The 114,178-nt window shown below is 72.1% G+C and carries 104 protein-coding genes and 4 tRNA genes (2 of these 108 only partly in view); 29 read left to right on the forward strand and 79 right to left on the reverse strand.

Features of this window, described 5'->3' with window-relative positions; translation table 11 throughout:
• From LTT61_RS08495 to LTT61_RS08575, 17 genes are all read right to left on the reverse strand, one after another.
• Positions 1-611: the 5' portion of a hypothetical protein gene (locus LTT61_RS08495; protein ID WP_233019376.1), read on the reverse strand. It extends 76 nt beyond the left edge of the window; the window shows 611 of its 687 coding nt (coding positions 1-611); it begins with the start codon at positions 609-611; its stop codon lies off the left edge, out of view.
• Positions 608-1,549 carry a hypothetical protein gene (locus tag LTT61_RS08500; protein ID WP_233019377.1) on the reverse strand — a complete coding sequence of 314 codons (942 nt, stop codon included), beginning with the start codon at positions 1,547-1,549 and terminating at the stop codon, positions 608-610. Before LTT61_RS08500 ends, LTT61_RS08495 begins: the two co-directional genes overlap by 4 nt.
• 67 nt (positions 1,550-1,616) lie before the next feature.
• Complete coding sequence (locus tag LTT61_RS08505; RefSeq protein ID WP_233019378.1) at positions 1,617-1,952, reverse strand: helix-turn-helix domain-containing protein; 336 nt, start codon at positions 1,950-1,952, stop codon at positions 1,617-1,619.
• Between the two features lie 17 nt (positions 1,953-1,969).
• On the reverse strand, positions 1,970-3,655 hold the full coding sequence (gene eccE, locus LTT61_RS08510) for a type VII secretion protein EccE (RefSeq protein ID WP_233019379.1): 1,686 nt from the start codon (positions 3,653-3,655) through the stop codon (positions 1,970-1,972).
• Between the two features lie 26 nt (positions 3,656-3,681).
• On the reverse strand, positions 3,682-5,079 hold the full coding sequence (gene mycP, locus LTT61_RS08515; protein ID WP_233019380.1) for a type VII secretion-associated serine protease mycosin: 1,398 nt from the start codon (positions 5,077-5,079) through the stop codon (positions 3,682-3,684).
• A 16-nt stretch (positions 5,080-5,095) separates the two neighbouring features.
• Positions 5,096-6,610: a type VII secretion integral membrane protein EccD gene (gene eccD, locus LTT61_RS08520; RefSeq protein WP_233019381.1), complete on the reverse strand. Its 1,515-nt coding sequence runs from the start codon at positions 6,608-6,610 to the stop codon at positions 5,096-5,098.
• On the reverse strand, positions 6,607-8,250 hold the full coding sequence (locus LTT61_RS08525; protein ID WP_233019382.1) for an AAA family ATPase: 1,644 nt from the start codon (positions 8,248-8,250) through the stop codon (positions 6,607-6,609). The genes eccD and LTT61_RS08525 overlap by 4 nt, the downstream gene beginning before the upstream one ends.
• Before the next feature lie 14 nt (positions 8,251-8,264).
• The gene (locus LTT61_RS08530) at positions 8,265-9,095 is read right to left on the reverse strand and encodes an ESX secretion-associated protein EspG (RefSeq protein WP_233019383.1); all 831 of its coding nucleotides are present in this window, start codon (positions 9,093-9,095) and stop codon (positions 8,265-8,267) included.
• A gap of 20 nt (positions 9,096-9,115) precedes the next feature.
• On the reverse strand, positions 9,116-9,424 hold the full coding sequence (locus LTT61_RS08535) for a WXG100 family type VII secretion target (protein WP_233019384.1): 309 nt from the start codon (positions 9,422-9,424) through the stop codon (positions 9,116-9,118).
• 51 nt (positions 9,425-9,475) lie between these two features.
• Entirely contained in the window at positions 9,476-9,838 is a 363-nt protein-coding gene (locus tag LTT61_RS08540; protein ID WP_233019385.1) for a WXG100 family type VII secretion target, read from the reverse strand.
• Positions 9,839-9,878: 40 nt separating this feature from the next.
• Positions 9,879-11,240 (reverse strand): PPE domain-containing protein, encoded by a 1,362-nt coding sequence (locus LTT61_RS08545; RefSeq protein ID WP_233019386.1) that lies wholly within the window; start codon positions 11,238-11,240, stop codon positions 9,879-9,881.
• Positions 11,241-11,273: 33 nt separating this feature from the next.
• Positions 11,274-11,600, reverse strand: coding sequence for a hypothetical protein (locus LTT61_RS08550; protein WP_233019387.1), 327 nt, complete (start codon positions 11,598-11,600; stop codon positions 11,274-11,276).
• Between the two features lie 99 nt (positions 11,601-11,699).
• Entirely contained in the window at positions 11,700-15,716 is a 4,017-nt protein-coding gene (gene eccCa, locus LTT61_RS08555) for a type VII secretion protein EccCa (protein WP_233019388.1), read from the reverse strand.
• Entirely contained in the window at positions 15,713-17,266 is a 1,554-nt protein-coding gene (eccB, locus tag LTT61_RS08560) for a type VII secretion protein EccB (protein WP_233019389.1), read from the reverse strand. The genes eccCa and eccB overlap by 4 nt, the downstream gene beginning before the upstream one ends.
• A 38-nt stretch (positions 17,267-17,304) precedes the next feature.
• Entirely contained in the window at positions 17,305-19,065 is a 1,761-nt protein-coding gene (gene eccA, locus LTT61_RS08565; protein ID WP_233019390.1) for a type VII secretion AAA-ATPase EccA, read from the reverse strand.
• Positions 19,066-19,391: 326 nt separating this feature from the next.
• Positions 19,392-19,844, reverse strand: coding sequence for a hypothetical protein (locus tag LTT61_RS08570; RefSeq protein ID WP_233019391.1), 453 nt, complete (start codon positions 19,842-19,844; stop codon positions 19,392-19,394).
• Positions 19,825-20,838 carry a C40 family peptidase gene (locus LTT61_RS08575; RefSeq protein WP_233019392.1) on the reverse strand — a complete coding sequence of 338 codons (1,014 nt, stop codon included), beginning with the start codon at positions 20,836-20,838 and terminating at the stop codon, positions 19,825-19,827. Before LTT61_RS08575 ends, LTT61_RS08570 begins: the two co-directional genes overlap by 20 nt.
• Positions 20,839-21,008: 170 nt before the next feature.
• Between LTT61_RS08575 and LTT61_RS08580 the strand changes: the two genes are divergently transcribed.
• Positions 21,009-21,920 (forward strand): hypothetical protein, encoded by a 912-nt coding sequence (locus LTT61_RS08580; protein ID WP_233019393.1) that lies wholly within the window; start codon positions 21,009-21,011, stop codon positions 21,918-21,920.
• A 241-nt stretch (positions 21,921-22,161) separates the two neighbouring features.
• Here LTT61_RS08580 and LTT61_RS08585 read toward each other — a convergent pair whose 3' ends face one another.
• From LTT61_RS08585 to LTT61_RS08630, 10 genes are read right to left on the reverse strand one after another with little or no spacing between them, the layout of a single operon-like run.
• Positions 22,162-24,222: a hypothetical protein gene (locus tag LTT61_RS08585; RefSeq protein ID WP_233019394.1), complete on the reverse strand. Its 2,061-nt coding sequence runs from the start codon at positions 24,220-24,222 to the stop codon at positions 22,162-22,164.
• Positions 24,222-26,114: a type VII secretion target gene (locus LTT61_RS08590; protein ID WP_233019395.1), complete on the reverse strand. Its 1,893-nt coding sequence runs from the start codon at positions 26,112-26,114 to the stop codon at positions 24,222-24,224. The genes LTT61_RS08585 and LTT61_RS08590 overlap by 1 nt, the downstream gene beginning before the upstream one ends.
• A 50-nt stretch (positions 26,115-26,164) precedes the next feature.
• The gene (locus LTT61_RS08595; RefSeq protein WP_233019396.1) at positions 26,165-28,564 is read right to left on the reverse strand and encodes a hypothetical protein; all 2,400 of its coding nucleotides are present in this window, start codon (positions 28,562-28,564) and stop codon (positions 26,165-26,167) included.
• Positions 28,565-28,571: 7 nt separating this feature from the next.
• Positions 28,572-28,883, reverse strand: a complete 312-nt coding sequence (locus tag LTT61_RS08600; RefSeq protein ID WP_233019397.1) for a hypothetical protein — start codon at positions 28,881-28,883, stop codon at positions 28,572-28,574.
• Positions 28,880-29,239, reverse strand: a complete 360-nt coding sequence (locus LTT61_RS08605; protein WP_233019398.1) for a hypothetical protein — start codon at positions 29,237-29,239, stop codon at positions 28,880-28,882. Before LTT61_RS08605 ends, LTT61_RS08600 begins: the two co-directional genes overlap by 4 nt.
• Positions 29,236-29,919: a hypothetical protein gene (locus LTT61_RS08610; protein WP_233019399.1), complete on the reverse strand. Its 684-nt coding sequence runs from the start codon at positions 29,917-29,919 to the stop codon at positions 29,236-29,238. Before LTT61_RS08610 ends, LTT61_RS08605 begins: the two co-directional genes overlap by 4 nt.
• Positions 29,916-30,242, reverse strand: coding sequence for a hypothetical protein (locus LTT61_RS08615; RefSeq protein WP_233019400.1), 327 nt, complete (start codon positions 30,240-30,242; stop codon positions 29,916-29,918). Before LTT61_RS08615 ends, LTT61_RS08610 begins: the two co-directional genes overlap by 4 nt.
• Entirely contained in the window at positions 30,239-31,717 is a 1,479-nt protein-coding gene (locus LTT61_RS08620) for a hypothetical protein (protein WP_233019401.1), read from the reverse strand. The genes LTT61_RS08615 and LTT61_RS08620 overlap by 4 nt, the downstream gene beginning before the upstream one ends.
• 15 nt (positions 31,718-31,732) lie before the next feature.
• Positions 31,733-34,201, reverse strand: a complete 2,469-nt coding sequence (locus LTT61_RS08625; protein WP_233019402.1) for a hypothetical protein — start codon at positions 34,199-34,201, stop codon at positions 31,733-31,735.
• 9 nt (positions 34,202-34,210) lie between these two features.
• Complete coding sequence (locus tag LTT61_RS08630; protein WP_233019403.1) at positions 34,211-36,310, reverse strand: hypothetical protein; 2,100 nt, start codon at positions 36,308-36,310, stop codon at positions 34,211-34,213.
• 215 nt (positions 36,311-36,525) lie between these two features.
• Between LTT61_RS08630 and LTT61_RS08635 the strand changes: the two genes are divergently transcribed.
• Positions 36,526-37,950, forward strand: coding sequence for a DUF4226 domain-containing protein (locus LTT61_RS08635; protein WP_233019404.1), 1,425 nt, complete (start codon positions 36,526-36,528; stop codon positions 37,948-37,950).
• Positions 37,950-39,140 (forward strand): transglycosylase SLT domain-containing protein, encoded by a 1,191-nt coding sequence (locus LTT61_RS08640; protein WP_233019405.1) that lies wholly within the window; start codon positions 37,950-37,952, stop codon positions 39,138-39,140. Before LTT61_RS08635 ends, LTT61_RS08640 begins: the two co-directional genes overlap by 1 nt.
• Before the next feature lie 2 nt (positions 39,141-39,142).
• On the opposite strand, the gene LTT61_RS08645 is transcribed toward LTT61_RS08640, so the two are convergent.
• From LTT61_RS08645 to LTT61_RS08690, 10 genes are all read right to left on the reverse strand, one after another.
• Positions 39,143-40,597: a DUF4226 domain-containing protein gene (locus LTT61_RS08645; protein ID WP_233019406.1), complete on the reverse strand. Its 1,455-nt coding sequence runs from the start codon at positions 40,595-40,597 to the stop codon at positions 39,143-39,145.
• Complete coding sequence (locus LTT61_RS08650) at positions 40,594-41,436, reverse strand: hypothetical protein (protein WP_233019407.1); 843 nt, start codon at positions 41,434-41,436, stop codon at positions 40,594-40,596. Before LTT61_RS08650 ends, LTT61_RS08645 begins: the two co-directional genes overlap by 4 nt.
• Positions 41,437-41,442: 6 nt before the next feature.
• Positions 41,443-43,887 (reverse strand): hypothetical protein, encoded by a 2,445-nt coding sequence (locus tag LTT61_RS08655; protein WP_233019408.1) that lies wholly within the window; start codon positions 43,885-43,887, stop codon positions 41,443-41,445.
• Complete coding sequence (locus LTT61_RS08660; protein ID WP_233019409.1) at positions 43,884-46,385, reverse strand: ATP-binding protein; 2,502 nt, start codon at positions 46,383-46,385, stop codon at positions 43,884-43,886. Before LTT61_RS08660 ends, LTT61_RS08655 begins: the two co-directional genes overlap by 4 nt.
• 3 nt (positions 46,386-46,388) lie before the next feature.
• Positions 46,389-46,796, reverse strand: a complete 408-nt coding sequence (locus LTT61_RS08665) for a hypothetical protein (protein ID WP_233019410.1) — start codon at positions 46,794-46,796, stop codon at positions 46,389-46,391.
• A complete protein-coding gene (locus LTT61_RS08670) occupies positions 46,793-47,053 on the reverse strand; it encodes a hypothetical protein (protein ID WP_233019411.1) in 261 nt (86 codons plus the stop codon). The genes LTT61_RS08665 and LTT61_RS08670 overlap by 4 nt, the downstream gene beginning before the upstream one ends.
• 19 nt (positions 47,054-47,072) lie before the next feature.
• Positions 47,073-48,086, reverse strand: coding sequence for a conjugal transfer protein (locus LTT61_RS08675; RefSeq protein ID WP_233019412.1), 1,014 nt, complete (start codon positions 48,084-48,086; stop codon positions 47,073-47,075).
• A gap of 65 nt (positions 48,087-48,151) precedes the next feature.
• The gene (locus tag LTT61_RS08680) at positions 48,152-49,282 is read right to left on the reverse strand and encodes a GAF domain-containing protein (RefSeq protein WP_233019413.1); all 1,131 of its coding nucleotides are present in this window, start codon (positions 49,280-49,282) and stop codon (positions 48,152-48,154) included.
• 100 nt (positions 49,283-49,382) lie between these two features.
• Entirely contained in the window at positions 49,383-50,273 is an 891-nt protein-coding gene (locus tag LTT61_RS08685; RefSeq protein WP_233019414.1) for an ROK family protein, read from the reverse strand.
• Positions 50,270-50,641, reverse strand: a complete 372-nt coding sequence (locus LTT61_RS08690; RefSeq protein ID WP_233019415.1) for a hypothetical protein — start codon at positions 50,639-50,641, stop codon at positions 50,270-50,272. Before LTT61_RS08690 ends, LTT61_RS08685 begins: the two co-directional genes overlap by 4 nt.
• Positions 50,642-50,991: 350 nt before the next feature.
• On the opposite strand from LTT61_RS08690, the gene LTT61_RS08695 reads away from it, so the two are divergent.
• The 3 genes from LTT61_RS08695 (at position 50,992) to LTT61_RS08705 (ending at position 55,264) form a co-directional block, all read left to right on the forward strand.
• Entirely contained in the window at positions 50,992-51,525 is a 534-nt protein-coding gene (locus LTT61_RS08695; protein WP_233019416.1) for a MerR family transcriptional regulator, read from the forward strand.
• Positions 51,526-51,629: 104 nt separating this feature from the next.
• Entirely contained in the window at positions 51,630-54,620 is a 2,991-nt protein-coding gene (locus LTT61_RS08700) for an AfsR/SARP family transcriptional regulator (RefSeq protein ID WP_233019417.1), read from the forward strand.
• A 209-nt stretch (positions 54,621-54,829) separates the two neighbouring features.
• Positions 54,830-55,264 (forward strand): SgcJ/EcaC family oxidoreductase, encoded by a 435-nt coding sequence (locus LTT61_RS08705; RefSeq protein WP_233019418.1) that lies wholly within the window; start codon positions 54,830-54,832, stop codon positions 55,262-55,264.
• Between the two features lie 32 nt (positions 55,265-55,296).
• Here the strand turns inward: LTT61_RS08705 and LTT61_RS08710 are convergent, their stop codons facing one another.
• Positions 55,297-55,908, reverse strand: coding sequence for a malonic semialdehyde reductase (locus tag LTT61_RS08710; RefSeq protein ID WP_233019419.1), 612 nt, complete (start codon positions 55,906-55,908; stop codon positions 55,297-55,299).
• Between the two features lie 37 nt (positions 55,909-55,945).
• Positions 55,946-56,365: a nuclear transport factor 2 family protein gene (locus LTT61_RS08715; RefSeq protein WP_233019420.1), complete on the reverse strand. Its 420-nt coding sequence runs from the start codon at positions 56,363-56,365 to the stop codon at positions 55,946-55,948.
• A 168-nt stretch (positions 56,366-56,533) separates the two neighbouring features.
• Here LTT61_RS08715 and LTT61_RS08720 point away from each other — a divergent pair, with 168 nt between their 5' ends.
• A complete protein-coding gene (locus tag LTT61_RS08720) occupies positions 56,534-57,316 on the forward strand; it encodes an SDR family NAD(P)-dependent oxidoreductase (RefSeq protein WP_233019421.1) in 783 nt (260 codons plus the stop codon).
• Positions 57,317-57,337: 21 nt separating this feature from the next.
• Entirely contained in the window at positions 57,338-57,820 is a 483-nt protein-coding gene (locus LTT61_RS08725; protein WP_233019422.1) for an acetyl-CoA carboxylase biotin carboxyl carrier protein, read from the forward strand.
• Between the two features lie 20 nt (positions 57,821-57,840).
• On the opposite strand, the gene LTT61_RS08730 is transcribed toward LTT61_RS08725, so the two are convergent.
• Both LTT61_RS08730 and LTT61_RS08735 read right to left on the reverse strand, forming a co-directional pair.
• Positions 57,841-58,260, reverse strand: coding sequence for a lipocalin-like domain-containing protein (locus LTT61_RS08730; protein ID WP_233019423.1), 420 nt, complete (start codon positions 58,258-58,260; stop codon positions 57,841-57,843).
• The gene (locus LTT61_RS08735; protein ID WP_233019424.1) at positions 58,257-58,751 is read right to left on the reverse strand and encodes a luciferase family protein; all 495 of its coding nucleotides are present in this window, start codon (positions 58,749-58,751) and stop codon (positions 58,257-58,259) included. The genes LTT61_RS08730 and LTT61_RS08735 overlap by 4 nt, the downstream gene beginning before the upstream one ends.
• Positions 58,752-58,882: 131 nt before the next feature.
• Between LTT61_RS08735 and LTT61_RS08740 the strand changes: the two genes are divergently transcribed.
• Positions 58,883-59,266: a winged helix-turn-helix transcriptional regulator gene (locus LTT61_RS08740; RefSeq protein WP_233019425.1), complete on the forward strand. Its 384-nt coding sequence runs from the start codon at positions 58,883-58,885 to the stop codon at positions 59,264-59,266.
• Positions 59,267-59,282: 16 nt separating this feature from the next.
• Here LTT61_RS08740 and LTT61_RS08745 read toward each other — a convergent pair whose 3' ends face one another.
• The 7 genes from LTT61_RS08745 to LTT61_RS08775 are packed head-to-tail and all read right to left on the reverse strand — an operon-like array spanning position 59,283 to position 65,943.
• Positions 59,283-60,047 carry an alpha/beta hydrolase gene (locus LTT61_RS08745; protein WP_233019426.1) on the reverse strand — a complete coding sequence of 255 codons (765 nt, stop codon included), beginning with the start codon at positions 60,045-60,047 and terminating at the stop codon, positions 59,283-59,285.
• A 1-nt stretch (position 60,048) separates the two neighbouring features.
• The gene (locus tag LTT61_RS08750) at positions 60,049-61,320 is read right to left on the reverse strand and encodes an FAD-dependent oxidoreductase (protein ID WP_233019427.1); all 1,272 of its coding nucleotides are present in this window, start codon (positions 61,318-61,320) and stop codon (positions 60,049-60,051) included.
• Entirely contained in the window at positions 61,308-62,243 is a 936-nt protein-coding gene (locus tag LTT61_RS08755) for an MBL fold metallo-hydrolase (protein ID WP_233019428.1), read from the reverse strand. The genes LTT61_RS08750 and LTT61_RS08755 overlap by 13 nt, the downstream gene beginning before the upstream one ends.
• On the reverse strand, positions 62,240-63,196 hold the full coding sequence (locus LTT61_RS08760; RefSeq protein WP_233019429.1) for an aromatase/cyclase: 957 nt from the start codon (positions 63,194-63,196) through the stop codon (positions 62,240-62,242). Before LTT61_RS08760 ends, LTT61_RS08755 begins: the two co-directional genes overlap by 4 nt.
• Positions 63,193-63,447 (reverse strand): acyl carrier protein, encoded by a 255-nt coding sequence (locus tag LTT61_RS08765; RefSeq protein ID WP_233019430.1) that lies wholly within the window; start codon positions 63,445-63,447, stop codon positions 63,193-63,195. Before LTT61_RS08765 ends, LTT61_RS08760 begins: the two co-directional genes overlap by 4 nt.
• 19 nt (positions 63,448-63,466) lie before the next feature.
• Positions 63,467-64,678 (reverse strand): ketosynthase chain-length factor, encoded by a 1,212-nt coding sequence (locus LTT61_RS08770; protein ID WP_233019431.1) that lies wholly within the window; start codon positions 64,676-64,678, stop codon positions 63,467-63,469.
• Positions 64,675-65,943 carry a beta-ketoacyl-[acyl-carrier-protein] synthase family protein gene (locus tag LTT61_RS08775; RefSeq protein ID WP_233019432.1) on the reverse strand — a complete coding sequence of 423 codons (1,269 nt, stop codon included), beginning with the start codon at positions 65,941-65,943 and terminating at the stop codon, positions 64,675-64,677. Before LTT61_RS08775 ends, LTT61_RS08770 begins: the two co-directional genes overlap by 4 nt.
• Before the next feature lie 198 nt (positions 65,944-66,141).
• Between LTT61_RS08775 and accA the strand changes: the two genes are divergently transcribed.
• Positions 66,142-67,818: an acetyl-CoA carboxylase carboxyl transferase subunit alpha gene (gene accA / locus LTT61_RS08780; RefSeq protein WP_233019433.1), complete on the forward strand. Its 1,677-nt coding sequence runs from the start codon at positions 66,142-66,144 to the stop codon at positions 67,816-67,818.
• Between the two features lie 11 nt (positions 67,819-67,829).
• A complete protein-coding gene (locus tag LTT61_RS08785; protein WP_233019434.1) occupies positions 67,830-69,185 on the forward strand; it encodes an acetyl-CoA carboxylase biotin carboxylase subunit in 1,356 nt (451 codons plus the stop codon).
• Positions 69,186-69,210: 25 nt separating this feature from the next.
• On the opposite strand, the gene LTT61_RS08790 is transcribed toward LTT61_RS08785, so the two are convergent.
• From LTT61_RS08790 to LTT61_RS08810, 5 genes are all read right to left on the reverse strand, one after another.
• Positions 69,211-70,074, reverse strand: coding sequence for an AfsR/SARP family transcriptional regulator (locus LTT61_RS08790; RefSeq protein WP_332909236.1), 864 nt, complete (start codon positions 70,072-70,074; stop codon positions 69,211-69,213).
• A gap of 1,318 nt (positions 70,075-71,392) precedes the next feature.
• Positions 71,393-71,941 (reverse strand): TetR/AcrR family transcriptional regulator, encoded by a 549-nt coding sequence (locus tag LTT61_RS08795; RefSeq protein WP_420094799.1) that lies wholly within the window; start codon positions 71,939-71,941, stop codon positions 71,393-71,395.
• 29 nt (positions 71,942-71,970) lie between these two features.
• Positions 71,971-72,516: a PPOX class F420-dependent oxidoreductase gene (locus LTT61_RS08800; RefSeq protein WP_233019436.1), complete on the reverse strand. Its 546-nt coding sequence runs from the start codon at positions 72,514-72,516 to the stop codon at positions 71,971-71,973.
• Between the two features lie 598 nt (positions 72,517-73,114).
• Positions 73,115-73,510 (reverse strand): VOC family protein, encoded by a 396-nt coding sequence (locus tag LTT61_RS08805; protein WP_233019437.1) that lies wholly within the window; start codon positions 73,508-73,510, stop codon positions 73,115-73,117.
• 625 nt (positions 73,511-74,135) lie between these two features.
• Positions 74,136-74,528: a MarR family winged helix-turn-helix transcriptional regulator gene (locus LTT61_RS08810; protein ID WP_420094754.1), complete on the reverse strand. Its 393-nt coding sequence runs from the start codon at positions 74,526-74,528 to the stop codon at positions 74,136-74,138.
• Positions 74,529-74,638: 110 nt separating this feature from the next.
• Between LTT61_RS08810 and LTT61_RS08815 the strand changes: the two genes are divergently transcribed.
• A complete protein-coding gene (locus LTT61_RS08815; protein ID WP_233019439.1) occupies positions 74,639-75,550 on the forward strand; it encodes an alpha/beta hydrolase family esterase in 912 nt (303 codons plus the stop codon).
• A 143-nt stretch (positions 75,551-75,693) separates the two neighbouring features.
• Here the strand turns inward: LTT61_RS08815 and LTT61_RS08820 are convergent, their stop codons facing one another.
• Both LTT61_RS08820 and LTT61_RS08825 read right to left on the reverse strand, forming a co-directional pair.
• A complete protein-coding gene (locus LTT61_RS08820; RefSeq protein WP_233019440.1) occupies positions 75,694-76,287 on the reverse strand; it encodes a hypothetical protein in 594 nt (197 codons plus the stop codon).
• 396 nt (positions 76,288-76,683) lie between these two features.
• Entirely contained in the window at positions 76,684-77,496 is an 813-nt protein-coding gene (locus LTT61_RS08825; RefSeq protein ID WP_233019441.1) for an alpha/beta fold hydrolase, read from the reverse strand.
• 86 nt (positions 77,497-77,582) lie between these two features.
• Between LTT61_RS08825 and LTT61_RS08830 the strand changes: the two genes are divergently transcribed.
• Entirely contained in the window at positions 77,583-78,158 is a 576-nt protein-coding gene (locus tag LTT61_RS08830) for a TetR/AcrR family transcriptional regulator (protein WP_233019442.1), read from the forward strand.
• Positions 78,159-78,208: 50 nt separating this feature from the next.
• Here LTT61_RS08830 and LTT61_RS08835 read toward each other — a convergent pair whose 3' ends face one another.
• Complete coding sequence (locus tag LTT61_RS08835) at positions 78,209-78,949, reverse strand: TetR/AcrR family transcriptional regulator (protein WP_233019443.1); 741 nt, start codon at positions 78,947-78,949, stop codon at positions 78,209-78,211.
• 62 nt (positions 78,950-79,011) lie between these two features.
• Between LTT61_RS08835 and LTT61_RS08840 the strand changes: the two genes are divergently transcribed.
• On the forward strand, positions 79,012-80,265 hold the full coding sequence (locus tag LTT61_RS08840) for an acyl-CoA dehydrogenase family protein (RefSeq protein ID WP_233019444.1): 1,254 nt from the start codon (positions 79,012-79,014) through the stop codon (positions 80,263-80,265).
• Between the two features lie 356 nt (positions 80,266-80,621).
• Here LTT61_RS08840 and LTT61_RS08845 read toward each other — a convergent pair whose 3' ends face one another.
• Genes LTT61_RS08845 through LTT61_RS08895 form a run of 11 tightly spaced genes read right to left on the reverse strand, consistent with a single transcriptional unit; the run spans position 80,622 to position 87,936 of the window.
• Positions 80,622-81,746: a tyrosine-type recombinase/integrase gene (locus LTT61_RS08845; RefSeq protein WP_233019445.1), complete on the reverse strand. Its 1,125-nt coding sequence runs from the start codon at positions 81,744-81,746 to the stop codon at positions 80,622-80,624.
• Positions 81,746-81,964 (reverse strand): excisionase family DNA-binding protein, encoded by a 219-nt coding sequence (locus tag LTT61_RS08850; RefSeq protein WP_233019446.1) that lies wholly within the window; start codon positions 81,962-81,964, stop codon positions 81,746-81,748. The genes LTT61_RS08845 and LTT61_RS08850 overlap by 1 nt, the downstream gene beginning before the upstream one ends.
• 10 nt (positions 81,965-81,974) lie before the next feature.
• The gene (locus LTT61_RS08855; protein ID WP_233019447.1) at positions 81,975-83,681 is read right to left on the reverse strand and encodes a helitron helicase-like domain-containing protein; all 1,707 of its coding nucleotides are present in this window, start codon (positions 83,679-83,681) and stop codon (positions 81,975-81,977) included.
• Positions 83,678-84,322, reverse strand: coding sequence for a hypothetical protein (locus LTT61_RS08860; RefSeq protein WP_233019448.1), 645 nt, complete (start codon positions 84,320-84,322; stop codon positions 83,678-83,680). Before LTT61_RS08860 ends, LTT61_RS08855 begins: the two co-directional genes overlap by 4 nt.
• A complete protein-coding gene (locus LTT61_RS08865) occupies positions 84,319-84,492 on the reverse strand; it encodes a hypothetical protein (protein ID WP_233019449.1) in 174 nt (57 codons plus the stop codon). The genes LTT61_RS08860 and LTT61_RS08865 overlap by 4 nt, the downstream gene beginning before the upstream one ends.
• Positions 84,489-84,710: a hypothetical protein gene (locus LTT61_RS08870; RefSeq protein WP_233019450.1), complete on the reverse strand. Its 222-nt coding sequence runs from the start codon at positions 84,708-84,710 to the stop codon at positions 84,489-84,491. Before LTT61_RS08870 ends, LTT61_RS08865 begins: the two co-directional genes overlap by 4 nt.
• The gene (locus LTT61_RS08875; RefSeq protein ID WP_233019451.1) at positions 84,710-85,018 is read right to left on the reverse strand and encodes a hypothetical protein; all 309 of its coding nucleotides are present in this window, start codon (positions 85,016-85,018) and stop codon (positions 84,710-84,712) included. Before LTT61_RS08875 ends, LTT61_RS08870 begins: the two co-directional genes overlap by 1 nt.
• Positions 85,019-85,029: 11 nt before the next feature.
• Positions 85,030-86,391 carry an FtsK/SpoIIIE domain-containing protein gene (locus LTT61_RS08880; protein ID WP_233019452.1) on the reverse strand — a complete coding sequence of 454 codons (1,362 nt, stop codon included), beginning with the start codon at positions 86,389-86,391 and terminating at the stop codon, positions 85,030-85,032.
• A gap of 2 nt (positions 86,392-86,393) precedes the next feature.
• Positions 86,394-87,197 (reverse strand): DUF2637 domain-containing protein, encoded by an 804-nt coding sequence (locus LTT61_RS08885; protein ID WP_233019453.1) that lies wholly within the window; start codon positions 87,195-87,197, stop codon positions 86,394-86,396.
• A gap of 2 nt (positions 87,198-87,199) precedes the next feature.
• Positions 87,200-87,484, reverse strand: coding sequence for a hypothetical protein (locus tag LTT61_RS08890; protein WP_233019454.1), 285 nt, complete (start codon positions 87,482-87,484; stop codon positions 87,200-87,202).
• The gene (locus LTT61_RS08895; RefSeq protein WP_233019455.1) at positions 87,484-87,936 is read right to left on the reverse strand and encodes a hypothetical protein; all 453 of its coding nucleotides are present in this window, start codon (positions 87,934-87,936) and stop codon (positions 87,484-87,486) included. The genes LTT61_RS08890 and LTT61_RS08895 overlap by 1 nt, the downstream gene beginning before the upstream one ends.
• Positions 87,937-88,130: 194 nt before the next feature.
• Between LTT61_RS08895 and LTT61_RS08900 the strand changes: the two genes are divergently transcribed.
• From LTT61_RS08900 to LTT61_RS08910, 3 genes are read left to right on the forward strand one after another with little or no spacing between them, the layout of a single operon-like run.
• Positions 88,131-88,988 (forward strand): AAA family ATPase, encoded by an 858-nt coding sequence (locus LTT61_RS08900; protein ID WP_233019456.1) that lies wholly within the window; start codon positions 88,131-88,133, stop codon positions 88,986-88,988.
• Positions 88,985-89,518 (forward strand): kinase, encoded by a 534-nt coding sequence (locus tag LTT61_RS08905; protein ID WP_233019457.1) that lies wholly within the window; start codon positions 88,985-88,987, stop codon positions 89,516-89,518. Before LTT61_RS08900 ends, LTT61_RS08905 begins: the two co-directional genes overlap by 4 nt.
• Positions 89,518-90,243 (forward strand): hypothetical protein, encoded by a 726-nt coding sequence (locus tag LTT61_RS08910; RefSeq protein ID WP_233019458.1) that lies wholly within the window; start codon positions 89,518-89,520, stop codon positions 90,241-90,243. The genes LTT61_RS08905 and LTT61_RS08910 overlap by 1 nt, the downstream gene beginning before the upstream one ends.
• Before the next feature lie 394 nt (positions 90,244-90,637).
• On the opposite strand, the gene LTT61_RS08915 is transcribed toward LTT61_RS08910, so the two are convergent.
• The 3 genes from LTT61_RS08915 to LTT61_RS08925 form a co-directional block, all read right to left on the reverse strand.
• Positions 90,638-90,895 (reverse strand): Txe/YoeB family addiction module toxin, encoded by a 258-nt coding sequence (locus LTT61_RS08915; protein WP_233019459.1) that lies wholly within the window; start codon positions 90,893-90,895, stop codon positions 90,638-90,640.
• A complete protein-coding gene (locus LTT61_RS08920) occupies positions 90,892-91,503 on the reverse strand; it encodes a type II toxin-antitoxin system Phd/YefM family antitoxin (protein WP_233019460.1) in 612 nt (203 codons plus the stop codon). The genes LTT61_RS08915 and LTT61_RS08920 overlap by 4 nt, the downstream gene beginning before the upstream one ends.
• 552 nt (positions 91,504-92,055) lie before the next feature.
• Positions 92,056-92,127, reverse strand: a tRNA-Val gene (locus tag LTT61_RS08925).
• 225 nt (positions 92,128-92,352) lie between these two features.
• On the opposite strand from LTT61_RS08925, the gene LTT61_RS08930 reads away from it, so the two are divergent.
• From LTT61_RS08930 to LTT61_RS08945, 4 genes are all read left to right on the forward strand, one after another.
• Positions 92,353-92,424 (forward strand) — tRNA-Gly (locus LTT61_RS08930).
• A 44-nt stretch (positions 92,425-92,468) separates the two neighbouring features.
• Positions 92,469-92,539, forward strand: a tRNA-Cys gene (locus tag LTT61_RS08935).
• A gap of 1 nt (position 92,540) precedes the next feature.
• A tRNA-Val gene (locus LTT61_RS08940) sits at positions 92,541-92,615 on the forward strand.
• Between the two features lie 332 nt (positions 92,616-92,947).
• On the forward strand, positions 92,948-94,108 hold the full coding sequence (locus LTT61_RS08945; RefSeq protein ID WP_233019461.1) for a sigma factor-like helix-turn-helix DNA-binding protein: 1,161 nt from the start codon (positions 92,948-92,950) through the stop codon (positions 94,106-94,108).
• Between the two features lie 135 nt (positions 94,109-94,243).
• On the opposite strand, the gene LTT61_RS08950 is transcribed toward LTT61_RS08945, so the two are convergent.
• Positions 94,244-95,206, reverse strand: coding sequence for a hypothetical protein (locus LTT61_RS08950; RefSeq protein ID WP_233019462.1), 963 nt, complete (start codon positions 95,204-95,206; stop codon positions 94,244-94,246).
• A gap of 368 nt (positions 95,207-95,574) precedes the next feature.
• Between LTT61_RS08950 and LTT61_RS08955 the strand changes: the two genes are divergently transcribed.
• Entirely contained in the window at positions 95,575-97,407 is a 1,833-nt protein-coding gene (locus LTT61_RS08955) for a hypothetical protein (protein ID WP_233019463.1), read from the forward strand.
• Here LTT61_RS08955 and LTT61_RS08960 read toward each other — a convergent pair whose 3' ends face one another.
• Together LTT61_RS08960 and LTT61_RS08965 are read right to left on the reverse strand one after the other, a co-directional pair.
• A complete protein-coding gene (locus LTT61_RS08960) occupies positions 97,408-98,409 on the reverse strand; it encodes a LysR family transcriptional regulator (protein WP_233019464.1) in 1,002 nt (333 codons plus the stop codon).
• A gap of 60 nt (positions 98,410-98,469) precedes the next feature.
• Positions 98,470-100,059: a flavin-containing monooxygenase gene (locus LTT61_RS08965; protein ID WP_420094755.1), complete on the reverse strand. Its 1,590-nt coding sequence runs from the start codon at positions 100,057-100,059 to the stop codon at positions 98,470-98,472.
• An 18-nt stretch (positions 100,060-100,077) separates the two neighbouring features.
• Between LTT61_RS08965 and LTT61_RS08970 the strand changes: the two genes are divergently transcribed.
• A complete protein-coding gene (locus tag LTT61_RS08970; RefSeq protein WP_233019466.1) occupies positions 100,078-100,617 on the forward strand; it encodes a GNAT family N-acetyltransferase in 540 nt (179 codons plus the stop codon).
• 4 nt (positions 100,618-100,621) lie between these two features.
• Here LTT61_RS08970 and LTT61_RS08975 read toward each other — a convergent pair whose 3' ends face one another.
• Complete coding sequence (locus tag LTT61_RS08975; protein ID WP_233019467.1) at positions 100,622-101,395, reverse strand: alpha/beta fold hydrolase; 774 nt, start codon at positions 101,393-101,395, stop codon at positions 100,622-100,624.
• A gap of 25 nt (positions 101,396-101,420) precedes the next feature.
• On the reverse strand, positions 101,421-102,440 hold the full coding sequence (gene zapE, locus LTT61_RS08980; protein ID WP_233019468.1) for a cell division protein ZapE: 1,020 nt from the start codon (positions 102,438-102,440) through the stop codon (positions 101,421-101,423).
• Positions 102,441-102,475: 35 nt separating this feature from the next.
• Here zapE and LTT61_RS08985 point away from each other — a divergent pair, with 35 nt between their 5' ends.
• The 4 genes from LTT61_RS08985 to msrB all read left to right on the forward strand — a co-directional run bounded on the left by LTT61_RS08985 (position 102,476) and on the right by msrB (position 107,059).
• Complete coding sequence (locus LTT61_RS08985) at positions 102,476-103,237, forward strand: pyrimidine reductase family protein (protein WP_233019469.1); 762 nt, start codon at positions 102,476-102,478, stop codon at positions 103,235-103,237.
• 266 nt (positions 103,238-103,503) lie between these two features.
• Entirely contained in the window at positions 103,504-105,069 is a 1,566-nt protein-coding gene (locus LTT61_RS08990; RefSeq protein ID WP_233019470.1) for an alpha/beta hydrolase, read from the forward strand.
• Between the two features lie 70 nt (positions 105,070-105,139).
• Positions 105,140-106,498 (forward strand): glycosyltransferase family 87 protein, encoded by a 1,359-nt coding sequence (locus LTT61_RS08995; protein ID WP_233019471.1) that lies wholly within the window; start codon positions 105,140-105,142, stop codon positions 106,496-106,498.
• Between the two features lie 117 nt (positions 106,499-106,615).
• Positions 106,616-107,059 carry a peptide-methionine (R)-S-oxide reductase MsrB gene (msrB, locus tag LTT61_RS09000; RefSeq protein WP_233019472.1) on the forward strand — a complete coding sequence of 148 codons (444 nt, stop codon included), beginning with the start codon at positions 106,616-106,618 and terminating at the stop codon, positions 107,057-107,059.
• Between the two features lie 88 nt (positions 107,060-107,147).
• Here msrB and hemQ read toward each other — a convergent pair whose 3' ends face one another.
• From hemQ to hemE, 3 genes are all read right to left on the reverse strand, one after another.
• A complete protein-coding gene (hemQ, locus tag LTT61_RS09005) occupies positions 107,148-107,843 on the reverse strand; it encodes a hydrogen peroxide-dependent heme synthase (RefSeq protein ID WP_233019473.1) in 696 nt (231 codons plus the stop codon).
• 144 nt (positions 107,844-107,987) lie between these two features.
• On the reverse strand, positions 107,988-109,334 hold the full coding sequence (locus tag LTT61_RS09010) for a protoporphyrinogen oxidase (RefSeq protein ID WP_233019474.1): 1,347 nt from the start codon (positions 109,332-109,334) through the stop codon (positions 107,988-107,990).
• 14 nt (positions 109,335-109,348) lie between these two features.
• The gene (gene hemE / locus LTT61_RS09015; RefSeq protein ID WP_233019475.1) at positions 109,349-110,413 is read right to left on the reverse strand and encodes a uroporphyrinogen decarboxylase; all 1,065 of its coding nucleotides are present in this window, start codon (positions 110,411-110,413) and stop codon (positions 109,349-109,351) included.
• Positions 110,414-110,555: 142 nt separating this feature from the next.
• On the opposite strand from hemE, the gene LTT61_RS09020 reads away from it, so the two are divergent.
• Positions 110,556-111,107 carry a DUF3000 domain-containing protein gene (locus LTT61_RS09020; protein ID WP_233019476.1) on the forward strand — a complete coding sequence of 184 codons (552 nt, stop codon included), beginning with the start codon at positions 110,556-110,558 and terminating at the stop codon, positions 111,105-111,107.
• Positions 111,108-111,129: 22 nt separating this feature from the next.
• Complete coding sequence (locus LTT61_RS09025; RefSeq protein ID WP_233019477.1) at positions 111,130-112,371, forward strand: HRDC domain-containing protein; 1,242 nt, start codon at positions 111,130-111,132, stop codon at positions 112,369-112,371.
• A gap of 138 nt (positions 112,372-112,509) precedes the next feature.
• Here the strand turns inward: LTT61_RS09025 and dxs are convergent, their stop codons facing one another.
• Positions 112,510-114,178, reverse strand: the 3' portion of a protein-coding gene (gene dxs / locus LTT61_RS09030; protein WP_233019478.1) for a 1-deoxy-D-xylulose-5-phosphate synthase. 230 nt of this gene lie beyond the right edge of the window; the window shows 1,669 of its 1,899 coding nt (coding positions 231-1,899); the start codon falls outside the window, past its right edge; it ends in the stop codon at positions 112,510-112,512.

Raw genomic sequence — 114,178 nt, forward strand, 5'->3', positions numbered from 1 at the left:
ACCAGGCCGGTGCGCGAGTCGGCGTAGAGCACGGTCGTCGATGGGCCGACGGCGGCGTAGACGCGACCGTCGAGCAGGGCGGTCCCGCCCGCCGACCGCCACCGGCGCACGGTGGCGGCCAGCTGCTCCGGCGCGGCGAGTTCGGTGTAGAGCGTCAGCTCGCGCCCGCCCGCCAGCCCGCCGAAGAGCAGCGGGCTCCCCGCGGGCAGCACGCACCGCTCGGCGCGGCGGCCGGCATCGGCCCGCTCGCAGGAGGTGGCGGCGGCGAGCAGCTCGGGCAGCGCCTGCGCCGCCGAGACCGGTGGCGGCGGCGCCACCGCCGAGCGCAGCGGCGAGCAGGACCAGACCAGCACCGCGCAGAGCACCGCGATCAGCACGCCGACGGCGGGCAGCACGAAGCGCTGCCACTCCCCGCCGAGCACGCCGGCGACCTTCTCGGCGTTCCGCACCACCTCGTGGGCGCCCTTGACCACCTCCTGCGCGCCGCGCACCGTGGTCTCGGCGACGTCGAGCGCGGCGCGCAGCGGCCCGCCGCAGTGGCCGCACCTGGACTCGCCGCCCCGGCTGCGATGCGCGCAGTACTCGCAGACCAGCTCGAGCGGGCCGGTCACCGGCCGGTCACCACGACCGAGGAGATGGCGGTGGTGTTCACCGCGGCGTCCCCGCTGGACTGCAGCACGGTGAGCACGATCCGGGAGGCGCGCAGCGCGGGCCGGATCGGCGTGACCACCAGGGTGCGCTGATTCAGCGTCTGCTGGGTGTAGACGGTGGAGTTGCCGTCGTCGAACTGGTAGGAGACCCGGCTGACCGTGCGGAATTTGTTCCACTGGTCGGTCCCGTCGGCGGCCACGCTGTCCCAGCCGGGGACGATGCCGATCGAGTCCACCTCGTAGGTCCGGCCCAGGTCGATCATCAGCACCTGGCCGTCGACCTTGTACGCGCGGACGCAGGACCACGCCTTCTCCGGCAGCCCGCTGAACGCGTCCATCGCCGCGGTGCTGCCCGGCGGGCACTTCGACTGCGCCGACTTCACCTCGATCGGCTCGGTGCCCGGCACCGCCGACGTGCTCGGCGCGGAGGTCAGCGGGGGCGCGGTGACGACCAGCGTGCCGATCGCGGCCTGCTCGTCGGTCCGGCCGCCGGTGCTCACCAGCGTCAGGATCAGCGCGAGCACCAGCGCCGCGGCCGCCGCGACGGCGACCTTCGGCCTGCGCAGCAGGGCGAGCCCGGCGGTGAGCGGCCCGGCCGCCCGGGGCCGTCGCGGTTCGGGGTCAGGCTCCGGTTCGGGGTCCGCGGCCTGCTCCGAGCGCGCGACATTGGCGAGGCCGGGCGGCGGCTCCGGCTCGTACTGTTCGCCGTTGAGCAGCGCCAGGATTCGCTCGCTTGCCTTCGGGCCGCCCGAACTCCGCAACGGTACCGAGACCGGCCCCGACTGCTCCGGGTCCGGTGCGCCGCGGCCCGGCCCCGCGAGCGCCGGATCGGCGAGCAGGGTGTCGAGGAGCAGCGCGCGATGATGGAGAAAGACATCTCCCGAGTCCTCGTCGGGCATGTCGCCGAGCGTATCCGGGCAGCTCCGGCGCGGGCGCGGGCGACATTCCCGCCGGTGGGAACCGGCGTCACTCGGAGAGGAAGTACTCCTGCGGCACGTCGAACACTCGGGCCAGCGCGATCACCAGGTCGAGCCGGGGGATGGCGTCGCCGTGGATCAGCCGGTACAGCCCCGACTGCGAGACCGGCACGTCCGGATAGGCCAGCTCCAGGTGCCTGGCCAGCGAGTACAGCGTCAGCGATCGGGTCGAGCCGTCCTCGGTGGAGACCACCGACTCCGCGATCAGATCCGACAGCCTGCGGGAGAAGATGGCCGCCGCCGCCTGGCGCGGCGTCAGCGCGGCCCCGTCACCCGGCGGTTCGGCCGTGTCGCCCATGGAGTCCGCTGCCACGGAAATAGTCATATCGCCTACGCACCTCGTCAGCTCACGCGACGTCCGCCGGTCGGCGGACTCGCAAGGGGGACAATGGAACCGGCGGGCGCGCTCGATGTGCGCGGGCCGTCGGCGGGATCGACGTAGCGGGTTTCTCCGCGTGGTTCGATCAGCTCTACCCGCACTGTACGCATCGGGATGCTGACATCCACCGCGGTCGCGCTCACCTGGGTGATGGCCAGGTCGGCCGAGCGCTGGCGCGGGCCGCCCGGCTCGTTGATCGTCACGGTGGTCGGCGCCTCGGAGCCGCGGGGCGGGAGCTGGTCGAAGACCGCGATGGTCGCGGGCGGCTCCTGGCGCGCATCCGATTCGGCCGCATAGGCGTCGACCAGCCGCAGCGACCGGTCGTCGCCCACCGCGGCGACCAGCTGCTGCCAGCTCTGCGGCCGCGCGGTGTGCACCTCGATATCGGCGCCGACGACCATCGCACGCAGCACGATCTGCTGCGCGACCGGCAGCAGGGCGTGCACGTCGATGGCCCGGCGGCGCGGGTTGTAGCGCGCGGGGTCGAAGAGCGGAAGCGCGAGGCTGTGCCGCGGCTGCCCGCTGATCGCCCCGAGGATCTGGCCGTTCGGCCCGATCGGGAGCGCGAGCCGGGAAACCACCTCGGCCGGGGCGATATCGGCGCCGGACTCCTCGCCGCGCAGGTCGCGCACCCCGACCGCGCCGGGCAGCGAAGCGAGCAGCGCGGCGGACTGCGCGCCGCCGAGCGGGCGCAGGTAGTCGGGCACCGAGGCGGAGACCGGCGGGCCGACGTAGCGCACCAGCGCGCGCGGCCCATCGGCCGCCGCGGAGAGCCCGATCACCAGGGTGGTGTGGCCGCGGCTCCACGACCAGCAGTCGTCGAGCCCGGTCTCGCCGAGCCGCGGCCAGTCGATGGCGAAGCTGGTCACGCCGCGGCCGGGCACCGACGACTCCAGGTGCCGCCAGGTCTCCCGCAGCTCGTCCAGCTCGACCCCGGCGTGCAGCGAACGGACGGCCTCGCGCAGCGCGCCCGCGGGCAGCGCGTGCGCCGCGATCCCGCGCTCGCGCAACCGGCTCGCGATCCGGTGCGCCGCGGTCGCCAGCGCCTGCGGCCCGGTCACCTCGACCGCGCCGCGCCGCGCCAGCGCGACCAGGTTGCGCCGCTGGTCGAGCCGGACCACCAGCCAGGTGCGCCGGTCGCCGACCACCGGGTGGCTGCCGATGAGCTGGTCGTAGAGCATGCTGTAGCCGCCGTCGGCGCGCACCCGGCGCCCGGTGGTGACGACATCGATATCGACGCCGACGCCGAACTGGTCGAGCATCGGGTACAGCTCGGCGATGCCGATGGTGTCCTCGGTGTACAGCGTGGCCTCGGTGACCACGGTCGGCAGGTCGAGGTTCGGGGCGAGCTGGATCATGGCGACCAGCACGCCGTCCTGCCCGCCGACCCCGCAGACCCCGGCGGGCACCGCGACATCGGTGATCGGCAGCGGCGCGGCGCGGGCCGCCGCCCTTGCCGCGTACCCGGCGCGGTAGGCGATCCGGTCGAGCAGCCTGCGCACGCCGGTGCGGCCCGCCACCCGCACGGTCACCATGACCAGCAGCGCACCGCAGACCAGCGCCACCACCCACCCCGGCGTGTGCGCCGAGAGCAGGACCAACGGCGGTCCGCCCGCGATCACGATCGCGGCGAAGGGGCCACGCTCCACACCTCCGATCCGTAGCTCCGGGAGGGTCACCGGCGCCTCCGGCGCACCGCGCTCGCGCCCGCGGCGCCGCCGATTCCGAGCAGCACCGCACCGAGCACGACCACCGTGGCGGCGACCGCGGGCACCGGGTCCGCCCCGCGCGGCGGCACCGGCATGGTGAACGGGGTGCCGCGGAACAGCCCGGCGGGCGGCCGCGGCGGGCTCCGGTAGCCGAGCGCGGCCACCGGATCGATGAGCCCGGCGCCGACCGCGTTGTCGATGCCGCGGGCGGGCGCGTGCGCGCTCGCCTGCAGCCGCGCCGCGATCTCGGCGGGGGTCTCGTTCGGGAAACGGGAGCGCAGCAGCGCCGCGACCCCGCTCACGTAGGCAGCGGCGAACGAGGCGCCGCCGACCGGAATCAGCTTGTCCGGCGAGCCGACCCCGTTGACCAGGCCACCGCCGCCGGGGCCGAGCGACTCCACCCCGGTGCCGGGCGCGGCCACCGAGACCCACGGGCCCGCCAGCGAATCCGGCATGGGCACGCCGGTCGCGGTGGTGAAGCCGACGGTGAGCACGGTGGGGGCGAACCAGCCGGGGGTGGCGATGGTGCGCACCTTCTCCCAGTTGCGCGGGTCGCCGGGGCGGGCGGGGTCGATGGCGGGGTTCTGCTCCTGGCAGCCGGTGCTCCCGGTGTTCCCCGCGCCCGCCACGATCAGCGCGCCGCGCACGTGCACGGCGTGCCCGATCGCCGCCGAGAGCATGGCCTGATCGAGCTGCTGCTCGACCGGCATGCAGATCGGCAGCGACACCGTGATCACCCCGGCGCCCTGGTTCGCCGCCCTGGTGATGGCGCGGGCCAGCGTCCTGATCTCGGCCGCGGCGCGCTGGGCCTGGTCGAACCCGGCACCGTCCGGCACGAAGGCGCCGGAGTGCTGCCGGATGGAGATGATCCGCGCGTCCGGCGCGACGCCGGTCAGCCCGTCCGCCGGATGGTCGGCGGCGCCGATGATCCCGGCGACCAGGGTGCCGTGCGCGTCGCAGTCGGAGAGGCCGTCGCCGCCGGGGGTCACGTAGTCGCCGCCGCCGATCAGGTTGGGCAGCCGGGGTTGCGGCTGCACGCCGGTGTCGATGACCGCCACGGTCACCCCGGCGCCGCGGCTCAGCGCCCGCGCGCGGTCCAGGTCGAGCGCCACCTCCGGCGGCGGGGTGCGGGTCAGGTCGCTGTCCGGCAGCACGCCCGCGGCCAGGCAACCCTTGTCCTGCTTGACCGGGAACTCCGGGCCGGGCGGGTCGTCGGCGGGCGGGGAGCCGATCACCACCTCCGGCGGCGCCAGCGCGCCTGCGGGCGCGGCGGTGATCGCCAGCACGCTCGCCGCGAGGGCGGCCAGCGCTCCCCTGCCGACCCGGCTCGGCAACGGAGAACGGCCGCGCCAGGCGCCGGTCATCCGGCCACCCGCCGCATCAGAGACTCCGCATGGCGGTGTAGATGCCCATGATCCAGCAGGCGATCACCGGAACGACCAGGATCAGCGCGTACTCCAGCAAGTCGATCATCCGCCTGGTGACCGGCGAGAGCCGCCTGCCGGGCAGCCGGAGCGCGGCCACGCAGCCCGCGCAGGCCAGCGCGGTGACCACGACGGCGACCACCAGATCGGCGCCGGGCGTGCGGTAGGTGGCGGCGAGCTGGATGCCGATCGCGGCCACCACCACCGTGGCGGCGGTGAGCAGCGCGATCGCCTGCACCCGGTCCGGGAACCAGCGCGAGCGCAGCGCCAGGATGCCCGCGACGGCCGCGGCGAGTACCAGCTCCCTGATCCCGCCGGGGGCGGCCGCCGCGGTGCCGACCACCGCGGCGGCGAGTACCGCGGAGACGGCGGCGACCAGGCCGCGCAGGCTGGTCACCGCGAGCCGGGCCCGCTCCTCGATCCCCGGCTCCGACGCCACGCGTGGCCGGTCGCGTTCCTCGACGGCCCGGCCGGTCTCGGCGTCGAACAGATCGGTGAGCGTGGTCGGCGCCACCTCGGTGCCCGGGTCGGGCAGGTCCGGCGGGCGGATCCGGGCGATCACGACGGCGAGCCGGGGCGCGGAGGTCAGCAGCACGATGCCGACCAGGGCGGCGCCCGCGCTCACCTGGGCGACGCCGAGCTCCAGGTAGGTCAGCGGCAGTGCCGCGCAGGCGAGCACGGCGCCGGTGACGGTGACCGCCGTGAGCGTGGCGGTGCCGATGCCGGTGAGCCGCAGCATGGTCGCGGCGGCGACCGCGGCGACCACCGCACCCGCCGCGAGGTTCGCGGCGGCGAACGGCCCCGGCTCGCCGTAGGCGGGCGGCACCAGCATGGCGCCGCCCGCGAAGAGCAGCGGTATCGAGGCGAGCACCAGCCCGAGCGGGAGCCTCGGCTCGGCCGCACGGCGGAACGCGAGCACGGCGCCGCCCCAGCAACTCAGCCCGAGCAGCAGCGCGGGCAGCGCGCACCACCCGAGCGACCCGGAGGCGAACCAGGAGCGGGCGAGCAGCGTCGCCACCGCGGTCGCGCCCGCGCCGAGCGCGGCCAGCCCGACGATCGTCGCGGTGCCGGGATCGAACTCGGCGAACTCGCGCTCGTTGATCTGCGCGAGCGCGTCGGTGATGTCCTCCACCACCGGGGTGAAGACCTCCGCCGACTCGATCGCCGCGAGCATGAGCACGGTGCCGTCGGCGATGTCGTGGTCGGCCAGGCTGCGCCAGCGCGGCATCGGCGGCTCGCCGGGCCTGGCCAGGCTCCACTGCCCCTGCGGCGGAACGAAATCCACGGCCTCGTCGTCGATGGCGGCGGCGAGCACGGCGAGCAGGTCGTCGATGAAGGTCTCGATGGTGAACCTGGTCGGCACCACCACGTCCACCTGGTAGGTCGCCACCAGCACCGCGATCCGGGCGCGGGCCACCTCGGCCGACGCCTGCGGAGTGACGGGGGCGGGCGGCGCGACAGCCGTGCTCATCGCCACCCGCCCTGGTCACCGGGGCGGTGGCCGGGGAAGCCGTCGGCGAGCTCGGCGGCGAGCTCCTCGAAGGCGGCGGCGGTCTCGCCGTCGAGCAACCGCAGGTCGATCTCGCCGCCCTCGGCCAGGTGCGCGTCGTAGGGCAGCACCCGGGTCGGGCGCTGCGCGGTCGCGAAGAGCTGCTCGATGGCCTCCACCTCGACGGTCGGCTTGGCGGGCTGGTGGTGCACGATCGCGACGATCGAGCTCGCGACCAGGCGGCCGAGCCCGTGCGCACCGAGCCAGTTCAGGGTGGCGACGGCACCGGTGACGCCGCCGACGGTGGCCGGGGTGACCACCACGACGGCGTCGCTGGCGCGCAGCACGGTGGCCGAGGCGGCGTCCAGCACGCCGGTTCCGCAGTCGACGAGCAGCAGGTTGAAGTGCCTGCGCAGCACCTCGACGGTGGTGGTGTACTCGTGGCCGGAGAGCGGCTCGGTGGCCTCCGTCGTCCACGGCGAGGCGAGCACGGCGAGGTCGGCGGTGTTGATCGAGGTGAACGACTGCACCGCGGAGAAGGCGTCCAGGTCGGGGGCCTGGGCCAGGTCGCGCAGGGTGAGGCCGTAGGGGTGGCGGCTGGTGCGGGTGGCGAGGTCACCGAAGTCGGGGTTGGCGTCGATGGCGACCACCCGGTCCGGGCGCAGCGCCGCGAAGGTGGAGCCGAGCGCGGCCGCGGTGGTGGTGCGGCCGACGCCGCCCTTCACGCTCACCACGGCGATCTGATAGGTGGAGGTGAGCTGGCGGCGGATGCGCGCGCGGCGCTCCTCGACCCGCTGCTCGGCCGGGGAGAGGCCGAGCCGGAAGCCGACCTTGTTCAGCGCGCCGCGCACGCCGGTGGTGGAGCGGAGCCTGGCGCGGTTCGCGGCGGCGATATCGGCGAGCAGATCCATCGAGGTGAGCGTGGTCGGCAGCACCTCGATCCGCGCGGCGGGCTCGGCGGCGCGCTCGATGCGCTCGGGGACCAGCGGGGTCGGCTCCGCCACGGCGTACTCGGCGCGTTGCGGTTCAGCCGGGTACTCGCCGCGCCTGCGGGCCGCCATCTGGGCCCTCGACGGCGCCGTGTACCGGCGGATCTCCGCTCGCGGCTCATCGGAATTCGGGTACGCGGGGGCGGATTCGGGCACGTGCGCGGGGTCGAGCGCCCTGGTTTCCGGTGGTGTCCACGGCCGGTCGGGCTCCGGTGTGCCGAGTTCGGCGCGCACGCGAAGGTGGCCGGATTCCGGCGCGGATCGTGGGGCCGGTGCTTCGCCGGCGCTGACGCCGATCGCCGGAGCGATCCCGGTCGCGTCGTCGGCGGGGGCACGGCGCTCGAGTCCGGTGGCCGTTCCGGCGGGGGTCTCCGGCGCCTCCGTCACCTGCGCCTCCGTCACCTGCGGCGCGGCGGAGCGGGGCGCGACGGAGTGGGGCGCGGCCGCGCCGGACTGCGCGATCAGCCGGGCGGCGTCCGGCACCTGGAAGGGCTCGGCGGGCACCGGCGCGGCCGGATCGCCGCTGCCGGCCCGCGGCGGGGCGGCCAGCGCCGCGTCCGGCTGCGCGAAGTACGCGTCGTAGCCGCCGAGCGGCCGGACCGACTCGGTCGAATGGCCATTGGTGCTCGGCATCCGATTCCTCTCTCTCACTGAATTCGGCTGGTGTCGAACCAGCTTCGCCCCGGCAGCAGCTCGAGCAGCGCGGCCACCCCCGCGTGCACCGCGGCGTCGTCGCCGGGCGCGAAGGTGGATCTGACCCGGCCGTCCAGCGCCAGGTGCGGAATCACGACCAGCCGTCCGGAGACGGTGTCGAGGACGCTCAGGCACACCTCGGTCGCGGTCGAGCCGCCGTCGCGGTGCTGCACCGCGACGATCTCGGCCCGGCGCACCACCTCGCCGAGCACCCGGGTCAGCACCGCGGCGCTGTGCGAGTGCGCGCCGAGGGCGAGCAGCGCCGCCCGCCGCTCGGCCGGATCGTCCGGCACCGCCTCGAATTCCGCCAGGTCCGCGCTGACCGGCTCGAACCGCACCGGAGGCAGGAACCCGAGCGCCGCGGTCAGCGCCGCGGTCACGTTCCGCAGCTCCCGCCCGCCCTGGAACACCGGCTGGATCACGATGCTGTCCCCGCAGCGCAGCGCGAGCACGTGCTCCTTCGCGCTGCGCACCAGCGAGAACCGCAGCATGGTCCGCTCGCCACCGGTCAGCCCGGTGTCCACGATCCGGGCCACCAGCTCGACGTCCGGCCGATGCAGGCAGTGCAGCCAGCGCTCGACCGCCGGGTGCACGGCGCCGCCGACCACGATGCCGAGCTCGCTCAGCTCCGCGGCGACGGCGACGCGCACCCGGTGCCGATCGTCGAGGTCGTAGATGTTCGGGAGCACGGCCAGCACCGGAGGGTAGGACTCGATGCCGGCCAGCTCCTGCAGCAGCAGCGCCGCGTCGACGTTCAGATCGACCGCGACGGGGTCGCTCTCCACGAACGATGCCGATCCGCTCGCTACACGCCCAGGAAGCGGTTGCCCTGCGCGATATCGGTCTCGTGGTGGATACCGCCGGTATTGACGTTCTGCACCAGCTTGTTCTTGACGTTCTTCACGCTGCCGTCGTAGGCGGTCAGCTTGCTGTCGAAGTTCGCCATGACCGTTTCGTAGCCGGTGCCACCGGAACCCTGGAATTCCTGCAGCAGCTGCGTGTAGATCTTCCGCAGGTTGGCGGTGTTCGTCTCCATGGCCGCCACCAGGGAGCCGACGCTGCCGGTCGCCGCGTCCGCGGCGCTGAAGTTGACGTGGATAGGCTTACCGCTCATCGGTTCGCCGCCTTTCTCGTGATCGGTTGTCGATGGCCGGGAACGCGCCGGTCAGAAATTCGTGTTCAGCTTGGACGCACCGAAACCGGTGCCGGTGTCGAGATGTCCGTCGGTGCCCATGTCCCGGTAGAACTGCCCTGCGGAGTCGAGGTCCGCGGCGTCGAAGTTCGCGCCGACGGCGGTCATCGCGTCGATGATCTCCTGCAGCGTCCCGGCCAGCGACTTGCCCGAGCCGTACGCCTGGCTCATGGCCTGGTAGATCGCGTCACCGGTCTGGCCCTGCACCGCCGCGTAGAGCTCGTCCTGCGCACCGGAGAGCCCCTTCAGGTGGCTCTCCAGTTCACCGAGCCCGGCCGCCGTGTTACCCGCCGACGCTTGGATCGATTCGGGGCTGACATTCATCAAAGTTGCCATTGTGGTTCCTCTCCTCTAGTGAAACTCGCCCTCGGCACGATCACGCCCGGCGATCGGCGAGTAGCACCGGCGAGTAGTCGTAGGCCGGTTCGAGCACGCCGACCGAGTACTGGCCTTCGGCGGCGAACCGGTCCTCCTGCTGCGGCTCGTCGTCGTAGGAGATGACGCCGATGACCGGCAGCTCCGCCAGCAGCGGCACATCCGGCTCGCCGCCGGGGACGAAGACGGCCACATTGCCGTCCCGCTCCTCGTCCCTTCGCCTGCGCATGGTGGCCCGCGGCGCGGTCACCCCGCGCGGCGCCTGCCTGCTCACCGGGGCCGCCGACGGCGCGTTCGGCGCGGCGCCGAAGGCCGTGCCGGTGCCCGGCGTCCAGGTGCGCGGCATCCGGAATCCGGTGGCGGAGCCGGCGAGTGCGCCGAGCCCGCCGCTGATCAGCCCGAGCCCGCCCGCGGCGGCGAGCGCACCGCCGTTCAGCGCGGCGAGGGTGCTGGAGTACGGCGAGGTGCCGAGGAAGCCGTGCTGGTCGAGGGCGGTGTCGCCGCCGCCGGTGGTCGCGTCCGCCAGCGAGTCGGGCAGCCCGGCGGCCGCGCGCTCGACGTCGCCGAGCGCCTGCGCCGGATCGCCCGGCGCCTGCGGTGGCTCGGCGGGCGGGTTCGTGATGTCGCTGCCCGGGTTGCCGCCGGGGTCACCCGGGTTGGTGACGTCCTGCGGCCCGGTGTCGCCGCCGCCGGTGTCACCACCCGTGTCACCGCCGCCCCCGGTGTCGGCGAGCCGCTCGAGCCGGGCGCCGGTGTCGTTCGGCCCGCCGAGATCGTCGGCGGCCAGTTCACCGAAGGTCTGCAGCGCCTCGCTCCCACCGCTGAGCGTGGTGATCGGCGGCGGCGGCACCGGCGGTTGCAGCGCGGCGGTCGCGCCGATCGCGGCCCCCGCGTAGACGTTCATCGTGGCGGCCGCGGCGAACCACATCGCCATGTAGACCGCCTCGTTCGCGGCCATGGCGATGCCGTTCTGCCCCATCGAGTTGCTGGCGGCGAGGGTCGCGGAGACCGCGCGGTTGGCCAGGATCGCCCCGAGCGGCGGCATGGTCGTGTAGGCCGCCGCGCAGGCCGAGGCCACCCCCGCCGCGCTCGACGCGGCCTGGGCCGCGACCTGGGCCTGCTGCTGCAGCCAGTTCCCGTGGTTGTGGAAGGCGCTCTGCGCCCGCCGCGCGGCCGGGCCGCGCCAGGTCGTCTCCAGCGCGCCCATCGCCGCGGCGGACTCGGCCGCCATGGTGGCCAGCGCGAGCGCGGCGAGCGCGTAGGCCTCGGCCACCGCGGCCATCGGGGCGGGGCCGGGGCCGAGCGTCAGCCGGGCGGAGTTGATCTCGGGCGGAACCCCGCTGAAATCGAACAGTAGTGCCATGTCGCCTCCGATTCCTTCCAGGCTCGAATCGGTTTACTTCCCGAAGCGCGCGCCCGCGGCGGCGGTCGATATGCCGCCCGCGATATCGCTGGTCTCGTATCCGGTGCTCACCGGGAGCAGTTCCTGGTGGCCGCGGCGGAGATAGGTGGCGCCGCCCTCGTTGCAGCCGGCGAACGGGGTCTCGAAACCCTGGAACAGCAGCCCGCAGAACCGCATGACCGGTTCCGGGCCGAGGGTGACGGTGAGTGCGGTGGTGGTGGCGGCGTGCGTCGCCGAGAGCGCGGCGCTGAGCGCCGCTTCCGCGGCGGCGAGATTGCCGCTGACCACGACGAGATGTTCCGGAGTTACGTCGACAGTCATGGAAACTCCTAGTGAAGCGGGGGTGTCGACCCGTACCGAGCGGTACAAACAAAACGTTAAGGCATTCCCAACTCTGGGAAACCGCCGGGAAAACGGCGCTCAGCCCGTCGATTCGTCCCGCGGGATCCACGCCGACTGCACGAGATCCTTCCGAGAATGCAACGGCTCCACCAGAATTCCGCGGCCGACGGGTTGTTTGGTCGCCTTCACATCGCCGACCAGAATGCCGTCCAGTTTCGAGCCGTCCATGATGAATCCGGAGGAGTTCAGATTCTTCATCTGGCCGAGCACGCTGTCGTACATCGCGGTGTCGGCCTGCGCGATATTGCGCGCGACGACGACGTGCAATCCGGTGTCGCGGCCGTCGACGATGAGATCCTTGAGCGGCTCCAGCGGATTTCGCGCGCCGCGCTGCGCGACCATGTGGTAATCGTCGACGACGACGAAGATCTCCGGCCCGCTCCACCACGAGCGCTCCCTGAGCTGCTGCGAGGTGACACCGTCCGGCGCGCGGCGGGAGCGCATCTTCTCGGCGAAGGCGGGCAGGTTGTCGATCCCGTCCCGCTCGCTGGTGAGGTAGCCGACCAGCTGCTCCTCCGGCAGCGCGTCCATGTGCTGCCTGCGGTAGTCGACCAGCAGCACCCTGGCCTGCGACGGGTCGAAGCGGTCCCGGATCGCGGCGAGCAGCGCGCTCAGCACCGTCGACTTGCCGGAGCCCGACGAGCCGAGCACGATCAGGTGCGTCGAGACGCCGAAATCGATGGTGGCGGCGGAGAGGTCGGATTCCCGGATGCCGAAGGGCACCCGCAGCCGCTCGGCCGGAGTGGCGGGCGCGGGCAGCCCGGCGCCGATCTCCGCCAGCGTGATCCGCGCGGGCAGCAGCTTGACCTCGGGCGCGTGCCGCTCCCGGTACTGCGCGCCGAGCCGGTCGACGGCCGCGGCCAGCCCGGCGCCCGCGGACTCGACGTCGCCGGTGCCGTCCACCCGCGGCAGCGCGACCAGCATGTGCAGCCCCTCGGCGGTGATGCCGCGGCCGGGCCGCTCGGCGGGCACCGCCGCGACCGCGGCCCGGTAGTTGCCGAACACCGTGTCGGTGAGGTCGCCGAGCCGCAGCTCGATCCTGGTCTGCAGGAGATCCTTGACGGCGGGGCGGATCGCGACCCAGCGCGAGCTGCTCACCATGAGGTGCACCCCGAAGTTGAGCCCCTGCAGCGCGATCGACTCCATCAGCGGCAGGTACTCGTCGAAGTACGGGCCGTTCACCGCGAAGCCGATGTCCCAGCCGTCGACCACGACGAAGACGTCGCCGTGCCGATCACCGCGTTCCGCGAGCTCGGCCGCGCCGGCCGGGGTGCCGCGGCGCCTGCGGAACTCGCGCATGGAGTCGATGCCGAGCTCGCCGAAGAGCGTCTGCCTGTTCGCGATCAGATTGGTGATCAGGGCGAAGGTGCGCCGGATCCGGTCGCCGTCGCGGGACGAGGCGATCGAGCCGACGTGCGGCAGCCTGCGCAGCCCGGCGAGCCCGCCGGAGAAGTCGAGGCAGTAGAACTGCGCCTGCTCCGGGGTGTGCGTCAGCGCCGCGGAGAGCACCAGGGTCTGCAGCGTGGTCGACTTGCCCGACTGCGGCCCGCCGACCACCGCGACGTGCCCGCCCGCCCCGGCCAGATCCACCGACCAGATGTCCTGGCGCTGCTGGCGCGGGCGGTCCACCAGCGCGACCGGAACCTGTAGCGCGCCCGGCGGCACCGCCGGGACCATGCGGTCGAGGGTCTGCGGGACCAGCAGCGGCGGCAGCCACATCGCGTGCGCCCGCCTGCCGTGCCCGGCCAGCTGCTGCAGCACCGTCTCCATCACGGTCACCGGGTCGACGCCGGACTCCGGTTCCAGCACAGCGGGTTCCGGCTCGACGGGGGCGGGCCGGTGCTCGGTGATCATCCCGGCGACGAAGAGCTGCGGCGGCCGATAGCCGCCGCCCGCCCGCCGCACCCGCTGCGCGCCCGCGACGCTCTGCACCGGCGCCGCGTACGGCGCCCCGACATAGGCGGCCTGGAAGCGCTGCAGCTCGCCCGAGCCGACCCGCAGATATCCGGCGCCCGGCTTCTTCGGCAGGTGGTAGGCGTCGGCGGTGCCGATGGCGTCGCGGGAATCGCTGGTCTGGTTGGTGCGCAGCGCGATCCGGTACGACAGGTGCGCCTCCAGCTCGCCCATCCGGTTGGCGGGCACCTTCTGCGAGGCGAGCAGCAGGTGGATCCGGAGCGAGCGGCCGAGCCTGCCGATCGCGACGAAGAGCTTGGCGAAGCCCGGGTACTGCTCCAGCAGCTCGGCGAACTCGTCCAGGATGATCAGCAGCGTCGGCAGCGGGGCCAGCTCGGCGCCCTGCTCCCGCGCCCGCTCGTAATCGGCCACGCTGGCGAAGTTGCCCGCGTCGCGCAGGATGCGCTGGCGGCGGGCCATCTCGCCGTTGATCACGTCCTCCATGCGGGTGACGAGATCGGCCTCCTCCTCCATGTTGGTGACGACCGCGGTGACGTGCGAGAGCCGGTCGAAGCCGAGGAAGGTGGCGCCGCCCTTGAAGTCGACGAGCAGCAGGTTGAGCAGGTCCGGCGGGTGCGTCGCGACGGCCGAGAGGACGAGGGTGCGCAGGAATTCCGACTTGCCCGAGCCGGTGGCGCCGATGCACATGCCGTGCGGCCCCATCCCCTCCTCGGCGGACTCCTTGATGTCGAGGTGCACGATCCCGCCCGCCGGGTCGTGGCCGAAGGGGATGTTCAACCGGGTGCGGTCGGCGTCCCGGCGCTGCGGCCACTGCCTGGCCACCCGGATGTCGCCGGGGTCGACGATCCCGACCAGCTCCTCCCAGCTGGTCCCGGTCCCCGCCTGCTCGGCGGCGACCGCCTCGACCACGGTGGTCAGCCGGTACGGCGAGAGGGTGCGGGCGAGCGCGCGCACCGCCGGCGCCGACATGGCGTCGGCGGTGCCGACGGGGCGCGGTCCGCGGGCGCTCAGCTCGCTCAGCGCGCCGTCCGCGGCGACGGTGAAGCGCAGCGCGCGCGGCAGGTACTGCTCCGCCGCGCCGATCCGGATCCAGGTGCAGCCGTCGATGCCGGAGATGTCCCGGTCGGTCGCGGCGCCCGCGGTCTCCACCAGCAGCAGGTAGTGCTGGCGGTCGAGCGTCGGCTGGGAGTTGGCGGAGAACGGGCCGCGATTCAGCCCGGCCAGCACCTTGGCGCGCAGCTCGCTCACGGTCCGGTAGATCATCCGGCCCGGCCCGATGGCGTCGGTGTCGGCCGGGTGCTGGGTGTGCGGCAGCCACTTCAGCCAGGCCCAGTGCTCGGCATCGGGGTCGGTGAGCACCGCGGCCACCGCGACCTGGTCCGGGCCGTGCAGCACGACGGCCTCGGCGATCATGGCCCTGACCAGCCCGGCGACCGCCTCTGGGTCGCCCTCCAGGCCGAGCTGCGGCGCGGAGAGCAGGTTGATCGCGACCGGCATCCCGCCGACCGTCGAGTACGCCTTCGCGAACCGGGTCAGCTCGACCACGCCGACCGGGTCCAGATCCGAGGTCGGCGCCGCCTCGGGCACGATCACCCGCACCTGGTTGGCGATCCGGCCGCGACCGACCCGCACCCGCAGGAACTGCGGGTGCGCCACCTGCACCTCCCACATCCGCTTGCCGCCGATCAGCCGGGTCAGCGCGCCGGGGCCGGGATGGGTGTAGCGCAGGAACTCGAAGAGCTCGGCCTCGGAGCCGTGCACCGTCTTCCGGTTGTCGGTGAGGCTGCGCAGGTAGTCCTTGCGCTCCTCGTTCAGGCTCGCCGCGCCGCCGGACGAGTTGCCCGCCATCGAGCCGCCCATCATGCCGAACATCGAGACCATCATCATGACCGGGAAGAGCATGGCCATCGGCGAGCTGCCGATGCCGCCGCCGCGGACCATGATCACGACCATGCCGCACATGGCCGCGACCATCACCACCGGCATGATCATCTTGAGCCGGGACGGCGGCACCGGTTTCGGCAGTTCGGTGGGGGGTTGCAGGCGCAGCTCGGTCACCGCGGGCGCCTTCGGCCCGCGCACCATCCTGGCGGGCCGCACGAAGCGGCGGGTCACCGTCACGAGGGACCTCCGAAGCCGGCCACCAGCTGATCCGGTGGGATGCCGTCGTGCATGACGCGGGCGTCGCGCTGGGAGAGCGTCGGGCCGACGGCGAAGAGCGAGACGATGTGCCAGGGCGCGGGCACCGGGGTGCGCAGCGCGAGCGCGGTCAGCGTCGGATCGGTGCCGCTGCCGGTGAGCGCGGCCTCGACCCCGTAGCGGACCCCGCTGTCGGAGATCCAGTACAGCGATTCGCGCAGCGGCGACCCGGTGTCGGCGCCGGTCACCTGCACGAACCGGCCGGTGTCGCGGGGCAGGTGGGCGGCGTCGGCGGTGCTGCCGCCGGAGGCGGGCGCGGTCACCAGCGACACCGTGCGGCGCTGCTCATCGGCGGAGAGCGGGAGCCCGGTGCCGACCAGGAGTTCGGTGACCGCGGCCGGATCCCGGTCGGTGCGCGACCAGTGGTAGCAGCTCACCCCGATCCGCTCGGGGTCGACCAGCCGGATCGGCCTGGCCGGGTAGCTCGCGGTACCCGGCCAGGTGCCGGGCCGCAGGTTGGCCGCGAGCACGTCCGGCCCGACCGTGCGGGCCGAGGCCGCGCCCTGCGCGTCGGCATTGCGGACGACGGCGGCGAGCAACGCCGTCACCCGCACCATGCCGTCCCTGGAGACCAGGTAGTAGGCGGCGGGCTGGTCCGGCGCGGAGGTGGTGAGCACCGAGCCGACCGGGATGGTCAGCCCGGAGTTCAGCGTGACGACCTCGCCCGCACCCGGCACCACGGGCACGGTCAGCGGTGGCGCCTCGGGAATGGCCCCGATCAGCCCCTTCGAGACGGCGAGCACCGGCGCGCCCGCATCGATGCCGAGCGCGAGCGCGACCGCGGTGTTCGCCGGGTCGATGGCGGCGCGGACGACTCCGCGCTCGCCGTCGGTGTAGACCAGCCAGGTGGTGCTGTCGTCGCGGAACAGCCTGGCCTCGTCCGCGGCGAGGCCGCGTGTCGTGGCGCCGTCCACGGTGAGCGGCCCGCCGATCGCGGTGGTGTGCGGCGCGGAGAGCCTGGCCGTCGGCAGCCCGGTGCTCGGATCGACCTGGGCGGTGGCGCCGCTGCGCGAGGTGTCGCAGACCGTCCAGGACGAATCCCGCTCGGCGGTGTCGGCGATGCTGCCCGGCGCGCCGGGAATGCCAACCCACGGGCCGCGCGGATACTTCGCCAGCTCCTCCCTGGTGACCGGGACCGGCTTCTCCGCCGACCCGAGGATGAGCCGCGCCGAGGTCAGGTTGAGCGCCGGGTGCAGCCGGTCGCCGATCCGCACGAAGAGCGCGCCGGAATCCTTCTCGGAGACGATCTTCGCGTCCGCGACCTTCTTCGCCGGCTTGAGGAACGACAGCACGGCGGCGCCCGCGATCACCACGCAGGCGAGCGCGACCCCGATCGAGAGCGCCGTCGAGCGGCCGCGCTGCGGATCGTCGATCATCGAGGCGTCCCGGCGCACCAGCGCGTGCTCGATGCGGCGCAGCAGGAACCGCCACCCGGAGATCTGGTGCTTGGTCACCACCCGGAAACGCGCCACCACTCACTCCCTCCGCTGCGCGGGCACCGGGCGCCGGTTCACGCCCGCGCCACCGGGGCGAGGCCATCCAGCGCGCCGGCGACATCGAGCACGTCGATGGTCATCAGCTCCTCGTCGGTCATGGCGAGGACATCGATATTGGTGCGGGTGAAGCGGTAGTCGCGCTCGGATTCGGCGGCCTCCACCACATTGCGCACGAAGCGCCCGTTGCCTGCCAGATCGATCAGCCTGCGGCCGTCCCGCAGGTTCGCGGCCAGGTGCGCGCAGCGCTCGCGGAGCGCCTCGCGCGCCTCGCCGGAGAGGATCGAATCCTTCTTGCGCGCGATGTGATCGGCGATCCGGACCAGCTCGTCGGCCTCGTAGCTGGCGAACCGGATCCGCTTGGTGAAGCGGGAGGCGAGCCCCTCGTTGGAGGCGAGGAAGCGGTCGATCTGGTCCTCGTACCCCGCGATGATGACGACCAGCTTGTCGCGGTCGTTCTCCATCCGGGCCAGCAGCGTGTCCACCGCCTCCTTGCCGAAGGCGTCGCCGCCGGAGAGCCCCTCCTGGATCAGCGTGTACGCCTCGTCGATGAAGAGCACCCCGCCGAGCGCGGAGTCGATGAGCGCGTTGGTCTTCGGCGCGGTGTGGCCGAGGTGGGTGCCGACCATGTCGTTGCGGGACACCTCGATCACGTCGGCGTTCTCCACCACGCCGAGCCCGGCGAAGATCTTCGCGATCACCCGCGCGATCGTGGTCTTGCCGGTGCCCGGCGGGCCGGAGAAGATCAGGTGCTGCGACCTGGCGTCCACGGCGAGGCCGCGCTTGGCGCGCACCTGGTCCATCAGCACTCCGGACTTGAGCCGATCCACCTGCTCCTTCACCGAGTCCATGCCGATCTGCGCCTGCAGCAGCTCCGACGCCTCCGCGAGCAGCGTGTCGCGCTCGGCCTTTGCCGCCGATGCCGCCGCCTCGGCCGGGTCGAGGCCGGTGGCCGGATCCCAGACGTCGGTGCGCGAGGCGATGATCTCGGCGGTGGCGACCTCGAGCCGGAATCCCTTGTCCCGCAGCGCCTGCTGCCACTCCGGGCGGTCCGGCCAGAGCGCCGAGCTGCGCAGCCCGCCGAGGATGCGGTCGGCCTCCTCGTGGTCGCCGTTGTGCCGCAGCAGCATGCCGTGCAGGTAGTGCGCGTCGGCCCAGATGTAGGAGAGGTTGCCGGAGCGGCTGTCGTCGACGATGCGCTGGGCCCGGGAGAGCGCCTCGCCGGTGCGGCCGGTGTGCGCGAGCGCGGTCGCCGCCATGAGCTCGGCGGCGATGTCGAGCAGCCCGTCCTCCAGCACCGGGCGGGCGGTGCGCGCGGCGAGCACGTCCGGCCAGCGCTTGGTGCGGAAGTACAGCGACATCCGCACGAAGTCGGCGATGTCGTCGCTCGGGACGCTCTCCAGGATGGTGGCCGCCTCGGCCCACTCGCCGTCCGCGGCGTAGGAGCAGGCCTGCGCGACCGAGATCTGGTCGCGGTCGGCCATCGCCACCCGCAGCCCGTACATCCCGATCTCCACCTGGCACCACAGCGCGCGGTCGACCAGCCCGGCGCGCTGCTGATCGCGGTACAGGTTGTGCACCGAGCGGAACGCGCCGTAGATCACCTCCGGGGTGACCTCGCCCGCCATCGCCCGGCCCAGCCAGGCATCGCACATATCCGGATCGAGATCGGTGGCCGCCCGGAACGCGGCCCTCGCATGCTCTTCATTGCGCGCCGCACCGGTGACCAGTCCCAGATTCTGAACCCCGGTGTAGAACGCGTCCTCGGCCGCTGACAACTCGGATTTCCCTTCCGCCGATCTCGCCTGCGAGAACGATAGGTTCCGGCCCCCGCGGACCGGTTGCGCGCGCTTCCCACCGCTGGGAAGCGGTTATATGACGTCTCATAGGTGTACATCGTTGCGTGTGCCGTTGTTCAAGTGTAAGGTTTGAGACGGATCGGTCAGACCCTCATCCTGCCGATCCGCACACCGGCGGTTACCGGTGACGCCGGCACGGCATCGGTAACCACCGGAACCCCTCTCAGGACGCGGGCGGATCCCGCTTCCGGCCACGGAGACCGGTGGTGTCGGACGCCACCGGTCTCCGTCGGTGTTTCCGGGGTTCAGCCGTTCTCGTCGCGGGGGCGGGGGTGGCGGACCGAGGGGACGGTGACGCTCGGTGCGGGGCGGTGGGTTCGCCAGGGGGTGCGGGGGCGTTGCCCGGTCACGGGGGTTTCGACATTCGCCGGGGTGCGCGGGGGTCTGCGCCAGGGGGTGTGGTTCGCCCGTTTCCCCTCCGCTCCCCCATCTTCGGGCGACGGCGCACTCGTGAGCGGGGGCGCGCCGGTCCCGGCTTCCGCGACCACCCCGCTTCCGGTGCGCTCCAGTGCCGCGACGACCCCGGCGAGCACCGACACCTGCCGGAGCAGCTCCTCGAGCAGCCGCACGCGGTGCCGCACCGCATCGGCGTCGATGTGGTGCACCAGCGCGCGCACGCCGTCCTCGTCCAGCGCCGGGTACGGCACGCCGATGAGGTCGAGCAGGAAGGCGGCCTCGTCAGGCATCTCGATCGGCACGCCCGGCTCCCCCGGCGGGCAGCACCCGGACGATGATCGCCTGGTCCGGCATGGACGTCCGCTTCACCTTCTCGCCCGGCGTCGGCGCCTCGACGACGGTGTCGCGGTCCACCGCCAGCTGCACGTGCTCCGGTCCGCGCGAGCTGAACGAGTCCTTCGGGAAGACCAGGTCGCCCGGCTGCACCTGATCCATCGGCACCTGCCTGCCGCTGTAGATCTGGTCGTAGGTGGTGCGCGGCAGGATCACCTCGCCGCCGGAGGCCTGCGCGATGGCGTACTGGGTCAGCCCGGAGCAGTCGAAACCGCCGCCGGTGGGCCCGCTCGCGCCGCCGCCACCCCACACGTAGTCCAGCCCGATCTGGCCGAACGCGGCCTGCACCGCGGCGCTGCCCGCGGTGCCGTCGTCCCGGAACATCGCGGGAACATCCCTGGTGCGGCCGTTGCGGTTCGCGGACCGGGAGCGGGAACGATAGCCGGAGCGCGAACGGTTGCGCCTGCGCCTGGACGCGGGGACGGCGCGGGTGAACTTCTGCAGCGGCACCTCCGGCGGCATGATCTGCGACGCCTGCTTGCGGGCCGCGGCCACGTCGGCGTCGACCTGGCGGACGGCATTGGTGACCGTGGTGTGCGCGGCGTCCAGCAGCGCGGGGCCGGAGAACCTGGCCCCGCCGAGCGCGGCGAGCGCCTGCACCCGGCTGCGGAAATCCGCGAGCTGATCGGTCAGCCGGGAGCGGCCGTGCACCGTGCCGTTGCCGGATTCCCCGACGGTGCTGCCGACCACGCCGTCGCGCCTGCTGTGCGCATCGGCGATCGAGCTGCGCATCCCCTCCGCCTGCGTGTACCCGCCCGCGCCCGCGCCCGCCACCCGGGGCTCCGTGGTCGCCACGGCGAAGGCGGGCCCGGCCGCCCGGTTCGCGTCGGGGCTGCCCGCGCCGTACAGCTCGAGCATCGAGCGCAGCACCCCGTCCACATCGCCGCTCAGCGCCCGTGCCATTCGACCGGCTCGCCCTCGCGCGGTGCGGACCATCTCTCGATTCGCATTCGCTCATTGTGGAGACGCCGGATTCGCGAATATTCCCAATCCTGGGGGTGACCGGTTCTGCCCGCGTTTCCCACCGGGGAGAAGCCGGGACAATGAACGGAATCCGAGGAAGGTGGTGCGCCATGCCCGTCGACACTGCGGGATCCGACACCGAGGATGCCGCGAAGATCGCCGCGACGCCGCTGATGACGCTCGCCGCGGGAAAGAACTACTGGCCGGTCGAGCTGGTCCGGCCGCCGGGTGGCTCGCCGGGGCTGCTCGCCTTCGTCGCGCTGGCCGAGATCGCCATCCAGACCGCGGTCGACCTGCTCGGCCGCGGCATGCCGAAGCCGCCGCCCAAGGTCGATGACCTGCTGCAGCCGGTAGTGCTGGAGAACATCGGCAAGGGCAAGGGCGTCGACGAGTACGAGAAGGCGATCACCGCCGTCCAGGCGCGCCAGACCACGCTGCTCACCCTGGACACCCAGGTGCTGAAGACCTCGGTGGTGGTCGCCGCCGAGCAGAACGAGACGCTGCGGGCGATCAAGACCATCGTGGCCGAGCTGAACGCCGCGCTCACCGCCGCGGGCAAGGCGAAACTGCAGCCCGCGCAGGAGAAGGCGCTGCTGAAGAAGGTGGCCGACGCCGTCGACGCGATCTACGACAAGGTCGAGGCGGTCGCCAAGCTCAACGAGGACATGGCGGGCGGGGACAAGAACGAGGGCGGGAGCAAGAAGGTCTCGACCGGCGCGGCCACGCCCGGCGGCGGTGGGGGCGGTGGTGACGGCGGGCTCGGCGGGATCCTGCCGATGCTCGCCATGCTGCCGATGATGGCGATGCCGCTGCTCTCGCAGATCCCGGAGGCGCTGAAGCAGCAGGAAGAGGATCGGAAGGAGGCGGAGGAGGACAAGGAGGAGAAGGCCGGGAAGGACCCGGCGGCACCCGCCGATCCGAACGCGCCGGGCCCCGATCCGAACGCGCAGGCGGGTGATCAGGGCGGGCCGCCCCCGCCGACGAACGCCGAGCCCATTCCGGACCCGACCGCGGTGGTCTAGGGGCTCCGCGGCGTTCCGAGTTCCCGCGTCGGCCCTGACCTTCCCGCGACAGCGGTCCTTCCCGCGACAGCGCACCGACGGTCCAGATCCCCGCTCCGACGGCCCGGGTCCCCCGCCACGGCGGTTCGAATTCCGCCGCGAAAGTTCAGCTCCCCGCCACAGCGGTTCGAATTCCGCTCCGACAGTTCAGCTCCCCGGCGGTTGCGGTTTGTTTCCTGCCCCCCCGGCGGTGCGCTCGGCGTCAGATGGTGACGCTGACGGGCGGGGGTGCGGTGACCGCGGGCGGCATGGGAACCGGCGGGGTCGAGGGGGTGGCGGGAATGGGCGGCGCCTCCTCGGCACCCGGCACGGCCTGCTCGCCGATTCCGGCACCACCGGGGCGGGCGAAACCGAGGAACTCGCCGTCGGCGGGGTTGTTCGGGTCCAGCGGGATGATCTGCCCGTCGACGACGATGTTGGGCACCCCGTCGACCACCACCACGAGCCCGGTGTGGTCCCGCCACTGCGCGACATCCCCGGTCCTGACGTCGTTGCCGTCCACAACGGTCCACGGATTGGCGGCCGACGACTCGCCCGGCGTGCCGACGTAGGCGGCCCTGGCATCGCTGCCGTTGGGGTTGTTCAGCTCGCGCTGGATCGCCTCCGCCACCACCTGCGAGACCTGCTGCGTGCTCGGCGGTTTCGTCGGCAGCTGCACGTCGACCATGGACTTGTTGCCGAGCACCACCGGCGGCGGTGCGGCCGGGTCGGCCGTCACCGTTCCCGGCGGCGGGGCGGTGACCGGGTTCTGCACCTGCTGCACCGGCACGTTCGGGTCCTGCCCCGGCTCGGGTTCCCGCTCGTCCTCGCGCTCGTCCTGGTCCTCGCGGTCGCGGTCGCGGTCCCGGTCGCGGCCCTGCGACATGGACTGCATCATCTGTTGCATCATCATCATCATGGGCAGTGACTGCATCATCTGATTCATCCCGGAGCCCGCACTGCCGGTCGAGCCACCTCCGGTGGAGCCACCACCGCCCGCCACGGTGCCGCCGGGACCGCCTGCCGTCGTGCCCGCGCCCCCCTCGATCTCCTTGATCGCCGAGTTCAGCATGTCGACGATCTTGTTCGAGCCGCTGCCGCCCGCCGCGAGCGGATCGGCGCCGAGCGCGGTGTCGGTGCCGAGCAGGTCGCCGTAGAGGCCGCTGAAATCCTGGGTGCCGGGCGGCCCCGCGGAGGTGTCGGTGTACTGCCCGCCGCCGTTGTTGTTCCGCCCGCCGCCGTTGTTCTCGCCGTCGTACTTCGGCTCCTTGTCCTTGACGTCGCCGCCGCCCGCGTCCGCGGCGTCGCTGACCTTCTTGATCTCGCTCTCGACGAAGTGGACCATGTCGTGCAGCACGCCGAGCAGGAAGTCCTCGGTGGCCGGGGGGAGTTTCGGATCCCCGACCACGTTGCCCTTCTCGTCGTACTTGATCTCCATCGGCGTGTCCATCACGACCTCGGGCACCTGATACGCCCGGCGCGGCGCGAACAGCTTCTCGTTCGTCGAGTCGACCCGCGCCTCGATGGCCTTGAGCGCGGCCGCGGACTTGGCGGAGAGGTCGCTGGTGGTGACGTGCACCTGCTGGACCTTCTGGTACAGGTCGGCATTGACCTTGTCGAGCCGATCGGTTTTGCCCTGGTAGCGGTCGGTCATGGTGGAGTCGATCCAGGTGCCCTGCAGCCCGGCGTCGGTGAGCAGCTGGTCGAGGGAGGGGTTCGCGGTCTCCTTGCCGTTGCCCCACAGCTCCCTGGCGCAGGAGGTGATGAGGAAGTTCTCGCAGATGTCGATGTGCTTGTCCAGGTTGGCCGATGCGCCGTACGGGTGGTGCAGGTGCCAGTCCAGGCCGCGATCGGGGTCGGGTCCGGCGACCGTGCCGATCGGCTTGTTGTCCTTGTCCAGGAAGACCAGGCTGCCGTCGTTGTTCAGTTGCAGCCGGACCGCACCCGGCACCTTGTCGGTCGCCCAGACCGGGAGCGACTGGTAGTAGGCGTCGGCCTTGAGGATGATCTGCCCGTCCGGGCCGATCGAGGCGGCCAGGATATTGCCGCTGCCCCGGTCGGTGGACGGGTTGGTGTTGGTGGTCGCGGACTCCCAGACCACGCCGTTCGGCCCGGTCAGTACCAGATTGCCGTTGTCCAGCATCAACTGGTACTTGCCGTCTTGGGACTTGATCGGGGAGCCGGAGAGGATCGCGCCGCCGACGTCGACGCCGTTTCCGGTGGTGTCGCCCTTGGTATCGACCTTGGCGTCGATCTTCGGCTCGGGCGCCTTGGGCGGCGCCATCAGACCGACCGCTCCGGCGGCGGGCTACTCGGGGCGGCGACCGCACCAGCGGGCGGCCCGGCGCCGACGGCGGGCGCGGTGACCGCGCCCGGCACCGCGGCGCCCGCGGGCACGGCGACCCGCTCGGGCACCGAGACCGCAGGCGGGACCGCGGTGAACTGCGGATGCTCGGTGATCTGCCCGTGCGCGTAGACCGCGTCCCGCAGCGTCTGCCTGGTGGGCTCGCCCGCCAGCAACAGCACCAGCTCGGTGCAGCGGCGTTCGAAGACCAGGTCGCGCAGCGGGGTGGTGGCGGCGTCCACCCGGAGTTCGCCGAGCTCGACCCGGCCGACGTCGATGCGCTGGGCGAGCATCGAGGCGGCGAGCAGGTCGTCGGCGTCGCGCAGCTCGTCCCACAGGCGACGCGGGACGGTGCCGCCCGCGGTCAGCTCGACCAGGATCCGCTCGCGCAGTTGCCGCGCGGCGCGGGCGTCCGGCGGAGTCCGGTTCGCGCGCCCGGTGGCGGCGTTCGCGGTCACCGCGAGCTCGAGCACGTGCGCGCGGAGCTGCGAATCCGGGACGGCCGCCGCCTGTTCCAGCCCGGCGATGGAGCCGGCCAGGCCGAGCCGGTCGGTGGTGTCCGGGGTGGGGACCCGCAGGTCGAGGTCGTAGGCGGGGCCGACATGGTCGGCGATGGCGGTGCTGCCGAGCCGCAGCCGCAGCCCGGGGTCGATCGGCCCGGACGAGGCGAGCGCGGAGAGCCCGGCGTTCGCCTTGGCGCCCCAGGCGAGCGCGAACTCGGCGAGTACCCGGGCCGGGTCGGCGATCCCCTCCCACGGCGAGCCGCCGTGCTCGGGGGTCTCCAGCAGGGCGTCCCAGAGCCACGGGGTGGAGATCTCGCGCGGCAGGTGCAGCCCGGCGGGCAGCCAGCCGCGGCCCTCGTTGCTGGTGATGAAGACGCCCGCCCCGGCGGGGCCGCGCAGCACGGCGACGGCCCAGGTCGTGCCGACCGCCGTCTCGGTGGCGGCGAGCACGCCCGCGAGCAGCGTCCTGGCCAGCACCAGGTCGTCGTCGACCGCGGCGCCGACGATGTGGCCCGGCTCCGCCGCGTCCTGCCTGGCGTTCGCGACGGCCGCCGCGAACGGGGTCGGCATCGGTGCGGCCGGAACGGCGTCCGCCCGGTTCGCGCCGTTCTGCGTCTGGCGTTCGTCGGCTCCGGCCGCGAGCGGCCCGAGCGGAACGGGCGGCGCGACACCGGATCCGGGCGGCACGGTGGTTCCCGAGCTCGCCGCGGGGTTCGTGCCGTGGTCGGTGCTCACCGGTGCGATCCCGCCCGCGCGGTCGGTGCCGCCGTGGTCCGCGCCCGCCGTGGTGAGCGGGGCGGGTGGCGTGATCGGGGCGGCCGTGGCACCGGCGGGCGCCGCGCCGTCGGCGCCCGCGCCACCCGGCGCCGTGACGGCCGGGGCGCTGCCGTTGGTCGCCGGTGCGGCGTGCGCGGGTTCACCGGACAGCTGCGCGGCAGGCGCCGCGGACACCGGCGATGGGCCGGTGTCGGCGGTGACGGGCGCGGGGCCGAGCGCGGAGACCGACGGGGTTCCGGTCGACTCGCTGACCTCCGCCCCCGCGGTGCGCGTGCGCGCGGCCAGGTCCTCGTCGGTCTGCTCGTAGGTGTCGGCCGAGGCGCGCAGCGCGGCCGCGGTGTCGTCGTGCTCCCTGGCCAGGTTCTCCGCCGCCCGCTGCCTGGCGTCGTAGTACCGCACGAGCGCGTCGTAGACCGGTTGCGCGATCTTGCCGTAGGTGGGCAGGAAGTTCGTCAGCCAATCCGCCGGCGGCTTGCCCCACTCCCTGGTGTCCTGGGCGATCCGATCGTGCTGCGCGGCCAGCTGACGCAACACCGCAGGGTCGATGTTCATGCTTTCCGGCATGCCCGCTCAGATCCTTTCCCGTACCGATCAATTCATTTTCAGCGATTCCCAGCAGTGGGGATTCCGGTGCGGGCCGCGTAGGCCGGATGCCCGGCGACCTGGGCGTGGGCGTAGATCGCGTCGCGCAGCCGCTGCCGGTCCGGCGGGCCGGCGAGAAGCAGCACCAGTTCGTCGCAGCGGCGCTGGAAGGCGAGGGCGCGCAGCGCCGCCCGCTCCGTCCCCGACACCGCGTCCCGGTTCTCGGCGCGCAGTTCGCCGAGCGGAATGCGCGCCACGTCGGCCCGGCGGGCCGGCACGGCGGCGGCGATCAGGTCGTCGGTGTCGCGCAGCTCGGCCCACCACCGCTCGGGCACCGGCTGTTGCTGCCGCAGCGCGGTCAGGATGCGCAGGCGCAGCGCGGGGGCGTCGAGTGCCTCCGGCGTGTGCAGCCGCCTGCGGCCGACCCCGGTGTGCGCGTCGAGCGCCGCGCTCAGGCAGCGCGCGGCCAGCTCCGGCTCCGGCACCGCGGCGGCGCGCTCCAGCAGCGCGGGGGCGCCGGTGAGGCCGAGCCGGTCGGTCAGCCCCGGCCCGGCGACGCCGAGGTCGAGCCCGGCCGAGGCGGGCACCTCGCCCGCCAGCGCCACCTCCCCGAGCTGCCCGCGCAGCGCGGGCCCGATCCGCTCCGACGAGGCGAGCGCCGAGAGCCGGGCCCCGGAGCGGCGGCCGAGCGCGAGCCCGAACTCGGCGAGCACCCGCGCCGGGTCGGCGATGCCCTCCCAGGCGAACCCCTCCGCGATCTCCCACACCCACGGCGTGGAGACCTCGCGCGGCAGGTACAGCCCGGCGGGCAGCCAGCCCCGCCCCTCGTTCGAGGTGACGAAGGCGCTCACCCCGGACGGCCTGCGCAGCACGGCGACCGCCCACGCGGTGCCGAGCACCTGCGGGGTGGCGGCGAGGATGCCGGCGAGCAGGGTGCGGGCGAGCACCAGGTCGCCGTCGACCCGCTCGCCGAGCACGAACGACGGCTCCGCGGCGAAGAGCATGGCGGCGCCGACCGTCTCCCGGATGAGGTCGTCGCTGCCGCGGCCGGAGCGGCCGCGTGGGACGGGCGGGAGCGGCCCGGGCGCGCTCGGCGCCGGGCCGCCTTGGCCCGCGGAGACGCGGGGTGGTCCGGCGAGGTTGCGGCCCTCGGCCGTTCCCGCCGGCCCGCCCGTTCGACCGGCCGACGCACCCTGCGTGGCGCCGCTGCCACCCGCCGGGGATCCGGCGGCAGCGGTTGCGGCGGCGCCGGGTGCACCGGCGCGGGCCGTCCCGGCCACGGCGGCCCCGGTGCCGCCCGGCCCGGTCGCACCGGATCGGCCGAGAAACGCCGGAACGGCCCCGAAAGGTACCGCACCGGAGCCGGATTCGCCGCCGAGCCGGGCGGGGTCGGCGGGCTCGGCACCCGGCCCGCCCGCGAGGGTCGCGGGATCGAAGCCGACCGACCGTTCCCCCGGCCCGGACCGGGTGGCCGCCACGACGGGCACACTCCGATCCAGCTCGTCCCCGGTGTGCGCGCCGGGGTGCGGCTCACCGCCGGGCCCCCCGCCCGAGCGGTCGTACGAACCGGTCACCACCGGGCCGAATCCCGCCCCGGACGGCACCGGCGCGCCCGGCGCCGTGGCAACGGGCCCGGCACCGCCCACCGACGCGGGCTCGAGCCCGCTCGGCACGACGGGCACCGGATGGCCGTCCCCGAACTCCACCGGCACCACCGGCAGCGGTGACGCGGTACTCGGGATCGGTGGCGGGAACGTGACCGGGAGCGGTCCGGCCTCCGGCTCGGGCGGCCACCCGTCCCGGCGCCGCCCCGGCCCCCCGGTGTGCGGCCGGTGCCCCCGCCCCGGCCGCGGCACCGCGCCCGGTCGCCCCGGCACCCACGGCCCCGGCATGCCGAGCAGCTCCGCGATGATCTGCAGCCCGGGGAACCCGGACGGCCCGGTCTCCCGCAGCGCGGCCCGCGCCACCTCGTCGACCTCGTCCCGCGCCTCGGCGATCAGCCCGGGGATGCGGGCCCGCTGTTCGTTCGCCGCCGTCTCGTCCTCGGCGGCGGCGGCGCAGCGGTGCGCGGTGGCGATCCGCGCGGTGGCGCGGTCGACGATGTCCAGGATCCGGTTCCTGGTGCGGTACACCAGGTCGGCGAAGTCGCGCAGCACGGCGGCGGTGGCGAGCAGCGCGTCCGCGAAAGCCTGCGGGGTGCCGCGCTGCCGCAGCAGTTCGTCCTTGGCGAGCCGGAGCCCGGCGCTGGAGCGCACCCGCTCCTCGAAGGTGCGGCGATGCTGTTCGGCCGCGCCGGGATCGAGCCCGGCGGCACCCGCCTCGGCAATGCCTGCCAGCCTGTTCCACTCCGCGGGCGCGACGGCGGGCCAGTTGCCGCCGACGATCGCGGTCCAGTGCGGGTTGCCGAGGTCCGGTTCCATCGAGGGGTCAGCCGGCTCCGGGCCTGCGGAGCGCCTGCGCGCCCGTGATGTCGACGGCGCCGAGCGCCCGCGCGGTCTCGGTGATCTGCCGCAGCGTCAGCGCGGTGCGGCCCGCGTCGTTGCGCAGCGCGCCGTCGAAGGTGTCGACGATCCAGCCGAGCCGGTCGGCGAGTGCCCGATCGAGGGCCGAGCCGGGGCGCCGCGGCGGCTCCAGCTCGCCGGTGACGATGGCAACCAGCTCGCCGACGGTGTCGATGGCGGCGGTGAACCCGGTCGCCGCCGCGATCACCTCGTCCGGGTCGTCGATATCGAGGTTCACGAGCGGGCCCTGCCGAATTCGGCCTCCTCGAGCGCCCGGTAGGACTCCTCGGTCGGCAGGTCGAAGGAGTCGACGGTGTACGGCCTCGTGCCGTTGTACTCCATTTCGGCGCGCAGCCCGACCCGCGATTTCTCGTGCGCCAGCCGGGCCACCCGGAGGATCTCCGCGGCCAGCACCGGCTCGCCGTTCTCCCCGGCGTCGTCGGCGAGGTGCATGCCGATCACCTCGCCGTCCCGGTCGCAGGCGACGCCGACGGTGTGTTCGGGGTTGAACACCTGGTAGACGGCGTGCTCCCAGTCGGGTTCGGCCGGTTCCTGCGCGTCGTCGTCGTCCCGGAACACCGGTTCGTCGGTCATTCGTCCTCCTCGGGTGATTCGTCCAGCTGCCGGGCGAGCTCGGCCCACGGCTCGTCCGCGACGCACAGCACGTGCCGCAGCCGCCAGAACCGGCTGCCCAGGTACATCTCGCCGGTGCCGTCGGGCTCCAGGTCGAGGTGGTCGGGGCCGTCTTCGGCGGAGTTGAAGGTGATGGCGGTGAGCGGCGGGCGGTCGTCGTCGATGTTGACCACGGTGACGCCACTGCCAGGGATGAAACTCTGCCGCAGCCGTGGGTTGTCCCCCGCCACCACCTCCGCGCTGTTCGTGGTGACCGAGACCGCCGGGTTCAGCATGAGCTGGAGGACCCAGGAGCGGGCCGCGAGCGCGGGCCGCTCGGCGTTGATGGCGAGCGCGAGGGTGGCGGCCAGATCCACCACGAGCACCTCCTCGGCGACGGTGACCCCGACGATCACCAGCCGCTGCGCCGAGCCGACCGGGTGCGGCAGGTCGTCGGCGGCCAGCGAGGTCACCTCGGCGCCCTCCTCGCCGCCGCTCTCCGGGTGCGCGCCGACCCGCCCGGTGCGCACGTCGACGGTGAAGGCGCAGAAGTTGCGCAGCGCCTGGTCGGCCACGGCCGCCAGCCGCACCAGCCCCTCCTCGTGCAGCCAGCGCACGGTGTCGGCGACGGTGACCTCGGCGAGCTCGGAGCCGACGGTCACGACGGCACCGGCGCGATCGGCGCCGGGTCGGCGGTGTCGTCCATGATGGCCCGGTACTGGCGGGCCGCGTCCGCGGAGCTCTCCCGGATCGCGGCCATGATCTCGGCGGCCAGCTCGGCGCCGGTGAACCGGGTGGTCGTGCCCGGCGCCAGGTACAGGTCGGTGAGGTGGCCCATGGCGTCGACCTCGGGGATCACCGCGCCGCTCGGCGACGGCCTGCGCGCCCGGATGGCGTCGATCCGCTCCCGCATGTCCGCGATCCGGTGCCGCAGGTCGCGCGCGGCGTCGAGGGCCGCCTGGACGTCGGGGTGGATGCTGCTCATGCGGTACCTCCGGAGGACGGGTGCTGGGTGGGTGGCGCCGGGGTCGGCGGTGTCACCGTCGGGGCGATGCTCGGCCGCTCGCCGATCACCGGGTCGGTGTGCGGGGTGTCGTCGACGTACATCAGCCGGTCCGGGTGCCAGGCCACCACCCGGTTGCGGTCACCGCCCCCGCCGCCCTGGCCGCCGCCCATGCCCGGTGACATCGGCATGTACGGCATGTACGGGCTGCCCGCGCGCGACCCGTTGGCCCCGGCCTGCGAGCCGGCGCCGAGCGGTTCGATCACCGAGGCGCGCGGGAGCCCCGCGGTGCTCGGCGCGGTCCCGGTGCCGCTCACCATGGGCATGGCGCCGACCGCGAACGCCGTGTCGGCCGGGATCCCGGCGTCGACGCTCGGCATCCCGCCCGGTGCGCCGGGCGAGCCGGGGCCGGCGCCGGTGAAGCTCGGAATGCCGTAGTCGTCGTAGCCGATGTCGTCGTAGCCGTAGTCGTCGTCGTAGCCGATGTCGTCGTAGCCGTCGTCGCCCTGCAGCCCGTTCATGCCGCTCATCGCGCTCATCAGCGCGGGCAGCATGGCGCTCAACATGCTCGAATCGCCCTGCCCGGCGCCCTCGTCCGCGCCGGCGCCGGCGGCGGCCTGGCCCGCGCCGACACCGGACTCGACGGCGCCGGTGTAGCCGGTGATGGTCTCCGCCGAGCGCGCGTTCTGCTCCTGGAACTCGGCGAGGGCCAGCTCGGTCCCGACGGGGTCCTTCGAGCGCAGCGCGGCCAGCAGTTTGCGGCGCGCGGCCATGATCTCCTGCGGGGTCGGGTGTTTCGCCTTGGCCAGCCGGAACGCGGTGCCGTAGCTGTCGATGCCGTCGGCGAGCGTGCCGAGCCGGGCGCCGAGCCCGGTGAGCCTGCCGTGCTGGCCGAGCAGCTCGGTGCTCGCCGTCGCGCCGACCGGCGTCCAGCCCTGCAGGACACCCGCTGCCGCGGTCATTCCAGGCGCTGTGCCCGCCAACAGCGTGCCCGCGAAATTGCGTACGGTGCCGGCGAATTCGGCGGCCCGGCCGGGGCCGGGGCCCGCGTGCAGCGCGCGGGCGAAGGTCAGCGGGTCGACGGTGGCGTCCGGCACCCCGCCGACCGGGGGCGGCAGCCGGATCGGCAGCGGCACGATCTCCGGCACCGGGTTGACGGCCTGCTCGCCGCCGCTGCCGCCGAGCGCCCTGCTGCCATCGGCGTCGGTGGCGGTGTAATCCACCGCGGCGGCCCCGACCTTGCTCGCGGTGCGCTGGATCTCGCCGAGCAGCCCGCCGAGTTCGTTGAGCAGCGTGGCGGTCTGGCCGTTCAGCCGCGGCACCGCCGTCGCCGAGATGGGGTCGGCGCCCGCGGGCACCACCCAGCCGCCCGGTATCGCGCCGCCCGCCTCGCGCGCGAGCGCGGCGAGCGCCGCCGCCGTGCGGACGAGCTCGTCGATATCGACATTGAGGACCATCGCTCCCTCCCTCGCTCAGACCACCGGTGCCGCGACCGGATCGCCCGCGCCCACCGGCACCTGCTCGCCGCCGCGCGGCGCGGCGGCGCCGACCCCGGGCGGATGCGCGAAGCCGCCGAAATCGCCGAGCGGCCCCGCGGCATCCGCCAGTTCGGCCTGGAAGGGCCGCAGCTCGCCCTGGACGACGACCTCGAGGGTGCCGCCCGCATCGGCCGGGAAGACCACCGCGATCGCGGTGCGGTCGGCGCCGGGCGCCGAGCCGCGCGCGCCGTCCTGCGGCGGCGTCACATCGCCACCCACCGGGCCGCCGACGGTGGCGCCCATCGGCGGTGCGCCGGTGGACATCTCGGCCTTCGGCAGCGCCGTCGGCCCGGAATCGGCCGGAGCCGCGATCGAGACCCAGGTGGCGACGTCGCCGGTCTGCATGACGTACGGATCGACCCGCTCCAGCGATTTCACCTCGCTCCACTTCGCGGTGGTCTTCGCGTAGGCCGTCTGCGCATCGGTGTGCTCCTTGTCCGCGAAGGCCGCGTCCAGCGCCTCGGCCACGGCAGGCCAGACCCGCTGGTGCCGCCCGTCCGGGAAGTCGTAGGGCACCTTGCCGTCCTCGCCCGCGACCCGCGCCGGCGCCACGACCCCCGGCTGGCCCGGAGTGGTATTCGGCGCGTGCACGGCGGGGTTCGCGTGCGGCGCCGGGGTCGCACCCGGCGCGGCGACCTGTGGCGTCGGCGCCACGGCGGCGGGGGTGGCGATCGGGGGCGTCTGCACGGCGGGTGGCCTGATCGCGCGGTCCGGATCGCGCATGCCCCGGCCGAGGTCGCGGTCCTGGTCGGCGAAGTTCCTGCTCATGGCCTGCTGGGCCAGCATCGGGAGCAGCATCTCCATTCCCGAGCCCATGCCGAGCCCGGAGCCGATCCCGCCGCCTGGGTTCACCCCGGGCACCGCGCCCGGGGTGATCGGTGCGGCGGGGGCGGGCTGGTGCGCGGACTGTGCGGCCTGCACCGCCCGGTCGAGCGCGTCGGCGGTGCGGCTGGAATCGGTGCCACCGGTGCCGGTGCTGTCGATGCCGGGCAGGATGGAACCGGGCGGGGTCGTGCCGCCGATGCCGGGAAGTCCGTAGTCGCCGGGCGTGCTTCCGGTGGTCCCCGGCACGGAGGCGCCCTGATCCCGCGAACGAGCCAGCTCCTCCGCCAGCTTCTTGACGGCCTCGTTGTCCGTGATCGTGTCCGGGTCGGGCACCGTGTTCGCGTTGTCGGCCGAATCCTGCTGCCTGCTCCCGGTGTTGTCGGCGATATCGGATAGTGCCTTGGCGGCCAGTTCGGAGAAGTTCCCGCCCGGATTCACCGCGACCAATCGGTTCATGCCATCGATGAGGCCCGCGATATTGGCTCGCCCGAGTTTCGTGATCTCGTCCTGCTTCGGCAGCACCGTGTTCAGGATCGTGTTCTGCATGGCGTCGAACCGCCCGGCGGCCCCGTTGAGCCGGTCGACCACCTGCGGGTAGTTCGCCGGGATCGCGCCGGAACCGGTCGCCGTCTCCAGCGGCGCGAAGCGCGGGATCACCTTCTCGTCCAGTGCCGTCTTCTTGCTGGGATCGCCGAAGAGTTCGTAGTTCTCGGAGAGCGCGGTGGCGACCGAGTTCCCGCTGCCGCCGTGCCACTCCGCCACCTCGTGCGGCAACCCGGCGGGCTGCAGCAGGAAGCCGTACCCGGTCGCCGTGTACATCGGGTCGGGGCCGAAGGGCGGTGTCGGATACTGCCGGACGTGGTCGCCCACCCAGACGAACTCGATGGTGGGGTCCTGCCCCGGCAGGCCCGTCTCCTGGTTGACCTCCCACAGCGCCACGCCGGTACCGGACCCGAGCCCGACACCGAGAGCCCTGAGCCAGTGTGACAGCTTGGCATTGTCCCCGTGCTGGCCGACGAACCGTTTCAAGCCCGTCGGTTCCGTGAGCGCCGACTTGTCCGTGCGCGCCGTGCCCAGCGCTTTCCTAGCGTCCTTCCGCGCGGTGTCCGCCGCCTTCTGCGCGGCAGCTGCCTGCTGCTCCGCCTTCTGCAGCTTCTTGCTGCCCGGCGCTGCCGCGGCGGCGGCCTTCGCGCTCTTCAGATCGGCTGCGGCCTGCTTCGCGTTCCGGCTCGCGTCCGCGAGTCTGTCCGCCGCGTCCTTCACTTTGCTCTCGGCGGCGGTGAAGTTGTCGAGCGCCGTCTTCGGCCCCCTCGTGGCGCGCGCGGCCCCGGCCTGCATGACCTTCCCGGCCCCGTAGCCCAACGCGCCACCCGCCGCGCCGGCGACCGCTCCGCCGAGCAGGTCGCTCCAGTCCCCGTCACCACTCGCGAGCTGACCGGCCGCACCGCCCGCGCCCCCCGCCAGGGCGGCCGCGCCGACCATCCTGACGACGCCACCGCTGCCGGGGAGCAACCTGTTCGCGACGGCGGTCACCCCCACGTCGACGACGAAGCCCCACCCCTCACCCCAGTCCGGCATCGCGCGCTCCTATCCCGAGACCGTGACCGGCACGCCGGCCTGTGGATCGACGGGAACGGCGGTGGTGGCGCCCGCGTCGGCACCCGCCGGGCGGCGGAATCCGCCGAATACCCCGAAGGCGCCGCCGTCGCGCTCGAGCACCTCGGTGAGCGGCTGCGGCTCCCCCGCGACGATCACCTCGGGCGGCGCGTTGTCGAACATGACCACGATGGCGGTCGACCCCGCCGACGCCGACGCGACGGTCGTTGTGGTGCCGTCCTCGGGCGGCAACCACTGCGCGATATCCCCGGTACGCAGTTCGGAGGGGTCGACGGGGAGTCCGGCGGGCTGCCCGGGCGGCGGTAGCGGGACCGCGGTGCGCAGGTACGCCGCGCGCGCGTCGGTGCCGACGTGGTCGCTCACCGCCGAGGCCAGCGCGTGCGCGACCACCTCGGGCACCATGACCACCCGGCCGTCCCGGAACACGAATTCCTGGAGCCGGCTGCCGTCGGACGCCGCACCGGGTGCGGGTGGCGCTGTCGTCGCGGGTGCCGAGACCGTGCGGGCGGCGTTCGCGGGCTGTGCCGCCGCGGCCGTCGACGCGGGTTGCACGGTGCCCGGTCGCGGCGCGGACGCCGTCTGGGTGGCCGGGCCCGCGGAGGTGGCCCTGGCGGGGGCCGGTCCGGCTCCGCGCCGGTCGCGCTCCCGATCGCCGCGGCTCGATCCCCGCCCCTGCTCGGCCGCCGCGCGCTGCAGCATGGCCTGCTGCAGCATCGGGTCGAGGCCACCGGAGCCCATGGCGGACGTCGCGGCGGGCTGCTGCACGACCGGAGCGGCGGAGGTGACCGGCGTGCCGGGCACGGCGGCGGCCGCCTTCGTGCCCGCGGCGCCGGCCGGAGCGGCGGTGCTCGCGGGTGCCGCGGTCGATCCGGGGCTCAGGAGGTCGCCGGTGCTCCGCGGCAGGGGCTGCGCTGACTGGAAATCGAGCGGCGGAACCATGGTGACCGGCGGCAGGAGGTTCGCAGTGTTGTCGGCGGGCTGCTCTGTTCTGCGGATGGGGGTGTTGGAGTCGTCGACGTCCGACCGAGTCTTGGGGTCCGTTTTCGTATCGGCGCCGGTATCCGGGGGCGTGGCGGGCGGTTCCAGCTCCCCGGCCAGTTTGCGGAACGCCTCCGTCATCTCGCGCATGTCGGTCTCGGCCCGCTGGGTCACGGACTCGACGACCGTCAACACGTAGTTGTCCTCGGAGACCACCGCTCCGCCGGGCGTCTGGATCGGCCGCAGCAGCTTCTCGTCCACCAGCTGGTTGATGGTGGTGGAATCGGTCGGATGCACCTGTGCCATGGCGGTGAGCACCTCGACCTGGGAGCCGACCATCTGCTGTCCGGCGGCCGCCTTCTCCCCCACCCGGCGGACGGCTTCGGCGACCTCGTTGTCGTTCTCCCGCATGCGCGCGTAGGTGGCCGACAGTTGTTCGACGCGCTGCGCATAGCTCGGGATGTTCGCCTGGCCCTCGGCCGTGACCGTCGGCACCGTCCAGGTTTTCGGCGGCGGCTCCTTCGGCCCGGTACCGAAGCTCTCCCAGTTCGCGAGGTACAGGGGCGGGAGGTTCTTGTAGTGGTCGACCACCGCGCCGGAGAGCGAGAGCCCGTCGGGCAGCTTCGCCGGATCCGGCATCATCACCCGTGGCATCGTGTCCGGGAACCGCGGGAGGCTGATGTCGATCAGCGGGATCGCGCCCTGCCCGGGCGGAAGCAGGAACGATGCCCCGGCGTTGAACAGGGGCGCCACCAGCGGCGCCGCCATCGCGCCGTAGAGCTTCCCGGGGGCGACGTGGGCCCCGCCCACCGCGCGCGGGATCAACCCCTTGAAAAGCCCCTGCTCCATCAACTGCGCGGGCGAGGCCAGCGCGAGCGACGCCTTGGCACCGAGTGCGCCGCGGGCCGCCGCGACCCCGACGCCGCCACCCACCATGGTGAGCATGCCGCCGACCGCGCCCATGGCCGCGCCCTTCATGACGGCGTCCATGTCCCAGCCGTTCTCGGCTCCGGCTATCAGGCCGCCGACGACCCCGCCGACCAGCGCGGCCCCGACCGGGCCGCCCAGAGCAAAGCCGGCGGTGGTTGCCAACCCGGTGGCTATGTCGCCCCACAGTGACACGGCGTTCGCCCTTTCGACTCGTGCACCATTGTCCGAGATTCCCACCGGTGGGAACGCGATCCGCATTCGCAGCGGCCAAGATTGGAGGAACCGCGCAACCGAGCCCACCGGCCGACGATCGACACGAGGAGGGAGCGCCGGATGAACCCCGCCCACCTCCGGCGCACGCGAGCGGACGGCCTCCGGTGACCAGCGCCGGACTCCGGCCCGGAGACGGCGCCGAGGCGGTGGCGAGCGTGGACACCGAGGTGGTGGTGGACGAGACCGCTACCGTCACGGTGACGCCGTGGTCGCCGCGGGGTGAGCGCCGGGCGGCGCTGCCGGTGCGCCCCGGCGCTCCGGCCGAGCCACAGGTCACCCCGGTAGCCGCGACGAATCCGTTGCCCGCGAATCAATTTCCCGCACTGGCGGGGATCACCGCACCCTCCGCGCTGCTGCGGCAGGCGGTGCCGACCGGCACCGCGCTCCCCGCCCCGGTCACCGCTGCCGCGCCCGCCGCTTCACCGCTCGGCACCGGCACCGGCACCGCGACCGGTACGGGGTTCGCGCCCGGCCGTGCGCGAGAAGACGACGATACCGAGACCCCCGACGGTTCCCCCGCCCCCGCGAACACGGCGATGGACCTGCTCCCGACCCTCGCCGACGCGCTCTCGAAACTCGGCGGCGGCAGCAGCGGGGCCGCACCGGCCGCGATCCCCGCGGGCCACACCACCACCACCACCGCCGACGTAGCGCCCGCCGCAACAGGATTGAGCCCCCAGGCCGAGAGCGCGCTGCGACTGCTGAAGTCGCTGGCCGCGGCATACGGCGACGGCGACACCAAGGACCCAGAGGTCGTCGCCCTGCGCAAGGAACTCGGCGGCACCACCGGCACCCCCACCACTGTCGCGGCCCGCCGCCTCTACCAGGCCAACTTCGCCAACGCCTACAACACCCTCGACAACCAACTCGCCGGCTACATCACCCGCACCGCGGGCACCCACAAAGTCGACCGCACCACCATCAACAACCTGCTCCGCGAAGTCAACATCGCCATCAACGAACTCGGAGCGCAGGCATACACCCGCCAAGGCCAGCAACAAATCCACAAAATCCTCACCGCCGCCCTGGTCAAAGCCAACGCCATCGCGGGAAACACCAACACCGGAAACACCGACACCGCCACCTTCATCAACCAGCTCACCGGCCAATACCTCAACAACATCGCGGGCAGGAAGACCCCTGACACCACCTCCGCGGGCGGGCTTCCCGGCGGCAAGGTCGGTGATTGGATCGCGCAGGCCGTGCAGATCCTGCGCGCCATGGGCTATGACCCGAGCAAGATCGATCCGGCCGCGCTGGCGATCATCGCCGAGCACGAGTCGGGCAACAATCCGGGCGCGGTGAACAACTGGGACAGCAATGCCGCCAAGGGCATCCCGTCGAAGGGGCTCATGCAGACCATCGGCCCGACCTTCGACCGCTGGGCGGTGGACGGCCACCGGAACATCATGAACCCGGTGGACAACATCGTCGCCGCCGCCAGGTACGCCGTCAACCGCTACGGCTCGGTGAGCAATGTGCCCGGCGTGGTGGCGGTGCGGTCGGGCCGCAAGTACGTGGGGTACTGATGGCCGCGACCAAACCCCCGAAAACCCCTGACCTCGAGCCCGATCCGGTGACCGCCCCGGACGATCCGGCCGCCCCCCGCGCCACGACCACCACGGAGCGACCGCGCCGTGCCACCCGGAGCCCCACCCACGCCACACCCCCGGTGCGGCCGGGCGGCACCGCGGGCCCGGCGCAGGCCGCCACCACCGCTCCGACCGCGAGCACTCCCGCCGCCACCGCCACCCCGGCCCCGATCCGCGCGGACGCCATGGCCGCGCAGTCCGGTGCGAGCATGCCGATGGCGGCCGCCGCGCTCGGCACGCTGGCCATGATCGCCGCCCAGTACGGCCAGGGCACCCCGGCTGCCGCGACCGGGCAGCCGTACGCGCCACCGCGGCTCGCCGACGGCCGCCCGACCGGCCCGATCGCCTGGGACGGCGCGCTGAACTCGCGCTACGCCGCGGACAGCAGGATCACCGCCGGACAGGATTCCGCAGCGCAGTCGGTGAACGCCGAGCTGGGCCGCATCCTGGACGGCGCCGTGGACAACTCCGTCCAGGGCAGGGCCGCGATCGGCGCGATCATCGCCGAGGTCAATACCGCGCTCACCGCGCTCGGCAGCGTCGAGAACACCGCGGTCGGCAGGCAGCTGGTGATCGGCACGCTCGGCACCGCGCTGCAGCGCGCCGGGTCGGTGCTCGGCCAGGGGCAGGCTGCGGCGGCGCTCACCGCGGACCGGGTCGCCGGACTGGCGGACCGGTATCTGCAGCAGTCCGCGCCGCGCAAGCGCGCGACCCAGCGCCCCGCGGTCGCGGCGGGCGGCACCGGCGGGCCGCCGCGTACCCGCCCCACCGGGCAGCAGGGGCAGTGGATCGACGAGGCCATGCGGGTGCTGCGCCAGCACGGCTACGACACCCGCCAGATCGACCCGGCCGCCATCGCGGCGATCATCCAGCACGAATCCGGCGGCAATCCGAACGCCATCAACCTGTGGGACAGCAATGCCGCCAAGGGCATCCCGTCCAAGGGGCTGATGCAGACCATCGACCCCACCTTCGCCGCCTACGCGCTGCCGGGACACGGCGATATCTGGAACCCGGTGGACAACATCATCGCCGGGGTGCGGTACTCGATCGAGCGCTACGGCTCGGTCAGCAATGTGCCCGGGATCGTCGGGCTGCGCGACGGCAGCGGGTACGTCGGGTACTGAGCTCAGGCCCAGCGGGCGGCCCGGTAGTTCTTGGGCAGCGGCACCTCGCCGAGCGGAACCCCCGACCGGGATGCCGCGTAGCAGCGGCCATTGCCCGCGTACATGATGACGTGCCCCGGAACGCCGTTCTCGAAGGAACTCTCCGGGAAGACGAGGTCGCCGGGTTGCAGCGGTCCGGTCACCTTCGGGAGCTGCCGGTACTGGTCCGCCGCCACCCGCGGGATGTTCACCCCGGCGGCCTTGGCCGCGTACTGCATGAGCCCGGAGCAGTCGAAGGAGTTCGGGCCCTCGGCGCCCCAGACGTAGGGCTTGCCGAACTGCGCCCGCGCCGTATCGAGCGCGATCTTCGCCTTGCCGCCGGCGGGTGCTCCGGCGCCACCCGATACCGGGGTCTTCCTGCCCGCGATGTTGTTGAGGTATTGGCCGGTGAGCTGGTTGATGAAGGTGGCGGTGTCGGTGTTTCCGGTGTTGGTGTTTCCCGCGATGGCGTTGGCTTTGACCAGGGCGGCGGTGAGGATTTTGTGGATTTGTTGCTGGCCTTGGCGGGTGTATGCCTGGGGGCCGAGTTCGTTGATGGCGATGTTGACTTCGCGGAGCAGGTTGTTGATGGTGGTGCGGTCGACTTTGTGGGTGCCCGCGGTGCGGGTGATGTAGCCGGCGAGTTGGTTGTCGAGGGTGTTGTAGGCGTTGGCGAAGTTGGCCTGGTAGAGGCGGCGGGCCTGGATCGACTCGGCACCGCTACCGGTACCGGTACCGAGCCCGAGTTCCTTGCGCAGGGCGACGACCTCGGGGTCCTTGGTCTCGCCGTCGCCATACGCGGCCGCCAGCGCCTTCAGCAGCTCGAGCACCCGCTGGTCCTGCGGGCTCAATCCCGCTGTCGCGGTGCCGCCCCCCGGCGCGGTGGTGCTCCCGCTCGCCGGTGCGCCGCCGCTCGTCCCGGACGAACCCCCGCCCCCGAGGAGGGCGTCGGCCAGCGTGGGCAGCATGCCGAGCGCCATGGTCCCCGCCATGGTGGCGGCGGGCAGGACGGCGGCGACGGTGTCGGCATCGAGCGCGGGTGGCGGCGGCTCCGCCGGCGGCGCCGCGACGGCCTGCGGCTGCGCCGGGACGGGGGCCGCCGGAACAGCCGCCGGACTTCCCGGCAGCGCCCCGCCACCCGGTGCGAGCGGGCGCAGCGCGGGCGGCAGCAGCGCCGCGGGCACCGTCATCCCCGGCAACCCCGGAATCGCGATGTGCTGCGGCATACTCGCCGCCGGTGCGGCGGTGCCCGGTGCGCTCACCGCCGGGGCGGTGGTGCCCGGCGCGCTCACCGCAGGCATCGCGGGCAACCCCCCGCGCCCGCCGCGCCCCCGCCCGGACCACGGCGTCACCACCGCGCCGTTGGACCCGCTCTCCGGGGTCTCGACCGGCTCCGCGTCGACCGGCTCCGCTATCGACCACACTTCCGTGCTCGTCATGCCGCTCCGCTCAGAACGCGCTTCACCCGGACATCCGCCGCATCGGGCAGCTGCTGCCACACCGCCCGCCCGATCCCCGGCTCTACCGTCACCAGCTGCCCGGACCCCACCGCGACCCCCGCCCGCGCCGGGGCGTTCCCGCGGAAGTCCCAGAAGACCAGGTCACCCGCCGAGACCGCCGAGCGATGCACCCGCTGCCCGCAGCCACTCTGTGCCGCTATCGATTCCGGCAGCACCACCGCGCCGCCGGTCTCCGGCCGCCCGCAGACCCCGCCGCCCGCACCGGCTTCGACGGGCACCTCCGCGCAGCGCCCGGAGGCCGGCTCGAGCGAGGCACCGTAGGTCACCGCCCTGACCAACGCGCCCGCGTCGGCGACCGCGTCGAGCCGGGCGAGCGCCAGCTCCCGCGCGCACCCGGCCGCGGTGCCGGTATTGCCGTGCCCCCACGGCTTATCCTGGTACGGGGCGGTCCGCATGGCGGCGACGCAGCCGCGCTCCCAGGCCGACATCGCGCCGGAGTCCGGCGGGATCGTCAGCTCGGCGTAGGGATTGGCGCTCGGCGTCGCCGCGCGGCCGGACGGCGTCGCCGCGGTCAGCGGCGCAGGCTCGGCGGCGCCGCCGGACGGGTCCGGCCCGACCGCGCTGTCGCACTGGTAGCGCAGGTCGGCGGCGGAGTTCGCGGCCGTGCCCGCCGCGGCGAGGATGGCCATGGCGGGCACGGCCAGCAGCGCGAGGACGATCGCGCCGCCCACCCACCAGCCCGTTTTCCCGCCGGAGCCATCCCGCTGCTGCTGCCGCCGCGGCACCAGCCACGCGAGCATCATCAACCGACCGAGCATCGCGGCCTACCTCAGCCGTTCTTCCACCGGGCCCATGGCCCGCTGCCACGCGGCGACATCGGGCCGGTGGGTGCCCGGCGGGGTGAGCGTGTGCCACGTTCCGCGCTTCACCCCCGAGCTCCACAGGTCGGTATCGGTCGCGGCGGTGATCACGGCCCTGGCATCGCGCATGCGCTGCGGATCCGACACGTTCGCCAGGACCGAGTCGACCGCCTCGGTGGTGAGTCTGGCGTGCTCGTTGCCGATCCACTTCATCATGCGGCCCGCTGCGTTCCGGTCGACACTGCTCAGCGAGAGGGGGACCTTCTTGCGGTCGCCGTCGGCCACCTTCTGCAGATTGGTCAGCTTCTCCATGGTCGGATTCCGCATGTAGTCCTCGACGTATCGGCGCTGCACGCCGCTGACAGCGCCGCCGTCCAGGGTGACCCCGCCCGCGTGCGCGTTGCGCCACCGGGCGGCGACCGCCTCCAGCGTGGCCAGGTGCGCCACCATCTCGTCCGGGTCGCCGTTGCCCGCGAGCAGCCGGTCGCCCGAATGCCCCGCGTTCTGCATGGCGGCGACCACGTGGCCGAGGTGCCTGTTGGTCAGCGTCTCGTCCTCGGCGTTGTCCTCCATCATTCCCCAGGAGCGGACGGCGCGGGCCATGATCTCGCGGTCGCTGAAACCGGCGCCGGTGAGCGCGCCGTAGGCGCCGTCGAGCAGCCCACCGGAGTTGCGCAGCCTGCGGATCGCCGCCGCGGCGCCGCGCGGGGTATCGATGCCGCCGCCGTGCTGGGCGCCTGCCCGCGCGGCGACGGCGAACTGCTCCCGGTTGAGCTGCGCCTGCACCATCCAGCCGGTGGCTCCGCCGAGGCCGGGTGCGGCGTAGTACTCCCACATCGACTTCTGCATGGCCTTCTCCGCGAACGCTCGCGGCCGCAGCGGATTCCTGACCCCGCCCCACAGCCACTCCGTCGCCGGGGAGCTGTTGACGGTGCTGATCGCGGCCAGCGTATTGAGCAGCCCGAGCCCGCCCATCGCCTGACCCGCGCCGACGCCCATTCCCCCGCCGCCACCACCGCCACCGCGGCCGCCCTCGCCCCGCATCGCGGTACCGATCCGGTCGACCATCCACTCGCTGCCGCCCATGATCCGCTTGTTCAGCGCGCGCATCTCCACGATCACCACCAGCCCGGCCCCGGCACTGATCACCAGGACCGCCATCACCTGCCCGCCCGCCTGCTGGAACAGATTCCCGTAGAAGAGGCAGACCGCGCCGAGCGCGATGGTGTCGACGACCATCATCGCGGCGGCGATCAACCCGTCCACGATGTTGTACACCAGGAACGACTGCGTCGGCCCGTACACGAAACCGCCCGCCGCGAAGCCGAAGATCGAGTAGATGCCGTGCTTGAGCGTGCGCATCCCGGCGCGCAGGATCCGCCAGGCGAGCATCACCCCGAGCCCGCACACGATCAGCGAGGTGACCAGCATCAGCAGCCCGGCGCCGATCTGCCCGGCCCCCGGATTCGAGGCGGAGACGAAGGCGGCGTTGTCGCCGCAGCTCTGCAGGCCGTCCTTGACCCGGTCCTCGTCGCCGGAGAGCATCCCGGCGGTCCAGACCCCGCCGCAGGCGGGCCGGTCGTCGAGCACGTGCCCGAAGTTCCAGACCTGCAGCGGGCGCCGCGCGAGGTTGTCGGCGAGCGTGGTCTGGATGGTGGCCACCAGCCGCAGTGGATTCACCTCGGTGCTGCCGTTCAGCCCGGCGGCCACGGTGATGCCGACGTCCCTTCCCTTGGCCAGCACCCCGTCCGCGGCCAGCGCGTCCTCCAGCGGGTGCGCCAGGAAGAACGGCCCGGCGAGCGCGACGAGCACCATCGTGCAGACCTGTGCCACCGCCTTGGCCGATTGCCCGCGCACGATGAAGTACGCCACGAAGAAGGCGCCGATCGCCGCGGCGGTGATCAGCATGATCGGGGTGGCGAGCTGCCCGCTGAGGTTGGCGGCCACCCCCTCCAGTGCGGAGCCGATCGAGGCGAGCCACTGGAAGCTCAGGGCGTAGCCGATGATCCAGATCGCGGTCGTCACGATCACCACCCAGCCCGCGAACTCCAGGCTGATGATCGTGGAGAGCACGGTGTTGCCCGGGTTCAGCACGCCGCCGCGGTCGGTGACGAACATGTACTGCGACAGCGGGACCCCGGCGGAGTCCCTGACCGCCATCCAGCTCAGCGCGCTGTTCACCGAGCCGGGGGTGCTCGGCGAGCCGCTGCCCGCGAGCGCGGCCCCGCCGAGCGCGGCCGGGAGGACGACCGCGAGGGCGAGCACCGCGAGCAGCCGGGCGGTCCAGCGCCTGCGCCGGGTCGCGGTGACCCAGGACCGCCCGCGCCGCCACCGCGCGAGCGCGCTCCCGGTGCGCCCGCGCCGCCACCACCTCGCCGCGCCCCCGGCGCGCCCGCGCTCCGTCGTCACGGCACGGTCTGTCGCGCGGCGGTCGGGGTGCTGGTGATCGCGGCCGCCCGGTCCGGCCGCGCCGGGCCGAGCACCTTGCCGCGGCCGATCCGGTTCAGCGCGTCCCGCATGAACATCTCGCCGCGCCGCTCCTCCGGCACCTTGCGTCCGGCCCCGACCGGCGGCGAGGTCTCCTCGCGCAGCACCTGCAGCAGGAACGGCGCCTCCGCCAGGTCGACGCCGAGCCAGTCGAGGCTGTTGCGCGCCAGCACCTCGTCGCGCTGCCGGAAGACGAAGCGGTTCGGGATGAGATTGTGCGCGGCGCCCTGGAAGTCGGTGGCCGGGTCGTGCGAGGCGAGCCCGATCGCGGCCAGGTGCTTGCGGCCGTCCCTGCTGAAATCGGAGGTGACGGAGGCGCCGACCTGGGTCTGCGTGAAGTGGTGCGCCTCGTCGCCGACCAGCAGCCCGAACCGCCCGTTGTCGCTGAGGAACGCCTCCCGCGCCGCCACCCCGACCAGCTCGTAGAGCGCGGTGCCGAGCCGCTTGGTCAGCGGCAGCCGCTGGTACAGGTGCGGGGTGGTCAGCTCCTCCGCGCTCGGCAGCGCCAGTTTGTGGCTGCGGACCACGGTGGCGGCGGCGTCCAGCCGCAGCGGCGGCAGCGACGGGTCGAAGAGCACGGGCACCCGCTCCACGATGGTGCCGAGCCGAGCAGCCAGGTCCGCGTACTCCTCGCCGAGTTCGCCCTCGCCGCGCAGCCGCCGGACCGTGTCGTAGAGGTCGAGCATGCTCCGGATGCCGTGCTCGGCCAGCCCCTTCACCGAGAGCAGGGAGCTCGCGGCGGCGCCGGCGCCCGAGGTGGGCGAGAGATCGAGCAGCGGCAGGATGGAGTCGAGCGCGCGCTCCCCCGCGATCCGCGGATCGAAGAGCCGCAGCGGGTCCAGCGAGACGGCCGGGTCGGCGAGGTCGATCACCACCGCGTCGTCGATGGCGCTCGCGAAGTGCTCCCACTCGCCGACCTGGCTGCGGTCCAGCGCGAGGAACTGCCCGCCCATGTCGTGGACGAGCACCGCCATCAGCTTCAGGAAGTACGACTTGCCCGAGCCGAGCTCGCCGGTCACCGCGAACGAGGCGGAGAAATCGTGCAGCGCCGCCTCCATGATGCCGAAGTGGATCGGCTCGAAATTGCCGGAGAGCAGGTTCACCCCGATCACCGGCCCGCTGTCGTCGCCGACCTGGCTGGTGGTGAACGGGACGAACCCCGCCCACATATCGGAGGGGACGATATGCGCGAAATCGTCGAAGGCGCGGCGCGGCGGGCTGCCGGGCACGAACATCGACCACAGGTCGACCTGGGCGCCGACCGGCGCCGTCAGCTCCACCTGGAACCGCTTGTACCGCCGCTTCAACGTGTTCACCGCGTCCATGGTGATCTCGCGGGACGGCCCGCCGATGGCGATGACGGTGGTGAAGGAGATCTCCGACTCACCACTGTTCACCTCGAAGTGGTTGTTGTACTCGCCGAGCATCTGCGCCTTGCCCGCCAGCGTGTTCTGCGCGAACGAGAGCTCCTGGTCGCGCTGGTCCATCTGGTCGCCGAGCCGGCGCAGGTTCAGCTCGTTGTTCTTCAAGACCTGGTCGGCCGGGCGGGTGGCGATCCGCATCGCCCAGTCGACGGTGACGTTCTCCATCGCCTCCAGCACGGTGAGGAACTCGCTGCCGCCGGGAAAGACCATGCCCGCGTACGGGAACGAGTGCGGGGTGAGCATGGCCTGGTAGGAGGGCCGGTACTCGAAGTCCGGCTGCACCACCTTGATCACCGGGACGAAGGATGGGCGCAGCCGCCGGTTGCCGTCGCTGCGCGCGCCCTCGTCCAGCGCCGCCGAGCGGAAGACCGCGGCGGTGACGTCGTCCAGCGCGCCCGCCCTGGCGGGCGCCACCGGATCGCCGACCGCGCCCCGCGACAGGTAGTGCTCCCACAGCCACTGGAACAGCGAGGCGGGCACCGGGACGGGGTCGAATTCGCCGCCGATCTTGGAGAGGATCTCGTTCGCCTTCTCGGCGTAGCCGTCCAGCTCGGCCCGGGAGATCGCGGTGGCGTCGACGGTGGTGGTGCTGCCGCGCCAGACCCGGGCGAGCCCCGAGATCCCGGTATTGCCCGCCCCGACCGGGATGGAGAGCAGGTGGATCCGGGTGCGCGGCCCGATCGCCCGCATCCGCTCGAAGGAGGCGACGACCTCGTCGGCGTAGTCCTCGCAGGCGTCGAGGTCGACGCCCTCCACCATCTTGGTCAGCACGTCGAGGGTGTTCAGCCTGGCCTGGATGCCGAGCAGCAGCGCACCGTCCGGCAGGCTGGTGATGAGCGCGTGGTGCGCCATCTTGACGTCGAACTTGTCGCTCGCCCTGCGCAATCCGTAGCCGAGCGGGTCGATGAAGTAGGTCGCGGTGACCAGCCCGGAGTGGGTGAACTGCAGGTTTCCCCGCACCGCCGCCGTCGGCTGCAGATCCCGGTCGAATGCCATCGCCTACGCCCCCTGCGGGTCCGGGAGCAGCAGCACCACCGATTCCTCGATGAACGTGGTCTGCTCCGCCGAGTCCGAACCGATCGGCATCCCGGACGCCGACACCGGCCCGCGCACCACGAACAGCCTGCCGATCCACCAGATCCGCGAGGAGAGCCGCACCCCGGTGTAGGGCACCAGCCCTCCGGCGAAGACGATCAGCACCGTCACCGCGATGCCGACTCCGAAGGTGACCGCCGGGTTGGCGGGCAGCGTCATGGTGCCGATGCCGGTGAGCAGCAACCCGGCCATGCCCGCCGCGACCTGCGGGAGCGTGTACGGCCCGAAGGGCAGCTTCTGCCCGTTCTGCGATTTCCCGATGACCGTCGGCACCCTTTTTATCGGGGTGAAGACCTTGACGACGTCACTCATGAACCGTAACCGACGGGGAAATTCGGCACGATGCTGTTGGAATCGATGCGGGCGTAATTGATGAGCGCGGGCAGCACCCAGAGCACGACACCGGCGAGCACCGCGGAGGCGCCGACGCCGATAATGCGGGTCGCGGCCAGTTTGGTGCGCGCGCTCTCCGCGATCAGAATTCCGATCGCGACGATCGCGATCACGATGAGCCCGGCCCACCGGACGAAATTCAGGACGATTACCAGAATGCTGGTCAAGCTGCTCATGGGGTGCTCTCTTTCCTGCTCAGTTCTGGGTCGGCGGCGGAATCCGCGCGGTCGTCGTCGCCGGTGCCGTCGAGGCGTTCGCCGGGCCCGCCGGGCCCGCCTGGCCCGCCTCGCCGCCGGTCACCACGGTGAGCGGCTCGGTCAGCGCGGGGATCGGGTCGACCGAGGCCACCTGCCACTGCCCGCCGGTGCGCACCAGCGTGAGCGGGTACACCAGGGTCGCCGCCGCCGCGCCGTCGACCTTCGGGGTCACCTGCACCGAGAGCCTGGCCCGCGCGCTCTCCGCGCCGCAGCTGCGGTCGTCGGAGTCCACCGCCGTCACCTCGGCCGCGCTGAACGGCGCCGGCTGCACCGCCGCGATCGCCGAGCCCGGCTGGGTGTAGCGGGCGATATCGCCGCTACCGGCGAGCATGGCGGCGAGGAAGCCGGCGGCGACCTGGTGCAGCGGGGTCTCCTGGCCGCACGGCGCGCCGTAGGCGAGGCTCAGGTCGGCGCCGCGGGCCGGCGGCTGCACCAGCGCGGGCGGGGCCAGCGCGCGCAGCCTGCCCGCCGCGGTCGAGACCGCGACCCGGTAGTACTGCCGCGGCTCGCCCGCCGCCGCCGCGCCGGTCCGCGCGCCGTGCCGCACCGAGACCGTCACGCTCCACACGTCCAGCCCGCCGCCGGAGATCGTGCGCGCCACGTACACCACCGCGGGGTCGGCGACCGGCCGCCCGCTCGACGGCAGCGCGACCTGCCCGACGGCGGCGTACTCACCGAGTTTCTCCCGCTGCGCGGTATTCGCGGACAGATAACTCACCACGAATTGCTCCGCGAACGAACCGGCCAATTGCGCGCGCCCGATCAGCGCCGTCGTGGAATCGTCGGAGGGGCCGGGCGGCGCCGGGGTGAAGAAACCGTGCAGCGCGTTCCCGCCGCCGAGCACGGCGAGCACCGCGAGAATCGCCACTATCGCATTGTCACGGCGGCGGCGGGCGACCATCCGGCGGAGCAGAGCCTCCGAATCGTCCCGTTCGCGGACCGTGTTCCTCATGTCGGAAATGGTAGAGCGCACCGCTCGGCACACTCGTCCGCGCGGTTCCCAGGAATGGGAACCGCTCAGCAGGCAGAACTCCGGTCGCCCCCGGCCGCGAGCCGGTGGTGCAATTGCTCGTCGTACCCGATCGGGTGCCCGAAATCCGCGGGCGCGGGGTGCGCCGGATCGCCCGCCATCCGGACCAGCTGGGCGATCGCCAGCCGGGTGCTCGAACAGCCCGGGTACGGGTAGAGCAGCAGCGAGGTCGGGGTGTAGCCGCCCGCGTAGTTCAGCGTGCCGACGGTGACGCCCGCGCTCTCCCCGGTGTCGAGCCGCGCGCCGAGCTCGGCCAGCCGCGCCCGGTCGCCCGGGTGGAAGACGTCGACCGGGCGGAAGAGGTAGTCCCAGCGGATCCACGGCGCCGGGTCGGTGAGCCAGTGCGAGATGCTCGGGAAGTCGAGGTGCAGCACCGCCAGGTGGGTGCCCGCCCTGCGGTGCGCCTCGCGCAGGCCGATGCGCTCGAGCGTCGGCGCCGCCGCGGGGGCGTCGGGCACGGTGACGTCCTCGACCAGCAGCCAGGCGCCGCGGGTCCGTTCGTCGTCGCGGGAGCGAATCGTGAAGCGCCAGCGGCCCGGTCGCGCCCCGCCGTGCGTGATGGCGGCGTCGAACTGCAGCCGCCCGCCGGCGGCCGGGTCGTAGAGCAGGTCGAGCACCTCGGCGTGCCGGTCGAAGCTCGCCGCCCGGTGGAAGAGCTCGGCCAGCGAGATCCGGGGCACGTACTGCTCCGGCGAGCCGCCGGTCAGCCGGGTGATGCCGACCGGCTGCTCGATGGTCTGGCTGTCCAGATCCCAGACCGCGCCGACCGCGGCGGGCGGCTCCGGCGCGGGCGTGTCGTCCGGGCCGAGCCACAGCCGTACCGCGTGCACGTCACCGGCGGGGCCGAAGACCGGCCGCAGCAGCAGCCGGAACCGCCCCGCCCCGGTCCGCACGGTCCTGGCCAGCTCCTGCGCCCCGATCCGGGCCGCGCGAATGGCCTCGGCGACCTCGAGCGTGGTCAGCCCGTCGTACACGGCGGGGGTCTTGGACAGCAGCCGCTGCAGCACCCGCTGCCAGCTCGCGAAATCGCGGGGCGACTCCCCGACCGACGCCACCGACATGGTCTCCGGCGTCAACGTCTCGATCGTCACCCACGGAATCACGGGGCCAGTCCACATCGCACCCATTCAATGTACCGTTACTTAGCGGCGTGATCAACCGGTGCGTGAACTCCGTCCGACCTCGGAGCGACCGCGAAATGGCCGCCGGGGGCGGCGGTTACTCCGGCAGGGCCAGCGCGAGCACCCCGGCGCCGGCCAGCAGCCCGAGCCCGCCGAGCGGCGAGGGCACCACCCGCAGCCCGGAGACCGCGCTGAACCTGGCGTGCGTCGCGATCGCCTCGCCGAGCGGCTTCCAGAGCGCCGGGCCCGCCTCGGCGACCGGGCCGCCGAGCACGGCCAGGTCGAAGTCGAGCAGCGCCGCCGCCGAGACCAGCGCGCGCCCGGTCGCGGTGCCCGCGCGCCCGACGGCCGCCGCGGGCACCTCGGCGCCGACCCGCGCCGCGTCGAGCAGCTCGGTCAGCGAGGTGCCCGCCCAGCCCTGGCCGCGCGCCCAGCGCAGCATCGACGTGCCGCCCGCGACCGCCTCCAGGCAGCCGCGGCCGCCGCAGCCGCAGCGGTCGTCGAAGCCGGGGACCAGCGCGTGCCCGAGGTGCCCGGCATTGCCGGTGCGCCCGACCACGGTGAACCCGCCGACCACGACACCGGCCGCGACGTGCCCGGAGAGCGCGACCGCGAGCACGTCCAGCGTCTCCCGCGCGGCCCCGAAGTTGCGCTCGGCCATGGCGAGGCAGACCCCGTCCAGCCCGAGCCGCACCGTGGCGGCGGGGAACATCGCCTTCGCCGCATCGACGATGCCGAAGCCGGCCCGCCACTCCGGCACCCCGCCGGGGGCGACGACGCCGGCCTTCATGTCGATCGGCCCCGGTGAGGCGATGCCGAGCCCGGTCACCTCGAGCCCGTCCGATGCCTCGAAGAGCAGCGAGCGGCAGTTCTCCCAGACGTTCCTGGCCGGCATCGGGATCCGGCGCACCGCGTCGGCGGCGACGTCCTCGGCGATCCGGACGGCGGCGAGCTCGGTCGAGCCGATCTCCAGCGCCAGCGTCGTCACAGCCCGTCCGTTCCGGTGGGCGCGAGCGGACTGCCGAGCACGAAGTGCCTGCGCGGGGCGGGAAGCGCGGGCACGGTGTCGCGCGGGCGCCTGCCGGTGCGGATGATCCGCACCGGGCGCTTGTGGTCGATCAGCGCGGGGCGGTGCGCGTCCAGGTTCTCGATCACCCGCCCGGAGTTGTCGTAGGCCACCCCGGCCCAGATCATGGCGCGGGGCGTGTCACCGCGGTCGATGAAGGTCTGGGCGAGCTGGGCGCAGCGATCCGCGAGCGGGCAGCTCGCGCAGACCCGGACGGCGGAGCGCCAGGCCTCGGGGCCGCCGGCGTCGAGGTCCCAGTCGGCGGGGCTGCCCGCACACGGCGGGCGCACGGCGTTCTTCGGGGGTGAGTTCGAAATATCAACCGGCGCAAGATGATTTGCGCCGGACGGACGAATTCGCGTAATGCTCATGGTCATCTCCGGAATTACCGAGGGCACACGTCACACCCGGTGCGTGTCCCATGGGATCGGACGATCATCGGGGCTGACGACAGTCCCCGGAAGGCCGGCCGCGAGAAGCCGACACCCCGAACGGTAACCCACCGTTGGCCGCCCGGCAAGACTTCATACCCCTGAATAACGGCACGTTGACTAGAGGGAGTGTCGAGCGCTACGGTATCCAGCGATACGCTATCGAACGGTCCATCAGACCGGTTGCCCCGTGAGGTTTCGTTGTGAACATGGCCGCAGAAACCGAATTCACCATCGACGAGCTCGCCAGGGCGGCCGATATCACCGTGCGCAGCGTGCGCGTCTACCACGAGCGCGGCCTGCTGCCCTCCCCCGACGTGCGCGGCCGGGTCGGGTACTACCGCGGAGACCACCTGGACCGGCTGCAGACGATCAGCAGGCTGCTCGGCCGCGGCATGAAACTTGCCGGGATCAGGGAGCTCCTCGACGCATGGGACCGCGGCGACGGCCTCGCCGACGTGCTCGGCGTCGGCCCCGAGGAGCCGCTGGTCACCGACGCGCAGAGCCTGGAGCTGGCGTCCACGCTGTCCGGCTCCGGGCTGCTCACCCAGGACACCCTGGAGCTGGTCGAGCAGCTCCGCACCGACTGCGCGCAGCTCGCCGAGCGCTGCGCCACCGAGCTGCGCGAGCGGATGGCGGGCCGGGATCCGGCCGATGTCGACGCCGCGCGGCGCGCCGTCGGCCGCGCCGCCGCCGAGATGCTGGAGCACGCCTTCACCGATCCGGCGCCGCAGACCACCTGAGCGACTTCGCGAACAGAACGAAAAGTACCCGGGCTTCCGGTGCGGGAAATTGCGCCGGAAGCTTAGATGTACGAATCAGTTCGGGTTCGCGGGAGGTCGAGACGTTGCGCCAGGTCGGCCCCGCGGGCAGCGTCATCCGCGAGCGAACGGCGGGCGCGCCGAGCTTCACGCTGCTCGGCGCGGTGCGCGGCAGGCTCGGCGCGCGAGAACTCGAGCTCGGCAGCCCGCAGCGGCGGCTGGTGCTCGCCGTGCTGCTGCTGCACGAGGGCGGCCCGGTGGAGCTGGACGACCTGGTCGACGCCGTCTGGGGCGACCGCCCGCCCGGCCACGCGGTGCAGGGAATCCGCAGCCACATCGCCAATCTCCGGCGGGTGCTCGAACCCGAGCGCGCCGCGAGACAGCCCGCCGGACTGCTGATCTCGGTCGGCCGGGCCTACGCGCTGCGGCTGCCCGCGGGCCGCGTGGACGCGATCCTGGCAGGCACCCTGGTCGAGCGGGCGCGGCGCAGCGAGCACGCCGGCGACAAGGCGGCGGCGCGCGAGCAGCTCGCCGCCGCGCTCGAACTCTGGCAGGGCTCGCCGCTGGCGGGGCTGCCCGGCCCCTTCGCCGAACGGCACCGCGAGCGGCTGGCCGAGCTCCGGCTGGCCGCGCAGGAGCGGCGGCTCGCGCTCGACCTCGCGCTCGGCCCCGCCGAGCCGCTGCTCCCCGAGATCGCCGCGCTCAGCGCCGAACACCCGCTGCGGGAGGGGCTGCGCGGTCTGCACCTGACCGCGCTGCACCGGGCGGGCAGGCGCGCCGAGGCCCTGGCCGTCTACGCCCGCACCCGCAGCGAACTGGTCGCCGAGCTCGGCGTCGAGCCCGGCGCCGAGCTGGCCCGGCTGCACCGCGCGCTGCTGCGCGACGAGCCGCCCCCCGCGCCCGCCGAGCCACCCGCCCCGGTGATCCCGGCGCAGCTCCCCGCCGACCTGGTGGATTTCACCGGCCACGCCGAGGTGGTCACCCAGCTCGCCGCCCGGCTGCGCCGCCCCGACCCGCACGGCGTGCCCGCGGTGGTGATCAGCGGCATGGGCGGGGTCGGCAAGAGCAGCCTGGCGATCCACGTCGCGCACCGGATCCGCGACCACTTCCCGGACGGCCAGCTCTACGCCGACCTGCGCGGGGCCGGGGCCGCCCCCGCCGCGGCCGACGTGCTGCTCGGCGGCTTCCTGCGCGGCCTCGGCGTCCCGGAGGGCGAGCTCCCCGCCGCCGTCGTCGACCGGGCGGCGCTGCTGCGCAGCCTGCTCGCCACCCGGCGGGTGCTGGTCGTGCTCGACGATGCCCGCGACGTCGACCAGGTGCGGCCGCTACTGCCCGGCACCACCGGCACCGCGGTGCTGATCACCAGCCGGACCGCGCTGAGCGAGCTCTCCGGCGCGCACCCGCTCCGGCTGCCGGTGCTTCCCCGCGACGACGCGCTGCGGCTGCTCGCGAAGATCGCGGGCCCGGAGCGGATCGAGGCCCAGCTCGCCGCGGCGCACCGCGCGGTGGAGGGCTGCGGCTTCCTCCCGCTCGCGGTGCGGATCGTCGGCGCGCGGCTGGCCGCGAGGCCGGGCTGGAGCGTGGCCAGGATCAGCGACCGCCTCGCCGACCAGCGCTCCCGGCTGGCACTGCTGCACGTCGGGGAGCTGACCGTCGCGCGCGCCTTCCAGCTCGGCTACGACCAGCTGAACTCCGCCCAGGCCAGGGCTTTCCGGCTGCTGGCGCGGATCGGGATCCCGGAGATCCCGCTCCCGGTCTGCGCCGCCGTGCTGGACTGCACGCTGGAGCGGGCCGAGGAGATCTGCGAGGCGCTGGTCGATCTGAGCCTGCTCGACACCCCGCGCCCCGACCGCTACCGCTTCCACGACCTGATCCGGCTCTTCGCGCTGGAGCAGCCGGAGCCGGAGGGCGCCGCGGCGGTGCCGAGGGCGCTCGACCACTACCTGGCGACGCTGAGCCGCCTGCACCGGGTGTTCCGGAGCAGCGCCGTCCGCGACTGCCTGCTGCCGACCACCGCGAGCGGCAGCCCGATCGCCGACAACGAGGCCGGGCAGGGCTGGCTCGACCTGGAACGGGCCAACCTGATCGCGCTGCTGCGCGCCGCCGCGGCGGCGGGCGTGGTCCGGGTGGCCGCCGACGTCGCCTGGGCCCTGGTCAGCCTCTCCGACCTGGGGACCAACCCCGGCGAGACGCTGCGCGCGCTGGAAGTCGTGCTGCACGTGGCGGAGTCGCTCGGCGACCGGCCCGCGCAGGCCAGGCTGCTCGCCGCCGCGGGCGGGTTGCAGACCGTCGGGCTCGGGCAGTTCCTCGCGGCGGTCCCCCGGCTGCGCCGCGCCCGCACCCTGGCCGAGACCGAGGGCAACGGCAGGCTTCGGGCCTGGGCCGAGGTGTACCTCACCCTCATCGACTGGCACCTCGCCCCCGCCGCCGAGCTGGCCGACCGGGTGACGGCCGCCGTCGCGGCCTTCGACGGCACCGGCGTCCCCTGGGCCGAGGGCATTCTCCGGGTCGCCGCCGCGCAGGCCTACCTCGCCGTCGGCGCGCACGAACCGGCGGGCAACCAAGCCGAGGCCGCCTTGAAGCTCGCGAGCAGGGCGGGGTTCGGCGAGATCGAGGCGTTCGCCATGCAGGAGGCAGGCGCCGCGCTGTCGGAGGCGGGCGAGCACGACCGCGCGCTCGAATTCTGCACCGCCGCACTGCGGCTCGCCCGCTGCCACGGCCCCCGGTTGCAGCAGGGCTGGGCGCTGGCCCCGCTGGCCCGCGCCAACCTCAATGCCGGGCACCTGGAGGCGGCCGAGGCGCAGGCGGCCGAGGCGGTGCGCATTCTCACCGGCTGCGCCGACATGTTCAATCGCGGCCGGGCGCTGGTGACCCACGGCCGCGCGCTGGCCGCGCTGCACCGCACCGACGAGGCCGCCGCGGTCTTCCTGCGCGCCTGCCGCTTCTACGCCCGAATACGCAGGCGCGACATGGTCGATCAACTCCGTACCCTGCTGATCACCGACTTCGGGGTGCCACCGGAGACCGACTTCTCCGGCACGCTTACCCGGCGCCAACCCAGCACCAACGAGTACTGAGAAACTACCCGGATGCGCCCCTGCCCAGCCCCCGTCTCCGGCACGAGGGGGCTGGGCCGCCCGATTCGGGCGAATCCCCCGAATCACCTGCATGCCGCGCGAATTCGGGACCACGCGCAGCGCCGAGCACTAGTGTCCGTTGTACACCTGTCGACTGGTTTCCCGGTGTCGGTCGATCAGTGGATACCGGTCCGAAAGGCAAGCCGATAATGGTTCACGACGTCCACCCGAGCACCGAGACGGCGCCGCACCCGCTCGACTGTCCCGCCCGCCGCGGCCTGCTGACGCCGTACCTCGACGCCTGGGCGGCCAACGACGCCGACGCGCTCGCGCACTGCTACACCGAGGGCGCCGTCGCCACCATGCCCGGCATCGTGCTGGCGGGCCGCGCGGCCATCCGCACCGAGATGTCGATCGTCTTCGCCCGCGGGCTGCGCGGGAGCCGCTCGGTGGTCGACCTTGAGGACATCCGCTACCTGGGTGCGCACTGCGACGTCGCCCTGGTGACCGGCCGCAGCAACCTGGTCTTCGCGAGCACGCTGCCGCACCCCGACGCCTGGGCACAGGACACCTGGACCCTCACCCTGCGCGACGGCCGCTGGCTCATCGACGCCCACCACCGCTCGGTCTCCGACTTGGCCTGAATCCCTTCCGTACCCGAATCCCGCAGCGCCGATTACCGCTCGGTGACCACGTCGTCGTAGGCGAGGCGCGGCGACCGCGGGAACCAGGCGTCCGGTCCGGGGCGGCCGATATTGACCACGACCAGCGAGCTGTGCCCGCCGTCGGGGAAGAAATCGCGGTCGACGCCGGCGGCGTCGAATCCGTTCATCGGCCCCGCCGCCAGCCCGGCCGCGCGCACGCCGAGGATGAAGTAGCCGACCTGGATGAGGGCGTTGAACCGCGCGGATTGCGCCCTGATCTCGGGGTCGGCGAAGTACTCCTTCGCCTCCGGCGCGTGCGGGAACACCGTGGGGAGCGTCTCGTGGAAGTTCAGGTCGGCGGCCAGGATCACGGCCAGCGGGGCGCTCGCGGTCTTGGGTTTGTTGCCGTCGACCATGTGGGAGACGAGCGTGGCCCGCGCCTGCTCTCCGCGCACGAGCACGATGCGGAGCGGCTGCTGATTCATCGAGGTCGGGCCGAACTTGGTGAGTTCGTAGATGTCGCGGAGCTGTTCGTCGGAGACCGGTTCGGCGGTGAAGGTATTGGCCGTCCGCGCCTCGCGGAACAGCAAGTCCTGGGCCTCGGGGGCGAGGGTGAGCAGGGAAGTCGGGTGCACGGCATTCACGGTGAACTCCTCGGGGGCAATTGTTGGCTGCGGATTGTCAGTCGTGGGACACGCGCCGGACCCTGGTGCGCAGCTCGCCGTCGACTCGCACGAGCACGTCGTCGACCACGCAGCTCGGGTTCAGCTCGGGCGGGCTGCCCGGCCGGATCTTGACCACGAGGCAGTAGGCGGTCGAGAGCAGGCTCCCGTCCGGCTGCGGTCGCAGGTCGATCATGTTGAACCAGTGCCTGCGCTGCATGGGGTCGGATTCGAAGCGCTGGTGGAACTCGACGAGATCGGCGACGATCTCGCTCCTGGTCACGGCGGGCGGGCGGCCCGGCGTGTGGGTGAACTCGGCGTCATCGGTGAAGGTTGCGGCGTAGCCATCGATGTCGCGGCGGTCGAGCCGCTGCATCTGATCGGCGTAGAACTGCTGGACCTCCGCGTACAGCTCGGTACGGCTGGCGACCGTGGTCATCTTCGCTCCCCTTGGTGGTGGGCCTCTGCTGCGCCCCACGGTGCGACACGGCCCTAGAGCCTGGGTCGAGGCAGGCGCCCGCGCCGGTTGACCGGAGCTATAGGTGCCCCCGCCACCCTGGGTGCCGGGGGGACCGATCAATCCGGCAACTCGACCGATGGAGGAGTCATGGCGGACAGTCAGCGCGTCGCGCTGGTCACGGGAGCAACCAGCGGCATGGGGCTGGAGATCACCAGAAGCCTTGCCGCGCAGAACATCGCGGTGTTCATCTGCGCGCGGGACGAGCAGCGGCTGACCGACACGGTCAAGGCGCTGCAGGACGAGGGCCTCGAGGTCGACGGCACGGTCTGCGACGTCTGCGACGGCAAGCAGATCAGCGCGTTCGTCGACGCGGCCGTGCACCGGTACGGCCCGGTCGACATCCTGGTCAACAACGCGGGCCGCAGCGGCGGTGGCGTCACCGCGCAGGTGACCGACGAGCTGTGGTTCGAGGTGATCAACACCAACCTCAACAGCGTCTTCCTCATGACGAAGACGGTGCTGAACGCGGGCGGCATGCTCGGCAGGTCCAGCGGCCGCATCGTCAATATCGCCTCGACCGGCGGCAAGCAGGGGGTGGTGCACGGCGCGCCGTACTCGGCGTCCAAGCACGGTGTGGTCGGCTTCACCAAGGCGCTCGGGCTCGAGCTCGCGAAGACCGGCATCACCGTCAACGCGGTGTGCCCCGGATTCGTGGAAACGCCCATGGCGGAACGGGTTCGGGAGGTGTACTCGGGGCTGTGGGGCGTCGACACCGACGAGGTGCACGCGCGGGTGAGCGCGCGGGTGCCGATCGGCCGGTACGTGCGGCCCGCCGAGGTCGCCGCGATGGTCGACTATCTCATCGGCCCCGGGGCGGCGGCCGTCACCGCGCAGGCGATGAACGTCTGCGGCGGACTCGGCAACTACTGATCGTCCGGAAGGAAACCGACGATGACCACAGCACGATCCGAGACCGGCGCCACCGAGGACGACCACGAGTACCTGCGCATCCTGTCCGCGATGCAGGCGGGCGCGCTGCGGCTGCTCGCCGGGTTCCCCCGCCAGCCGAGCGCACTGCGCCTCCGGGTCGGCGAGGTGACCGTCGAGGCCGAGTGGCCCGCGGTCACCGAGGCGGCAGGCACCGCTCCGGTCGCGGCGGAGCCGCCGGGAGCCGCGCCGGAGGCGGCGCCGGTGGGGCCGGTGATCCGCGCGCCGAGCGTCGGCGTGTTCTACCGGCGCCCGGAACCGGGCGCCACCCCCTTCGTCGAGGTCGGCGACCGGGTCTCGACGGGCCAGCAGATCGCGATCGTCGAGGCCATGAAGCTGATGATCCCGGTGACCTCGACGGTGGACGGGGTGATCACCGCGATCCTCAAACAGGACGACGAACCGGTGCACTACGACGAACCCCTCTTCTCCTGCGCGCCGGGGTAGCTCCGGCGCGCGACGGCCGATCAGTCCGAAGGGCGGGTGCGGCGCCAGGTGAGAATCCGGCGCTGCACCCGCCCTTCGACGACAGCGGAGCCGACCAGGGTCAGGGTGTCGCCGCCGTATTCGGCGCTCCGCACCTGATCGGTCCCGGCCAGCGCGGGATTCGAGCACACCGCGATCGTGTGGACGAGACGGTCGTCCTCGCGTCGCCACGTCCCGGCGTAACCCATGAACACCGCGCCGGGAGCGCCGTCGGTGCGCATCATGCTCACCGACATGTCGCCGTGCGATGCGTAGATCAGCACTCCGCGCGGCGCCTCGCCGAGCGGCCCGGTGCTGGTGCCATTCGCGTCGTCGATGTCGTAGTAGGACAACAGTTCCCAAGTTCCGTACAGCTGCGTGGTGTGCATGTCCTCGACGATGCCGGGCGCACCTCGAATCATGCTGGAGCCGTGCCGCGCGCGAAGGCGTAGCTGAGGTGCAGGAGCTGCCACACCACGTCGAGCTCGTGCTCGTCGCGGGGGCCGTAGACCATCGTCAGCGATGCGGGCAGGAGGCCCCGCCGCGCCATCGGATGCAGCTCCGCCCAGCCCTGTTCGACAGCCTCGGCGGCCACCGCCGGCGGCAGACACATGTGCAGGCTGCCGTCGGCGTGGCCGTGCAGATGCGCGAATTCGGTACCGGCCAGGAATGCGTCGCCGGGGCCGTGCGCGAGCCGGGGGCGCAGGTGCAGGGCGCGGGTGTCGGGCAGCGAGACGCTGCTGCGCCCGGCCGCGACGTCGTCGAGCGCCGTCATGCGCGTCCAGATCACCTCCTGGAGATCGGCGGGCGCGTTCTGGCTCAGTTGCTGATGCGGATTGTGCGGCCTGGTGTCCGGGCGCGCGCCCGCGCGGCGCGGCAGTCCGAGTCGATGGGTGACCGCTGGCGGCGTCATCACTGAATTCCTCTCGGTGGACGGCTTTTCGGACTTCTCGCCTCTCTCGGATCCACGTTAATATGGTGAAGATAGTGATTACCAAGAAGAAAGCAGCTTCCGAAAAGGAAGCCCTTCGGAAGGGCGCGAACATGGAGCCGATCACGCGCGGTGCCGCGCAGCGGGCCGCGGCCGACCCGTGCCCGATCACCCCGGTGCTCGACCTGATCTTCGGTCGCTGGTCCACCCAGCTGCTGTGGGTGCTCACCCATGACGGGCGGCTGCGCTTCAAGGAACTCAACCAGCGCATTCCCGGGCTCACGCCGAAGGTGCTCACCCAGCGCCTGCGTCAGCTCGAACGCGACGGGCTGGTGCACCGCACCTACTACCCGGAGATCCCGCCCCGGGTCGAGTACGCGGCCACGCCGCTGGCGACCACGCTCACCCCCGTCTTCGGCAGCATCGTGGCCTGGTCGGACGAGCATCTCGGCGAGGTGCTCGCGGCCCGCGCCGCCTTCGACGCGGACCGTCCGTGACCCCTGCCGGTCCTCGCTAGCGGATCGGCGCGGGCGACGGTGCGAGCGCGAGCAGCAGATCGGCCAGTTCGCGCGGCATGGTGATCATGGCGTCGTGGCCCGTCGGCAGGGTCAGCACCCGGTCGGCGGGTGCGTCGGCGGGCGGGTAGGTGCGCGGCAGCGCGGCCGCCCGCAGCGCCGTGAACTGCGGCCCGCCCCCGGCGCAGTGCACGTGGGTCACCGGGATGGCCGCCAGCGCCGCTGGGTCGCGCAGCCGTAGCGGCTCGCGGAAGGTCAGCAGCGACTGCGCCGTCTGCATGGACGCCACCCAGCTCAGATCCGGCTCCTCGGTCACGCCGTACAGATCGCCGTCCGGGCCGGGCGCGGTCTGCGGCGGCACCCGCCAGCCGGCGCCGTCGGCCAGCGCCGCCGCCGCGAACGCCTCGACCATCGGGCCCATGATGTCGGCGACCGACTCGCCGTCGCGCGGGACGAAGGTGTCCAGGTAGACCAGCTCGCTGATCCGGCCGGGGACGGCGTCGGCGAGCGCGGTCACCACCATGCCCGCGTAGCTGTGGCCGACCAGCACGATATCGGACAGGTCGTCGGCGTGGATGAGCCGTTCCAGCTCCTCGACCTGGGTGTAGAGCCCGACGTCCGGGGCGAGCTGGTCGGCGCGGTCGCCGAGGCCGAGCAGCGAGGGCGCGAAGACCCGGTGGCCCGCCGCCGCCAGCAGCGGGGTCACCCGCTGCCAGCACCAGCCGCCGTGGAACGCCCCGTGCACGAGCAGATAGGTGGCCATGTCAGTTCTCCTTCGGCTGGGCCGGTCGCAGTGCCAGCGGTTCGCTGGGAGCGGTGGCGAGCGGGCCGGGCGGGACCCGTTCGGAGCGCAGGCCGAGTCCGATGACCCTCGCCACCAGATGGGACAGTCCGGGCACGACGCGCAGCAGCCGCACCAGCAGCGGCCGGTCGGTACCCGGCCTGCCGGCCGCGGGGTAGAGGTCGGCCAGCAGCCGCAGTTGCGCGAATTGCACGAAGCGCGCCGGGAATTCGCGGCGTCGCTGCACCCGGCGCAGCTCGGCCACGGACGGTGTGCCGCCCCCGGCGAGAATCGGGGCAAGGATGCGCGCGGCGGCGATCGCGTCCTGAACCGCGAGGTTGATGCCGACCCCGCCCGCCGGGGACATGGCGTGGGCGGCGTCGCCGATCGCCAGCAGCCCCGGCCGGTACCAGCGGCGCAGCCGGTCCACCCGGACGTCGAGCGGTTTGACGTCGCCCCAGCCGCGGATCTCGGCGTCGAGTATCGGGGTGAGCGCGGGGTAGATCGCGGCGACGGCGGCGCGGAAGGCGGGCAGTCCGGCCGCCCTGATCTCGGCGAAGCCGCCCTTGGCGATCATGTAGGCGACCTGGAGGTAATCGCCGCGATCGATGCAGACGATGAAGAAGCCATTGCCGCTGCGCACGGTGGGAATGCGCGGTCCCTCCGGCTTGCCGACCCGAAACCACAGCACGTCCATCGGCGCCTCGGCGGCGGCCACCTCCAGCGCGCCGGTCGAGCGGACCAGCGAATTGCGGCCGTCGGCGGCGAGCACCAGCGCGCACCGCACCTCGAGCGGACCCGCGGGCGTGCGTCCGCGCACGCCCGCCACCGCGCCGTTCTCCACGACGAGCTCGACCACCTCGCATTCGCGCACCAGCCGGAAGTTCGGATAGCGCCCGCCCGCCTCGGCGAGGAAGTTCAGCACATCCCACTGCGGCATGAACGCCACGAAGCGGAAGCGAACCGGCAGCCTGCGGAAATCGGCGAAGACCACCGGCCCGGTCGCGGTCGCCATCGGCAACTGGGCCAGCTCCACGTGCGGCAACGTCAGGAACTCGGTGGCGAGGCCGAGGTCGTCCATGGCCACCAGCGTCGACGGGTGCACGGTGTCGCCGCGGAAATCGCGCAGGAAATCCGGGTGCTTCTCCAGGACGAGGACCTCGACGCCCGCGCGCGCGAGCAGCAGCCCCGCCATCAGCCCGGCGGGGCCGCCGCCGATCACGCAGACCTCGGCTCGTTCGGTCAGGCCAGACATGTCGGCAGCTCCCCGCCGTTGTAGCCGACCATCTCGCCGAAGATGGCCGGAACATCCAGTGGCGCGCCGGGTTCGGCGCCGTCGAGCTCCGCGTAGGCGCGATGCAGGTTCCCGACGACCCGCTCCTCGTCCACGAGCTCGGCGAACTCGCCGGGGTCGCTGTCGAGCGCCACGTGCAGCGGGGTCAACCCGAGCGCCCTGCCCTCGGCGGCCAGGCGCTGGATCCACTCCAGGTATCCGATGGTCCGGCCGAAGATCTCCGGGCCGGTGACCGGGCCGTGCCCGGAGACGACGGTCCGCGCGCCGAGCCCGGCCAGCCGCCGCATCGCGATCAGTGATCCGGACACCGACCCCATCAGGCAGAACGGCGCCGCACCCGACATCACGAGATCGCCGGCGAACAGCACGCGCTGCTCGGGCAGCCAGGCGACCACGTCGTTGGTGGTGTGCGCGGCCGGACCGAGGTGGATGAGCACGATCCTGAGGTCACCGGCGTACAGCGTGAGCTCGCTGGTGAAGGTGATGCCGGGCAGGGTCACCCGGACATCGCCCCAGTCGACGGCGGGCCAGATCTCGGTGAGCGCCAGCCCGGTCTCGACCATCTCCCGCCGGATGTTGTCGTGCCCGACGACCACCGCGGCCGGTCCGAACAGGTGGTTGCCGAAGTTGTGGTCACCGTGGTGGTGGGTGTTGACGATGGTGCGGGCCGGGCCGACGCCGAGCCGGTCGACGAACGACACCAGCGCCCGGGTCCGGCGCTCGGTGGCGAGCGTGTCGATCACCACCGCGCCCGCGGGCCCGGCCACCACACCCGCGTTGCTCACGCACCACCCGCCGCGCTGCTGGGTGTAGGCGTAGATCCCCTCGCCGAGTTCGGTGACGACCGGCGGCTCGGCGGTCGCGGCGGCGGCGGTGGCGGTCATGTCGCCGACCCCGACACCGCGGAGGATCCGGCGGCCCAGCGCGCCGCGCACAGCAGGGTGTTGCGGCTGTTGGCCGAGAGCGCCTCGGTGAGGTAGGCCCGCGCGGCGGCGAGATCGGTCTCCGGCCCGAGCAGCTCGCGCGCCCGCGCCGGATCGATCGCGACGGTGTGGGTGGCGGTCACCACCGAGCCGCCGGGCGCGTCGGCGAATTCCCACGCCCCGCTGTGGCCGAACAGCATCGCGGGCGGCAGCAGCTGTTTGTAGTCGATGCGCGTGCCGTCCGAGCAGATCCGGATCGACCTGGTGGTGTGTGGGTGGCCGCCCGCGGTGACGGTCTCCATCTCCATCACCTGCACGCCGGGTTCGTCCTCGGTGAGGTCGACCCGCCCGACATGCGGGACGTGGTCGGGCCAGCGCTCACTGTGGTTGACGAAGTCGTAGGCGACCGCCGCCGGGATGTCGAGCCGGACGGTGTCGGTGAAGGTGTGGATGACCTCGGCGAGCGGATGCCCCAGTTCGGCTATCCGGGCCAGCGCGGCGAGCTCCACCGTGCTGTTGCGGTCGACGGCCTCGGCGATCGGCGCGGGATCGGCGCCGTCGACAACGGCGAAGCGGTGCTCGAGCACGACCTCGGTGACATCGCGGCCGAGCTCGCGGAACCGCCAGCCGCCGCTCATCGCGGCGATCGGCGGATGGCTGCGCTCCTGGCGGAACTCGATCGTGCGCGCCGCCGGATCGAGCACCCGCCGCGACACCCAGTCCGCGACCGCGTCCCCGACCAGGGCCCACAACCGGAACCGCTCCTCCGCCACACCGCGGTCCAGGTGCCTGACCAGCAGGCTCGGCGCGAAGAGCACCGGCCAGCGGGTGACGTCGGCGACCAGGTCGTAGACCACCTCGGGGGCGGCCGCGATCGTCCGGGTGTGCGTCAGCACCCGCTCGCCGCCGCTCACGCCGCACCGCGCAGCTGATCGTTGATGATGTCGATCAGCTCCCTCGGCGTCTTCACCTCGACGAGCAGATCCTCCGGAATCTGCACGCCGTAGTCGCGCTGGATGCGCGAGGCCGTCTCGATCAGCGCCAGCGAGTCGTACCCGAGCTCCTCGAAGGTCACCTCGGACGCGTCCTCGCGCAGTTCGGAGACCTCGTCCCCGCCCGCGCACTCCACGAGGATCCGGCCGAGTTCGGTGATGGTCATGGTCATGGTTGACTCCTTGTTCGGCTCAGTCGGTTACCGCGCGCACGACCACCGCGGAATTGAATCCCCAGCGGCCACGGGCGAGGACGAGCGCCGCGCCGACATCGGCGGGCCTCGGTGCGCCGAGGACCAGGTCGATCCGGTCGTCGGCGAGATCGGTGACGCCCGCGGTCGGCGGGATCACCCCGTCGCGCGCGGCGAGCAGCGCGGTGACGATGTCGAGCGGCCCCGCGCCGGAGAACAACCGGCCGGTCAGCGGTTTCGTCGTCGTGACGGGCACGCCGCGGACTCCGAAGACCGCGGCGAGCGCCTCGACCTCGGCTCGATCGAGGTCGGGCAGCGCGGCCGCGTCGGCCAGGACGAGGTCGATATCGGCCGCGCCGACCCCGGCGTCGGCGAGCGCGAGGTCGATCGCCCGGCGCAGCCCCGGGGGCCGTTCGCTGCCCGGCGCCGGATCGAAGGTCGAGGCGTAGCCGGCGATCTCGCCGTGCACGCGGGGCACGCCCCGCACGCGGGCCGCCGCGGCATCCTCGAGCACCAGCATGGCGCCGCCCTCGCCGGGCACGTAGCCCGCCGCCGCGGTGTCGAAGGGCAGGTGGGCGCGGGCCGGATCGGTCGCGGTGCTGACGCTGCCGCTGGCGATGTGGGCGGCCCAGCCCCACGGATCGAGCGCGGAGTCGACGCCGCCGGTGACCACCAGCGGCGTGCCGCGCCGCACGGTGCGCCTGGCGTGGCCCACCGCGTCGAGCCCGCCCGCCTGCTCGGCGACGAGCGCGCTGCTCGGCCCGCGCATCCCGTGCCGGATCGAGATCTGACCGGTGTTCACCGCGTAGAACCAGGCGAACGACTCGTACACGCTGACGTGCTCGGAGCCGCGCGACCAGAGTTTGTCGAACTCGCGGTGCGTGAACTCGAAGCCGCCGGAGGCGTTTCCGGTGACGACGCCCATGTCGTAGTCGGTCAGCGCCGCCGTGTTCACCTTGGCGTCGTCCAGCGCCCACTGCGCCGCGACCAGCGCCATCCTGGTCGAGACGTCGGTCTGCGGCAGGAGCCTGCTCGGCAGGTGTTCGGCGGCGTCGAAGCCGGCCACCTGCCCGGCCGGCCTGCCCGCGCCACGTCCGGTGTCGAAGCGGGTCAGCGGTGCGATGCCGCCGCGGCCGGCCAGCGTCGCCTCCCAGAACCGCTCCAGGCCGCACCCGTTGGGGGCGAGGACGCCCATCCCGGTCACCAGGATCATGCCGTCACCCCCGCCGGCTTGCGCAGCACCATCGCGCTCTGGAATCCGCCGAAGCCGCTGCCGACGGTGAGCACGGTGTCCATCCGGTGCTCGCGCGCCACCACCGGCACGTAGTCGAGATCGCATTCCGGATCGGGTTCGCGCAGATTCGCCGTCGGCGGCACCACCTGATGTTCGAGGGCGAGCAGCGAGGCCGCGATCTCCACCGAGCCGATCGCGCCGAGCGAGTGCCCGACCATCGACTTGATCGAGCTCATCGGCGTCCGGTAGGCGTGCTCCCCCAGGCTGCGCTTGACCGCCGCGGTCTCGTGCCGGTCGTTCTGCCTGGTGCCGGAGCCGTGGGCGTTGATGTAGTCGATTCCGGCCGGGTCGATGCGGGATTCGTCGAGCGCGACCCGGATCGCCTCGGCCATCTCCCGGCCGTCGGCCTTGAGCCCGGTCATGTGGTAGGCGTTGCAGCGGGTGGCGTACCCCGAGACCTCGGCGTAGATGTGCGCGCCGCGGGCCAGCGCCGCGTCGTACTCCTCCAGCACGAACATCGCCGCGCCCTCGGCCAGGACGAAACCGTTGCGGGACCGGTCGAACGGGCGCGAGGCCACCTCGGCCTCGTCGTTGCGCGGCGTCGTCGCCTTGATCGCGTCGAAGCAGGCCACCACGATCGGGGTGATCGGGGTGTCGGCGGCGCCCGCGAGCATCACGTCGGCCGAACCCTCCCGGATCAGCTGCACGGCGTGCCCCACCGAATCCAGCCCCGAGGTGCAGCCGTTGGACACCATCGCCACCGGCCCCTCCGCCCCGACGGCCCAGGCGACCTCGGCGGGCATGATGCTCGGCACCATGTAGTCGAACATGTGCGGTGACAGGTACTGCTCGTCCATCAGCCAGTTGCGGCCGGAGTCCGACAGCACCAGGTACTCCCGCTCGAGGCTGGTCGCGGCGGCGACCGCGCTGCCGAGGCTCACCCCGAGCCGGTGCGGGTCGATCGATCCGAGGTCGAGCCCGCTGTCGGCGACCGCCTCCCGCGTGCACACGACCGCGAACTGCACCGCGCGGTCCATCCGCCGGATCTCGCGCGGAGTCAGCCCCTCGCGCACCGGATCGAAATCGACCTCGCCCGCGACCTGGGACCGGTAGGGCGAGGCGTCGAAGAACGTGATGCGCCGGGTCGCGGTGCGGCCCCCCGCGAGCAACGTCCAGAACTCGGCCCGGCCCGATCCGCCCGGCGCCCGGACCCCGAGCCCGGTGATGACGACGCGGCGGGTCATCGGGCACTTCCGAATGTGTTGGCGCTCATGGCGATTCTCCCTTCCGTCGGAGCCCAAGCATCGGCGCGCGGCCTCGAACTTCGCTCTAGCGGCGCGGTCGAGCTGTTCTGTAGCGGCCGGGGGCATGCTGTCGGGGTGACCATCCGGCCGTCGGCGTCCGTGCCGGTCACCAGCGACGAGCACAGGGAGACGAGTGTGATGACCTCGATATCGGGCGACGCCGCCACCGCGGACTGGGTGCTCTGCCCGTCCTGCCGGATTCCGCTGTACGGCAGGCGCCTCGACCGCGATCTCGGCGTCTGCGGGGAGTGCGGTGCGCACACGCCGGTCACCGCGGCGCGCCGGATCGCCCAGCTCGCCGACGGCGGCCGCTACCGCGCGCTGCCGCCGGTGGCGACCGAGGACGATCCGCTCGGATTCGTCGACACCAAGCCCTATCCGGCCCGGCTGGCCGCGGCGCGCACGCGCACCGGAATGTCCGACGCGGTGCTCTGCGCGCGCGCCGAGATCGAGGGCAGCCCCGTGCTGATCGCGGCGATGGACTTCCGCTTCCTCGGCGGCAGCCTCGGCGCGGCGGTCGGTGAGCAGATCACGGTGGCCGCCGAAACGGCGCTCGCCGAACATGTTCCGCTGCTGATCGTGACCGCCTCCGGTGGCGCCCGCATGCAGGAGGGTGCGCTCGCCCTCATGCAGATGGCCAAGACGAGCGCGGCGTTCGACCAGCTCGACCGCGCTGGGGTGCTGACCATCAGCCTCATCACCGATCCCACCTACGGCGGGGTCGCCGCCTCGTTCGCCACGCTGTCGGATGTGCTCGTCGCCGAGCCCGGCGCGCGGCTGGGGTTCGCCGGCCGCCGCGTCATCGAGCAGACCATCCGCCAGCAGCTGCCCGATGGCTTCCAGACGGCGGACTTCCTGCTCGAGCACGGCCTGATCGACATGATCGTGCCGCGCGCGGAGCTGCGCGCCGCCATCGGAACGCTGCTGCGCGCGACCGGGGGCGGCGAGACCGGCCCCGCCGATCCCCGGTGGATCCGCGACCACGCGGAGTTGCCGGAGGCCGATCCGTGGGCGCAGGTGCGCAGGGCCAGATCGCCGGAGCGCCCCACCGCGCTCGACTACATCGCGCTCGCCTTCGACGGTTTCCGCGAGCTGCGCGGCGACCGCGTCGGCGGGGACTGCCCGGCCGTGGTCGGCGGACCCGCCTGGCTCGACGGACGTCCGGTCATGGTGATCGGGCAGCAGAAGGGGCACGAGCCGAGGGAGCTGATGCGGCGCAACTTCGGCATGCCGACGCCGGCCGGCTACCGGAAGGCCGCGCGGCTGATGCGGCTCGCCGACAAACTGGGGCTGCCGGTCGTCACGCTGATCGACACACCGGGCGCCTACCCCGGCGCCGACGCCGAGGAGCAGGGACAGGCGATGGTGATCGCGGAGAACCTCCGCCTGATGTCGGGGCTGCGGGTGCCGGTGATCTCGGTCGTCATCGGGGAGGGCGGCAGCGGCGGTGCGCTCGCGCTCGGCGTCGCCAACCGGGTGCTCATGTTCGCGGGCGGCACCTACTCGGTCATCAGCCCGGAGGGCTGCGCCGCCATCGTCTGGAACGACACCGCCGCCGCGCCGAAGGCCGCGGCCGCGCTGCGGCTGACGGCGCGGGATCTGCTGCGCCTCGGCGTCGTCGACGCGGTACTGCCCGAGCCGGACGGCGATGTCGGCGGTGATCCGGTCGCCGCGGCCGAGGTGCTGCGCGCCGCCCTCGTCGCTGGGCTGCACGAGCTGAGCGGCCTCGGCCGCGAGCAGGTCGCCGCCGAACGGCGGGCCAGGTTCCGGCGCTTCGGGGCGGTCGCCCCGGTGCGGGTCCGGTCGGTGGCGTAGGGGGCGGGGCCGTGTTCGACAAGATCCTCATCGCCAACCGGGGCGAGATCGCGCTGCGCGTCGCCCGCACCTGCCGCGAACTCGGCATCGGCACGGTGGCCGTGCACTCGGTGGCCGACGCCGATTCGGCCGCGGTGCGGTTCGCCGACGAGGCGGTGCAGATCGGGCCCGCCGCCGCCAAGCGCAGCTATCTCAACGGCGCGGCGATCCTGGCCGCCGCGGAGCTCACCGGCGCGCAGGCCATCCATCCCGGCTACGGATTCCTCTCCGAGTCGCCGGATTTCGCCGATGCCTGCCGGGCGGCGGGGCGGACCCTGATCGGCCCGCCCGCCGACGTCATGGCCCAGCTCGGCGACAAGCAGTCGGCTCGCGCCCTGATGGCCAAGGCCGGGCTGCCGCTGCTGCCGGGCAGCCTCGATCCGCTCGAACCCGATCAGGCGCACGCACTCGCCGACGACGTCGGCTATCCGGTGATCATCAAGGCGGCCGCGGGCGGCGGCGGCCGTGGCATGACGGTGGTGCGCGCGAGCGCCGACTTCCCGGCCGCCTACCGGCAGACCCGCGCGACCGCGCGCCTGCTGTTCGGCGACAATCGGGTCTACCTGGAGAAGTACCTCGAGTCCGCGCGCCACGTCGAGGTGCAGGTGCTGTGCGACGGGCACGGGGCGGGCATCCACCTCGGCGAGCGCGACTGCTCGGTGCAGCGCAGGCATCAGAAACTCATCGAGGAGTCGCCCGCCCCCGGCCTGCCCGATGGCCTCGCCGAACGGATGGGGCGCTCGGCGGTCACCGGAGTCCTCGAAGCGGGCTACGTGGGAGCGGGCACCGTGGAGTTCCTCGTCGACCCGTCGGGCGCGTACTACTTCATGGAGGTCAACTGCCGCATCCAGGTGGAGCACCCGGTGACCGAGATGGTGACGGGCATGGATCTGATCGCGGAGCAGATCCGGATCGCCGCCGGGGAGCGGCTCGGGTACACCCAGGACGATGTCGTGCTGCGCGGGGTGGCGATCGAATGTCGCATCAACGCCGAGGATCCGGAGGCCGGCTTCGCCCCGACACCGGGCACGCTCGCCGAGTTCACGCCGCCCGGCGGAGCCTTCGTTCGCGTCGACACCCATGCCTACCAGGGGTACGCGATCCCGCCGCACTACGACTCCCTGCTGGCGAAACTCGTCGTCTGGGCGCCGGATCGGGATCGCGCCGTCGCGCGCATGCGGCGCGCGCTCGGGGAGTTCCGCATCGACGGCGACCGCGTGCGGACCACCCGCGATTTCCTGGCCGAGGTGCTCGGCCACCCCGCCATGCTGTCGGCGACCCATTCGACGGCACTCGTGGACGACATGCTCGCGCGGCGGACCGGGTAACCCGGCCCGCCGCGCGAGCGGTGCGTCATGCCGGTTCGGCGGCCCGGAACTCGGGCGAGCGCCAGCCGATCAGGTATCCGGCGTGCCGGCTCTCCAGGATCGCGCAGACCGATCCGTCGGAGGCGCCGAGAATGTCGCGGTGCAGGCGCAGCACCTTCTCGCACGGATCGAGTCCGAGTTCCTCGTTCATCAGGCGCCGGAAGCGCTGGAAGGATTCCAGCGCCACCGCGCGTCTGCCCGCCCGGCAGAGCGCGAACATGTAGTACGCCTGGAGCCGTTCGTGCAGCGGATGCTGGATGGTCAGCCGGGCCAGATCCGCGCACACCTCCCGGTGCCGCCCGAGCCGCAGCTCCGCCTCGATGCGGAGCTCGATATCGGCCAGGTGCCGGTGTTCCAGGTGTGCGATCTCGGCCGCCAGCGGAACCCCGGCCTCGACATCCACCAGCGCCGGGCCGCCCCACAGCGCCTCGGCGGCGAGGAAGAGGTCGACGGCGCGATCGTCGTCGCCCGCCTTGGCGGCACAGCGGGCGGCATCCGACATCGACCGGTAGTCGCGCAGATCGAAGACGCAGTCGCCGACCTCGAAGGAGTACCCCCTGTTCCTGGTCAGCAGGAAACGGTCGGCGATCTCGGTCTGGTCCATGTCGAGCCGCTGGGCCATCTTCTTGCGGATGCCGAGGACGTAGGTCTGCACGACGGTCACGGCGCTCCGCGGCGGCTCGGTGTTCCAGAGTTCTTCGATCAGGGTGGATACCGGAACGATCGTAGAATGGCGGACGAGTAGCAGGGCAAGGATTTGCCGCTGTTTCTGGGCTGTCGGTGTAGCGTTTCGACTGTTCAGCGCGAGCGTAAGAGGACCTAGCACACGTGCGCACACAGGATATTCCACAGAGCTCTCCCTACCGGCTTCGAGAATTCCCCCCGAACCGATCGAAGTGACCGTATCCTACCTCGCTGTAGACGCCACAATGCTATCCAATTTCCGATGTCTCTTCGATGAAGTCTGTGTTAGATCCCGGTTACCGGGAGCCTTGCGATAAATTTAAAAGTGACGCGCGAAATAATGGACCCTGCGCGGCGCGCTGTGCGACTTTACCGCACCGGTCGCACCCCCCGGAAAGTGGCGTCTTGCACGGCTTCCGTCCCAGCCGACAGCCGTTCACCGCCAGATTTCCCGGCCTGAGCAGGGACTGCCGCGCCTCGGGGGGAACCGCGTCGCAGCCGCTCGGACCTCCGGGACCATGGTCGCCAGCGGTAAACTCGGACTCGCAGATCAGCACGCTACTTTCACCATGAATTTCATGGCTGAACTATTTCCTGCATCTGTTTCTCCGTCGGCAACAATATTTCCGACCCGCGAGCGCACCGGTAATCGCGATCGTGTCGATAATGATCTTCGACGCATCGCCCTCGCGCCCGGGCCGCACCCCGCGAACCGGCATCGAGGATATGTGCCCCAGGACCGCTCGCTCAGCCGAGAAATGGCCTCACGCCTCGATCGCGCACCGGTAGCGGGCGTTCGAGAATTCGATCGTACCAATTCGTCGGAGGCGTTTGCGAAGACGTGCGGCGAAGGTTTCCGCCGCATCGCCCGCCCCGGCCGGTGGGATCGGGTGACAGCACCACCGAGCAACGGCACTGCAACGCCGCCTGCTCGCCGGTAGCGGGCGCCCGCGCGATTCGACGGTATCTGCCACAATCCCGGAGGGGCCGAGCATTGTCACCCACCGCGCACAACCTCCGAGTTACGCAGTGCGCGTATTGCGGATCCGATGCTTTCAAGCCCCGCCAGTGGCCGGACGCCGCCGGCGAACAAGACCGCCGCGAGCACTGCAGGCCCACGCCGGAAGTGCCGCTGTAACGGCACGGAAGCTCATTCGCTGTACCGCAGTGCGATCATCGGCCTACGAGTTGCCGGTGATCATTTCAGAAAGCTCACCGTATCGTCTTCTCTTGTCCGGCAACGGAAGTGGCTACACAAGCAAAGTGGTCCCGGCCAGTTTCGAACCACCGAGAGAGAGACCTGACCCGCTGGCGTCTCCATCTGCGAAAAAGTGGCCTCTACCAGGTGATTCATCGCAGGATGCGAGCCGCAGACGCCGTGGCCGAAGCTCAGCATCCCGACTTCGAAAAACCGGGGAATATCACGGCCCTTCCGCGAGATCATGACCGCGATCGGCACGGTACCGCGACGAGACCGGGCAGTCCTACGGGTTGGTGGTTGCCTCGCGCAGGAGTGCGCGTAGTTCGCGTGCGACGTCGTCGATCGGTTGTGTGTCGTGCTCGACGCGGCTCAGTGCTACCGCGCCCTCGACCGCGGCGACGATCAATGTCGCCAGTCGGCGGGCGCGGGCCGGGGGAACGCCGTGGGCGCGTAGCAACGTGTGCAGGGCGTCGCGCCAGCTGCCGAATGCGCGCGCCGCGGCGTGGGTCAGCTGGGGGGCGTCGTCGTTGGTTTCCACGGCAACCGCGAGAACGGGGCAGCCGGCGCGGAAGTCCGAGGCCTGGAGATCGGTTTTCCAGAGGGAGATGAACGCGTCGAAGGTTGCCAGAGGTGTCGCCTCGCCCGCGTCGTGCAGGATCTCTGCCAGGGCGTTGCCTGCGCGCTCCACCACCTCCTCGATGAGCTGGGCGCGGCCACCGGGGAAATGGTGATAGACCGACCCGCGGGGAGCGCGGCTGTGCCGCAGGACATCGTCGATGCTGGTGGCGGCGGCGCCGTGCTCGCGGATGAGCGTCGATGCGCTGTCGAGCATTCTCTGGCGGGCATCGGAGACGCGGGGGCTCACGGTCGATCTCCGGGAGGTGGGTCGCCGACCGGGCCCAGAGGTGTCAGCTCGATGTAGTGCACCGGGGTGAGCGGGCGTGATATGGCCGCGAAAGCTCTTCGTTTCCAGCCCCATTGGGATCGGATGACGGACTCCGCGTGCGCGCGCTCGGCCTCGGTGTCGAGGATGCGGCCGCGAGCGGCGATCGGCGCCGCGAGTGGTTTTCCCCGAAACGAGCAGGGAGCGATGAGTGCTTCGGGGTTGCGGCGCAGGCGCTTGGCTTTGTATGCCTCCACTTCGGTCCACAGATAGACACGGTCACCGTCGTAGCCGGGCCACACCGGTTGAGGTACCGGGGTGCCGTCCTTGCGATAGGTGACCACCAGGCAGTGGTCGTACCGCCGCAACTCGGCGAACCCGGTGACCCGAACCGGCATGTCGAGCACCGTAGTCGCTTCCTCGGAACGCAACGCGGCCAACAACCGCTTGTTGGCGGTCACGAGGACGCGCCCGAGCTGGAAGGTGGGGCCGGACCGCTTCTGGGGCATGTCGCTGCCTTTCATGCGTTGTGATGGGCGTGGAACCGTGCGTGGGTGCGGCGGGCCGGTGTGCCGAGTCCGGAACGCCACCAGCGCGCCCATGCGCGGGGACGGCATGCGACCGCAGAGAACAGGGCGAGCGGGTCCAGGTAGGTCGTGCGGCCGATGACCAGACCATCGGCGAACCGGAATCGGTCGCATGTGTCATCCGGCCGATCGAATCGATCTGCTGCGCCCGACGATTGCTTCGCGCGGCCAGATAGGTCAGTGCGATGTCGGTGGCCATGAGGAGGGCGATGACGTGCCTGCGCCGACGCCCTCCGCCGGCGGCCGACGATTCGTCGCGCTGCGCGCGCTCACCACAGCCATCCTCGACACCGTTGCCAACCCCGCCGACGTCGCCGATCTGTTGACCGAACTCGTCGAACGCGATCGAACCCGCCATCCCGGCGACATCCAGGAACACTCCACACGCGTGCTGCGACGAACTCGGCACACCTGCTCGGACGGGCTTCGCACCGCCCTGGCCGCATGCGATCGAACCGATCCGCGCCGGGGTCAGCACCCTCCCCCCACGAGGTACGGGGACGGCTCAGGGGTTGACCAGGCTGCGGACCGGTGGTTACCCGAGGCCGGTAGGAGGTGGTGCGGTCGGGCTCGACACATCGACCAGGACACCGTTGGGGTCGACGACCAGCATCCGCCGCTGGCCGTAGAACAGATCTTTCGGCTCCTCGACGATGGGTACGGACAGCTCCTTCGCCCGTGCGAAGACCGTCTCCACATCGTCGACCACGATCGTGAGGTAGGAACCCGACGCCGCGCCGCGGGCCTGTTCGGGCACAAGTTCGTGGTCGCGCGCCATGATGCCGATGATCGCCCCGGAGTCCTCCGCGCTCAGTTGCACGAACCAGTCGCTGTCGAAGCTCACGTGAAAACCCAAGAGATCGACATAGAAGTCCCTCGTCGTCGAAAGCCGGTCGCTACAGATATTCACGAAGCTCTGCGAGATCGCCATATCGCCGAGGCTACTGCCGCGTCGAGCAACCGGTCGCGGCCGCGCGATCGACTCGACCCCCAGTTCACCGCGGCAACCTTCCTGAACGGAGCCAGTACCTACCATCCCGGAGCGGTGGTCACCATCGAGCGCACACGGACCCGGTCTGTAGCGGCTGTGCGCCACCGCGGGCTGATGATCCCGGCCCGGTTCCGGGTTGTGACCGGCTCCCGGCTCCACCGCTTGCCGCGCCCTGCGGCGTCGATGAGGTCAGCAACGTCCGCCGGGATCGGCGCCGGCGACCTCATCGCCCGGTTCGGGCTGCACGTCCGGGCGACGGCCTCGCCCTCGCCGGCCAGGTTCGTGGCTATCGCGAGCTGCAGGGAGCAGAACTCGAAGCCCGGATGTCCACCGGCGATGGTCCAGCGGCGTCCCACTCCTTCGTCCGCGGTCTGAGCCGCGACAAGCACGCGGTCGTTGCCGGCCTCACCCGGCCCCGGAACAGCGGTGTCGAAGGCCACGTCAACCGCGTCACGATGCTGCTCGAACGGCGAATGTTGCGCCCTGCGAAACCCGACCTGCTCCGGAGCGAATCCGGCTCAGCTGGTGACCATCACCCTCCCGATCACGAATCACGGGCCGGCGCTCACGGAGGGGACTCGAGATCGAGGACGGCGGTGAGCAGCCTGCGTAACTCATCGATGTCCTGCTCGCCGAGCACGTCGCGCCAGCGACGCTCGGCCTGCTCGCCCGCGGCTCGGGTCACGCGCAGAGCGTGTCGTCCCGCGTCGGTGAGGCGAAGCAGTTTGGCACGTGCGTCGGCCGGGTCGGCGACACGCTCGAGGTAACCGCCGCGTTCCAACGTCACCGCGACCTGCGCGACCGCTTGCGGCGACACCCCGATATCGGCGGCCAACTCGACCGCACGCCTGCCGCCACCGAGGAGCCGCACCAGCACCAGCACGTGCGCCGGACGCAACCCATCGAGCCCCTCGCGTGCGAACACCGCGCGCAACAAGCGGGTGTCGGCCTCGGCCAACGCCTGGACCAGGCCGGGAACTGTGCGATGAGCACGCGGGGACATAGCAGCACTCTGACAGCCGGACGCACCACTCGACAAATAGGCAAGGGTCTTGTTTATTATGGGGTATGCGTTTGCCCTCGCTCCTGGCCCTCGCCGCCGCGGCCCTGCTGCTCATCGGCGGGTGTACAACCCGCGCCGTCGACGCCTCCGCCGGACCGATCGGCTCGACCCGGTATTCGCTGGACAGCGGCGCGATCTCGCGCGAGTACCGGGTGTACCGGCCCGCAGGACTGCCCGACGGCGCTCCGCTGGTGGTCGTCCTGCACGGGGGATACGGATCAGCGGCCCAAGCCGAGCGGTCCTATGGATGGAACGACCGAGCCGACACCGACGGCTTCGTCGTCGCCTATCCCGACGGGCTCGCCCGCGCCTGGAACACCGAAGGCGGCGACTGCTGCGGACCTGCCCAGCGCCGCTCCGTCGACGACGTCGCGTTCATCACCGCCATGCTCGACCGGATCGGTCACGACTACGGCATCGACCCCGAACGCGTCTACGCCACCGGGATGAGCAACGGCGCCATGATGACCTACACGCTGGCATGCCGCACCGACCGCTTCGCGGCCCTCGCCCCCGTCGCAGGCACGCAACTCGACGACTGCCCCGGCCCCGCCCCGGTGTCACTGCTGCACATCCACGGCAGCGCCGACCCCGTCGTCCGCTACGACGGCAGCCCCGGCGACAACGTCGGCACCGTCATCGACGGACCGCCCATCCCCGCGCTGAACCAGCAGTGGCTCGCGACCGACGGATGCCCCACCCCCACCATCACCACGACCGCCACGGTCACCACCTCCCGAGCCGACTGCCCCGGCGGCCGCGAGGTCACCCTGATCACCATCGACGGAGCGGGCCACCAATGGCCGGGAACCGACCACACGCCACCGCGCGAACGCCTCCTGCACACCGACCCGTCCAGCAGCGCCCTCGACGCCACCGCCACCATCGCCGAGTTCTTCGCGCGCCATCACCGTTGAGCCCCGCACGCCGGCCTCGACCGGATCTCCCGAGGGCCATCAGCCAGGGTGGTTCCGGCGGGTTCTCTCAGTGGGTTCGGGTAAGCGAACGGGTACGACACGACACCACCGCCACCGGAGACCCACTTCCCGGCCGAGACCCTCTACCTCGAACCAGAACCCCCGCACACGCCGCCACTGCCCGCCCGGTCGAGTACGGGGCCCTCGGCCGACCGACCGATCTGCAGCGCTTCGGTCGCGGCGACCGCGCTCGACGGCAGATCCGCAGCGGCCAGCGCCCGCGCCTTGAACGCCCGCGCCGCCATACTGAGCCGGTACGGATAGGGCCGGAACCGGGGGGCGAGATCGGCAGGCAGGTCCTCGCCCCAGGACAGAACGGTGACAGCGCGACGATCCAGGCACTCCCGCACCCCGTCCCGCACCCGCGCATCGCCGAACAACGGCGGGGCAACGATTACGGCGTCGGGCCAGACATGGTGCATCGGCGCCGACAGTGGCCCCTCCAGGTCGAAGACCGCCACACCCAGAATGCGCAGAGGTACCGCCGTGTCCGGATCGGCCAGCATCGCCACCACATCCCAACCGGCCATGACACGGTCCAGCAGCAAGCCACCGGCATGCACGATCGCGGCAGCCGCGTCCGGTGCGGCAACACCCAGCCGAGGGCGGAGCACACGCCGATGAACATATCCCCACCAGGTTCCGGATCCATCGCGGCGAAGGCTCTGCTCATCCACTAGAGCTCCATTCCCAGGTCGAACGCGGCGTGGCCTGTAGCGTAATCACACCCTTCCTGCTCAGAACGCCAAGCCGAGTCGTTCACCCGCCCCGATCAGTGCTTGTGCGCCACCGCCGTGTGCAGCGAGGCAGCGGCGCTTCTCGGCCTGGACCACCCGCTGTTAGCGCGCTCGCGTGATGCCGAACTCGAGGTCGTGGGCCGCATGAGCGGGCCCTGCGGCAGCGATACATCGAGGAGTTCCCCGGCCACGACTACCGACTGCTCCACGCCGAAGGCTTCGCGACCCCAGCCCTCGCCGGCCACCCGCCGCTCGAGCACGCCTGGTGCATCACACCCGACGGCGCTGTCAACGATCCGATCGAACCGGACGCCACAGCGGCTCGCCCGCCGTTCGTCAGGGGCGCTGTTCGGGGTCGAACAGCGACCGGAGCTGTTCGGCGTAGGCGCGGGGATGCATGCGGGGACCGGTGTGCCCGCCCGGAAACAGCGCGGTTTCAACTCCCAGCAGCTCGGCCAGGGCGGGTGCGCAGCGCGCGACGACGCCGGAGGTCGCCGCGCCGAGGGCGGGCACGATCGCGGCGGATCCGGCGCGCAGCGCGGGCAGGTCGGGCAGGTATGCGCGGACCGCCGGGGCGTCGTAGGTCAGGAAGTACTCGAGATTGTCCGCGCGGTAGGGCCCGGGAGCGGGCAGCTCGACGCCGGATTCGCGATCGGTGGCGCCGAGCCCGGCCAGCCGGGCGAACAGCGCCATGGCGGCGGGCATCCCGTCGCGGCGATGGGCAGCCTCGATGCCCGACTGCGCGGTGGCAAGTTCGGTGCGCTCGGGCTCGGTGAGCAGCGCCGCCACGGGCGGCTCGTGAACGACGGCGCGGCGCACCAGCTCCCGGCGCCTGCCGAGGAGCTCCAGCGCGATGACGGCTCCGATGCTGGAGCCGAAGACGAAGGCGGGGGCGTCGGTGACGGCGGACAGGACCGCCGCGGCGTCGTCGGCATGCGCGGCGATGCCGGCCGGGGGCCCGGCTCCGGCGCTGCGCGAAAGCCCGCGCCGGTCGTAACTCACCACGGTGAACTCGGTCGACAGCTGCCCGGCGAGGTCATCGTAGCTGTCGGCGTCGCCGTCACCGCCGGGCAGAAGCAGCACGACAGGCCCGCTGCCCCGCGTGCGGTAGTAGAGCGGTGGCGCCTCGGGTCCGAGCACAGCTTCCACGACATTCCCCTTTAGCTACTCGTAGTTGCTTATTACACGCTAGCCCCGTGAGCCTGAAATAGGCAACCCCGAGTAGCCTATTGACTGTGACCGGAACCCGTCGACGAGGAGACGCGCTCGAGCGAGCGCTGCTGGATGCCGCGTGGTCGGAACTGGCCGAACACGGCTACGCGACCATGACGATGGCAGGCGTCGCCCACCGCGCCGGCGCCGCGAAATCGGTGCTCTATCGCCGGTGGCCGGGCAAGGCCGAGCTCCTGCGCGCGGTAATCGAACAGCGCGTCCCGCGGCTGGGACCCACCACCCCCACCGGCGACCTACGCACCGACACGCTGGCCGTGCTCGACGGCGTGGTCGCCGGATACCGCGAACTCCGCCTCCTGCGCGGCACCGACACCGAACTCGGCACCCAGCTGCGCGAGACGACCGCCGCCGACGCGGTCGGCCAGATCGCCCGGGCGCTGAACGCGGCCGGTATCGACCCCGCCCGGCTCCCCCCGCGGGTCGTGGCGCTGCCCGTGGATCTGGTGATACACGACCTGCTCACCCATCCCGAGACCGTCGAGACGTGCCGCATTGTCGACGACGTCTTCGTCCCGCTGCTGCGCGCGGCACCTTCCGACACCGATTCCCCTGCCACGCAACCGATCGCGCCCGACTGAGCCACGATGCCCGTCCACCGGCTCGGGCCGTCGCGACCGGTCCGCCTTCTTCACTGCGGCGGATCGAGCGGCGGGGCCGGGACCGAGCCCCCGGCCCGATGCGGGGTGAGCGTCGCCGTGCCCGTGCCCGCGGAAATGACCGTGCCGTCGTCGCCGAGCAACTCGACGCGGATATGCGCGTGCGCGGGTGTCCTGGCCGGTTCCCGGCGTGGTGATGGGGTGCCGGTGAGGCCCGCGGTGGCGGCGTCGATCAGGTCCGGGGCGTAGTCGGTCAGCGCACCGGGGAGCTGACCGGCGAGCCAGCGCCGCGCGATCGCGTGCGCGGGGCCGGTGACGACGGCGACCGCGACCGCCATGGGGAGGTCACGGGCGGCTCCGTCGGCGATGAAGGTACCCAGCCAGGTGCGGTAGGCGGCGTTGAGTTCCGCATTGAGGGCCTGGAGTTCGCTGCCGGCGTCGGTGGACCAGTCCAGATGGCCCTGCGCGTAGAGGAAGCGGGCCCAGTGCGGGTTGGCCTGCACCCAGCTCAGCAGGTTGCCGATGATGCCTTCCATGCTCTCCCGAACCGTGGCGGGTTGCCCCGCCAGGACCGACCAGTAGCCCTGTTGAACAGCGCGCATGGCCTCCAGGTACAGCCCCTCTGCGATCGCCTCCTTGCTCGGGAAATGGTGGAACAGCGCACCGTTGGAGACACCGCTGCGGTCCCGGATCCGGGCGACGGAGGTCCGGTCGTAGCCGTCCTCGTTGAAGCACTCCAACGCTGCCTGCAGGATGCGTTCCCGGGTCCCCATACCGACAGAGTAATACTCCGGAGTGCTCTTGCGTGCCGCGATGAGCAGAGCAATACTCTGGAGTGTCGGTCGGTCCGGCCGCCTCATCCTCGAATCGGAGCGCACACCCCATGACCACAACCCCCAGCGCGATCAACGACACAGGGACGTTCGTTCTCTCCGCCCGGCACACCGCGATACAGGCCGATGCCAGACAGCTCGCCACACGATTCGCGGACCGTGCAGGCGACGTGCGGCAGCACTTCCTGGATCACAGCGCGATCCACCCCGAGCTGTGGGCGGATTTCCGCCGCCACGGATGGCCGGGCATGGCACTTCCCGCCGAATACGGGGGCGCCGATGGCGGCCTGCTGGGCACGGCTCTCGTCCTGGAGACGCTCGCCGCCGACAACATCACCCTGTGGATGCCGGTGCTGTCCGCGGCGATCGCGCACGCCATGCATCTCGCCGGTCCCGGCGCGTGCGGACCACCCGGGCTGCTGCGGCGCGTCGCCTCGGGAGACGCGCAACTGGCGATGGCCACCACCGAATCCCACTCGGGGCACAACGTTTTCCGCACCGCCACCGAAATCTTCCGCGACGGGCCCGATTTCCTGGTCCGCGGCGCCAAGAGCATCACCTCGGGGCTGGACGCCGCCGACTACGTCCTGATCTTCGGCCGTCCGCCGACATCCGGAGCCGAGGCGAGAGGCGGCTACACCGCCGTCCTGCTCGATCCCCGCGCGCCGGGCGCCACGATGACCGAGCTGCCGATGCGTTTCCGCGAAGGCGTCCGGCAGTACCGGCTCGAACTCGACGACGTGCGAGTACCGCGGGAGAATCTGATCGGCGCCGAAGGGCAGGGGCTCCTGGTGATGTGGCCGTTCACCCACGTCGAGCGCGTCCTGACCGCCGCCCTCTGCGTGGGCCTGGCCGACTACGCCATCACCCGCTCGGTCGAGCGAGCCACGAGCCGGGTCATCGCCGGCTCCACCCCGATCGGCGTCCACCAGGCCATCAGCCATCCCCTGGCCGCGCTGCACGCCCGGCTGGAAGCCACCCGCCTGTTCCTCTACCGCGCCGCGGCCTGCTTCGACAGCGGAACCGACCCCTCCGCCGTCGCCGCCCAGGCGAACATGGCGAAACTCCTCGCCGCCGACCTCGCCTTCGACGCCGCCGACCACGCCGTCCAAGTACTCGGTGCCGACGCCTGGGACGAACGCAACGGCTGGCTCGACCTCTACCTCGATGCCCGCCTGGCCCGATCGGGCCCGGTCAGCAACGAATTCGTCCTCAACTACGTCGCCGAACACGTCCTCGGACTACCCACGCGCTGACACCTCCGGCGCACTGCGACGCAGCCGAGGAGTTCCGTCCCGGGCGGCCATACCGAAGCTCATCGACGGATCGGTGCCGAGCGCGATTCCGGATACCGCTTACTGGAGGGCGCGATCGCAATCGGCCCCCAGCGTGCCCTTCCTCCCGGATCTCAGCGGTCAATACGGGACAACTCCGGCCCTACAACGCGGGTGGGGAACAAACGCAATAATCCCCCCAGCCAGGCTGAACGGCAGGGGGGAGAAGTGGTCCCAGCTGGTTTCGAACCAGCGACCTTCCGCGTGTGAGGCAGGAGCATAATCGCAGCTCAGGGGCACGGAATCCGGTTCCGTGCCCCATCCGTGCCTCGAAACGGTCAGTGCTTCACGACGATTCGGCGCGGCAGCTCGGCGGCGTTGCCCCTGGCAGCGATCCGGCTCAGCTCGTCGGCTACCTCGCGGTCCCGGCCGTCCACCGCGTGCAGGTACCGGCTGGCGGCGGCGTTCGAGGAGTGCCCGAGGCGCTTCTTCAGATCGGCCAGGTTCGCGCCGGTGAGCGCGGCCAAGCTCTGACCGGTGTGCCGGAGGTCGTGGAAGGTCACCGAGACACCGACCTTGTTCCGTGCCCGCACGAACGCCTGATAGATCGCGTTGCCCCGCATTCGCTGACCGTCGCGGCCGATGAACATCCACACCGGCCCGGCCCACTGATCGCGGTGCTCGATCAGGTACGGGCGAAGGTGCGGCGGAATCGCTACGGGCCGCGCACCGGCATCGGTCTTCGGGTCCGCCTCGAACGCCTCGTCGGACTCCAGCAGTTCAACCCAGTTACGCCGGACCTGCACCACATTCGCCACCAGGTCCACGTCCACCACGTTCAGCCCGATGATTTCGCCACGGCGCAGCCCGCACCATGCCGCCAGCAGCACCGCCGCCCGGTAGCGCGGGTAGATCGCCTCCACCAGCGCGGCGACGTCCGCGACGTTGGCGATGCCGCGTTCCTTGGCCCGGTCGGTACCGGCGCCCTTGATCGAGCAGGGGTTCACCATGATCGCGCCATCGCGCTTGGCCTGGTTCATCACCGCCCGCAGGAACCGGTACGACTGCTGAATCGAGGTTCGCCCGCCCTTCCCCGCCAGAGCGTTCGCGTGCCAGGTGCGCACGACCGGCGCGGTGATCGCCACCAACGGCCGGTCGAGCAGGTCGGTCATGTGCAGGCGCATGTTCCGAAGGCACGTCTCTTCCCAGCGCGGCCCTACGTCGGAGTTCTCGCACAGGTACGCCTTCGCGTAGTCCCCGAACTGCTGGCGCCCCAGCTTCTCGTCCAGCCAGGCGCCCCGGCTGATGTCGGCTTCGACCTTCACCAGCCAGCGATCGGCGTCGGTCTTGGTCCGGAAGGTCTGAGGTGCGTTCTGCCGCTTGCCATTCGGGCCGAGGAACGACGCCTGGAACTTTCCGGATGGCAGCTTGCGGACCTTGCCGAACCGGCGGCGAGCAGGCATCAGGCCACCGCCCTGCCGCCGTGCCAGCGGACCTCGATCGCCTCGACCCGACCGGCCTGGGCGTACGCCTCCAGGTCCGCGACCTTGAACCGCACCAGCCCGCCGACCTTGTAGAAGACCACCCGCCGCTCGGCCACCAGGCGCCGGATGAACCGCTCCCCGGTACCGAGGTAGTCCGCAGCGCCCTTCACGCCGACGTACTCTGATCGCTCATTCATCTCCACTCCCCTACGCTGCTGTTCGCTGAATTGCGGAAAGAATCTCGGCACCCGGTGGCCCGTCACCGGCGAGCGCCAAGCGGGCCGCGTCGTACTCGGCTCGTTTCCTGATCCGGTCAGCGACAGCGGCCATGACCAGGTGCGCTCGCGGTGGTGCGTCCTTGTCGCCGGGGCGGATCGGGGTGATGCGCAGGTTCGGCCGCTCGGGCAGGGTGATTCCGGCGGCTGCGAGGTACTGGCGCACGAACTCGGCGCGGTCGGCGCGGTGGTCCTCCACCGACTTGCCGGTCCACAGCCCCGAGGAGATGACCCGCTGGCCGGGTAGCCCGAGGCACTCCCGGCGATGCGCCTTGCCCTTGCAACGACCGGCCACGGTCTTGGCGCTGGCGCCCTCAGGGACGATGCCGAAGCGCAGCCATACCGCACAGGTCTTGGAGCACGGGGTGCGCTTGAGCTCCTCCTGCAACCGGTCGTAGTGCACCGCCACCCGCGTGCTACCGGGCTCGAGAATTTCCGCCACCGACTTGGTGAGGTACTTGGTCAGGTAGCGGACCTTGCGGTCCTCCTCATCGGACCCGGCGAGGATCTGCACCGTCTTGCACTGGGCGCCGAAGCGCAACGTGTGCGCGGGTTCCAGCTCGTCCACGGTGTCCATGACCGCCAGCGCCTCGTCCCAGGTGGTCAGAGGTGCGCCGGTGTCGGGGTCGGTGAAGGTGTTGGCCTGGTGGTCCCAGACCGGCATCCGGTCGTCGGTGTAGACCTCGTGGTCGTGATGCGGCCACCAGATGTTGCGGTAGGTCGCCGCGGTCACCTGCTTGAGCAGCTCGTTGGGGACCGTGCCGCGCATGGCGATGTGCAGGTGCGGGGCACCGCGCTTCTGCGGTTCCACGGTGGCGAAGTACTGCACGTTCCAGCCCACCGCCCTGCGGAGGTTCTGCACCCAGCGGGTGAACAGGCGCTTGAGGTGGATGGTGTCGCGGGCCGCGCGGGTGTAGTCGTAGGAATCCGGGTGCACCGGGGAGCCGTCCTTGACCATCTGCCCGTCCGGGCCGGGCACCTCGTTGATCCGGCCGTAGGAGGGCAGGGTCAGGGTGAAGAACGTCGACGGCCGATACTTGCCCGCGTACTCCCGGCCCACGGTGCGCTTGGCGACCTTCTTGCGCGGCAGGTCGGGCACATCGTCGCGGCGCCGGGTGCTCTTGGCCTTGCGGCGAGGTTTGGGGTCCAGCGACGGGAACGGGCCACGCGCCCCGGACTCCTTCAACTCGGTATCCAGCTCACCCACGAGTTCGCGGATGGCATCGGCTGCTTCGTCGTCCCCGGCCTGGCGGGCGTTGTGGTACTCGGTCGCCATGTGCGCGCGGGCACCGAGCAGATCACGCTGTGCCGCAGTCACTTCCGGCTCATCACGGACCGGCTCGACAGCGAGGGTCCAGCCTTCCTTGCACTGGACCATCCGCGTGTACCGGGCAGCTTTCGCGCAGGCGGGGCAGACGGTGGCGATGGTGGATTTGCAGGGAACGCCGATGTAGGAGATGCGGCCGGTGTCGCGGTCGAAGGCCCGCATCGGGATCATGCGAGCGCAGACACCTTCGTGTTCCGCGGCGGATTCGGCGATCTCGTTGAGGTTCGGGAGCGCACGACGATCCGCCGCAGTCTGCCGGGTGGGGGCAGGCTGTGACGGGTCATCGTTCACCACCGGGGCGGTGTCGGTCATGCGGCGTCCTTGTCGGTCGAGTCCAGGCCGGGCAGCGGGCGGTGCTCGGGCAGGGAGATGACGTCAGCGAGGGAATCGCCGTAGCGGAACGACAGCTCCACCACAGCGGGGCCGGTGATGCGGGCGCGGGCAGCGTCGGCGCCGAAGGCGTGGGCCAGGTGCTCGGCGCGGTTCTCCCAATCGGCCGGCTGCTGTCCGGCGAGCATCTTGACCCGGACCACATCGGTGGAGGCGCCCACCGCGACCGAGAGCAGGCGCGGGCAGAACACGCGCTCACCCTCCCGGACGGTGAGGTTGCAGGCGACCAGAAGACGGCGCCAGCGGCGGGTGTAGCGCCACCAGGTCAGGAAGCGGGTGCGGGCGCGGGCGGTGACCCACCGCTCGAACATCTCCGGACGACGGTGCCGCCAGAGCATGATCCCCGCGAGGGCCACGAGCCCGAGCCCGAGGCCGACCGGCCAGCCGAACACCACCCCGGCGGTGACGGCGAAGGCGAGCGGGGCGGAGATGACCGGGAACAGGACCGCCCACTTGATCGCGAGGGCAGCGGCGTAGCCGGTGTAGAGCAGGGCGAATCCGGCGCCGGTCAGGATGGCGTCGAACGGATCGGTGCCGGTCTCGGTGGTCGTGGTGGTCTTCACGGCTGATCCTCCAGTTCGGTGGGGGTGAAGAGTTCGAGTTCGAGTTGCCCGGGTGTCGGAGCGAAGGGGATCGGGGCGGTGGTGCGGGTCCGGCACTTGCGGACCCCGGCAGCAGCCTTGGCGACGATCGGGTGCACCTCGTCGGCCGCGCGCTTGCGAGTGGTGCTCATGCCGCCTCCGGCCAGTCGTCGTCCCCGTGGGCGAGGTCGAGGTGCCAGCCGGGGGCGTCGCCGGTCTCGGCCAGCAGGTGCATCACCACGGCAAGGGGGTCGGCGCCGGAGCGCTCCCAGCGGCAGCGACGCTCGGCGCGGGTGTCGGCCACCAGCTCGGCGTCCCGGTCGCGGTCGTGGTTGGGGTTGTCGGAGAACAGGTTTCGGACGGTGGACATCAGCGGGACTCGCTTTCGGAGGTGCCGCACACAAGGCAGAGGCGGGAAGAGGACGTGGTGCCGTGGGACCGGGCGGTGGCCCCGTGGGAGTCGATGAACGCGTGGCCGGTCTGCTCGCACTGATCGGGGATCCGGCAGCCGTTGCAGATGATCGTGTCGCCGTCGTAGACCCACCGAGCGCGGCCGGGAAGGAAGGTCAGGAAGGCGATCGCCTGATACCTGGTGTCGAAGCAGACCGACTCCCCATCGGTGTCGGTGAACAGCTCGCCGCAGGAATCGCAGTAGACGACGACGTGGATCTCGGTCACGAACCCACGCCTCACGCCGCCACCTCCCCGTCACCGAGGTCGTCGGGGTCGAACCCGGAGTAGTCCGCCGCCGGAGCGGTATCGGGACCAACCGGGGAGAAGGCATCCACGATGGCGTCCACGGCCTCATCGGAGACCCAGAACGCGCGCACGCGGGTGAACCCGGTGGTGCCGTCCTCCCCGACGTAGCCGACACCGGGCGTGGTCGCGGGGATGGTGTCGCAGCGCGCGCCCCGGTCCCGGGCGCCCTGGCCGTGGACCATCGCGGTCTGTGTCGGCTCGTCCAGCCGGAGCCCGATGCGCACCGAGTAGAGCTGCCGGTTGGGCATGGTCTCCTTGGACGGGTCCTGCAACGCCGAGATCATCACGAACGCCGCAGCGCGGCCCTTGGTCAGCAGCAGCCCCGACAGCCGGTCGAACTCGGCGCGTTCCTCCCGCGTCGCATACGCGGACAGGGCAGCGGCCTCGTCGATGATGAACAGGATCAGCGGCTCATCGGTCGTGGGGTAGAGCTTGCGGGTACCGGTGGCGCGCATCCGGGCCGTGCGCTCGTCCATCAGGGTCACCGCCTCGCGCAGCATGGCGAGGATGGACTCGGTGTTAACTCCGAACCGCACGTAGAGCCGATCGGCGCCGCGCCCGAACTCCGCACCACCCTTCGGGTCGCACATCCACACATCCACCAGCCCGGCACGGATCGCAGGACCGAGCCCGGCGATGATCGAGTGCAGCACCGAGCCCTTGCCCGAGCCGGTCGCCCCGGCCACGAGAATCTGCGAGCCGTAGACCCGCAGCAGCCACGGCGAGCCGTCCTCGGTCACCCCGACCGGCACCGCCTCCAGATCGACACCGACCGAAGCCGGAGTCACGGCCGCAGGGTCGGGTAACGCCGGAGCGGGCGGGGCGAGCCGCTGCCCGTCGAACACGGCAGTGGTCGGGATCGACTCAGCGAGGGTGTCGTAGGCCCGCAGGGTGATCCGCAGGCAGCTCGGATCGGTCCCGGCCACGGTCACCGAGCCGACCGCGAAGTAGGTGGCGAACAGCTCGCAGGTGGGCTCGGCCGACCAGTCCGAGAGCTTCTGCCCGCCGAGCATCTGCACATCCACCCCGATGCCGTGATCGGTGTAGCCCCAGCCGAGCACCTGCGGGAACCCGCGCTCACGGGAACCCAGCTTCAGCGCCTCGAACATGATGTTGGTCTGCGCCGGGTCGGCCAGGATGAACGCGGCCGGACGCAGCTCCGGCGGGGCAGCGGCGACGATCTGATCGGTGGTGATCGGGCGGGCGGTCGGCCGGTCGAGGAACCTCCACCAGGTCAGCACGCCCGCACCGACCAGGCTGGCCGAGCCGACCATGAGTGCTTCCAGGGACATGACTAGTTACCCCCTGCCACCGCAAGCGGCAGCATCGGCTGAACGACCGGGCGAGGCCGCGCAGCGAGAACAGGACGGACCGGAGCCGTGAAGGGCGCAGGGCGCACCACAGCGGGCTCGGGAACCGGGTCGGGCTCCGGCGCAGAAGCCGGGGCCGGGGTGTCGGCGGGCGTGGCCTTACCGACGTAGTTGCGGGCAGTCGAGGTCGAAACTCCCAGTGCCGCAGCAATTTCTGGGAACCTCTTGCCGTCGGCGTGCATCTCGATCGCACGAGTGACCTTGGCCGGATCACGCCGAGCGGCAGGCTTGCGCCGACGAACCGGGGCCGGAGCCGGGATCGGCTCGGAGACCGCGACCGCAGACGGCTCCGGCACGGCTACGGCGTCCGTGATGGGCTCGCGGTTCGAGGCCCGGAACAGCATCCCCAGCCCGTGGGTATCGACCAGCAGCGACACCGGCGCCACCGCAGCGACGAGGGCAGCGGCCCACCAGGGCAGGTGCTCACCCGCCATCGCCGCATGGACGCTGTTGCCGATCACCGAGACCAGGGCGCCGCAGACCAGCACTCCGAGGAACCAGCGCCGCTCCGGCCCGCTGGCGAGCACGAGCATGGAGATGGTCGCCTGGATGATCGTGCCGTCCACGATCACCGGCCACAGCCACGCCAGCTCGCGCGGGGTGCGGGCCATGATCGCCAGCTCCTTGAGCGCGGCGATACTGAGGGCGAAGGCGGCGACGCCGATGGTCACGATCACCAGGACCGCGACCCACCGGGCCACCCGCATCGCCGTGGAACGCTCGGACACGACTACGCCGCCTTCCCGGCGTCCACCGTGTCAACGGTGGTGTCGGTCTGGGTGGACTCGGCGGCATCGTGCTCGGCCAGCACCGTGCTCAGCTGATCGAGCAGGGACCGGGCATCGGTGATCGACAGCGACAGGTACGAGCGCTGCGCGCACCCGAGCAGGTCGACCAGCACCGTGGCCGGAAGCAGCTCCTCGTCGCCACTGTATTTGTACTGGTAGACCCGCTCCGGGCTGTACCGGACCTCCAAACCGTCGTAGCCGTCCACGACCGTGCTGACGTAGGTCATCACGCACCGGCCTTCGCGCCCGCGCCGTTGCCGGTGGCCTTCGGGGTGTTGTTGTCGCCCTTGATCCCCGTCGCCCGGTACACGTAGCCCAGGTACTTGAAATCGCCCTGACCCATCACCCGCGCCTCGGCCGTCAGGCCCTCCAGCTCGATCAGCCAGATCCCCGGCGCCAGCTCCTGCCCCGCCGGAACCGGCCGGTGCTCGGAGATGAACTTGATCTCGAAGGAAGCCCGCTTGGCCTTCTCCTCGTCCGGGTCCGACACCGTCGCGCTCCACAGCGGCAGCCCCGAACCCTCACCGGTCTTCGGGTTGTAGTCCCGCTCCTGCTCGGCCAGCGCGCTGCGGTCCGGGTTGTACTTGATCGCCGGGCCGATCTCCCCCATCAGCAGCAGCTTCCCCGGGAACGCCGCACCCGACTCGATCGGGAACCGGAAACCCCTCTTGATTGCCATTGATCTCTCCCACCTCGCCTTTTGGTGTCCCCGAATGTGGGGCACCTCTCAACGGTAGCAGTTGCTTTCGCTGGAAAGCAACTGCTTTCTAGCGTCGTTGACAAACCGCCTGCTGAAAGGGCATGGACGCAGGTAAACGCCGAAAAGCAGACTGATACCCTCGTGGGGCAACTGCTACCGCGAGGAGTCTTGTCGTGACCGGACCCGAACAGCCCGCGACCCCGGCACATCTGCGGATCGCGCACGCGATTCGGGCCGACATCGAGGCTGGCCGTCTTCGTGACGGTCAACGTCTGCCTTCGACCCGAGAGCTAGCGCAGCAGTGGCACGCAAGTCAGTTGACCGTCACGAAGGCGATGGAGCAGCTCACAGCAGATGGATACGTGGCGAGCCGGGAACGCTCCGGGCGCATCGTCACGACACCAACCGCGATCAGCCTCAGCATGACTGGACCGGTACGACTGACCCGACCCCGAGTTGTTTATGTCGGCGGCTACCCCGGCAGCGGGAAAAGCGAGTTTGGCCGAGTCCTCGCACGCGAAACCGGATGGGCCATTCTCGACAAAGATACGATTGCTCGTCCGATTATTGAACCGGCACTTGAGGACCTCGGGTCAAGTATCAATGACCGCGAATCGGACACTTACCTTACGCGCATTCGGCCACGCGAGTACGAAGCGCTCGGAGCGGTCGTTCAAGAAAATCTGGAATGCGGCAATTCTGTTATCGCCACCGCGCCTTATCTGCGTGAGTTCAATGACATCACTTGGATTGAACGCGCCAGTTCACGAGCTGCGGCAGCAAGCGCGCAGGTCACATTTCTCTGGGTGCGCTGCTCACCAGAGTCGATGCACACTTATCTCCGACATCGCGGAGCCGGTCGGGACAATTGGAAATTATCTAACTGGGCCGATTATTCAGCGGCAATCGACACTTCCTATCGTCCCGCAGCCGAGCACGTCGTCATCGACAATGACACTGATAGCGAGCCACTGCGAACCCAGGCACAGAGATTGATCGAGGACCTCCGACGCGAGGCGCAATCGGCGTGACCGATCAGGGCGTCCTACTCTACGGGCCTCCCGCATCGGGCAAAGACACCGTCACTGCCTACCTCTCTCGCACCGACCGCCGATACCAGCTCTACCGCCGCTTGAAGGTGGGCAGCGGCCGTACCGAGAGCTACCGGATGACGACCGCGCCAGCTCTGGACCACCTGGCCGCTACGGATCAAATCATCTGGGAGAATCGGCGATACGGTTCACGTTACGCGATCGAGCGCAGCTCAATCGAATTGATGATTCGCCAAGGTCAGATTCCGGTCATTCACGCAGGACAGCCCGAGATAATTCTTGCGATCCAGAATGCATTCCCCGTTACAACTTGGATAACAGTTGAATTGACCTGCCCGCGAGACATTGCGCTCAAACGAATAGTCGCGCGAGATACTGGAGACACCTATGCGCGATTGGCCGCATGGGATGCCACCCCGAGACTCCATCGCGCTGATCTCGTACTCGATACTTCTTTGCGCTCTCCGTCCGAGTCTGCGGATTCGATCCGCCGTGTTGTGGAGTCTTGATGCCCGCATTTGAGATCGTTGTTCCCGCGCTCACGCTGCAAGCCAATGAGGGCGCCATCAACTTCGAAGCAACTCGCGAGTATGCCGTGCGTGCTGCTGCGACCTGGGTCGATTACTTCATCTTGTCCGGCTCGACAACGCGAGGCAACCTCTTGAGTGTTGACGAACGCGCAGCGGTACTCGATCTCTGGCTTGAGGTGACCGAGCCGGAGCGACTGCTTCCCTGCTGTTGGGTAGCAGCGGACCTCTCGAATGCGGCGCAGCGCGGGGTTCGCCCTATGGCAGTGCTGAAAGGTCTCAGTCGGTCCGAAGCTATCGACTACTGCACCCAATTACCCGACGCTGCAACAATTTACAGCCACCCCATGTTTGGCGGAGTCCAATTCGACGGTCAGCTTGCGGCCGACCTACGACAGGGTGGGGCACTCCCGTCGGCCGGAAAGGTCGCAAAGATCACCAGCGATGAGGTTCGCGCGATCCAGGCCGCAGCAGGCGAGGCGTTCCGGCTCTGGGATGGCTCCTCGCGACGAATCGCCACCTCGCTGAGCGAAGGAGCCGCAGGTGTGGTGGCAACCCCGCTCAGTCCCTTCCAGGCGGACTTCCCTCCGAGATCCGTTGCCTCGATACAACGGGCTGTAGACGCAGTGCAGGCCGGATTGGACGCGCTTCCCACCCGCGCTGAGCGGACGAAGATGCTGATGGATCAGGCTTCCTCCGCTACATAGCTGGTACTCGTTCGAGCTGTTGCTGAAATTCGCTATATAGAGTCAAGGGGGCGGCGCTGCGCGCCGCCCAGCGGTGCCGCCACGCGGCACCGCGCAGCTCGGCCCGGCCTCCGCAAGCTCCGGCAGGCCGAGGCCCGTTGGGCGTGTCGGCACCGCTTTGGCGACGTGGCAAAACGCCACGTTCCGTGATCTGAGCGCCTATCTCAACGACCGAAGCAGTGCTGGGCGCGCGATGAGCCGTACCCGACTTGACCTCCCGCAGTCGAGCACGTATCGAGACCATCCAGCCTGGTCCACCGGCTGTGGTCCCGATCCACCGCCAGGTAAATGGCACGGTCGCCAGCGGGTTTGCGCAGCGGTTCACTACCTGCGTTTGAGATGAGACGGCGGTATCTCAGTTGTAGTGATACCGACACGAAATTACTGTAATTATCTCGTTCTCAATCGCGTACACAAGCCGATGCTCACCGGTGATTCGCCGCGACCAGTAACCCGCAAGACTGTGCTTGAGCGCTTCGGGCTTACCAATTCCGTTGTGCCCATTCCGTTTCACGTCTTCGAGTAGCAAGTTGACTCTCTTAATGACGCGCTTATCGTTGGCGAGCCACCATTGATAGTCTTCCCAGGCTACATCAGTGAAGAGAAGCTTCATTTGCGCGCCTCGGGGATCGCAGCTTCGAGAGCGGCGATAGCATCCCGAAGTGCTTCCACAGCAGGTGCCCACATGTCCGATAAAATGCCCTCCGACCCGGACTGAAGGAACAGCTGCTGCACGGTCACAACTGCTCGCAACAACTTCTCCAAGGGGCCTATAACCAGATCCTCGTCGAATGATGCCATCGCCCACGATCGATCCCTCGGGAAGGCGAGATCGTAGGTCTTCCCCGCTAGAAACCGATCGGAATACAGCAGTACAGACCCTAAGGCACTGGCAGAGGATTTGGATTCATCGATGTAGGTAGTTTGCCTACGTCCGCGCTCGGGTTCGGCTCGGAGGTCACTGCCATCGACATCGACCAATTCTCGGGGCGCCGCTACGCCACCGCGATGTTCTGCAACTGAACGTTCGAGACGGCTGGCGTTGACTGGGTTCCCCAGCAAGTACGCGGTCTCTTTCAACGCTTCATACTCGCTGAGGGCAACGAGCACAACTGGCTCATGGCCAGCCCGAGTCACCACCATCTCTTCCAGATCGTCCGTGGCACTGGTCAAGACCGAGGCGAAGTTGGCCCGGGCTTCGGTATAGGTGATCGGCTTCACCCAAACATTGTACAGCTTTCTGTACAGGCTGTTCGACCTTCGGTCGAAGGCCCTAGTGGGTGGTGGCCTGCATTGTGTTTTCGCGTCCCTCCAGCCTCAAGAGCGCCGATGGCGTCCCTCCGGGATGGGCCTCGCCCCCTCTTGACCCCGGAGCCTCTACGCGAAAAGGGCAGGCCCTATGGGGCAGGCGGTAGCCAGCCCACCGTCCGGCGCATCCCACCACCCAGTATGGCCAACCTCTACCTAGCGCAAGTCGCTCCATACACGGCCTCCCGAATCAACCGCCCAGATGGAATCAAACGTCATGAGACCACCTCGTTGAAAGCGTGCTGCGCATCTAGCCAGACTGTGAATGAGGATTCGGAGTCGGCGAGGTCGGCGCCCTTCCGCACCTCAGGGTTCTTGGACCACTTGCAACCTCGCTTGCCGTGCCTCCAACGTGCCTCAGGCACCGGAAACCGCCGGTCAATCTCGGACAAGTACGCACAACCCACGAGCGCGCTAGCTGACGGAGAAATCCCCCTGACCAGTATGAATATCAAGGGGATGTTGTGGTCCCAGCTGGTTTCGAACCAGCGACCTTCCGCGTGTGAGGCGGACGCTCTCCCGCTGAGCTATGGGACCGGGTACGCTCGGCCGCGAGCGGCTGAACGAGTCGAAACAGTAGCACGGGCGCCCCGCGCGGTACCAAATCGCGGCCCGACCTGGGGAAATTCGGGAGCCGGGCGCCCGACCCCGGTATTGTCGCCCGCACAAGCCGTCTACCAGCGGATTTGTACCTTGCAGCGCGGGTGGGCTAATGTTCTGCTCGCACCACGGAGCGCCGAAAAGCCTCCGAGGTGGCGAAATGCGGATGTAGCGCAGTGGTAGCGCATCACCTTGCCAAGGTGAGGGTCGCGGGTTCGAATCCCGTCATCCGCTCGAGAGGTAGGGCCAGGTAGCGAAAGTTACCGTCCCCCTTGCGCGGTGGAGTGGCCGAGTGGTGAGGCAACGGCCTGCAAAGCCGTGCACACGGGTTCGATTCCCGTCTCCACCTCGCGCGATTAGCTCAGCGGGAGAGCGCTTCCCTGACACGGAAGAGGTCACTGGTTCAATCCCAGTATCGCGCACCAACAGATCAGCCCCGGTCTTCGACCGGGGCTGATCTGTTTTCTAGCGCAGGTCGTCCTCGGGGGCGGTCAGCTCGCGCGGGCCGTCGAGCATCCTGTCGCGGACCAGGGCCGAGGTGTTCACCCGCTGCTGCGCCAACCGGGGCGCCGATCAGCGTCTGCCGCACCTGGTTCGAGGCGAGCCGGCCGGGCCGCGACATTCGGTTGACGACGGGGACGGTTCGTTCGCGCTCCGGCTGATAGCGCGGTGCGCATGCCGGGCGGCGTGCGCGCCGGGCACGGGCTGTCGGCGGCTGCGTCTAGGCTGTGGCCGGTCGAGGCGAGGGGAGGTGCGGGTGGCGGTGCACGCGGAGGAGTGGGGCGAGGGCGATATCGCCGGTGCCGTCGGGCTCGAGCACGAGGAGATGGCCGAGGTGGTCGCCGCGCTCGTCGCCGAGCACGCGGAGCGCAGCGCGCGCGAGGCGGAGATCGTCGCGCTCCGGCTCGGCATCGGCGCGGCAGCGCCCGCCACGCTCAGCCGGATCGCCGCGCGGCAGGACATCTCCCGGGATCGGGCGCGGCAGCTGCACACCAGGGCGGTCGGGCACATCCTGCGCGCGCACCCGCCCGGCGGCTCGGCCTTCGCGGTGTTCGCCCGCGGGTATCCGCCCGGCACGCCGGACCAGCGCCTGGTCCGCACCCTGCTGGCCGAGATCTACGCCACCGACGCCGACCTCGCCGCCAACGAACTCGCCTACCTGCGGCTGCGGCTGGCCGGGCACCCGCAGGAGGACGCGCGCCGGATCGCGGGCTTCGTCATGCAGCGGATCCTCGGCTGGCGGAAGAAGACCAGGCGGCTGCTGGCCGGGCTGCACGAACCGGACCCGGTCGGCGGGAGCGTGCTCGGCGGGGTCGAGTGGGCGGACGGCGGCACGCCCGCGCCGCTCCCCGGCCGGTCCGCGCGGCCGGATGCCGACGACGACGGGCGCGGGCGGTTCTACCTGGACAGCGTGGGGCGGGACGTGGCCTTCGACTCGGGGTTGCGGGCCCGGCTGCTGCGGCTGCTCGACGCCGACCCGGCGGTGCAGACCTTTCAGGAGGATCCGGTCGCGGTCGAGCTCGAGGGGGTCTCGCTGTATCCGGGGGTGGCTGTGCGGGGTGTCGACGGGCGGGTCGCGCTGATCGATGTGCAGCCGCTGAGCCGGGTGGCGTTGCACCCGAACCGGGTGCGGTCGCGGGTGCTGCGGGCGTGGGCGCACCGGAACGGGTGGGGGTGGCTGGTCTGGACCGGCAGTGAGATCGGGGTGGGCGAGCTGGCCGCGCGGGCGGTGCACGCGCCGGAGGCGCTGGTCGAGCGGTTGCGGGAGGGGCCGGTGGGGTGGGCCGGGTTCGCGGCGGCGGCGGCCGGGCTGGAGCTGCTCGACCTGGCCGCGCTGGTCGTGCGCGAGGGATGGCGCTGGGAGCGGGCGCCGTTCCGGCTCAGCGCGGGAGCCGATCAGTTGCCCGGCCCGAGCTGACGGCTCCGGCTCACCGTGACCGCGTCGGCACGGCCGAGCGCAGATCATCGACCGCTTCCGGTGCGCCCGTTGGCTCCCGACGGCGCAGGGGCGCACCGCGATCGACCGGCTGCGGCGGAGGCACCGGCGCTGCGCTCAGCGCAGGACCACGGCGGCGGCGATGAAGGTGACGATCAGCATCATGGCGCAGCAGGTGATGAGCTGCCAGTGGTTGATCGTCTGACTCACCGTTTTGAGCTGGCCGCGCAGGCTGTCGGCGCGCCGGACGTGGTCGGCGATGGTGCGCTGGGCGCGCGCGAGTTCGTCGGCGCGCTCCTCCTGGGTCTGCTCGGCCCGCTCCAGGCGGGTGTGCAGCTTGCCGATCTGCTTCTGCTTCTCCCGCACCGTCTGCCTGGAGACCGCGAGGGCGGTTCGCTGATCGACCAGTTCCCGGCGCTGGCGGGCGATGATCGCCGCCTGGGTCCTGGTGTGGTGCTCCCAGTCGCTCACCGTCGCCCATCCTCCCGTCGAGACGTCCCGATCACCCCACACGATGTCGCCGTCGACCCAGCCGGCCAGGAAGTCGCGCAGCTCGTACGGCTCCTGCCTGGCCGCGACCACGGCGGTGCAGGCGGTGTCGAACATGCCGCTCTCGACCTCGTAGTCGCAGCCGGGCGGGGCGAAGTCGCGGATGCCGAGCGCGGGCAGGTGCGCCACCCAGAAACCGGGCGGGCACAGCCACAGCACGCCGGCCAGCCCGGCGTCGCGCAGCCGCTTGGTGTGCTGCAGCGCGAGGGTGCAGTCCAGCGGGCCGCTGCGCACCTCGATCGCGAAGCGGCGCTCGCCGATCCGCCAGTACACGTCCACCGGGACGCCGTCGACCCGGTGGCCGACCTCGGCCTCGTCCGCGCCGAGCGCGAGCAGCCTGCCGCGCAGCCAGTACTTGAACCGTTCCAGATTCCACTGGTTGCGGGTGCAGTCCGGGCAGCGGCAGCCGTACCCGACCCGTTCGCCGAGGGCGCGGCGCGGGCCGTTCGAGATTCCGAGCTCGGCCAGCAGCGCGCGCCGTCCACACGACGGCGCCTCGACCCGCTGCTCGCTGCGCACCACTCCGACCACACCCCTAAGCCTGCGATCCGCGCGCGGGCAGGGCCACCCGCGCTCACTACCAGAGTGCGCCCTGATGGGTGCATCCCGCCACTCCCCTCCGCACCCGTGGCCGGGCGCGCCGCGACCGCGACGGGATGATCAATGTTGTACCCCAACGGATTCGAACCGGCACCTCGCGCCGCGCCGGGGCCCTCCGGGCGAGAACGGCGTTCCGCCTGCGGTGCCTTGTCCGGAAACGCACTGCTACAGCACGTTTCGGCGTTCGGCGCGGGCCGGGAGGCGAACTTTGCTTCGCCTGCCGAACGGCATCGTGACCACACCGTTAGAATCTTCCCGGCCGCGCGCTCAGCCGGACCGATCGGGGAAGAAGGTAGTGGATGGAGCACGTCGAGGACGGCGCCGAGTCGATCGGCGCGATGCTGTCCGATATCGCGGAGTCCCTCCGGGAGGTGAGCCGGAAGCTGGACCTGGTCGCCGCGCGCGTCGATGTGCCGCTGCCCGTGCCGATGCCGGCCGACGACCGTGACGTCGGGACGCGGCTCGCCACGATCGAGGCGTGGGCCTTCCGCACCGATCGGGATGTCGCCGATCTCGGGCGGCGGCTGGACACGCTGCAGAGCGTTGCCGACGCGCCCGGCACCGGGCGGCGGCACGCGCCCGAGCCCGGCGGGCGGCGGGCCCTCGAATCCGACGCGGTGCCGTCGGGGCGGCGCTCGGCGGAGGACGGCGAGTCGTCGGGGCCGCGGGCGGGCGGCGCCGAGCCGTCGGTGAGCACGGGGCCGCGGCCGGGCGGTGCCGAGCCGTCGGTGAGCACAGGTCGGCGAGCGGCCCCGGACGTCGCGCGGCCGGAGGGCGAGGGCAGTGGGCTGCCCGCTCGGCGGCGGGCCGCCGACAGTGCCGTGGAGCCGGGGCGGCAGAACGGGACGTCCGCGCACCGGGCGGCCGATGCCGCGCCGTCGTCCGGGGACACAGCGGTCCCGAGGCGGCGGGCGGCCGAGAACGGGCGGGCCGATGGCGCGGGCTCGCCGGGCGTTGATCCGGCCGCTACCGGCAGGCGGGCGGCCGAGACGAACGGGAGCGGCGAGTCCGGCGACATCCCGCGTCGGCGGCGGGCGGCGGAGGAGAGCGCCACCGATACATCGGGATCCGGCCGCCGTGCGGCCGAGCCGACCCGTGCCGAGAACACCGCCGCCGAGCGGCCTGCTGCCGCGTACGGCCCGCCCCGCGGCGGCACCCAGCCGGCCGCTGGCCCCGAGGCGCCGAGCGAGCCCGCGGCGCCGCGTGTCCCGCGCCCGCGCTACGCAGCGGGCTCGACCAGGCAGCGCATCGCCGAGGCACGCGCGGAATCCGCGGGCAGGGCCCCGGCGGACCAGGGCGAGCCGTCCGCTCCCGGACACTCGGCCGACCGCGCCGAACCGGCGGGCGGAGCCCGCCGCTCGGCCGACCGGAGCGAGCTGTCCGCCCCCGCCACACACTCGGCGGACCAGGGTGAACCGCCGCGCCGCGCGGCCGAACCCGGCGAGCACGGCATCCCGTCCCGGCTCTCGGCCCCGGCCGAACCCGAACCGGCCGCGCCGACCACCGACGACGAGCCCGCGGGCCCGAACCTGCGCGCGGCGGTTGAGGCGCGCCGCGCCTCCGGACGCCTCCCGCAGCGCGGCCCGGCCCCCTCCCCGACCCCGCCGAGCGTGACGACCACCAACCAGGCCCCGCCCACCCCGGAGCGCACCGACCTCACCGGCCCGGACGAACCCGCCCGGTGGAGCGGCCCGCGCCGCAACGGCAGCTCGCTCGGCCTCGGCGAGACCGTCGCCGCCGCCTACGACCAGGGCCTGCGCGACGGCTTCACCGGCCAGCAGGACGGCTACCGGCAGCCCCCGGCCGCCGGCTACCCGCTGGAGGAACCCGGCGATGATTTCGCCCCGTTCGCCGACCGGCAGACCCCGGACGCGCACACCGAGCAGGTCGGCCGCCCCGGCCTCACCTCCGGCGCGGTCGAGCGCCCCGGCAATGGTCAGGGCGACCGTCCCGCCTACGACGCCGCGGTCGATCGCTCCAGCTACGGCGATTTCGGCAACGGCTTCACCGGCGCGACCGCCGAGGAGACCGCGCACGCGGACAAGGTGCAGGCCATGCTCGACGAGCTGAAGCGCACCGCCGCCGCCATGCCGTTCGGCCCGCCGACCGGGGAGCACCCGGACCAGCGGTAGTCAGGCGATGCGCTCGGCGGCGTCGTGCGCGGCGCCGGTGATCGCCTTGGCGACGGTCACCCGGTTCTCGGCGCGCAGCAGCCGCCGCGGCCTGGCCTCGGGCGCCTGCTGCGCCCGCAGCAGCCGCTCGACCAGGTCGCGCAGCCAGCGGTGCCCCTCGTCGGCGGTGTGCCGTGGATGCCAGGCCAGCCCGATCGGCACCTCGGGCAGCGGCAGCGGGATCTCGAAGGCGCGCAGCCCGAGCGGGCCGAGCAGCGAGGTCACCGCGGAGGCCGGCGCCGGGCACACCGCGGTGCCGCCGCGCACCGCGAGCAGCGCGGTGGTGAGGTCGGGGACGGTGCCGATGACCCGGCGGGTGCGGCCGTGCAGCGCGAGCCGGTCGTCGATGGCGCCGCGCACCCGCCCCTGCCTGCTCACGCTCAGGTGCGCGGCGGCGGCGTAGGCGGCGACCGTCACCGGCTCGGTGACCAGCGGGTGGTCGGCGGCGGCGACACCGATCAGCCGGTCGTCGTAGAGCCGCCGCTGCACGGTCTCCGGGTCGCCGCGCTCGATGACCCCGGCCCGCAGGTCGGTGCGGCCGTCGCGGAGCGCGCGCGGATCGTCCTCCGAGCCTGCCACCAGGTTCAGCGTGACGCCGGGGGCCTCGCGGCGGACCGCGGCCAGCAGCGGCCCGGCGAGCTCCGGCCTGACCTCGTCGCCCGCGCGCAGCGTGAACCCGCGGCGCAGCGTGCCCGCGTCGAACGCCGGGCGCGGCGTGAGCAGCCCGCGGCCCTGCTCGACCAGCCCGTGCACCTGGTGCCGCAGCTCCAGCGCGCGCGGGGTCGGCACGAGCGCCCGGCCGGAGCGGACGAGCAGCGGATCGCCGAGCACCTGCCGCAGCCGCGCCAGGGTGCGGCTCATGGCGGGTACCGAGGTCTGCATCCGCTCGGCGGCCAGCGTGACGCTGTTGGTCTCCAGCAGCGCGTCCAGGGCCACCAGCAGGTTCATGTCCAGCCGGTCCACTCCCGAATTATCTCCGCATCCCGGCCGCTGCCTGCGCGTTGCCACGCCGGTCGTTACCCGTCAGTGTTGAACGGCGGCCACGTGGTCGACCGGGCGCGGCTGGGTGTTCAGCTCCGGCTTGGGCGCGCCGATCACTTTCAGGTCGTCCGGGGTGACCGGGCGGAACCACTGGGCGAAGCGCTGCCTGGCCGGGAACTCCGCGTTCAGGTCGGCGAGCAGCTCGTCGATGTGGTGCACGCCGAACGGCCCGGCCTCGGTGCCGTGCGTGCCGCCGCCGGTGCGCTCGGCGAGCCAGCTCAGCCGCGCGTCCAGCGCCTCGCCCATGGCGGTGGGGCCGGGCAGCTCGAGCCGGTGGGTGAGCAGCGCGGCGGTCCAGTGCGCGCCGACCTCGGCGGAGATCGCGCTGAGCGCCGAGCCGCCGTACCCGGCGAAGCTCAGCCGCGGCACCGTCGGCGGCAGGATCTGCCGGTAGAGCCGAAAGTTGCCGTCGTCGTCGGTGAGCCTGCGCTGCACGAACGGGGTGAGGAACGGCACCCGCTGCTGGTACCCGGTGGCGCAGATGACCAGGTCGGCCGGGATGGTCTGGCCGTCGGAGAGGTGCGCGACCGGCACCTTCTCGGCGCCGAGGGAGCTGATCGTGGTGTCCCGCACCACGGTGAGCCGCCCGGCCCAGACCTGCTCGGTGAAGCCGTCGACCGCGAGGTCGACGGTGCCGTGCGCGACGGTGCCGAAGGGCTCGTCGGGGACCAGCTCCAGCTCGCGCAGGTGCAGGCTGCGGATGGTGCGCTCCTGGATGAGGTCCAGGTTGCTGTCGCGCACCGAGCGGGCCGGGCCGTTCAGGAACTTCTCCGGGCGGCGCTGCTGCTGGTAGCCGAAGTGGCTCTCGCCGAAGCGGCTCTGCAGCAGCCGCTCCGCGTCCAGGAAGCGGCCCGCGCGGCGCGGCAGCTTCCAGCGCAGCCTGCGCGCGACGACGGTGGTGGAGGCGGCGACGTGGCTGACCGCCTCGGCGATCTCGCAGGCGGCGGTGCCGTAGCCGACGACGACCACGTTCCGGCCGCGCGCCGCCCCCAGGTCGGAGAGCAGCGAGCTGTGCCCCAGCTGGCCGCCTGCCCGGTGGAAGTCGGCGCTGCCGGTGAACTCGGGAACCAGCGGGTCGGAGTGCACGCCGTTGGCGATGATCAGGTGGTCACAGGAGGTGCGGTGCACGCCGGTGCCGTCGCGCACCTCGAGCAGCCAGCCGCTGTCCACCGGGTCGGCCGCGACCACCTCGGTGCTGAGGCGCAGCGCGTGCCCCAGGTCGAAGCGGCGCACGTAGCTCTCCAGGTAGGACTGCATCTGCGCGCCGTCGAGGCGGTCCGGGAAGTCGTCGGGCATCGGGAGGTCGGAGAACCGGTACGTACGGCTGCTGCTCTGGGCACGCAACCCGGGGTAACGGCGGGTAGCGCTCCACACGCCACCGACATCCGGCGCCCGGTCGAACACCTCGACCGGAAAGCCCTCCTGTCTCAGCACTTTCGCGCAGGCCAAACCCGCTATTCCGGCGCCGACGATCGCGACACGGCTCCTGCTGGTCATGCGGCAGAGACTACCGGCTCCCCCGGACCCGCACGGCGCGGCTGCCAGGAAAGCGAGATCGGACAATCCCGCCACCCGTGTTTCACTGGACGAATGAGTGAAACGACGCTCGTCGTCGGCCCGGCCGGGCTGTGGGACGCCGAGGCGCTCGGCGACGTCGCCGCCGCCACGTTTCCGCTGGCCTGCCCGCCGGGGACGGCTCCGGAGGACATCGAGACCTTCCTCGCCGCGATGCTCTCCGCGGAGCGGTTCGGCGAGTACCTCGGCGACCCGGACCGGGTCGTGCTGCGCGCCGCCGAGGACGGCGAGATCGTCGGCTACGCCATGCTGCACGTCGGGACGCCGGAGGACCCGGCGATCGCCGAGGCGGTGGAGCTGCACCCGGCGGTCGAGCTCAGCAAGCTGTACGTGCTGCCGGGCAGGCACGGCAGCGGCGTCGCCGCGGCGCTGCTGCGGGCCGCGCTGGAGCACGCCGCCGCGGCCGGTGGGGCCGGGATCTGGCTCGGGGTGAACCAGCACAACGCGCGCGCCCAGCGCTTCTACGCCCGCAGCGGCTTCGAGCGCTGCGGCACCAAGACGTTCCGGGTCGGCGCGGAGCTGCACGACGACTTCATCATGCGGCTGCGCTTCTGAGGCGCTACACCGCCGGGACCCGCTCCGCGGCCAGGAAGCCGACGAGCGCCCGGTGGAAGTCCGGGGAGGTGACCGCCATCAGGTGGTCGCCGGGGACGGTGACGAGGTGCGCGTCCGGGAGCGCGGCGGCCAGCCGCTCGGGCTCCGCGGCCAGCGGGTCGGTGTCACCGGCGAGGACGAGCACGGGGAGCGTGAGGTCGGCGAGGTCGCCGATGGGGCGCTCGTCGAGCCCGGTCATGAGCGCGGCCATCGCCTCCCGGTCGGCGTGCACGGCGTCGGCGAGCAGGCGGAACGGCCTGGCCCGCGCGGTGGCGCCGCTGCCGTCGCCTGCCATGGCGGCCCGCAGGTCGTCGGCGTCGACCACCCTGCGGTCGACACCGCCGCAGTCGACGACGCCGGAGCCGACGCCGCCGATCGCGAGCCTGCGCACCCGCGGGTCGTCCCCGGCCACCAGCAGCGAGACCACCGCACCCATGGAGTAGCCGACCTGGTCGAACTGCTCGCCGCCGAGCTCGTCGTAGAGCGCCCGGACGTCACGGGCCATGGCCTGCCAGGAGTAGGCGGCGGGCTCGTGCGGCTTGGCCGAGCGGCCGTGGCCGCGGGCATCGAGCGAGACCACCGGGCGGCCGGTCGCGCGCAGGGCATTGACGACGCCGGTGCCCATCCAGTTGGCGTTGGTGTCGGCGACGACGCCGTGCTGCAGCACGATCGGAATGCCGTGGCCCGCCCAGACGCGATAGCTGAGTTCCAGGCCGTCCCAGGTGCTGAAGGTGGTCATGTCCGCGATGGTAGGCGGCCGCGGGTCAGCTGGTCGGCACCTCGAAGCGGGAGAGCGCGAGCAGGCGGGAAATGGCGCGCAGGTACTTTTTTCGGTAGCCGCCCTCGAGCATGTCGGCGGCGAAGATCTGGTCCAGCTTGGCGCCGGAGACGGTGACCGGGATGCCCGCGTCGTAGAGCCGGTCGGCGAGGACCACCACGCGCAGCGCGACGGCCTGGTCGGTTACCGGGGCCACGTTCGCCAGGAAGACCGCGGAGACCCCGGCGATCAGCGCGCCGTACTTGGAGGGGTGCAGGGTGGCCAGGTGCGCGAGCAGCGCGTCGAACTCGTCGAGGGTGGCGTCCGGGGTGGCGGCGGCGCGCTCGCGCAGCGCGTCGGTGGCGCTCGGCTCGGGGGCGGGCGGCAGGTCGCGGTGCCGGTAGTCGGGGCCGTCCACCCGGACGGCCTCGAAGATCGAGCCGAGCTTCTTGATCTCGCGCAGGAAGTCCTGCGCGGCGAAGCGGCCCTCGCCGAGCTGGCCGGGCAGCGTGTTCGAGGTGGCGGCGATCGAGACGCCCGCCGCGGAGAGCTCGGTGAGCAGCCGGGAGACCAGCATGGTGTCGCCCGGGTCGTCGAGCTCGAACTCGTCGATGCAGAGCACGCTGTTGCCGGAGAGCCGCTCGACCGTGGTGGCGAAGCCGAGCGCGCCGACCAGATTGGTCACCTCGCCGAAGGTGCCGAACGACTTCGGCGCGGGCGCGCTGTGGAAGACCGAGGCGAGCAGGTGCGTCTTGCCGACGCCGAAGCCGCCGTCCAGGTACAGCCCGGCGCCGCTCACCTGCTTCTTCCTGCCGAACAGGGATTTCTTGCTCGCGGCCCTGGTGATCCGCGCGACCTCGCCGGCGAACTCCTCCGCCTTGCGCACGGCGGCGGCCTGGCTCGGCTCGTTCGGGTCCGGGATGTAGGAGGAGAAACTGACCTCGTCGAACATGGGCGGCGGCACCATCTGGGCGACGAGCTGGTCGGCCGGAACCTCCGGGTGGCGGTCGACGAGGCGTGCTGGCATGGACGAAGCCTAGAGATGTGGTGTGAGCTGTCCCTATGCAGCGTACGCACAATGCGATCCAGCTCACAGCCATCGACGACGACGAGCTGGCGCGGCTCTACGCCTACCCCCGCCAGCTCGACGCGCCGTGGCTGCGGGCGAACTTCGTCTCCAGCATCGACGGCGCCGCGACCAGCGGCGGAGTCTCCGGCGGGCTCGGCACCCCGGCCGATCGCCGGGTCTTCGGCACGCTGCGCGAACTCGCCGACGTGGTGCTGGTCGGCGCGGGCACGGTGCGGGCGGAGAACTACGGCGGCGCGGCCACCGACCCGGAGCGGCGCAGGGCGCTGGCGGCGCTCGGCTACGGCGGCGACGCCGACGGCGTGCCGCCGCCGATCGCGGTGGTGACGGCGAGCGCGTCGCTGGATCCGGAGTCGCGGCTCTGCACCGACACCGACGTGCCGCCGATCGTGCTCACCACCGCCTCCGCGCCGTCGGATCGGGTGGCGGCGCTGATCGCGGCCGGAGCGAAGGTGGTCGAGGTGGGCACCAACGCGATCACGCCGCGCGGGCTGGCGGACGCGCTGGCCGGACTCGGGCTGTACCGGGTGCTCTGCGAGGGCGGGCCGCACCTGGTCGGCGAGCTGATCGACGCGGACCTGCTCGACGAGCTGTGCCTGACGACGGCGCCGATGCTGGTCGGGGGCTCGGGCGGGCGGATCGCGCTCTCCCCCGGCGAATCCGCGCACCCCATGGTGCGGCGGCACGTGCTGCTGGACGACGACGGGACCGTCCTGACCCGCTGGGCCCGCCGCTGAGCCACCGGCGCCGGGCAGCGGGCGGAGTTCGCCCCTCCCCGCCGCGGACATCCGGTCCGGCCGAGGTCAAGACCGATGCCGCGGCGCTGCCCCTCCCCGCCGCGGACGTCCGGCCCGGCCCGAGGTCACGACCGGTGCCGCGGCGCTGCCCGTGCCGGCAGACGGCATCCGGCCCGGCCGTGCCCATGGCCGGTCGGGCCGTCGCCCCGGCCCACGGTGAAACCCCGTTCGTGAAAGAACCGCCGGGATACGGCAGGCTGTAGCGCATGCGCTGGACCCGGGCCGCCGTGCTCGCCACCTCCCTGACGTTCGTGCTCGCCGGTTGCGGTGCGGGGCCGTCGGATCGGCCGGGCGTCGCCGTCGAGCACCCGGTGGCCCCCGGCGGCGGGGCAGGCACCTCGCAGGCGCCGCCCGCCCCGCCGCGGGCAGCCGTGCCGAAGACCGATCTGGCCTGGTCGGACTGCACCAGGGGCACCTTCGACCAGCTCGGCCTCGGGGCACCGCCGAACGGCGTGATCCTGGAGTGCGCCGAGTACTCCACCCCCATCGACACCGCGGGCACCGTGATCGGCAACTTCCGCAACGGCGCGGTGCGCGCCCGGCTCCCGCAGACCCCGGCCGATGCGCCACCGCTCGTCCTCACCTCCGGCGCCGACCGCGCCTCCTCCGCCACGCTCGCCGCGCTGGCCGCGGGGCCGCCGAACGGCATCCTGGCCACCCGCCCGATCGTCGCGGTGGACCGGCGCGGCATCGGCACCTCGCAGCCGGTTGACTGCCTGCCGGTCGAGGTGCGCCAGGGCTTCGCCGACAACGCCCAGTTCGCCCGGCTCGGCGACGCCGCGGCCCAGGCCGAGGCGCTGGTCGGGTTCAGCCAGGACGGCACCATCGCCTGCCGGGACTTCCTGCAGCCCTACGAGAACACCTTCGACGTCGGGCACGCGGCCGACGACATCGAGCAGCTGCGCAAGGAGTGGCAGGTCGACCACATCGATCTGCTCGGCACCGGCAACGGCGCCGAGGTCGCGGTCAGCTACGCCCGCAAGTTCGGCGACCACCTCTCCCGGCTGGTGCTCGACTCCCCCACCAGCCTCGGCGCGGACGCCACCACCGTCGGCGAGCAGCGCGCGCAGGGCGCCGAGGCGGCGCTCACCGCGTTCGCCCAGCGCTGCACCGCGCTCGGCTGCGCGCTCGGCCCCGACCCGAGGGCCGCGATCACCGACCTGGTGAACCGGGCCGCGGCGGGCCAGCTCGGCGATCTCTCCGCGAACGCCGTCACCACCGCGCTCACCGGCTTCCTCGGCAGCCCGCGCGCCGACCAGGCCGACCGGGTGCCCGAGCTGGCCGACGCGCTGGCCGCCGCCGGGCGCGGCAACCGCGGCCCGCTGCTGGCGCTGATCCAGCGCCAGTCCGCCGCCATCGCCAACGACGGCGAGTTCGTGAACCGCTGCGCCGACGTCAGGCAGCCGCCGACCCCGAGCCGGGCCGTCGAACTCGCCGGGGACTGGGCCGGCAAATATCCGGTGTTCGGCCGCAGCGCCGCGCTGGCGCTGCTCACCTGCGCCGCCTGGCCGGTCGGGACGCCGCCGCCGGCGATCGCGGACTTCGCGCTCCCGGTGCTGGTGCTGGACGGCGCCGCCGACCCGGTGGCGGGCGGCGTCGGGCAGGCCGCGGTGACCGGCGCGCTGGCCGGTGCTGGCGCCCGCACCGCGGTGCTGCGCTGGCAGGGCTGGGGGCATCCGGTGAGCGCGCGCTCCGGCTGCGGGCAGCGCGCCGTGGTGGAGTACCTGAACGAGGCGCGGCTGCCGCAGGACGGCTCCGCCTGCCCCGCCTGACCCGGGCGTAAGCCGCCGCCGGGCCGATCCCGGCAACCACCCCCGCCCGGTTCCGGTGTACCGTGCCCGGGTGCTCCTTCGACAGCTCGAGCCACGCACGGCTCGCACCACCGCCGAGGTGATCCGGTTCGCCCTGTGGCCGCTGGCGGTCATGACGGTGCTGCACCGGGTCTTCATCAAGGCTGTCAACGGATTCGTCACCGACGACTACCGGCCGGTGTACAACGCGTCGTTCCAGTTTCTCAACGGCAACCCCGTCTACACGGCCAACTTCGACTCCGTCGATCCGCACTACCTGTACCCGCCCAGCGGCACGCTGCTGATCGCGCCGATCGCGATCATCGACTACGAGAAGTCGCGCTGGCTGTTCATCCTGCTGAACGCGGTCGCCATCCTGATCGCCTGGTACCTGCTGCTCAAGCTGTTCCGCTACACCGTGGACTCGGTGGCCGCGCCCGCGCTGCTGCTCGCCATGTTCGCCTCCGAGACCGTGATCAACACGCTGGTCTTCACCAACGTGAACGGCTGCCTGCTGCTCGGTGAGCTGGTCTTCCTGCACCTGCTGCTGGCCCGGCGCGACCTGTGGGCGGGCGCGGTGCTCGGGTTGACGATCGCGGTGAAACCGACGCTCGCGCCGCTGCTGCTGATAGCCGCGGCGCGCGGGCAGTGGAAGGTCTTCATCACCGCGTGCGGTGTCCCGCTGGCGCTGACCGCCGCGGCCTGGCCGCTGATGGTCGACCCGGAGGGGTTCTTCACCCGCGTTCTCCCGTACCTGGCAGAGACCAGGGACTACTTCAACAGCGCCATCTCGGGCAACGCCGCGTACTACGGGCTGCCGCAGTGGCTCACCCTCGGCATCCAGGCCGTCATGGCGCTGATCGTGCTCGGCTCGCTGTGGCTGCTCTACCGGTACTACCCCGAGGACGAGCTGTTCTTCGTCTGCACCGCCTCCGGCGTGCTGCTCACCGCGACGTTCCTGCTGACCTCGCTCGGCCAGATGTACTACTCGATGATGCTCTTCCCGTTCCTGATGACGGTGGTGCTGCGCAACTCGGTGCTGCGCAACTGGCCCGCGTGGCTCGCCATCTTCGGATTCCTGAGCTACGACAAGTGGCTCTCGGACCGCTGGCAGGACGTCGGCCGCAACCTGGAGTACCTGCGCATCACCTTCGGCTGGGGGCTGCTGCTGCTCGTCGTGTTCTGCGTGCTCGCCGACCGCTACCTGGCCGCCCGCGCCGCGGGAACCCTGGACAGGGGGCTGGATCAGGACTGGATGCGCACCGCCCCCGACCCCCGCGGACCGGTGACCGACGATGCCGCGCCTGCCGGAAGCACGCCGAAGCCGGGTCCCGCCGCCGCGAACGGCACGGCCGCCGCGGTCGAGCCCGCTCCGCCGACTGCCGAGGTACCCGCGGGGCACCGCCCCTGACTCGCTCGGTTGCCGAGCGGGGTCGCGGGCGGGCGCGCCGCACTCGGCTCTGCCGGGCCGGATAGCACTTCACCTGCGCCGGAGGCGCGCCGAGCGGCACGCGATTAACCTCGAAGCATGACCGATGCCGACACCTCGCTTCCCGCCCCGCGGATCCAGCTCACCCCGCAGGAGTGGCGCTCGAAGCTGAACCCCGCCGAATTCGCGGTGCTCCGCGAGGCCGCCACCGAGCGCCCCTTCGTCGGCGAGTACACCGACACCAAGACCGAGGGCGTCTACTCCTGCCGCGCCTGCGGCACCGAACTCTTCCGCAGCACGGAGAAGTTCGACTCGCACTGCGGCTGGCCCTCGTTCTTCGACCCGGCCGATTCCGACGCCGTGATCCTGCGCGCCGACGACTCGCTCGGCACCCGCCGGGTCGAAGTGCTGTGCGCGAACTGCCACAGCCACCTCGGCCACGTGTTCGAGGGCGAGGGATACAACACGCCCACCGACAAGCGCTACTGCATCAACTCCATCGCCCTGACGCTGCACCCCTCGGACAGCGGCCCGGCACGCTGAGTCGGCGCGGCGCCGACCGAAGGGTACCGAGCGGTCCGCGTCCGGCACATGCCCCGGAAATCCCTGGCACCGGAACTGGGACGCGGGATCAGGGCAGCGAGGCGACGAGCGCGTCCAGCTCCACCCGCGGGCCGGTGTAGAACGGGATCTCCTCGCGCACGTGCAGCCGGGCCTCGGTGGCGCGCAGGTCGCGCATGAGGTCGACGATGCGGTGCAGCTCGGGGGCCTCGAAGGCGAGGATCCACTCGTAGTCGCCGAGGGCGAAGGAGCTGACCGTGTTGGCGCGCACGTCGGCATAGCCGCGGGCCTGCTTGCCGTGGTCGGCGAGCATCTTGCGGCGCTCCTCGTCCGGGAGCAGGTACCACTCGTAGGAGCGCACGAACGGGTAGACGCAGATGTAGGCGCCCGGCTCCTCACCGGCCAGGAAGGCCGGGATGTGGCTCTTGTTGAACTCGGCCGGGCGGTGCAGGGCGACATTGCTCCACACCGGGGTGCTGGCCTTGCCGAGCTCGGTGGTGCGGCGGAAGTCGGCGTAGACGGCCTGCAGGTCCTCGACGCGCTCGGCGTGCGTCCAGAGCATGAAGTCGGCGTCGGCGCGCAGGCCGGCGACGTCGTAGATGCCGCGGAGTACCACGTCGCGGTCCTCCAGCCCCTCGAAGAAGGCGGTGGCCTGCTTCAGGGCCGCCTCGCGGTCGTCGCCCAGTACTCCCGGGCGTACCTGGAACACGGAGAACATCAGGTACCTGACGGTGGAGTTGAGGGCCTGGTAATCGAGTCGCGCCATGGGTCCATGGTGCCACTCGCGGTGCCGCCGCGGTGCGGCGCGGGCGGGTCCCCGGCTCGACCCGGCCGGCGCAGCCCGCCCGCCGTCCACAACCGGACAACCGGCCGAGCGCGAAGCGGGCGACAGACCGCCGGAGGCGAACCGTCAGACGAGAACGGCGGCGGCACGGGCCGCGGCGGCGGTGCCCGAGCCAACGCACGCGGGAACACCGACACCGTGCAGGTAGGCACCGGCGACGGCGAGCCCGGGCAGCTCCGCGATTCCGGACTCCAGCGCGGCGATCCGCTCGGTGTGCCCCGGTGCGTACTGCGCGAGTCCGCCCGGCCACCGCTGCACGGCGAACTCGCCGGGAACGATCGGCACCCCGGTCACGGTCCGCAAGTCCTCCACAGCCGCGGCGACCAGTTCCTCGTCGGTCCAGGAGAGCGGTGCGGGATCGCCGAACCGCCCGAACGAGGCGCGGACGAGCGCGCCCCCGCGCGCGGCGAGGTGCGGCCACTTCCGGCTGGAGAGCGTGAACGCCTTGGCCCGCAACCCTTCACCGGTGCCGATCAGCACCCCGGAGTTCTCCGGCAGCGCGGTGTCGCCGGGCAGCGCCAGCGCCACCACCACCGAGGAGGACAGCTCGATCCCCGCGGCGGCGGCACCCGCCTCGGGTGCGATCGGCGCGAGCAGCCGCGCGGTGACCGGCGCGGGGGTGGCGAGTACGACGGCGTCCACCTCGCCGATCGGGTCGAGCGCCCACCCGCGGTCGGTGCGGGCGAGCGAGCGCACCGCGACCCCGGTGCGGATATCGGCGCCCGCCCGCGCCGCCAGCGCGTCGAGCAGCACCCGGTACCCCTCCCGCAGCCCGCCGAACACCGGCGCGCTCGATGGCGGCGGCAGCGCGGACGACACCGCCGCGGTGAGGCTCGCGGCCCCCCGGTCCAGCGCGGCGGCGAGGGTGGGCAGCGCGGCACGCACCCCGATCGACCGGGAACTGCCCGCGTACACCCCGCCGAGCAGCGGATCCACCGACCGCTCCGCCACCTGCGCCCCGAACCGCTCGGCCACCAGCGAGTAGACGTCGATATCGCCCCCCGGCCGCCACGCCAGCGGCCGCTCCGGCTCGGTCCGGACCCGTTCCAGTGTGGCCGCCTCCACCAGCCCGTGCAGCGTCTCCACCCCGGACGGAATGCCCATCAGGGTGCGCTCCGGCAGCGCCTGCGCCCGCCCCCCGGCCCAGACCAGCGGCCGCAGCCCGGACGGCGTGACGAGCTGCTCCGCCAGCCCGAGCTCGGCCAGCAGCGCGGGCACCTCCGGCCGCCGCCCGACGAACGCCTCTGCCCCGAGATCGACCGGCCCACCGGCCAGCTCGCCGGTGTACAGCACGCCGCCGACGCGCGGGCTCGCCTCGAGCACGGTGATCCGCGCCGCGTCGCCGAGCAACTGGCGCAGCCGGAAAGCCGCCACCAGTCCGCTGATCCCGCCACCGGCCACCGCGATTCTCATGACATCGACGGTACTCAGAGTTCGTGCACCAGCTGCACCAGCGCGGTGAGCACGCCCGGGTCGGTGTCCGGGAGCACGCCGTGGCCGAGGTTGAAGATGTGGCCGGTGGCGCCGAGCGCCTTGGCGGCGTCGGCCTCGTCCAGGATCCGCCTGGTCTGCGTAGCGGCGGCGTCGTACCCGGCGAAGAGCACGGCGGGGTCAAGGTTGCCCTGCAGCGCCTTGCCCGGCCCGACCCGGCGCGCCGCCTCGTCCAGCGGCACCCGCCAGTCCACCCCGACCACGTCGGCGCCCGCCTCGCCCATGGCGCCGAGCAGCTCGCCGGTGCCGACACCGAAGTGGATGCGCGGCAGCCCGCTGTCGGCCAGCTCGGCGAAGACCCGCTCGGAGTGCGGCAGCACGTAGTGCCGGTAGTCGGCGGCGGAGAGCGCGCCCGCCCAGGAGTCGAAGAGCTGCAGCGCGTCCACCCCGGCCTCGATCTGCGCGCGCAGGAAGGCGATGGTGACGTCGGTGAGCAGGCCGAGCAGCGCGTGCCAGGTCTCCGGGTCGGCGTACATCATGGCCTTGGTGCGCTCGTGATTCTTCGACGGCCCGCCCTCGACCAGGTAGGAGGCGAGCGTGAAGGGCGCGCCGGCGAAGCCGATCAGCGGGGTGTCGCCGAGCGCGGCGGTGAGCAGCCGGATGCCCTCGCTCACCGCGCCCACCTCCTCCGGCCGCAGCCGGGGCAGCGCCCGCACGTCGGCGACGGTGCGCACCGGCTGCGCGACGACCGGCCCGACGCCGGGCACGATGTCCAGGTCGATCCCGGCCGCTTTGAGCGGAACGACGATGTCGGAGAAGAGGATCGCGGCGTCGACGCCGTGCCTGCGCACCGGCTGCATGGTGATCTCGCAGACCAGTTCCGGGTCGAAGCAGGACTGGAGCATGCCGACTCCCTTGCGCAGCTCCCGGTACTCCGGCAGCGAGCGGCCGGCCTGGCGCATGAACCAGACGGGTCGGCGGCTCGGCTCGGCGCCGGTCGCGGCGGCCAGGAAGGGGGCATCGGACAACCGGCGGCGGGTATGCGTACTCATCACCGCCATCGTAGGCGGCGCGCCTCCGCCCGCGGTGAAACGTCACCGTCTACCGTCGGTCGGTGTGACACCGCTCGACTTCCGCGAGGGCGCCGCACCGGCCGAAGGGCCACCCGGCGAACCCGCTTCCTTTCGCGCCGCGGTCGAAGCGATGGGGTCCGCAACCGTGCATCCTCGGATCGAACTGGCGCCCATCCGCCCGCCGCAGCGGCTGGCGCCGTACTCCTACGCGCTCGGCGCCGAGGTGACGCACGCCGACGCCGCCGCCGTCCCGACCGACTCCGAGGGCGACGCCTTCGGCAGGCTGATCCTGCTGCACGACCCGGAGGGCGACGAGACCTGGCACGGCACGTTCCGGCTCGTCGCCTACATCCAGGCCGACATCGACGCCTCGCTCGCCACCGACCCGCTGCTCCCCGAGGTGGCCTGGAGCTGGCTGGTGGACGCGCTGGAATCCCGGCCGGATCCGTTCACCGCGCTCGGCGGAACCGTGACCAGTACCAGTTCGGTGCGGTACGGCGACATCGCGGGGCCGCCGCGGGCGCACCAGCTGGAGCTGCGCGCCTCCTGGACCGCGGTCACCGCCGAGATACGCGGCCACGTGGAGGCGTTCTGCGAGGTACTGGCCTACTCCGCGGGGCTGCCACCGGCCGGGATCACGAGTTTGCCACCGCAGCAGCACATCGATCACGAACCGAGCTGACCGCCACGTATTGTTCTGGGCTATGCCGGTAGCCGACGACAGCCCCGCGGAGCCTCTGCTCGCCCCCGCCGACGGACTGCCGCCCGTGCTCGGTACCGCCGCCGAGGTCGCGGCGGCGGCCGCCCGCCTCGCCGCGGGCACCGGCCCGCTGGCCGTCGACGCCGAGCGGGCCTCCGGTTTCCGGTACTCCGCGCGGGCCTACCTGATCCAGTTGCGCCGGGCCGGGGCAGGCACCGTGCTGATCGACCCGATCCCCGTGACGGACGCGCTCGGCCCGCTCGCCGACGCGATCAACGGCCTGGAGTGGGTGCTGCACTCGGCCGACCAGGACCTGCCCGGCCTCGCCGACCTCGGGCTGCACCCGGACCGGCTCTTCGACACCGAATTGGGCGGGCGGCTCGCCGGTTTCGAGCGGGTCGGGCTCGCGGCCATGGTGGAGAACCTGCTCGGGCGCGGGCTGCGCAAGGGGCACGGTGCGGCGGACTGGTCCACCCGGCCGCTGCCGGAGGAGTGGCTGAACTACGCGGCGCTCGACGTCGAGCTGCTGCTGGAGCTGCGGGACGCGGTCGCGGCGGACCTGGAGGCGCAGGGCAAGGCGGAGTGGGCGGCGCAGGAGTTCGAGCACGTGCGGCTCAGCAAGCCGGCGCCGCTGCGGCCGGATCGGTGGCGGCGCACCTCCGGGATCCACACGCTGCGGCGGGCCAGGCAGTTGGCGATCGTCCGTGAGCTGTGGGTGACCAGGGACGAGCTGGCGCGGGGGCGGGATGTGGCGCCGTCGCGGATCCTGCCGGATTCGGCGATCGTGGCGGCGGCCGGGGCCGATCCCAAGACGATCGCGCAGCTGCGCACATTGCCGGTGTTCGGGGGGCCGCGGCAGCGGCGGTACTCGCGGGAGTGGTTGGGCGCCGTGGATCGGGCTCGGGCGCTCGCCGACGGGGAGTTGCCGCCGACGGCGCAGCCGTATGACGGGCCGCCGCCGGTCAATCGGTGGGAGCGGCGGGATCCCGTCGCCGCCGCTCGGCTGACCCGGGCTCGGGGGGCGATGGCGGAGTTGTCCGAGGAGCACTCGATTCCGGTGGAGAACCTGTTGTCGCCGGAGTTGGTGCGGAGGTTGTGCTGGGACGGGATCTCGTCCTACGAGGAGTCCCCTTCGCTGCACGACGCGGTCGACGCGTTCCTCGCCGCCGGCGCGGCTCGGGCCTGGCAGCGCGAACTGGCCGTCCCCCGCCTGGTGGCCGCGCTCCCCGTGCCCGCCGCGGACTGACCACCCACATCGCATCGCCGCAAGCGGCGGCTCGACTTGTTCTTGCGCGGGTGCGCAGCAGCCTGGCGGGTCCCCTGCGCAGGGTGCGCACACTTGTCGAGCCGCCGCTGGCGGCGATGCGATATACGTGCGGAGCGGTCAGGTGGCGGAGAGCCAGCCGGCGATGCGGCGGGCGATGTCGGGGGCGGTGAGGCCGAGCTCGGCGTGCAGCTCGCCGCGGGAGGCGTGGTCCAGGAACTGCTGGGGGACGCCGATGTCGCGGGTGGGAACGTCGAGGGCGGCGGTGCGGAGGCGGGCGGAGACGGTGGAGCCGATGCCACCGTGCAGACCACCGTCCTCCAGCGTGACCACGAGCCGATAGTTCTCGGCCAGCTTCACGACGGTGTCGGAGACCGGAAGCACCCAGCGCGGGTCGACGACGGTGACCGACAGCCCGTCGGCGTGCAAGATCTCGGCCGCCGCCAGCGCGGTACCGGCGAAGGCGCCGACGGCGAGCAGCAGCACGTCACCGCGCGCGGTGCGGGCGGACCCGGCCTCCGGATCGGCGAGCCGGAGCACATCCAGCCCCTCCAACCGCTCGACGGCCGGGATGTCGTCACCCACGCTCCCCTTGGGAAAGCGCAGCGCGGTCGGCCCGTCGGCGACGGCGAGCGCCTCGGCCAGCTCCTCGCGCAGCGTCGCCGCGTCCCGCGGCGCCGCCACCCGGATGCCGGGGATGATCCCGAGCACGGAGAGATCCCACATGCCGTTGTGGCTGGCGCCGTCGCTGCCGGTGATCCCGGCCCGGTCCAGCACCAGGGTGACCGGCTGCTTGAGCAGCGCGACATCCATCAGCAGCTGATCGAAGGCCCGGTTCAGGAAGGTCGAGTAAATCGCCACCACCGGGTGCATGCCGCCGAGCGCGAGCCCGGCCGCCGAGGCCATGGCGTGCTGCTCGGCGATGCCGACGTCGAACATGCGGTCCGGGAAACGCTCACCGAAGGCGGCCAGCCCGGTCGGCCCCGGCATGGCCGCGGTGATCGCGACCACATCGCTGCGCCGCTCGGCGTGCGCGATCAACTCCGCGGAGAAGACCGAGGTCCACCCCTGCGCCTTGGGACCGCCGAGTGCCACGCCGGTGAGCGGGTCGATCGGGTCGCAGGCGTGCATCTGGTCGGCCAGGTGGTTCTCGGCGGGGGCGTAGCCGCGGCCCTTCTGGGTGACCGCGTGCACCACCACCGGGCCGCCGAAATCCTTGGCCCGGCGCAGCGCCGCCTCCATCGCCACCACGTCGTGCCCGTCCACCGGGCCGACGTACTTGAGGCCGATGTCGCCGAAGAGCTCCTGCGGGCTGACCGCGTCCTTGATGCCCGCCTTCACCGCGTGCACCATCGAGTAGGCCGAATCGCCCACCCGCGGAATGCTCTTGATCAGCCGCTTGCCCGCGTCCAGCGCGTGCTCGTAGGCGGGCTGGGTGCGCAGCGCGGTGAGCCGCTCGGCCAGGCCGCCGATGGTCGGCGCGTAGGAGCGGCCGTTGTCGTTCACCACGATCACCACCGGCCGGTCCTGCGCGCCCGCGATGTTGTTCAGCGCCTCCCAGCACATGCCGCCGGTGAGCGCGCCGTCGCCGACGACGGCGACCACGTGCCGCTCGCGCCCGCTCAGCGCGAACGCCTTGGCCAGGCCGTCGGCGTAGGAGAGCGCAGCGGAGGCGTGCGAGGACTCCACCCAGTCGTGCGGGCTCTCGGCCCGGCTGGGGTACCCGGAGAGCCCGCCCTGCTTGCGCAGCGAATCGAAGCCGTCCTTGCGCCCGGTCAGGATCTTGTGC

The organism is Nocardia asteroides (assembly GCF_021183625.1).
GTDB lineage: Bacteria > Actinomycetota > Actinomycetes > Mycobacteriales > Mycobacteriaceae > Nocardia > Nocardia asteroides_A.

Coding starts and splice junctions, on each gene's coding strand:
- LTT61_RS08500 (WP_233019377.1), bottom strand. CDS start 1,549: ATGCCCGACGAGGACTCGGGAGATGTCTTTCTCCATCATCGCGCGCTG.
- LTT61_RS08505 (WP_233019378.1), bottom strand. CDS start 1,952: ATGACTATTTCCGTGGCAGCGGACTCCATGGGCGACACGGCCGAACCG.
- mycP (WP_233019380.1), bottom strand. CDS start 5,079: ATGACCGGCGCCTGGCGCGGCCGTTCTCCGTTGCCGAGCCGGGTCGGC.
- eccD (WP_233019381.1), bottom strand. CDS start 6,610: ATGAGCACGGCTGTCGCGCCGCCCGCCCCCGTCACTCCGCAGGCGTCG.
- LTT61_RS08525 (WP_233019382.1), bottom strand. CDS start 8,250: ATGCCGAGCACCAATGGCCATTCGACCGAGTCGGTCCGGCCGCTCGGC.
- LTT61_RS08535 (WP_233019384.1), bottom strand. CDS start 9,424: ATGAGCGGTAAGCCTATCCACGTCAACTTCAGCGCCGCGGACGCGGCG.
- LTT61_RS08540 (WP_233019385.1), bottom strand. CDS start 9,838: ATGGCAACTTTGATGAATGTCAGCCCCGAATCGATCCAAGCGTCGGCG.
- LTT61_RS08545 (WP_233019386.1), bottom strand. CDS start 11,240: ATGGCACTACTGTTCGATTTCAGCGGGGTTCCGCCCGAGATCAACTCC.
- LTT61_RS08550 (WP_233019387.1), bottom strand. CDS start 11,600: ATGACTGTCGACGTAACTCCGGAACATCTCGTCGTGGTCAGCGGCAAT.
- LTT61_RS08575 (WP_233019392.1), bottom strand. CDS start 20,838: ATGGCACGGGCGCTGAGCGGCGATGTGGACGGGGTGCTGCGCTCGATG.
- LTT61_RS08580 (WP_233019393.1), top strand. CDS start 21,009: ATGCCCGTCGACACTGCGGGATCCGACACCGAGGATGCCGCGAAGATC.
- LTT61_RS08585 (WP_233019394.1), bottom strand. CDS start 24,222: ATGGCGCCGCCCAAGGCGCCCGAGCCGAAGATCGACGCCAAGGTCGAT.
- LTT61_RS08590 (WP_233019395.1), bottom strand. CDS start 26,114: ATGAACATCGACCCTGCGGTGTTGCGTCAGCTGGCCGCGCAGCACGAT.
- LTT61_RS08595 (WP_233019396.1), bottom strand. CDS start 28,564: ATGGAACCGGACCTCGGCAACCCGCACTGGACCGCGATCGTCGGCGGC.
- LTT61_RS08605 (WP_233019398.1), bottom strand. CDS start 29,239: ATGACCGACGAACCGGTGTTCCGGGACGACGACGACGCGCAGGAACCG.
- LTT61_RS08615 (WP_233019400.1), bottom strand. CDS start 30,242: ATGAGCAGCATCCACCCCGACGTCCAGGCGGCCCTCGACGCCGCGCGC.
- LTT61_RS08620 (WP_233019401.1), bottom strand. CDS start 31,717: ATGGTCCTCAATGTCGATATCGACGAGCTCGTCCGCACGGCGGCGGCG.
- LTT61_RS08625 (WP_233019402.1), bottom strand. CDS start 34,201: ATGCCGGACTGGGGTGAGGGGTGGGGCTTCGTCGTCGACGTGGGGGTG.
- LTT61_RS08640 (WP_233019405.1), top strand. CDS start 37,950: ATGGCCGCGACCAAACCCCCGAAAACCCCTGACCTCGAGCCCGATCCG.
- LTT61_RS08645 (WP_233019406.1), bottom strand. CDS start 40,597: ATGACGAGCACGGAAGTGTGGTCGATAGCGGAGCCGGTCGACGCGGAG.
- LTT61_RS08650 (WP_233019407.1), bottom strand. CDS start 41,436: ATGCTCGGTCGGTTGATGATGCTCGCGTGGCTGGTGCCGCGGCGGCAG.
- LTT61_RS08660 (WP_233019409.1), bottom strand. CDS start 46,385: ATGGCATTCGACCGGGATCTGCAGCCGACGGCGGCGGTGCGGGGAAAC.
- LTT61_RS08665 (WP_233019410.1), bottom strand. CDS start 46,796: ATGAGTGACGTCGTCAAGGTCTTCACCCCGATAAAAAGGGTGCCGACG.
- LTT61_RS08670 (WP_233019411.1), bottom strand. CDS start 47,053: ATGAGCAGCTTGACCAGCATTCTGGTAATCGTCCTGAATTTCGTCCGG.
- LTT61_RS08675 (WP_233019412.1), bottom strand. CDS start 48,086: ATGAGGAACACGGTCCGCGAACGGGACGATTCGGAGGCTCTGCTCCGC.
- LTT61_RS08680 (WP_233019413.1), bottom strand. CDS start 49,282: ATGTGGACTGGCCCCGTGATTCCGTGGGTGACGATCGAGACGTTGACG.
- LTT61_RS08695 (WP_233019416.1), top strand. CDS start 50,992: ATGGCCGCAGAAACCGAATTCACCATCGACGAGCTCGCCAGGGCGGCC.
- LTT61_RS08705 (WP_233019418.1), top strand. CDS start 54,830: ATGGTTCACGACGTCCACCCGAGCACCGAGACGGCGCCGCACCCGCTC.
- LTT61_RS08715 (WP_233019420.1), bottom strand. CDS start 56,365: ATGACCACGGTCGCCAGCCGTACCGAGCTGTACGCGGAGGTCCAGCAG.
- LTT61_RS08720 (WP_233019421.1), top strand. CDS start 56,534: ATGGCGGACAGTCAGCGCGTCGCGCTGGTCACGGGAGCAACCAGCGGC.
- LTT61_RS08725 (WP_233019422.1), top strand. CDS start 57,338: ATGACCACAGCACGATCCGAGACCGGCGCCACCGAGGACGACCACGAG.
- LTT61_RS08730 (WP_233019423.1), bottom strand. CDS start 58,260: ATGATTCGAGGTGCGCCCGGCATCGTCGAGGACATGCACACCACGCAG.
- LTT61_RS08735 (WP_233019424.1), bottom strand. CDS start 58,751: ATGACGCCGCCAGCGGTCACCCATCGACTCGGACTGCCGCGCCGCGCG.
- LTT61_RS08740 (WP_233019425.1), top strand. CDS start 58,883: ATGGAGCCGATCACGCGCGGTGCCGCGCAGCGGGCCGCGGCCGACCCG.
- LTT61_RS08745 (WP_233019426.1), bottom strand. CDS start 60,047: ATGGCCACCTATCTGCTCGTGCACGGGGCGTTCCACGGCGGCTGGTGC.
- LTT61_RS08750 (WP_233019427.1), bottom strand. CDS start 61,320: ATGTCTGGCCTGACCGAACGAGCCGAGGTCTGCGTGATCGGCGGCGGC.
- LTT61_RS08755 (WP_233019428.1), bottom strand. CDS start 62,243: ATGACCGCCACCGCCGCCGCCGCGACCGCCGAGCCGCCGGTCGTCACC.
- LTT61_RS08765 (WP_233019430.1), bottom strand. CDS start 63,447: ATGACCATGACCATCACCGAACTCGGCCGGATCCTCGTGGAGTGCGCG.
- LTT61_RS08770 (WP_233019431.1), bottom strand. CDS start 64,678: ATGATCCTGGTGACCGGGATGGGCGTCCTCGCCCCCAACGGGTGCGGC.
- LTT61_RS08775 (WP_233019432.1), bottom strand. CDS start 65,943: ATGACCCGCCGCGTCGTCATCACCGGGCTCGGGGTCCGGGCGCCGGGC.
- accA (WP_233019433.1), top strand. CDS start 66,142: ATGACCTCGATATCGGGCGACGCCGCCACCGCGGACTGGGTGCTCTGC.
- LTT61_RS08795 (WP_420094799.1), bottom strand. CDS start 71,941: ATGCTCGACAGCGCATCGACGCTCATCCGCGAGCACGGCGCCGCCGCC.
- LTT61_RS08800 (WP_233019436.1), bottom strand. CDS start 72,516: ATGAAAGGCAGCGACATGCCCCAGAAGCGGTCCGGCCCCACCTTCCAG.
- LTT61_RS08805 (WP_233019437.1), bottom strand. CDS start 73,510: ATGGCGATCTCGCAGAGCTTCGTGAATATCTGTAGCGACCGGCTTTCG.
- LTT61_RS08815 (WP_233019439.1), top strand. CDS start 74,639: ATGCGTTTGCCCTCGCTCCTGGCCCTCGCCGCCGCGGCCCTGCTGCTC.
- LTT61_RS08835 (WP_233019443.1), bottom strand. CDS start 78,949: ATGGGGACCCGGGAACGCATCCTGCAGGCAGCGTTGGAGTGCTTCAAC.
- LTT61_RS08845 (WP_233019445.1), bottom strand. CDS start 81,746: ATGCCTGCTCGCCGCCGGTTCGGCAAGGTCCGCAAGCTGCCATCCGGA.
- LTT61_RS08850 (WP_233019446.1), bottom strand. CDS start 81,964: ATGAATGAGCGATCAGAGTACGTCGGCGTGAAGGGCGCTGCGGACTAC.
- LTT61_RS08855 (WP_233019447.1), bottom strand. CDS start 83,681: ATGACCGACACCGCCCCGGTGGTGAACGATGACCCGTCACAGCCTGCC.
- LTT61_RS08865 (WP_233019449.1), bottom strand. CDS start 84,492: ATGAGCACCACTCGCAAGCGCGCGGCCGACGAGGTGCACCCGATCGTC.
- LTT61_RS08870 (WP_233019450.1), bottom strand. CDS start 84,710: ATGTCCACCGTCCGAAACCTGTTCTCCGACAACCCCAACCACGACCGC.
- LTT61_RS08880 (WP_233019452.1), bottom strand. CDS start 86,391: ATGTCCCTGGAAGCACTCATGGTCGGCTCGGCCAGCCTGGTCGGTGCG.
- LTT61_RS08890 (WP_233019454.1), bottom strand. CDS start 87,484: ATGACCTACGTCAGCACGGTCGTGGACGGCTACGACGGTTTGGAGGTC.
- LTT61_RS08895 (WP_233019455.1), bottom strand. CDS start 87,936: ATGGCAATCAAGAGGGGTTTCCGGTTCCCGATCGAGTCGGGTGCGGCG.
- LTT61_RS08910 (WP_233019458.1), top strand. CDS start 89,518: ATGCCCGCATTTGAGATCGTTGTTCCCGCGCTCACGCTGCAAGCCAAT.
- LTT61_RS08915 (WP_233019459.1), bottom strand. CDS start 90,895: ATGAAGCTTCTCTTCACTGATGTAGCCTGGGAAGACTATCAATGGTGG.
- LTT61_RS08955 (WP_233019463.1), top strand. CDS start 95,575: ATGGAGCACGTCGAGGACGGCGCCGAGTCGATCGGCGCGATGCTGTCC.
- LTT61_RS08970 (WP_233019466.1), top strand. CDS start 100,078: ATGAGTGAAACGACGCTCGTCGTCGGCCCGGCCGGGCTGTGGGACGCC.
- LTT61_RS08975 (WP_233019467.1), bottom strand. CDS start 101,395: ATGACCACCTTCAGCACCTGGGACGGCCTGGAACTCAGCTATCGCGTC.
- zapE (WP_233019468.1), bottom strand. CDS start 102,440: ATGCCAGCACGCCTCGTCGACCGCCACCCGGAGGTTCCGGCCGACCAG.
- LTT61_RS08985 (WP_233019469.1), top strand. CDS start 102,476: ATGCAGCGTACGCACAATGCGATCCAGCTCACAGCCATCGACGACGAC.
- LTT61_RS08990 (WP_233019470.1), top strand. CDS start 103,504: ATGCGCTGGACCCGGGCCGCCGTGCTCGCCACCTCCCTGACGTTCGTG.
- msrB (WP_233019472.1), top strand. CDS start 106,616: ATGACCGATGCCGACACCTCGCTTCCCGCCCCGCGGATCCAGCTCACC.
- hemQ (WP_233019473.1), bottom strand. CDS start 107,843: ATGGCGCGACTCGATTACCAGGCCCTCAACTCCACCGTCAGGTACCTG.
- LTT61_RS09010 (WP_233019474.1), bottom strand. CDS start 109,334: ATGAGAATCGCGGTGGCCGGTGGCGGGATCAGCGGACTGGTGGCGGCT.
- hemE (WP_233019475.1), bottom strand. CDS start 110,413: ATGGCGGTGATGAGTACGCATACCCGCCGCCGGTTGTCCGATGCCCCC.
- LTT61_RS09020 (WP_233019476.1), top strand. CDS start 110,556: ATGGGGTCCGCAACCGTGCATCCTCGGATCGAACTGGCGCCCATCCGC.
- LTT61_RS09025 (WP_233019477.1), top strand. CDS start 111,130: ATGCCGGTAGCCGACGACAGCCCCGCGGAGCCTCTGCTCGCCCCCGCC.